The sequence below is a fragment of the Bradyrhizobium sp. AUGA SZCCT0105 genome (assembly GCF_018129565.1).
In the GTDB taxonomy this organism is placed as follows: Bacteria; Pseudomonadota; Alphaproteobacteria; order Rhizobiales; family Xanthobacteraceae; genus Bradyrhizobium.
The window spans coordinates 1-90,000 of record NZ_JAFCMK010000008.1 but is presented as its reverse complement, the minus strand read 5'-3'; the positions used below and the strand labels follow the sequence as shown (position 1 = coordinate 90,000).

The window sequence follows — 90,000 nt, the reverse complement described above, 5'->3', positions numbered from 1 at the left end:
CCGAGCTTCTCGTCGTCATACGGCCCGACCCACTCGGCGGCGTCGATGGTGCCTTTCTCCAGCGCCGGATAGATGTCGCCGCCGGCGATCTGCTGCGGCACGCCGCCGACCTTGGCGATGATGGTGCCGGCGAAGCCGCCGACGCGGAATTTCAGCCCCTGCAAATCCGCCATCGACTTGATCTCCTTCCGGAACCAGCCGCCCATCTGGGCGCCGGTCGAGCCGGTCGGAATGCCGACACAGTTGTATTCCGTAAGCAGGTTGTTGATCAGCTCGCTGCCGCCGCCCCATTGCAGCCAGGAAATATGCTGGCGCGTGTTGAGGCCGAACGGCAACGAGGTGCCGAAGGTGAAGGCGGGATTTTTGCCCCAGTAATAATATAGCGCGGTGTTGCCCATCTCGACCGTGCCGTTGGAGACGGCGTCCAACACCTGCAGGCCCGGCACGATCTCGCCGGCGGCGAAGGACTGGATCTGGAAACGGTTGTCAGTGATTTCGGCGACGCGCTTGCAGAAGAATTCACAGCCGCCATAGAGCGTATCGAGCGCCTTCGGCCAGCTTGCCGCGAGCCGCCACCTGACCTCCGGCATCGATTGCGCGACCGCAGGTGCAGCCACCGCCGTCGCAGCCAGTCCGACGCCGCCTGCCCTCAAGAAATCACGACGCTTCATGCGTATTCCTCCTGTGTGCCGATGCCTCGACAAGGGGAACGATCTTGGTGCCGTCTTTCTTCGCCGATCGATCGACGTTGCTGTGGTGAATGTGTCCGGTGACCCTCGACGGGCTCTTGTGTTTGGAAATCCGAGCCTTCGGTTCCACCGGTCAGGATGATCGTTTGCCGGAGGAAATCAAGCGCCCGCCTTGGTTGCAGCTGCGAAGGGAAATCGGCGCTGTTGGTCTCATCCGATACCTGTCGGTCTTGCCGTGATCTGCTACGCAGGGCAGGTGAGTTGATGGGAGTTCAAGGACATGGCCAACAAGAAAGTCGTGGTCGCCGGCGCGACCGGCCTCGTGGGCAACGCCGCCTTGCGACACTTCGGCGCATCCGGCGACTGCGAGCGCATCGCGCTGTCGCGTCGCAAGCCGCGCGATCTCTATGGCGCGCAGCATGTGCGGATCGACCTCACCAGCGCTGAGGATTGCCGCCGCGCCGCGGCCGAGCTCGCCGGCGCGACGCACCTGATCTATGCCGCGCTCTATGAAGCGCCGAGCCTGGTCGATGGCTGGCGCGATGCCGGGCAAATCGAAATCAACGACCGCATGCTGCGCAACCTGATGGGCGTGCTCGAACCCGTCGCGCCTGATCTCAAACATGTCGCACTGCTGCAGGGCACCAAGGCTTATGGCGTGCACGTCCGGCCGCTCACGGTGCCGGCGCGCGAGGGCCGCTCGGAAATGTACGAGCAGCCGAATTTCTATTGGGCGCAGGAGAATTTCCTGCGGGAGCTGCAGCGGGGCAAGCGCTGGCACTGGAGCATCCTGCGCCCGGTGTTGATCATCGGCGAGGCCATGGGCGGTGCGATGGATTTGATCCCGCCGCTCGGCGTCTATGCGGCGGTGTTGCGCGCGCAGGGCAGGCCGCTCGACTATCCCGGCGGTGCGCCGCGCGTCGCGCAGGCGGTCGACGTCGATCTCCTGGCGCGCGCGATCGCCTGGTCGGGCGAGGCCGAGACCGCGCGCAATGAAGCGTTCAACGTCACCAATGGCGACGTCTTCACCTGGGAGAATATCTGGCCCGCGGTATCAGATGCGCTCGAGATGGCGCCGGGCCGGCACGTGCCGTTGTCGCTGGCGCAGGAGTATCCGAAATGGATCGCGCTGTGGGACGAACTGCGCAGGAAGCACGATCTGATCGCACCTAGCTTGGAAGAGTTCGTCGGCCTGTCGTTCCAATATGCCGATTACAGCATGCGCTACGGACAGACCGAATCCGGTCCGCCCTCGATCGTCTCGACGGTGAAGATCAACCAGGCCGGCTTCACCGAGATGATGGATACGGAAGCGATGTTCCGCAAATGGTTCAAGCTGGCGAAGGCGAGGCGGCTGCTGCCGTGAGTCGTTCGGCGGTGCTTTCTCTTCTCCCTCGCCCCGTTCTTATGGGGAGAGGGTTGGGGTGAGGGGCCTCTATCCGGCGAGCACTTTGCGTCTTGTTGAACAGCGTGCCTCGCCCCTCACCCGGATCGCATCTGCAATGCGACATAGCCGAAGCTACGCTTCGGCGTTCTTGAGAACGGCCGCCAAAGGCGGCCTTCACCTCTCCCCGCAAAGCGCGGGGAGAGGTGAAGGACGTCCTGTCGTTCGAGCGTCAGCGCGAAAACGTCTGCTCCATCGCCTTGCGCGTCTTGATGGTGTCGTTGCTCTCGTCGACCTCGACGTCGCTCCAGCGCACGACAGCGCCATGGGCGATGTCGTTCTTCAGCTTGACGCGATGCGCGAGCCCGATCGGCAATGCGCCGGCGGCGAGGCTGGCGGAGGCGGGCATCAGTTTGCCCCACACCGTGTAGCCGCCTTCGCCGTCGAGCATCTCGCCGGCGCGCAAATTGCGCTTCGCCACCGCTGCGACGTCGCCGCGGAAGCCGCGCGGCTGCCCGGTCGGCTCGTTCCGCAGCGCCGCCGACAGGACGGAAATGTTCAGCTCGAGTCCGATCAGATGATACGGCTTGTACATCGCCGCATAGCGGCCGGACGCATCGGTCTTGAGGCCGTACTGCTTGAAGCAATCGGCGGCATAATCGTTCGGCGCCTCCAGCACCACATAGACACCCCAGCGCAGATCGCGAAACACCGGACGGCCGTCGCGCTCGAGCGACGACACCACCTCGACGATGCCGGATTTCTCCAGCACGCCGCCTTTGTCGCGCGGCCGCATCACATGCGGCAGGTCGTCGACGCCGCAGGGCGGAAACAGCAAGCCCTCCGACGGCACATCGAGCGTGCAGGCATTGGCGATCGCCGCCATCTCGATCGCGGACTTGGTGCCGTCGAGGAAGGAATTGAACATCTGCGGGTTCATGCCGGCGGATTGCGCCTCGCCTGATGTGAGCCCGTAATGCTGCCACACGCCTTCCGGCGTCACGTCGTGATAGGCGGGCAAATATTTCGTGCCCTTGCCGGCAGCGACGACGCGGAATCCCGTCGCGCGCGCCCAATCGACCATCTCCGCGGTCAGTGCCGGCTGGTCGCCATAGGCGAGCGAATAGACCACGCCCGCCTTGCGCGCCTCTTCGGCGAGCAGCGGGCCCGCCAGCACATCGGCCTCGACATTGACCATCACGACATGCTTGCCGGCTGATATCGCCGCGCGGGCATGGCGGATGCCGACCGCGGGATTGCCGGTCGCTTCAACCACGACATCGAATGCACCGCCCGCGATCGCACGCGCGCCGTCATCGGTAAAGGTGGTCGCGCCGATCCGCGCGTCGTCCCAGCCGACCGTGCGGCACGCCTCGCGCGCGCGGTCGCGGTCGAGATCGACGATCACCGGCACCTCGAGCCCCGGCGTGTGCGGCACCTGCGACAGGAACATCGAGCCGAATTTTCCGGCGCCGATCAGGGCGACGCGAACCGGCTTGCCGGCGGCGGCGCGGGTTTTGAGGAGGTGATGCAGGTTCATTTTGCTTTCCAAACAAAAGGGTCATTCCGGGGCGACGCGCTAGCGTCGAACCCGGAATCTCGAGGTTCCCCGATGCGCAATCGCGCATCTGTGGTTCGCGCTTCGCGCGCCCCGGAACGACATCAGGGATATTACTCCGCCGCCTGGCGCGGCGCACGGGCCAGCCGCAGCAGTGCGTCGTCGGCGACCGTCTGGATCGGCGTGAAGTCGCGGTGTGCGATGTAGTCCGGCCGCGTCGGGGTGCGGATGTAGTTCGAGACCGCGTTCAGCGTCAAATAGACGATCTTGCGCGGGTAGGGCGTGATGTTGCCGCTCGAGCCGTGGACCAGATTGCCGTGGAACATCAACATGCCGCCGGGCTTGCCGGTCGGGGCGACGATGCCGCCCTGCTTCACGAGGCGCGTCACCGTCTCCTCGTCCAGCGTCCACAGCGGGTAGGACGTGGTTTCGAGATCGTGCGACGCCTTCAGGTCGCCGGCGGTCTGGCTCTGCGGCACCAGCATCAGCGGGCCGTTGATCGGCATCACCTCGTCGAGGAAGATCGCGATGTTCATCGCGCGCGGCTCCGGCATGCCGTCGTCGCGCTTCCAGGTGCCGTAATCCTGGTGCCACTGCCAGACGTCGCCGGTGAAGGCCGCCTTCGCGTTGATCTTGAACTGATGCATGTAGACCTTCTCACCGAACAGCTGCTCGATGGGGTCGATCATGCGCGGATGCGCGCCGAGGAGGCCGAACGCCTCGTTGTAGAGATGCGCGGCGAAGGCCGTACGCGGCGCGCCGCTCTTCTCGCGCCACACCTCGGGGCGGTTGGCGTCATAGATCGAGACCGCCTCGCGTGCGAGGAAATCAACCTCTTCCTGGCTGAACAGCTCGGGCAGGAACAGCCAGCCTTCGCGATGGAAAAATTCGATCTGCTCCGGCGTCAGTTTCATGGTGCTTTCCTCCTTTGATTTTTGGTTTTCGTTCTTGGTGCCGTGACGGTCGTGTTCACGCCGCCACGTCGATAGCCCTCAGCTTCTCTTCGGTCATCCGCCCGGCCGTCTGCGCATGGGCCAACGCGGCGGCCTCAGCGGCGGCGGCGTTGCCGGAGAAAATGTGTGCGGCGATGGTCTCGTGCTCGGTCCAGGCGCTGTCGCGGTAATCGAGTTCGGCGAGCACGGTCGCCATCGAGCGGCGCATATGCGGCCATTGCGGCGCGATCATTTCCTCGATCGCGGTATTGCCGGCCAGCCGATAGATCGCGCTGTGGAAGTCGACGTCGAGCGCGATCAGGCGCGACAGCGGCGCGGTGTCGTCGATCGCGCGCCCGGCTTCCAGCGCGGCCTCGAGCTGCGCACGTGCCGCGGAATCCTCTTTCACACGCGTCGCGGCAAGCCGCGCCGCCAGCGCATCGATGGCGCCGCGCACTTCATAGAGCTCGCGGATGCGCTGCGGATCGAGCTGCGTCACCTCGAAGCCGCGCTTGCCGCTCTCGGCGACGAGGCCCTGGCGATGCAACAAATGCAGCGCGTGCGAGATCGGCTGACGCGAGACGCCGAGCCGATCGGCAAGTTCGTTCTGGGTGATGCGCTGGCCGGGCAGCAGCGTGCGGTCGATGATCGCTTCGAGCAATCGCCCGTAGACCTGGTCGATCAGGTTCGGAAGCGGGTCCAACGGGATCATATGCCGACCATCCAAATTGGAATACGGAATTCCGTGTTCGAAAGGTAAGCTACTGCGGCTAGCGGGAACGGTCAAGGTTGAAGTCAGGGATCGATCTAAGCTGTTGATGAGTGGACGCTTTTTCTGACTTGGCTCTGCCCGAGCCCATCCGTCATGGCCGGGCTTGTCCCGGCCATCCACGTCTTTCCTCATGCGCAAACCAGGACGTGGATGCCCGGGACAAGCCCGGGCATGACGAGATCATGGTCGTCAGCGAACCCGTGGTCCGAGCGCTACTTCGCCTTGCCCTGCTCCATCAGGATCCGTGTCATCAGATAGAGCCGCGGCACGATCGAGTTGGTGTCGATGTATTCGTCGCGGGCGTGATAGCCCCAGCCGGCGAGGCCGAAGCTTTCGACCACGATGGCCTTGCCGCTGCGCGCGGCGTAGCCGGCGTCGGTCGCGCCGCCGGTCATCTCAGCGATATCCAGCGTGCGGTCGAGCTCGGCGTAGATCGCCTGTCCCTGCCTGGCGAGCGCGCGGCCGCGATCGTTTGCCACGAAGGGCGGGCGGCCTGCGACGACCTTCACGGTCACTTCGGTGTCGGGGATCAGCTTGCTCTTCACCTTTTCGTCGAGCGCCGCCTGCAGCTTTTGCACGCCGTCCGGAATGGTGAGGCGGATGTCGGCGCCGGCGCTGGCGTGATCGGGGATCTGGTTGCGCACGGTGCCGGCCTTCGCGGTGGTCCAGTTCAGCTGCGTGCCCGGAATGGATTTCGCGACGTCCTGGGTCTGCAGCAATTGATGCGCGAGCTCGATCAGCGCGTTGCGGCCGAGCTGCGGCGCGGCGCCGGCATGCGAGGCCTTGCCCTTCACATCCATCGTGCCGGTCGCGGTGCCGCTGGCGCCGAGCAGCAGGCTTTCGTTCTTGGCCACTGGCGGTGCAACTGTCGGCTCGCAGGACAGCACCACATCGTGCTGGTCGGCGAGCTCGGCGATGATCTCACCGGAGCCGATCGAGCCGACCTCTTCATCCGGATTGAACGACACCGTGAGTTTGGCGTAGTCGCGCCAGCCCGCATCGTTCAGGATCTTGAGCGAATGCAGGATGACGGCGATGCCGCCCTTGTCGTCGGCGATGCCGGGCCCGTAGATCCTGTTGCCGTCGACCTTGTAGGGCTGGGTGTCGAGGATGCCGTGCTCATAGACCGTGTCCATGTGCGCGATCAGCATCAGCTTCCTGCTGCCGGTGCCCTCAAAGGTGCCGATCACCATGTCGGCGCCGGCGCCCTTCGTGGTCTTGCGCCGTTCGGTTTTGGCGCCGAGCGCCTTCAGCCGTGCTTCGGTGTAGTCGGCCATCTTCTTCAGGCCTTCGACATCGCTGGAGCCCGACTCGATCAGCACCATGTCGTGCAGGCTCTCGATCACGGCCGGCTGGGCCTGCTCGGCGGCCGCGCGCAGCTTTTCATCCGCGGCAGCAAAGGCGGGGGACGAGGCAAAGGCGAGCGAAAGCAGGCCAGCCGACGCGAGCAATTTGATGGATAGTTTCATGATTGTCCTCCCTGTATAGCGCAGGGAGGACACTAACATCGCGGCCTGTTCGCCTCTAGCTGCGATCAACTCGGATCGAGGACTTCGACATCGAAGGCTTCGATCTCTGCGGGCTCAGCGGTGGCATCGATCGCCGCGATCTTGTCGCCAGATATCGTGACCCGCAGCACGACACGCAACGCGCCACCGAAGATGACGGCAACGCCGATCTCGCCATCGACCAGCGCTGGCTTCGCGGCCTGCGCGCGCCCCTTGAAGCTTTCCGCGACCGCAACTGCGCCGTGGGTGACCGGCAGCGAGCCGAGCCGCTGCGCGGCCTGATCGGCGCGCACCACGACGTCGGGCGCGAGCACGGCAAGCAGCCCCTCGAAGTCGCCGTTGCGGGACGCCGCGAGGAAAGCCTCGACGATGCCGCGCTGCCGGCTGAGATCGGCATCCGGCGCGGGCGGCGCGCCCTGCACGCGGCGTCTGGCGCGGCTTGCCAGCTGCCGCGCGGCGGCCGGCGTGCGTCCGACGATCGGCGCGATCTCCTCGAACGGCACCGCGAACATGTCGTGCAGCACGAAAGCCAGCCGCTCGGCCGGCGCCAGCGTCTCCAGCACCACGAGCAGCGCCGCGCCGACGGAGTCGGCCATCTCGGCCTCGCGCTCGGACGGATTGTCCGCGATCGGCTCCGGCACATGCGGCCCGATCGGCTCCTCGCGGCGTGATTTGCGCGAGCGCAGCATGTCGAGGCAGATCCGCGCGATCACCGTGGTCAGCCAACCCCCGAGATTGTCGACCGTGGCAGCATCGGTACGACCGAGCCGCAGCCAGGCCTCCTGCACGGCGTCGTCGACTTCGGCGGTCGAGCCCAGCATGCGGTAGGCCACCGCGCGCAGGCGCGGCCGGTTGGCCTCGAACTGTTCGGCCAGAAATTTTTCTTCGTCCATCGGTCACATTCCCTTTGTCCGTTCCGTCATGGCCATGACGAACGAAAGCGGGCCGATGTGACAACAGATCGGCACGGCTTCGTCAAAAGGCAAATCAGGAGAGTGAGATGATGAAAGCCCGCATGAACCACCCGGTGATGGTTGTTCCCGATGCCATGAAAGCGCTGCAGGCGCTCAGCGAGAGCACCAAGCCGGCGCTGCCGGAAAAGCTGCTCGAGCTGGTCCATCTGCGCGCCAGCCAGATCAATGGCTGCAGCGTCTGTGTCGATATGCACCCGAAGCTTGCCAGGCGCGCGGGAGAGACCGATGAGCGGCTGTTCGCGGTCGGGGCCTGGCGCGACACGCCGTATTTCAGCGAAGCCGAACGCGCCGCGCTGGCGCTGACCGAAGCGGTGACCCGGCTCAGCGATCGCGAGGATCCGGTGACGGACGCGGTGTGGGACGAGGCGGCGAAGCATTTTGACGAGCAGCAGCTCGCGTCCCTGGTGCTGGGGATCGCCGCGATCAATGTCTGGAACCGGCTGAATGTTGCCGTGCGGCAGCCGGTCGGTGTCTGGAAGGTGTGAGGTGTGGGTCTCCCTCTCCCCGTTCTTACGGGGAGAGGGTTGGGGTGAGGGGCTCTCTCCGCGAGCGATGTGGTTGGACAGACCTGTACCCCCTCACCCGGCGCGCAACGCGCGCCGATCTCTCCCCGCAAGCGGGGCGAGATGAAGAGGTGTAGCGGCGCCTCAGCCCGCCAAGAACTCCAGCACGATCTCGCAATAGCGCTGCGGGGCCTGCTCGAACATCGGATGCGTGGTGCCCGGGATCATCTCGGTGCGCGCGCCCTTCACATTGGCGGCGAGCGCGTGCAGCACCTTCGGCAGCACGCCCTTGGTGTTGGCGCCGCCGATGAACAGCGTCGGCGTCTTGATCGCCTCCGCGTCGGCCTTCGAGAACGGCGGGCGCTGGTCGCGGGTCTGGCCGAGCAGGGTGGTCGCGTTGTCGCGCAACAGCTGCTTGGAGGTCGCCGGAATCCGCTTCCAGGCGCCGGGGCCTTCGAGCGCGTCCATGAAAATCTGCAAGCCGCCGTCGATGTCGCCCTTGGCGATCTCAGCGGCACACGCCGCGAAGCGTGCCGCCAGCGGCGAGGGGCCCGGCTTGAAATCGGGATCAAGGCTCGCGTCGAGTTCGCCGCCGGGCTCGGCGAGGATCAGCTTGCGCAGCAGGTCCGGCCGGCGCTGTGCGACGCGGAAGCAGATATGGCCGCCGCGGGAATGCCCCATCAGGTCGACCGGCTTGGTGTCGAATGCCTCGATGAAGGCGATGACGTCGTCGACATGTTGCGCGATCGAATAGGTGTCGCCAACGCCGTCCCAATGCGCCGGGAAGAAATGCCGCAGGCTGACCGCGATCACGCGATGCCGCCGTGTCAGGGGGCCGAGCACCGCCGACCAGATCCGGAAATCGCACAGCGAGCCGTGCACGCAGACCAGCGGCGGGCCCTCTCCGATATCGAGATAGGGCATGTCGAAACCGTTGACGCGGAGGCTGTGCATTTGGGGCTCGCGGAGGGCAGGAGATGTTGTTGATTTAGCCCAAGTTCCCACGGAATTCGGGTGGATAGCAACATTCTCCAAGCCTAGATTTCAGATCAGCAACAGGCTCGAATGTGTGAGCCCAAACGATATGAAGGAACATCTGGAGCGAGCCATGACCGGCCAGCATTTTGCAATCTTCGAAACCATGATCGGCGCCTGCGGCATTGTCTGGGGCGAGCACGGCGTCACCGGTGTGCAGCTGCCGATGGGCACCGAGGAGAAGACCCGCAAGCGCATCTTCCAGCGCAACGGCGACGTCACCGAGGCCGCGCCGCCGGCCGAGGTGCAGCACGCGATCGACGGTATGATCGAGCTGCTCGCCGGCAAGCCGAACGACCTCGCCGACATCGTGCTCGATCTCGACGGCGTGCCGGCGTTCAACCGCGGCGTCTACGACATCGCGCGGAAGATTCCGCCGGGCAAGACCGTGACCTATGGCGATATCGCCAAGCAGCTCGGTGGCGTCGAGCTGTCGCGCGACGTCGGCCAGGCATTGGGCCGCAACCCGTGCCCGATCGTAGTGCCCTGCCACCGCGTGCTGGCGGCCGGCAACAAGCCGGGCGGATTCTCGGCCAATGGCGGCGTGGTGACCAAGCTGAAGATGCTGCAGATCGAAGGCGCGGTGGTGAACCACACGCCGAGTTTGTTTGATTGAGCGGGGCGCGCCCTCCTTATCCTCCCCTGGAGGGGGAGGATCGGTTCGCATGAAATGCGAACCGAGGTGGGGTGAAGGTCTCCCGTATCGGGCGCTGCCCGCGTTGAGAGATCACCCCACCCCGTCTCACATTGCGCTGCGCTTCATGTGAGCCGACCCTCCCCCTCCAGGGGAGGGTGGAAGAGAGCGACTGTCGCGAATTCAGCCTACTTCACCGTCTCACACACAAATCCGTTGCCCTTCCGCCTGATCTTGCCGACCGTCGGCGAGGGGAAGTGCGCGGGGCAGCACAGCGTGTCGGTGTCGCAATAGCGCTCCAGGAAGCTGCGCCGCGTTTTCGCGGCCTGCGCCGGGTCGACGTCGAACTTCGGCGACAGCTCCGGATAAAGCGTCTGGAGCGGCGAGTGCATCAGATCGCCGGCGAACACCGCATCGTCCTTGCCGCGGCCGAAGGTGAAGGCGAGATGGCCCGGCGTGTGGCCGGGCGTCGGCAGCACGCGCATGTGATCGCCGATCGCAAAATCATTGCCGACCAGGTCGGCCCGCTTGGCTTCGACCACCGGCAGCACACTGTCGACGAAGGGCGGGACCTCCGCCTTGGCGCTGGTCTCGGTCCAGTAGTCGAACTCGGTCTTGTCGAACACGTAGCGCGCGTTCGGGAAGGTCGGCACCCAGCGGCCGTTCTCGAGCCGCGTGTTCCAGCCGACATGGTCGACATGCAGATGCGTGCACATCACATAGTCGATGTCGCCGACCGAAAAGCCCGCCGCCGCGAGGCCACGCAGATAGTTGTCGTCGGTCTTCATGTTCCAGCTCGGCCGCCCCGGCCGCGGCTTGTCGTTGCCGATACAGCTGTCGATCAGGATGGTGTGGTGCGGCGTCTTCACGATGTAGGACTGGAACGCCAGGATCAGCGTGTCGCTGTCATCGAGTGCGCCGGCCGCTTTCATCCAGGCGCGGTTCTCCGCGAGCAGCTCCGGTGTCAGTCCGGGCAGCATGTCATGCGCGGGCAGGAACAGCCCTTCCTCCTCGACAATGCGATGAATGGTGAGATCGCCGGCGGCAAATTTCAAGCTCATGGTGATTCCTTGGATGAGGTCAGTGCGCGTCGCGCACGGCGGGAATGCTGATGTTGGCGAGGATATCCATCGCCGCAAGGTCTTGCTCCGGCGGGCCGTACCGGGCTGCCGTCATCATCATCACAAAGTCGAGATCGGAGAGGGTCAGCGCGAGCGCCAGGCTCGCGCTGAAAATCGAGAGGCGGGGACGCATTCGCGCATCGTCGTTCTCCCCACGCGTCGCCCTGCTACGCTGGCGGCGGCGCCGAGATCTTCACCGACGGCTGCTCCAGCATTCTCTGGTAGAACGCGTCGAGCTTGGGATAGGCCTTGCGCCAGCCGCAATCGGCGAAGCGGAAATCGGCGTAGCCGAGCACGCAGACGAGGCCGATCTGCGCGATGTCGAACGACGCGCCGTTCAGCACGTCCGGCCGGTTCTCGAACCGCGCCATGCCCGCCCAGGCCCTGTTCCAGTGGTCGTCATACCAGGCCTGCCACAGCGAACCCTGCGGCCGCACCATCTTCTCGTAGCGGCACAGCAGCATGGAATCGAGCATGCCGTTGAGCAGCGAATGATCGGTCTTCAGCTGCCAGCGCCGCGGACCGTAGCCCGGGATCAGCCGGCCGCCGCCGATCTCGTTGAGATATTCGACGATGACGTAGGAATCCAAAATGACGTCGCCATGGTCGAGGATCAGCACCGGCAGCTTCTTCAGCGGCGAGATCCTGGAGTATTCGTCATTGGCCGTGCCCGGCGCAACGCTGGCCGGCACGAACTCGATCTTGTCGATCAGGCCAAGCTCGATCGCCGCGATGCGCACCTTGCGGGCGAACGGGGAGGCGGGGGAGAAGGTGAGTTTCATGGGAGGCCCCTCTTCTGTCAGATTGGATCGTCATTGCGAGGAGCGAAGCGACGAAGCAATCCATTGATCCGCTCGTGTGGACAGATGGATTGCTTCGCTTCGCTCGCAATGACGGGTGGCGCTAGCCGAGCCTTACGCCGCGACGATTTCCTGGCGCTGCTCGCCGAGGCCTTCGATGCCGAGCGTCACGACGTCGCCGACATTGAGGAAGGTCGGCGGCTTCATACCGAGACCGACGCCAGGCGGGGTGCCGGTCGTGATGATATCGCCGGGCAGCAGCGTCATGAACTGCGAGACGTAGGAGATGCATTTCGCCATCGTGAAGATCATGGTCTTGGTCGAGCCGGTCTGCCGGCGCTGACCGTTGACGTCGAGCCACATCGACAGGTTCTGCACGTCGGCGATTTCGTCCTTGGTCACGAGCCACGGGCCGACCGGGCCGAAGGTGTCGTGCGACTTGCCCTTGGTCCACTGTCCGAGGCGCTCGGTCTGGAAGTTGCGCTCGGAGACGTCGTTGCAGACGCAATAGCCGGCGACGTGGTTCAGCGCGTCGGCTTCCGAGACGTACTTGGCACGGGTGCCGATGATGGCGGCGATCTCGACTTCCCAGTCCAGCTTGGTCGAGCCGCGCGGCTTCTCGACGGCATCGTTCGGGCCGGACAGCGAGGTATTCGCCTTCATGAAGATGATCGGTTCGGTCGGGATCTGAGCGCCGGTTTCCTTGGCGTGGTCGGAATAGTTCAGGCCGATCGCAACGAACTTCGAAATGCCGGTGACCGGAGCGCCGAAGCGCGGCTTGCCGGAGACGGCGGGCAGGGAGGCGGGATCGAGGGCGGAAAGCTTCTTCAGCGATTCCGGCGTGTAGGCTTCGCCGGTCAGGTCCTTCAGATGGGCCGAGAGGTCGCGGAGCTGGCCGGATTTATCGATCAGGCCGGGCTTTTCCGCACCCTTTTCGCCATAACGAACAAGCTTCATGTTGATCACTCCCTACGATGTCTTGAGGATTGTTACTGGTATACCTCGACACGCTTCATGGAACAGCGCGCCGGGAAATTCAACCGCTTCACGGCCATGGCATTGCAGCCATCACCTGCCAGCGTAGCCGTTTTGGGCCGGCACTTTCAGACGCCGGTCATGATCGCGGACGCGGCGCGGCCAGCATCCGGGTGAACATCTCTTCCAACAGCCGGCACGGCGGCTCGGGATCGCGGGTGCCCGCGACGATCGCGTCGTCGACCACGGCATGCATCCCGTCGAACACGATCAGCGCCGCGCTGCGGGCGTTCGGGAACGCCCAGACGCCGGCCCTCCTGCCGTCCTCTAGCACGCTGACGACCTGCGCGATCACGTCGTCCTTTTCCTGTGACTGACGCTGATGATGCGGGAAATCGTGAAACACGACGTCATGCAGCTCGACATTGGCAAGATAGGTTCCAACGGCGCCGCGCAGCCAGGCGGAGAGCCGCCCGGCGTGATCGTCCGCGGCACGCTCACTGACCGAGGCGGCAACACGGGCAAGGAAATCCTGCGTGAAGCGGGCGCGCAGGGCGATGACGACATCGGCCTTGGTCGAGAAGTAATGGTAGAAGGTGCCCTTCGCGACGCCGGCCCGCTTGACGATGTCGTCGATCGTGGTGGCTTCGATGCCCTTCGCGATGAACAGCGTAGCTGCCGCGGCCATCAGGTCGTCCACCCTGACCTCGGCGGGCTGGGTTCGTCTCCAGTGCTGAGCTGCACCGCGCGTGGCCGCCGCCTGCCGCTTCCCGATCATCCCGTCAGCATCCATCCATACCTGATATCCGCTTCTGAGATCGCATATTTAGAATGAATTTGAAATAGCTTAGATGCATTGACCGACCGTCAGTCGATGGATATTTGAGCCCCGCTGTCGTCCTGATCAGCCCGATCAGCACGGCCAGGTGTCGTCATCATGAGGAAGCTTGCATGAAATTCTTTCGCGAAGCCGAGCCCGGCATCTTCATCGCAACCGGCCGTCTGCAAACCGAGCAGGACGGCTGCGACTGGACCGCGGAATACACCGAGCTGCTTGCCGCAAACCGTCCGCTCGCCGTCATCGTCAATATCAACGATCAGCCGGAGGTCGCCGCCGGCAAGCCGATGGTGCTGTGGATGAAAGCGCGCAAGGCCGAGCTCGGCCGGCTGATCCGGGTCACCGTCTACATCGCCGATGATGACGAGGAGCGCGCCGAGCTCGAGCGCAACCTTCCGGGCAGGGCCAGGGCCTTGCCCTATCCAGCCGCGATCGCCGCCAGCGAGGCCGAGGCGCTCTTCCTCGCGCGCGCCAGCCTGATCTAGCGCGCGATGAGACTAGGTCGAATAGCGATCGTACTGCGCTCCCTCTCCCCGTTCTTACGGGGAGAGGGTTGGGGTGAGGGGCCGCCTCCGCGTATTCGATGATAGCTGTGTTTGCGGAGGCTCCCCCTCACCCGGATCGCATCTGACGATGCGATCCGACCTCTCCCCGCACGCGGGGCGAGGTGGAGCGGAGTCCGCTGTTCGATACGAAGTAGAGCCATGCCGCCCTAGCTCAGCGCGACGAACCTGAACGCGTCGCCGTCGCGCTTGATGTGGCCGGCGTTGAAATGCCCGCCGATCACCAGCGTCGGCGTGTCGGCAAAGCGCGAGAACAACTCGCGCCGCGTCGCGGCCGATTGCTTCTGGTCGGAGTCCGCGGTCGACGACCAGTCGAGGTGATACATCTGGCAGGGATGATGGGCGACGTCGCCGGTCAGCAATCCTTCCGCGCCGCCGGACCTGATGTGGATGCTCATATGGCCGGGGCTGTGTCCCGGCGTCGGGATCAGCGTGATCTCCTCGGTGAGGCGATGATCGCTCGGTACCAGCTCGGCCTTGCCGGCATCAGCGATCGGCTTCACCGAGTCGGCGAACACGGCGGCATGCGCGGCATCGTCGCTGTGGTCGCGCCAGTGCTCGAATTCAGTCTTGCCGAACACGTAACGCGCATTGGCGAAGGTCGGCACCCATTTGCCGCCGGAGAGTTTCGTGTTCCAGCCGACGTGGTCGACATGCAGATGCGTGCACAGCACGGTGTCGATGCTGTCAGGCGCAAATCCGGCCGCGGTCAGCTTCTCCAGGAACGGATCGTTGCGGTTGTTCCAGGTCGGCACGTTGCGGCCCTGCTTGTCGTTGCCGAGACCGGTGTCGACGATGATGCGGTGCTCCGGCGTCTCGACCAGAAGCGAATGGATCGACATTTTCAGCCGGCCATCCTCATTGGCGAAATGCGGGATCAGCCAGGGCAGGCTCTGGATCTCTTCCCGGCCGGCCAGCGGCAGGATGAAGCGCGTGCTGCCGACGGTCTCGAGCTCGACGACCTTTGTGATCTTGACCTTACCGATCGTCCATTGCATGCGGCGTGTCCTCGGTTTTCTTGTTTCTCTCGTTTGCGTTGCTCACTTCACCTCGCCCCGCTTGCGGGGAGGGGCATAGGCCGCCTACGGCGGCCGTCCTCAAGAACGCCGAAGCAGAGCTTCGGCTATGTCGCATGCAGCGAAGCGGAATGCGGTCCGGGTGAGGGGGAGCTTCCGTATACTCCATCCTTACCATCTTTGCGGTGGCAGCCCCTCACCCCAACCCTCTCCCCGTAAGAACGGGGAGAGGGGGAAGAGAGCCTGCCCATCATCGCGCGCAGTCGACGATCACGGTGCCGATCTTGTCGCCCTTCTCGACGGCGAGATGGGCCTCGGCGGTCTCCGTCAGCGCGAATTGTCCGGCGATGTTGTGCACGCGGGTGCCGGACTCCAGCCAGCTCGTGATGTCGGCCTGCGCGGCCGCGAGCAGCGGCGGCGGCAGTGCGAACAGCACCAGCGAGCGCACCGTGATGCATTTTTCCATCAATTCGCGCACCGGCAGCGTTGGCGTGCGGTTGCCGTTGGTGGCGTAGACCGCGATCGTCGAGTTCAGCGCCATGATCTTCAGCGTGGTTGCGAGATTGCCGCCGAAATCGACGTCGATCACGCGGTCGACGCCGCGATTCTCGGTGAAGGCCATCACCTTGGAGACGACGTCCTCGGTCCGGTAGTTGACGACCGTATCGGCGCCGGCAAGCCGTGCCTCGACGTCCTTGACGTGCGAGCTCACCGTCGCGATCACGCGCGCGCCGCCCCACTTGGCCAGTTGCACGGCATAGTGGCCGACTGCACCGGCGCCGCCGGTGACCAGCACCGTTTGTCCGGCGATCGGACCGTCGGCAAACAGCGCGCACCACGCGGTCATGCAGGGGATACCGAGCGTAGCACCGGCCGCGAACGACACGTCCTGCGGCAGCGGCGTCACCAGGTAATCGGCGAGCGTGATGTACTCGGCCGCGCTGCCGAAGGCGCGGCCGTTGCGCTGGCCGTTGAACAGCCAGACGCGATCGCCGACGGCAAAACGCGTCACGCCTTCACCGATCTGGTCGATGAGCCCCGCGCCGTCGCTGTTCGGGATCACGCGTGGAAATTCCATCGCGCGATAGTTGCCGCTGCGGCGGCCGACATCGGCCGGATTGACCCCGGACGCCTCGAGGCGAACCCGGACTTCGCCCGGGCCCGCGTCCGGCGTCGGCATCTCGCCGACGGTGAGCACCGTCGGCGCCGCGCCGGTCCGTTCGTACCAGACGGCTCTCATAACGTGCCGGGGAAGGCGCCGCCGTCGAGCAGCAGGTTCTGTCCGGTGATGAAGCCGGCCTTGGCGCCGCACAGGAAGGCGCACGCGTAACCGAATTCGTCGGGATGGCCGAAGCGGCCGGCGGGGTTCAGCTTGGCGCGCTCGGCCAGCACCTGCTCGGCCGAGATGCCGCGCTTCTCGGCCTCGGGCTTTGCGGTGCCGCGCAGGCGATCGGTCTCGAACGGGCCCGGCAGCAGGCCATTGATGGTGACGTTGTTGATCACGGTCTTGCGCGACAGACCGGCGACGAAGCCGGTGAGGCCGGCGCGGGCGCCGTTGGACAGGCCGAGAATCTCGATCGGCGCCTTCACCGCCGCCGAGGTGATGTTGACGATGCGGCCGAATTTGCGCGCCATCATGCCGTCGACGGTCGCCTTGATCAGCTCGATCGGCGTCAGCATGTTGGCATCGATCGCCTTGATCCAGTCGTCGCGGGTCCAGTTGCGGAAATCGCCGGGCGGCGGGCCGCCGGCATTGTTGATCAGGATGTCCGGATCGGGGCAGGCCTTGAGCACGGCTTCGCGTCCGGCCGGCGTCGTGATGTCGCCGACGATCTCGGTGACGGTGATGCCGGGATGCGCCTTGCGGATTTCGTCGGCGGTCTGCTTCAGCGCCTCGGCGCCGCGCGCCGTCAGCGTGACATGCACCCCCTCATTGGCGAGCGCGATCGCGCAGGCGCGGCCCAGTCCCTTGCTCGATGCGCAGACGATGGCGCGGCGGCCTTTGATTCCAAGATCCACGAGTTCGCTCCCTGTGATGTCGGGTTGGTTTGTAAAGCTTCGATGGCGCCAGTCTAGCCAAGCCCGGCGTCGCCGGTAAGGGACGTGCAATGCATAAGTGCATGCCGGGCAGGAACAGGCGGGCGAACGCGATGGGTTAGAGCCCCGTTCCGATTGAATCGGAACGGGGCTCTAGATTTTGTTTTGACGCGTTTTCTTCACGCGAACCGGTATCCACTTCGCTCGAAAACGCTCTAAATGCGCTGCTCGCGCCGCAGCCGCTCGATCGCCATGGTGGCTTCGGGCGGCAGCGACCGGAATCCGGCCTGTCCGGCGGCGGAGAACCACGGCCGCAACTGCGATCCGTTGAGGAATTGCGGCTGTCTCGCCGGCGGCACCAGCTGATCGAACACCAGCACCAGCGTGGTCACCACGAGGCCGACCCTGATCGCGCCGAGCAGCGCGCCGCCGAGCCGGTCGCCGATCCCGATCTCCGAGCCCATGGTGTCGTCGAGCATCGTCCGCGCCATCTTTCCGAGAATGACGCCGATCAGAAGGAAGAGGCCGAACAGCAGCACCCCGTTGGGCGGAAACGGCGAGGATGGCAGCGCTGCGATGTGGGGCCCGACCATCGCCAGCAGCGCGACCGCAAGCGGCATGGCAACGAGATAGGCCAGGATGGTGACCGCGCTGCGCAACAGGCCGGTTGTGAATCCGGTGGCGACCGCAAACAACAGACCGAGCGTCACGACGATGTCGAAGAGGTTCATGGATAAGGAATTCCTGCCCCGATCTCCTACGGTCCCCTGGTTGATCACACCTGCTTACATCAAGGACAATTGTCGCTATCACTCGTCCGCTTCAATCCGGGAACCTGCCGATGTCCGACCTATTCGATGTCAGTAAAGAAATCATCCTCATCACCGGCGCCTCGCAGGGGCTTGGACGGCAGTTCGCCCGCGTGCTGGCGGCGCATGGCGCTGCGGTGGTGCTGGCGGCGCGCCAGACCGCGAAGCTGAAAAGCCTCGCGGAGGAGATCAGGGCCAAAGGTGGCCGCGCTGCCGCGGTGCAGATGGATGTTGCGGATGTTTCCGGCATTGCGAAAGCGATCGACGCCGCGGAATCCGCACTCGGTCCGGTCTCGGTGTTGATCAACAATGCCGGCATCGCGATCGAGAAGCTCGCGACCGAGCAGACCGAGGCCGATTGGGACGCCGTGATCAACGCCAATCTGAAGGGCGCCTATTTCCTCGCGACCGAGCTTTCGCGGCGCATGATCCTGCGCAAGCAGCCGGGCAACATCATCAATGTCGCGTCCGTGCTCGGCCAGGGCGTGCTCAAGGCCGTCTCGCCCTATGCGATCTCCAAGGCCGGCATGATCCAGGGCACCAAGGCGATGGCGCTGGAACTCGCCGGCAACAACATCCGCGTGAACGCGCTGGCGCCGGGCTACATCGACACCGAGATGAACCATGATTTCTGGTCGACGCCGGCAGGCGAGCGGCTCGCAAAACGGATTCCGCAGCGCCGCGTCGGTGCGGAGTCCGATCTCGACGGCGCGATCATGCTGCTCGCCTCCAACGCCTCGCGCTACATGACCGGCACCGTGGTGACGGTCGATGGCGGGTTTTTGCTCAACTAGCTTTGCCGCCCGGATGAAGCGCAGCGAAAAGCCGCCAAACAAGATCTCATCCTGAGAGGATGTGAGGCTATGTCCTCGTCCACCGCCGTCATCGCCCGGCTTGTCCGGGCGATCCAGTACGCCGCGGCCCCCCGGCTCAAGCACTGTGGTCTCTGGAATACTGGATCACCCGCATGCGCGGGTGATGACACTGCGAGGGGCGTCTGCACGATTTCTGGATTCTGGAAGAATGCCGCTGATTTGCCCGACGAGTCAAGTTGCGGTGTCCGCCGGCAGTCGCCGGCTACTTTGCATGGGGTTGTTTTCGATATTTTGGCAGTGCGGCCCTGCGACGGCAGTCTCATAGGGTGGGCAAAGGCGCTCTCGCGCCGTGCCCACCATCAAGAGCCGGACAAGAAGAGGCGGGCACGCTTTGCCTTGCCCACCCTGCGCATTTGGTCACCCCGCCCGCATCTCGGCCTTGATCATGTCGGCGGCCTTCTCGCCGATCATGATGGTCGGCGCATTGGTGTTGCCGCCGATCAAGGTCGGCATGATCGAGGCGTCGACCACGCGCAGGGCCTCGAGCCCGTGCACGCGCAGCTTCGGGTCGACCACCGCAAGCGGATCATCGGTGCCCATCCTGCAGGTGCCGACCGGGTGATAGACGGTGTCGGAGCGCGCCCGCAGGATGCTGCGGATGTCGTCGTCGGTGCGGACATCCGCTGTGAACATGTCCTTCTGCTGCAGGGCGCGCAGCGCCGGCGTATCGAGCAGCCGCTTCGTCATCTTGAAGCCTGCGACCATGGTCTCGACGTCGCTGTCCTCGCCGAAGAAATTCGGATCGATCGCGGGAGCCGCGAGCGGGTCGGCGCTGTTCAGCCACACGCTGCCGCGGCTTGCCGGGCGCAGCAGGCAGACATGGCAGGAGAAGCCGGTGCCCCAGCGCGGCTTGCGGCCGTGGTCTTCCACCATGGCCATGCAGAAATGCAGCTGGATGTCGGGAACGTCGAGCTCAGGTCGCGTCTTCAGGAAGCCGCCGCATTCGGCGACGTTCGAGGTCATCGGGCCGCGCCGCTCGCGCCGATATTGCCCGATGCCCTTGAGGATCCGCCCGATGCCGCTCCACGACAGTCCCGAGAAATAAGGTGCGTCGGAGGCGAAGCCGAACACGAAATCGGGGTGATCCTGCAGGTTCTGTCCGACACCCGGCAGATCATGCACGCTGGCGATGCCGTGCTTGCCGAGCGCCGCGGCGTCGCCGACGCCCGACAGCATCAGCAATTGCGGCGACTGGAACGCGCCGGCCGAGAGGATGACCTCGCGCCGCGCGCGCAGCACCTTCTTCTCCTTGCCCTGCATGTATTCGACGCCGACGGCACGCTTGCCCTCGAAGAGGATGCGGGTCGCCCGCGCCTGCGTCTCGATCCGCAAATTGGGCCGGCCGCCCATGTGGGGATGGATGTAGCCGCGCGCCGCGCTCCAGCGCTCCCCATTCTTCTGGGTCACCTGGTAGATGCCGAGGCCTTCCTGTTCGGCGCCGTTGAAATCGTCGCGGATCCGGAACTGCGCCTCGCGCGCGCCCTGGAGGAACGTCTCCTTGACCGGATTGTCGGACTGCAGGCCGGTGACGTTGAGCGGGCCGCCCTTGCCGTGATATTCGCCGTCGAGCTCGGTGTTGTTCTCCGAACGCTTGAAATAGGGCAGCACGTCGGCGTAGCCCCAGCCGGTATTGCCGAGCGAAGCCCAGTGATCGTAGTCGGCGCGATGACCGCGGATATAGACCATGGCATTGATGGCGCTCGAGCCGCCGAGCCCCTTGCCGCGCGGCTGATAGCCGATGCGGCCGTTGAGACCCTTCTGCGGCACCGTGTCGAAGGCCCAGTTGTTGAGCTTGCTCGAGAGCATGAGAATGATGGCGCCGGGCGTGGTCACCACCCAATTGTCGTTCTTGCCGCCGGCATCGAGCATCGCCACCGAGGTCGCCGGGTCCTCCGACAACCGCCCCGCCACCGCGCAGCCGCCCGAGCCGGCGCCCACCACCACGAAATCGAATGTGTCAGTCACGTATGTTTCCCCCTTCATTGTCATTCCGGGGCGATGCGTTAGCATCGAACCCGGAATCTCGACGTTCCGGGTTCGCTTCGCGCCCCGGAACGACAGCCCTGCCTACGACAACAGCCGCATCAGCTTCTCCAGCCGCGCGATCTTCGCGCCATAGGGCGGATAGAGATCGGCGAGCCGGTTGAAGCGTGAGCGGTAGAACACCGGCTTCAACTTGGTCAGCGTCTTGAATCCCCATTCGCCGTGATAGGCACCGGTGCCGGAGGCACCGACGCCGCCCATCGGCTGATAGGCCTGCGCGAAATGGAACAGGCAATCGTTGACGGTGACGCCGCCCGACACAGTGCGTGCCAGCACCTGATCGCGCGCGGCGTTGTCGGTACCGAACCAGTACAGCGCCAGTGGGCGGTCGCGCCGGTTGATGAAGGAGATCGCCTCGGTTGCGTCGCGCGTGCCCATGACCGGCAGCAGCGGTCCGAAGATCTCCTCCTGCATCACGGTCATCTCGGGCGTGGCATCGACGATGACGGTCGGCGGGAATTTGCGCCTCGCCTTCCACTCGGGATCGTTCGGCGCGGCCGGCTGCATGATGGTCGCGCCTTTCGCAGCGGCGTCGGCGACGAGACCCTCGAGCCTTGCATAGTGCCGGTCCGAGACGATCGAGGTGTAGTCCGGATTTTTCGGATCGGTACCGAACATGTGCTGCGTGTGGCCTTGCAGCCGCATTGCGAACGGCTGCACCGAGGCTTGCGGCACCAGCACGTAATCGGGCGCGATGCAGGTCTGGCCGGCATTGAGCAGCTTGCCGTAGGCGATGCGCTGCGCGGCCTCGTCGATGTCGGCGGAGCCGTCGACGATCGCGGGCGATTTGCCGCCGAGCTCGAGCGTCACCGGTGTCAGGTTGCGGCCGGCCGCCTCCGCGACCAGCCGGCCGACGCGGGTCGAGCCGGTGAAGATCAGATGATCGAACGGCAGCGCGGCAAAAGTCGTTGCGATGTCGTCGTCGATATCGGTGACCGCAAGCTCGGTGGTGTCGAACTTCTTCTCGATCACCTCGGCCAGCAGCTCGGCGAAGCGCGGCACCAGCTCGCTCGGCTTGATGATGGCGCGGTTGCCGGCCGCGATCGCCGCGACGGCGGGTGCCAGGGTCAGCTGCAGCGGATAATTCCAGGGTGCGATGATCCCGACCACGCCGAGCGGCTGCGGTATCAGCCGGTTCCTGGCCGGCGCGAACTGCACCGTGGTCGGGATCCGCTCGGGCGCCATCCAGCCCTTGAGGTGCTTGGCCGCATGCTTGATCTCGCCGAGCACCAGCATGGTCTCGGCGATCGCGGTCTCGACGGTGGAGCGGTGGCCGAAATCGGCCGAGATCGCCGCCTCGAATCGCGCCTCGTTCTCGGTCAGCGCAGCGCGCAGGCGGCGCAGCCGGTCGAGCCGCGCCTGCAATGTCGGCGCCGGCTCGCTCCGCGACAGCTCGAACTGGCGGTGAAAGGTGTCCTCAAGCGCATGCAGCCCCGGGCTCTTCAATGGCCGGTCCATGGCGTTTCCCCTCGAATGACGTGTCCTTGACGGATTTTGTTGGGCGCCAAGCTCCGCTTTTGCGCACGATCTGGCAAGAGCCGGTTCCCGACGGTAAATTTGCCAGGAAAACCGGCGATTTGGACGTCACAAAATCCTCAAAAACCCGCATCCGGGGCTTTCCAAACCGTACTCACGTTGATACATACCCCTCGCACCCGACGGCTTCGGCCCGGGTCGCCTTCTCAGGAAGCCCTCCGGACGGATCGATCGGCGCCATCTGATGCGTTGGCCGACCGGCTCGGGCACTCTTTCTGCAAGGCACGCAACGGTTTAACGCGGGGTGGAGCAGCCCGGTAGCTCGTCAGGCTCATAACCTGAAGGTCATAGGTTCAAATCCTATCCCCGCAACCAAGTTCGACATGGAAACCCAGCAATCTGAATGGATTGCTGGGTTTTTGTTTTTTGGGTCGAACGTCGTCGCAACGCAATCAACGACTCGGGTTTTCGTGGGTTCGAAACACCCGCCACCTCCTGCGGCCGGCATCACGACACCGGCGCGAACAGCGCAGGCCGACTTGCCTTGGACATCTCGTGTGGCTTGATTGGGGGATACCGTCGATCTCGCCGATCAATCGGATTATCGACGCCGTCAACTCGCGGTATCGTCTCGACGATGTCGGCGCGTGGATGGCCCTGACGGTCGTGTGAGCCGAACCAGAGGAGGTCGCTGCGGCGAGGGACGTTCAGTATGGCGCCATTGACGAGGTGCTTCGGTGAACCACCAAGCGTGCAGGCGATGCGCATCCGGATTGCAACCGCGCTTGCCTCGATGCGTTGTCGACACAAGCCCGATCATTTTTTGTCCTTGTCGGCGGTGTCGTCCACATTGCCTCCATTGTCGACGCATTTCTTGAAATAGTCGCGTTCGGCTTGTCCGTTGCCTTTGGCGCTGCCCGCCGCCGGATTGCCGGGCTGACGTGGTGGAAAGTTCTTCGCAACGAGCGCATTGCATTTCCTCGCGACCTCAACGGTGACGGCTGATGTCTCGGATGGCAAAAGCAGGGGAGCCACCAGCGAGAATGCAAGAGCGGCTCGCTTGAACTTCTGTTCGGCGCGCATGGTTACCCTCCCTTGTGTGCTGCCATCATCGTTGACGCGGCGTGATCCTATCGCGGGGTGCAAAACAGGCAATGGTCGATCGTGCAACCCGTTCACGCCGGGGTCCGCAGATCAGCGCCTTGCGAGCCCTGGATCAATGCGAGCCTTGGATCAAGATGACCGCAAGGCCTGAGCGGGTAGGGGCGTCTGCTGACGCGGCACGTACGATCCACCGCCGGGCGATTAATCTTACGCTGCAACAATTGCCGTCGACCTCCGCACTGCGCATGCAAGCTGATTTTGGCTACATATGCGGATCATATTTTGAGTAGGCTATATGACCAAAAAAGAGCATTAATAACCGGCGTAACTGGTCAAGACGGTGCGTATCTGGCCGAATTACTGCTCGCGAAGGGCTACGAGGTCCATGGCATCAAGCGACGGACCTCGCTTTTCAATACCGACCGCATTGATCATCTCTACGTCGATCCACACGAGCCGGATCCGCCGTTCCGACTGCACTATGGTGATTTGACCGACTCTTCCAGTCTGATCAGGATCGTCGGCAGGTACAGCCGGACGAGATCTACAATCTCGCCGCCCAAAGTCACGTGGCCGTTTCGTTCGAGGAGCCGGAATATACCGCGAATTCGGACGCTCTTGGCACGCTGCGAATCCTCGAGGCGATTCGGATCGTGGGGCTCGAGAAGAAGTCCAAATTCTACCAGGCCTCGACGTCAGAACTGTACGGCCTGGTGCAGGAAGTCCCGCAGAAGGAGACCACTCCGTTCTATCCGCGGTCGCCCTACGCCGTTGCGAAGCTCTACGCCTACTGGATCACGGTGAACTATCGTGAGGCGTATGGAATGTATGCCTGCAACGGAATTCTGTTCAATCATGAGTCTCCCGTGCGCGGCGAGACCTTTGTCACCCGGAAGATCACACGAGCGTTGGCCCGCATCCACCTCGGCCTTCAGGAACGTCTTTATCTGGGCAATCTTGACCCGCTTCGCGACTGGGGGCATGCGCGTGACTACGTCGAAATGCAATGGCTGATGCTGCAGCAGGATACGCCGGAGGACTTCGTCATCGCGACCGGTGTGCAGCACTCGGTTCGCCACTTCGTCGAGGTTGCCGCGGGCGAAGTGGGGATGCGGATCCGCTGGGAAGGAACGGGCGTCGATGAAAAGGGCTATCATGCCGCCACAGGCAAGTGCATTGTGTCCGTCGACCCACGCTATTTCCGTCCGACGGAGGTCGCGACCCTCTTGGGCGATCCCTCCAAGGCGAAGGAGAAGCTTGGCTGGTGGCCCAAGACCTCGTTCGAAAGCCTCGTGCGTGAGATGGTGCAGGAAGATCTCGCGTCAGCGAAGCGAGATGAACTGATCAAGCAACACGGCTTCAGATATTATCCGCGTCACGAGTGACGGCAGCCCAAAACGCCGTCGCTTGTAGAGGCGGGGGCCCCGAACGCTTTCCGTCGACCACACGCAGCGGGCGTCCCGATGCCGTCAAGGCAGACGGATGGCGTCCTTCACCGTGATCGCGTCGGGCGGGCCAGCGGTCATCGCCGCCTGCGTTCCGGACGGGACCGGTGCGTTTCGCATCGCGCTCATCTCGAGCGCCCAGCGACCGACGATGGCCCGACGATCCCAACGCTCGAGTGAGCGCTTCCGTCCCTCGGCTCTAAACGCCGCGCAGAGCGCCGGATTCTGGGCAAGCGTGCAGATCGCATCGGCGAGAGCCCGCGTGTCGCCGGGCGAAACGACCATCCCGGCACCGTTGACCTCCTCGGCCAACCCCGTTCCTTCGGTCGCCATCGCGATCACCGGACGGGCGGAGCCAAGCACGGCCCCAAGCTTGGATGGCAAGACCAGATCAGCCGCCTCCGCCTTCTGCGGAATGAGATGCACGTCCGCCGTCGCCATCAACTCGTTGAAGCTCTCGTTGGGTTGCAGTCCGAGAAAATGAACATTGGAGCGGCCGGCCGCCATTTTGATCAACCTCGCCTTGTCAGGCCCTTCTCCCGCGAGGATGAAATGAATGTCGGGATGGCTGTGTTGCAGGATGGAGGCGGCGTCGATCACGAGATCGAGCCCCTGCTTGGTCGACATCGTGCCCGAATAGAGTCCGACGATATCGCTTTCGCCAATGCCGAATTCATGCCGATACCTGGTCTGCCGCGACCGAGGAAAGATGGCGTTCGTGTCGATCCAGTTTCTGATCTCGACGGTCCGCTCCGCAGGAACGCCCTTGGCCAGCAGCCGGTCGACCATCTGCGGTGAAATCGACGATACCCGGTCGAACGACCGAAGGATGCGAGATTCGGCCCCGAGCATCAGCCTGCGAAGCGCGCCGTTTCGAAGAAATCCGAGATCAAAGGCGGCATCAACCTCGAAATCCTGCACATGGAGCCAGGACTTCACACCGATCCGCCGCGCGACGAACGAAACGAGCGCGGACGACATCAGGGAGGGAGCGGTGGACAGCATGACGTCGGGGTGCCATTCGAGCGCCTTCGTCAGCATCGGCAGCGCGCTCGTCAACGCAAACGAGGCATGGTGCAGCAGCCTCTTCGCACCCGTCGGCTTCCGCGGCACGTATATCGGGGCGCGCGTGATCTCGACACCATTGACGTTCCGGGCCCTGAAATAGTGGCTGTCGAAGCCGGCCGGGATTCGCCAGGCGGGGTAATAGGGCGGTGCAGTGATCACTCTGACCTCGTGCCCCTCGGCCACAAGGCTCTCACAGAGCTCCGTGTTGTATTTTGCGACGCCGATCAGATCGGGCGCATAGTTGATGCCCACCAACAGAATACGCATTCAAGTACAATCCAACTTCTAAAACTGGAATCGAAAACTCACGTCTCGAAAAAAGCGCGTTGATCTCGTCAGTCGCCGGAATTCATTTCCAAATGACGACCGTAGCCCTTCAGAAAATCCTCATATGCCCCCGCCAGCCCGGTCGGTAGCGGGGTAGTCGAACGCCAGCCCAGTTGGCGAATCCGCGAACTGTCGAGGAGCTTGCGGGGCGTGCCGTCCGGCTTGGACGTATCAAAAACCAACTTGCCCGCATAGCCCACGACCTCCGCTACCATGGCGGCAAAATCGGCGATAGTGACTTCGTCACCACTGCCGACGTTGATGGGCAGATCGTTCGAGTAGTTCTTCAAGAGGAAGACGCACGCATCGGCGAAGTCGTCGACGTTGAGAAACTCACGAAGCGGATTGCCCGTGCCCCAGACGGATACCGTCGAGGTCCCTGCCAGCTTGGCCTCGTGGAAGCGTCGTATCAGCGCCGCCGGCACGTGACTGTGCGCTGGATGATAATTGTCTCCGCGGCCATAGAGGTTGGTCGGCATCACCGATATGAAATCGTCACCATGTTGCAGCCGGTGTGCCTGACAGATTTTGAGGCCGGCAATCTTGGCGATTGCGTACCATTCGTTGGTCGGCTCGAGCGGCCCTGTCAGCAATTCGCTTTCGGCGATCGGCTGCTTGGCGTGCTTGGGGTATATGCAGGACGAGCCCAGAAACAGCAGGCGCGCAACGCCGATTGCATGGCTTGCGCGGATCACGTTCAGTTCGACAGCGAGATTGTCGCAGAGAAAATCGACGGGGAAATTACTGTTGGCGGCAATGCCGCCGACCTTGGCGGCAGCATGGATCACGACGTCCGGACGGTTTGCCTCGAGCCACCGCAATGTCGGTTGCTCCTTCGCAAGGTCGAGCTCTCGGCGATCGGCATAAAGGAGGATGCACCGCTCCGACGCGAGGCGGCGCACGATGGCCGAACCTACCATTCCGCGATGGCCGGCCACGAAGACCCGCCTTCCAGTCAGATCGTAGGAGAACCCCCCTGACATAAATTAACCCTTGCCTACTGAAATCCGAATGCTTCACGGCCGCCGCCAGGGCCTTTCAATGTTTGTGGTCCCCGGCGTTCGAAACCGAGCCGGGCAGCCGTTCCAATACTCCCTACCAATACGACGGCCGGTTGTAACCGAACGAGTATATTAATGATGAAGATGCGAAGGGATCCTCAGGCGGGACAACACAATGACGGCCTATTCTCCCAAATGTGGCCAGGTATGCGACAGTATGAGCAGCACAACCTATTTCAAAGATGGTGGATGAAAGTTCGAGAATACCAACAGCCCAAATTCAGCCGGCCCAAAGGCCGCAATGCCTCGGATGCCGGCCCGACCAAATATGCAATAATTCTTTGCCCAAGTTAAGGTCCATTGCGTCTCTCCCTTCAGGGACGTGCCGTTGCAGCACCCGAAAATTTACGGGCAAAGCAACGAGGCTATGCGCTGTCGGGCGACCACGGAATCTTACGGGGTCGGAAAAGTCTCTTCCGCGTGCTCGGCAAAGTGCAGGAAATTCTCGTTCGGGCCACGGGGCGCACCGACTATCACATTCCTGGGTTTCCCCCGACGGGGCGTTACGACACGCATGCGGCGAGAGAGCAAGTCGGGACAGGTCCGGACTCGCGTGGCCACTGGATTATCTCAACCCGATAGATGAGAACCCGTCGACATCCAACGTTCGCGTCGATTCCTGGATGAGCCGCTCGATCTGCGATTGAGATGTTTGCAACTGCGGACCCAAATGCCGCCGTCGAACGTGGAGAGGCAACAGCCCTGCTCGTGATGTTCGCGTCGAATTAACCTTGCTGAATTGCACCTGCCGGCGTCCGTCAAAAACCATTGATGCCAATCCGTATAATTTTAGCGGTGCTCGCAGGCGCACCTTAATGACCAAAACAACTCGTACCCGGCCATTAAAGTCAGGAAAACGGGCGATGCCATAGCAATTTCCCAGCTGAGGAGAGTGCTATGTCGATTGATCCGAAAAATCTCGCTGGAACGGCCACACTCACGTTTTCGGACGATTTCAACTCGCTCAGCCTGTGGAATGGCGCGAGCGGCACCTGGGATTCGACCTATTGGTGGGCGGCCGCCAACGGCATCAACATTGGTGGCAACCAGGAGGTCAACTGGTACATCAACAGCAATTATGCACCCACGAGTTCGGTGACGCCATGGACCGTGAGTAACGGCATCCTCGATCTTCATGCGGGCCCCGCAGCTGCCGCGATCCAGCCCTACATCAACAATGCCCAGTACACGTCGGGCATGATCACAAGCTATCACTCCTTCTCGCAGCTCTACGGCTACTTCGAGATGAGGGCCGAGCTGCCTGCCGGCCAGGGGCTCTGGCCCGCATTCTGGCTGCTGCCCGCGAATAATGCGCTACTCGGGACCGTGCCCGCTCAAGAGCTGGACATCATGGAGTCGCTCGGCAACAACCCGACGATCGACTACATGACATCGCACAGTTCTGCGACGGGCAGCATGCAACTCCAGCAGAGCGGAGTCTCCGTCCCGACAATGACGTCTGGATTCCATACCTACGGCATGGATTGGGAGGCCGATACGATTACCTGGTACGTCGACGGAGTGAAGATCTTCCAGATTGCCACTCCATCCGACATGCACACCCCCATGTACATGATCGCCGACCTGGCGCTGTACGGGCCGGCCATCACCGACCCCAGTGCGCCGGTCGGCGGCGACATGCTTATCGACTACATCCGCGCCTATTCCGCCAAACCGCCTGTCATTCAGATCAACTCGTTCTCGCCCGATAGCAACATCACCGGCGACGGCATCACCAACGCGAAGCAGATTACGCTGACGGGCTCGGCTGCCGTCGGCACGACAGTCCAGATATTCGACGGCTCGACCAAGCTTGGCACGGCGGTGACAGACAGCACCGGAAAATGGTCGTTCGTCACGGCAAATCTGACCGACGGGGTTCATCCCTTCACAGCGAAGACGGCGGATCAGAGCGGCAACGTCACGTCGTCGACGTCACTCACGGTGACGGTCGACACGACCGCGCCCGCGGCCCCGAGCATTGCTTCATTCACGCCAGACAGCGGAACGATCGGCGACGGCATCACCAACCAGAACCACGTCACGCTGAACGGCACCGCAGAGGCCAGCAGCACGGTCCAGATCTTCGACGGAACGACGCAGATCGGCACGGTGGTTGCCGACAAGACCGGCAGCTGGTCTTTCGCGACAGCAACCTTGAGCGACGGCAACCACGCGTTCACGGCCAAGGCGATGGACGTTGCCGGCAACGTCAGCTCTGCCTCAACGTCGCTTACCGTGACGATCGACACGACGGCTCCAGCCCAGCCTGTCGTTGCGTCGTTTGCGCTGGCTCAATCCGCCATTTCCGGTACTGCCGAAGCCGGCGCGACCATCGCACTCTACGACGGCACTATCCTGATCGGCTCCGGAAAGGCCAAGAGCGACGGCACCTGGAGCATCAACGTCGGATCGCTTTCCTCGGGCCCCCACTCGTTCTCGGTGACTGCGACCGACGCAGCGGGCAATACGAGCGTGCAATCCAATGTTCTCCAGACCAAGGTCACCGAAAGCGCGGGAAGCACGACCCTGGAGCAGGTCGGAACCAGCCTCCACTTTGTCACAGGCAGCACCGACGTCGTATTCAAACTGGCGAGTGCCGCGCTGAGCACGGATCAGTTCCCCAGCTACAATTTCATCGGCGCCGAGAAGACGGCGACCGGCTACGACGTCGCCTGGAAGGATGCCGGCACCGGACTTTATTCGGTCGTGGCGACCGATACGAACGGCAACTTCCTGTCGACCATCGCCGGCTCGGTCTCCGGCACAAGCGATGCGCTTCGATCGCTGGAGTCGACGATGCATCAGGATCTGAACGGCGACGGCACGATCGGCCTGCCCGTCAAGATCATCGAGACGGCGGGCAGCACGATCCTCGAGCAGGTTGGAAACAGCCTCCACTTTGTCACAGGCAGCACCGATGTCGTGTTCAAACTGGCGGGCGCTGCGGTCAGCACGGATCAATTCCCCAGCTACAATTTCATCGGTGCCGAGAAGACGGCGACCGGCTACGACGTCGCCTGGAAGGATACCGGCACTGGCCTGTATACGGTCGCGGCCACCGATGCGAACGGCAACTTCCTGTCGACCATCGTCGGCTCGGTCTCCGGCTCGAACGCGTCGCTGCTCTCGCTGGAGGCGACGATGCATCAGGATCTGAACGGCGACGGTACGATCGGCACGAAGGCCGGCACCGTCGCGACCAGCGTTAGCCTGCAGCTTACGATCGATGCTGGAGGCAGCCTCGAGCTCGCCGGCGCTGCGTCGGGCGCGATCACATTCGGCAAAAACACGGGCATGCTGATCCTGGATCAGTCCACCAAGTTCACCGGCAATATCGTGGGTCTTTCGGGCAATGGCGATCCGACCGCCTCGGATATCCTCGACCTGAGGGATATCGCGTACGGGGCCGGCACCCGGGTTTCGTACATCGGAAATACCTCGGGCGGCGAGCTGACGGTCACCGACGCGCAAAACCATGCTGCGCATCTGAATCTGACGGGCGACTACACGCGAATGACATTTGCCCTGTCCAGTGACGGACACGGCGGCACATTCGTCATCGACCCTCCCGCGACGAACGTTGCTCCGCTGACGCTGTCGATGCCGAATCAAGCCGCCACAGTGAGCCAGGTCGGCGATGGATTTGTTTTTCATCCGTCCGCGGCCGCCGCCAGCACAAGCACGTATGATGGCCACGCCCCGCCGCCGTTCAACGAGGCGCAGCTTGATTGGTACACGAATGCGATTGCGCAGGATGTGCATCTCGACATTCACGCCCTCGCGGATGCTATGGGCTATACCCACACCCACGACAGCTTCATGCTGCATGTGTAGAGGGAGCAGAAGCGCGTCTTCCTGAGGGGGAGGGGGCAGAGACAGTGAAGCCTGCCGGCCCCGCCGTGATGGAATTGCAACCGATCTGGAAAGCGCGAACGCTCCGACCGCGCTGTGCCGCGCAAATCTTGCCGAGAGGTAACGGGTCTGCCAGTATCGCGTGCGATCACCTGGAGCCTGAGAGATGCCGACACGCAGGGAGATTTTAGGCTCTGCTTTATTTGCGCTGCTTCACAACCAGGCCCGCGCCGCCGAGCAGACCCCGGCGCCGCTTGCAGATCTCAACTTTCTCGATCGAACGGCATCGGACCAGCACGCGCGCGTCCTTCGTGGCAATCTGCGCTACGGGGACCACGAGGTGTTCGGCGATCCAGCCGGCGTCATGATCGAGGAAGCGGCTCTGAACGGCGTTGAGGATGCCCGCTTTTCGGCAGAAGCCGTGCTTCCGTCGGGATGGCAGGTTACGCCGATGGCCGGCAAGGTCGTCACCTTCACCAAGGTCAACGCGACGTCCGGTCGCCTGCAACTGCGCGGAGACGCCGCAGGCCAGTTCTACGTTGTCATGGCTACCAACCGGCACTTCGCGGTCAAGCGCGGCGAGCTGCTGACGGGATCGCTGGCTTTGCGGCTGGCAAATCGCGACGCGGGCGGGCTGACCAAGGTAGAGCTCTGCATCCTGCAGCTGAAGTCGGACGGATCGGCCATCCTTCCGGTCGCTGTCCCAATTCAACTGATGCAGACCGACAAGCCGTGGTGGGAGCAAGTTCGGTCGGTGGCCCCCGAGGACGGTTTTGCGAGCCTCGCCCTGAGAGTGACGACGCAGGCGCGGTTCGACGCCACATTCGAGCTCCATTCGCCTCAGCTGGAGCAGCGCGCCTGGCGGTCGACGTTTTGCGCCACATCGCGCAAGGCCGACGACGTCATGCTGACCGACGCTGAGGGCTATCTCTCGCACGCCGAACGGTCGGTCCTCATTACGGCCGATGCGCCGAGATTTGCGGCGTCGGGCTCGCTATGGTGCGAGTACGCCGATCCCGACAACTATGTCGAGATCCGGCAACGCGACAGGGTTCTCTATGTGACTGTCGTGAGCAAGGGGATCTCGAGCGAGGTTCGGCTCGGTGTCGTGCCGCCGTTGATGCGGTTTACCGTTTGCTTGGTTCAAGGCACCGGCGGACTCGCGGCATCGCTCAATGGAAAGACTCTCAAGACGATCGATTGCGAAATGCCCGCGAGATTGAAACTCGCCCGACTGGGCAGCGGCTTGAGCGGCAGCTGGAATTCGACGATCGCGAGACTGACCCTGTTCGCTGCGAAGGTTTCAAACGGTGCCTCGTTGAGCCGCCCCCCCAAAGGCTTCTTCGACGACTTCGACCGTCCGGACTCCCCGAATCTCGGCGCCTCGCCGACAGGACAGGTCATCCGCAGGATCGGCACGGTCGGCAGTATGATATCGAAGGGGAAATGGGTTGTGACGGACGGCGGAATAGGACTGGCGCATGCTGCGTATGGGATCGTCCGGTTGGACCGTCCGCCACGGTATCTTGGTGCGGTTCTCGATTGGACGGCGGGATCACCGGGTGGAGCAGCAGCGATGCTCGCCGCGACCGACGACGATCCCGGGAGATCCATCGATGCGCTCCATGCCGTCGTCACGGATCAAAAGGAAATCTTCCAGACCATGATCGCGACGAAGGTCGAGGCGGCTCTGGCCGAGTTCGTCTATCCAGTTCCGATGGAGCGCGATAGCAGAACACCTTACGGGGTGGCCTGCCTGATCAATTTCGCGGAAAAGGCGGTTGTCTATGTCGGTCCTCAAGGGGATCTGGCGCGTCACGTCCACCACACCTATACTGAAAGAGCCGGTCCGTTTGCTATCTTCGAACACTTTTGGCAGCTAACGCAATGCCGACCGGAATTTCTCGCCGTCGCGGCGGCGTGAGACAGTTCCCGATCATTGCGACGATCCGGAAAAGATGATCCGGAAAATTGGAAGGAGCGTTTCATGAGATACGGAACAGCCATGCTAACCCTGTTGTTGCTATCCGGAGAGGGAGCAATGGCGCAGGGCGTATCGCAAACCCCGACTCAGACCGTTACGCAGCAACGCCAGAGCGGATCGGCGGTCTCGGGGGGACCGAATTCGGCGGTGAGAACCAACCAAGGCGTCAGCACCGGATTTAGCAGCCCGTTCACAAGTCCATTCGGAAGCTCCACCAGCACCCAATCGAAGGGCGGATACGCCGGTTCCGGCTCTAGCCGGTGACTCTCCTTACCAGAGTGAGGTCTTACCAGAGTAGTGAGGTCTTACCAGAGTGAGGTCGCCAAATCGGCCGGCTGTGCGCCCTCCCGCCGCTAGATGCCTCAGCAGCCAGCGATCGAAATCCGCGCCGGTATGCGATGCTTGGTTAACTGCTGGTTGAGTCACCGCAAGTTCGTTGCAAATCAGCAACTACAGTGCCCCAAAAATCTGCTGCAACGCAGATTCGCTTAGAGATTGCGCCGAGCCCATGATAGTTCCGAGAGCATGGGGACTGGTTTTAAAATCAAATTTTTTGCTGGAATTGCGCTCTGCGCCACGATTGCTTTGGCCGGGTGCAGCTATTTGCCGACGTCGGGGCCGTCCGGCCAAGCTGTAAAAAACGAGACGCCGGTCGATGAAAACAGCCTTCCGTACGCGCTGGTCCGCGTCAATTCAGACGTGGTGTCCGTGCTGGCGCGCAATACTGGCAAGCTGACGGTTACCTATCCCGATCGTCAGCCACCCCGCGAAATCAGATTTGGCATCGGCGACGTCGTCAGCGTCACCATCTTCGAGGCCGCCGCAGGCGGCCTGTTTATCCCGGTTGAAGCGGGTGTTCGGCCCGGCAACTTCATCGCCCTGCCTAATCAGACAGTCGACCACAACGGCAATGTCTCGGTTCCTTATGCCGGCGCTATCCGCGCGCAAGGCCGGACGCCTTCCGAAGTCCAGCAGGCGATTGCGGATGCGCTGAAGAATCGCGCGATCGAGCCGCAGGCTGTCGTCGCCCTCATCGATCAGCGGACGTCGCTCATCAGTGTTCTCGGCGAAGTGAACAATCCGGTTCGCTATCCGGCAAACGCTGCAGGCGAGCGCCTGCTTGATGCGATCACGCGTGCCGGCGGCCCCAAGGGACAAGGCTTCGACACCTGGGTCATGCTCGAGCGCAACGGCAAGCAGGCGACCGTGCCGTTTGGGTCGCTGGTGTACGAGCCGTCGAACAATATCTGGGTCCATCCGAACGATACGGTTTACGTCTATCGTGAGCCGCAGACCTTTGTGGCCTTTGGTGCGACCGGCCAGCAGGGGCAGTTCAATTTCGACGCTTGGCGAATTTCGGTGGCCGAGGCCGTGGGCAAGGCAGGCGGCCTGAACGATACGCTGGCTGATCCCGGAGCGATCTTCCTCTATCGCGGTGAGCGGCGCGAAATTGCCGCGATGATGGGCGTCGACGTGAGCCGTTTCACGACACCGATCATCCCGATCGTGTATAATTTCAACATGCGCGACCCGTCGACGTACTTCCTGGCGACGAAAGTTCTGATCCGCAACAAGGACGTTCTGTACACGTCGAACGCTCCAGCGGTGGAATCGGCGAAGCTGATGACGTACATCAGGCTGGTCACCGCAACGGTCAACGATCCGATAGTTGCAGCCTACAATGGTGCGGCGCTTCGGAATCTGGTCGTAACGACTCCCTGATCCGCATGCGGTACGACCGGCGATACATCGTCGTCTTGCAGACGGCGGTGGTCGCCCTGAAACCGCGGCAGGCTTCGGATGCGTTCGCTGCGCTGCTGTTCGCGGTCGTGGCCATTTTGCCTTTCCCGTTTGCATCAGTGTCCTCCGTCGCCATTTCGCTTTGGTGCGGCTTGGTGGGCATAGCGGTGGTCGGGCTTGCCCTGCGACCACCGGCCATTGCTTCACCGCTTTTTCTTGCAGCCATCATTGCCGTCGGCGTCGCGAGCTATGCGACCATCCTCTACCTTCAGGTCGTGGCTCGAGCGCCGTCCGATCCCCTGGTCCATCCGATCTGGGCCCTGGCCAGCGAGATTCTGGGAATGCCCCTGGAGGCGAGCGCGTCGATCGCCAGGGGGCAGCCTTATCTCGCGATCGGCACGCCGCTTCTGAACCTGCTGCTGTTCACGGGGGGCTACATGTGCGGCGCCGACGAGACACTCTCGCGCCGCCTGTTCCGCACGATCGCTTGGGCGGGCGGCCTCTATGCCGTTTACGCGATTTGCTCCTACGCGCTCGAACCCAACCTGGTGCTGTGGCAAGAGAAGATCGCCTATGCCGGCAATCTCACCGGGACGTTCACGAACCGCAATGCGGCTGCGGTCTATTTCGGGTCGATCGCCATTGTCTGGTTGCTGCTCGCGTTCCGACGCCTCAGTCTGCGCAAGAAGCGCCGTCCCGGCAAACGCCGCCGCCCATCGAGCACCGGCGTGAATTGGCGTGTCCTTGCGGTGCCGGGCAGCTTTTTTTGCATTTGCTTGCTGGCACTGGTCCTGACCGGCTCCCGTGCGGGGGTGGCGTGCAGCTTTGCCGGCCTGCTTGTGGCCTTTGGGCTGAATTTCAGATCGGAGATGTCGCCCAGGCTTCGCAATTGGCTGGCCTTCGGCGCTGCCGTCGTCGTCATCCTGGCGATCTACCAGATCTTCGACAGCGGGTTGGGCGAACGGCTGGAAACCGAAGGCGCAGCCGGCGGTGGACGTGCCAGCGTCGTGGCCTCGGTTCTGCGCATGATTTCGGATTTTCCGTGGCTCGGGAGCGGTTTGGGCTCGTTCCGCTGGAGCTTCGCCGCCTATCGGAGCAGCCAGATTTCAGGCTGGGGCGTGTGGGATCGGGCCCATAACGTCCCCCTTGAGATTGCGGCAGAAGGCGGCCTGGTCCTGGCGGGCATCGTCGTTCTGGCCTGGATTGGCGCAATGGCGATCCTGCTGCGTGCCTGCCTCGACCCCAAACGCTCCCGCACCCTGCCGCGCGCCGCCCTGGCTGTCTCAACGGTCGCGGTGTTACACTCCTTGATTGATTTTTCCCTGCAAATCCCTGCTTACGCCGGTACCGTGATTGTTCTGCTCGGTGCTGCTCTCGCGCAAACGCAGAGGCCGGTGGCAGAGGTTGAGGCGGCTGAGGCGGTTAACTTTGAAGTGAACCAAACTCCGGAAAGCCTCGACTGACGTTGATGTTGCGGCGCTATGCGGTTAAGATATCGTTATATTTTCGGAAGGGTTCATGGTATGTTCCATATCGCTTTTAAGCAACAAATCACGGGCGTCGCAGCGTTTGCAATTCTCGCAGTGTGCGTAACCGCTCAGGTCCCGACACCAGCGTCGGCCCAGCGTTCACCGCAAGCCACTGCTCAATTCCTGAGCAACCCGGCGGAGCTTCTCGCCAAGAATCCCACCGGTGGCGCCGAGCTCGTCAGCGCCATTCGCGAACTGGTCTCGAGTGACGCAGCCACACTACAGCCGATCATCAATTTGATCGCGAATGCCAACAAGGACCAGAAGGCGGCAATCGGCGCCGGCCTGGCGCAGGCTGCCAAGGTCATCGTCCGAACCAACCCCGGTCTTGCCACAGAAATCCAACAGGCGATTCTCAACACCAAGGATCAGGACGTCGTTCTGGCCTTCGCAGCCGGCGCGGGCGACCGACCGATCGGAGCCGCAGGCGGCGGCGGTGGTGGCGGTGGTGCTGGCGGAGGTCAGACCAATCCGCTCCAGTTCGGCGCGGGCGGGGGCGGCGGTGCGCAGCCGATCGGCGGAAGCGGCACCAACACTCCGCTGTTCAGTTACACGTCGAGCGTTAGCGGCTTGGGCAATACGTTCGCGAACTCCGGCACCGTTTCGAGTTCAGTAAGCCCGTGAGAGCAATGCCGGGGAAATCCGGCATTGGCTGCATTACCGGCTCAGGCCGGAATGAGCGACTGCTTGCGAAACAGGCGGCCGTCTTGGCTTGCCGCATCACAATGATTCCAAAATGCTCCAGCTCCTGAAGCCCGAGGAACGCGAGATCGAACGCGCGGACTACGTGTCGCCCGATCAGATGTTTGCGGCTGTCCTCGGTTTCGCTCGCCGCCAGTATCCGATCTTTCTGGTCACGATGCTGATCACCCTCGCTTTGGGGGCCGCTTATCTCGTGGTGGTCCGATCGACCTATACCGCGCAGGCGACGATTATCATCGACACGCGAAAGCTTCAGCCCTACACGTCCCAGAACTCCCTCTTTACCGAAGTCCCCGTGGACTCGCCTGCAGTGGACAGTCAGCTCGAGCTGATCAAGTCCGACAACATTGCGCGATCGGTGATCCGCGACCTGCATCTGGCGCAAGAGCCCGAATTCTCCCGTTACGGCGGAGGCTTCGTCGGCAATCTCCTCTACTATTTCTACCAGCTCTTCGAACCCGGCGATGAGTCCCAGGACGAGATCGAGCGACGCGCCCTGCGCGAGTTCTCAAACAATCTGTCGGCGAAGCGCGTAGGCGTTACCTACGTGATCGAGATAGCGTATCGCTCTGCCTTGCCGGGGCGGGCTGCCCAGGTGGCCAATGCCGTCGCCGAGGCCTACATCAACGATCAGCTCGACGCCAAGTACCAGTCGGCCCGCCGTGCGGGCGACTGGCTTTCCGGCCGTATCCAGGAGCTGAAGCAGCAGGCGATCTCCGCCGATCGCTCGATCGTCGACTTCAAGAGCAAGAACAACATCGTCGATGCCGGCGGGCGGTCGATTTCCGAACAGCAGGTCGCAGAGCTCAACAGCCAGCTACTCGCAGCACGGACGGTCACCGCGGACGCGCGTGCACGCCTCGATCGCATCGAGCAGGTCATGAAATCGGACGTTCGCGACGCAACGGTAACGGATACTTTGCGAAGCGACGTCGTAAGCAAGCTGAGGACGCAATACCTGGATATCGCCAACCGGGAAGCCGACCTGTCAGCCCGCTATGGGGTGAACCATCTGGCCGCGGTCAATCTGCGCAACCAGATGCGCGAGATCGCCAAGTCGATTACCGCCGAACTCGGCCGCCTCGCGGAAACCTACAAGAGCGACTACGAGATCGCCAAGCAACGCGAGGATGAGGCGCAACGCGCGCTGGAGGCCGCGGTCGCCCGCTCTCAAATCGGTGGCCAGGCCCAGGTCCAGCTGAAGGAGCTTGAGAGCAACTCCCAGACCTACCGCTCGATGTACGAGACCTTCCTGCAGCGCTATACTGAATCCATTCAGCAGCAATCGTTCCCGATCACGGAGGCCCGCATCATATCGAGCGCGGGCCGGCCGTCCAAGCGCAGCAGTCCCAAGACCGTTCTCGTTCTCTCTATGGCGTGCGCCGGCGGCCTGATGCTGGGCTTCGGCATCGGCCTTATGAGGGACCTGTCCGATCGCGTGGTACGCACCAGCGACCAGGTCGAGCGGTTGCTGGGAGCTGATTGCCTCGCAACCCTTCCGGTTCTTCCGGCGCCCGCTCTCCAGCCCAACGACACCCCTCCGTCACCGCATGAGATGCAAGCCGACATTGGAGCTTTCTGGGCCGTCGTCAGCTCGCCGTTCTCCAGATACGCCGAAGGCATCCGATCGATAAAGTCCGCGATAGACCTCAATAGTCGACTGCGCAGCGGCCGCGTCGTGGGCCTCTCCTCGGCGCTCCCCGGCGAGGGCAAATCGACCACTGCCGCGGGCCTTGCGCTGCTCAGCGCGCAGTCCGGGCACAAGGTCATCCTGATCGACGCGGATCTTCGGAATCCGTCGCTCACGAAGCTGATGGCGCCAAACGCCGCCGCCGGCCTCGTCGAGGTTGTCCTGGGGCAACGCAAGTTCGAAGACGTCGTTCTTCGGGAGAGTACAACTGGCCTGGATTTCCTGCCCACGGTGATCCATACCCCGATCGCACACACCAGCGAGATCCTCGCGTCCGAAGGCATGCGAGCGCTCATCGAGCGCTTCAGCAGCATGTATGACTACATCATCATCGACCTCTCTCCGCTGGCGCCGGTGATCGATGTCCGCGCCACCGGACATTTCATTCCCACCTATCTCCTGGTGCTCGAATGGGGCAAGACCAATATCGATGTCCTCGAGCGGGCATTGGCGAACGCCCGGTCGGTTCGTGAAAATCTGCTTGGCGTGGTCATGAACAAGGCCGATACGAATCTTTTGAAGCGATACGAGGGATACGGGACGAGCTACTACTACGATCCCAAGTACTCACAGCCGAGCTAGATCGTTGAGGAGTGGCGATCTCACCGGTGCAGCCGCGACTGGTATCACGTGTCTGCTTGCGGCCGTCCTGGGACTGGGCGGGGTGGCTTGGTCAGCCATCACGTTGCCGACCTTTTGGCGACAACTGCCATTGGAGCAATTCGCGAACCGCATTGTTCGCGGAGAGACCTTCCCGGTCGACCGGCTGGAAGAGAAGCTCCGGCTTTATCGCGAGGCTGGTAGCCCGGTCCGCTGCAATGCTACCGCGGCCCACGATACGGCTGTTGTAGATCTGGCGATTGTCCGGGGGCAGTTCGACGCATCATCGGAAACAGACGCCCGCCTCGAGCGCAGCAGAAACATCGTCGTGGAAGCGCTGTCATGCTTGCCCTCCGATCCGTATCTATGGTTTTCGCTGTTTCAGATCGAAAGCCTTCGCGTGGGACTCCGACAGGAATACCTTCGCTACCTCGACATGTCGTACCAGGTCGGTCCTAACGAGGGCTGGCTCGCGATTCCCAGAAACCGCGCAGCCTTCGCCATCTTTCCAGCCCTTCCCGAAGCGCTCCAATCCAAGGTGATAGACGAGTTCTGCTTGCTTCTGCGAAGCGAGTTGTATGCGGAGGCGATCGAGATATTCCTTGGCGCGGCTCGACCTCACCAAGCCGAACTGGTGAGCCGGATGGGCGCGGTCCCAATCAGGAACCGGCAGCTGTTTGCAGTTCAACTCGCGCGCAAGGGTATCGACGCTCATATTCCGGGGACGTCCGTGGTCGTTCGCTGAAACGCGCAACGCGACGCGACATTCGCCCCGTCCGATCAGCACATCCCGGGAGAGCTACTTGCGGGATAGCGATCATCAAAAATCGTAGTGGAAGCTTCCTGCCCGCCAGTTGCAATCACGCGATCGCTGCCCTGAGCACGGAGTGGCCCCGAACAAATCTGATCATGATAGCAACACCCACACACATCACAGCATCCATGGCGAGCAGAACGCCCTCCTGGCCCCAGATCTTGAAGAAAACGCAAGCAATCGGCACATAGATCAACGACTGCCATACCTGCAGCCTCGCTGCTTCCCTGATATTGGACGTACCGATCAGCAAGGCGGAGAAGAAGAACTGCAAGGCGCTAAGAACGATGAGCAGCGATGCTCCCGTCAAAAACAGATGATCAAGTTCGATCGTCGTACGCAGCCAGATTGACAGCGCAAAATTACCGAACAGCCAGAAGCCCGTTCCTGCCAGGCAAGATCCTGCCAGCAGCATGATCCCACTGAGGCGCACGATCCGCGTGGCCGACAAATCGTCCCGCATTTTGAGCTTTGTCGCGACGATATTTGACAAGGGATACGTAAAGGCGATGACGAGCCCTCCATAGGACTGCATCAACCGCATGAATATTCCGAGTTCGATGACAGCGTCTGGCCCCGCCATGAAACCGAAGAGTCCGGTAGCAAGTTGATATAAAATCCCTATCCCGAGGCTAATGATGGTGAAGTCGAGCGAGCTCAGCAGCAGGCGCCGGGCGATCCGGGGTCTCCACCTCCAGTCGCTTGAAAACAGATTCCGGTTCCGGCGAACGACGTCCAGCGCATGGAAGACTGAACCCGGTAAAAAACCGAGACTGAGAAGGACAGCGGCGAAGACGATCGATGGATGGGTCGGAAATACAAACAGCAGCAACACGAACGACAGTACATAACTCGCCAGCTGGAACAGATACAGTCGATGCAGCTGATGGTGCCCGGCATCTATTCCCTCAAAGATCGAGAGGAAGAACCACAGGGCCAAGCCGAAAAACACGACCAGAATCGTTGCAATAAACTCGCCGTAGTTTGCGAGAATCACCTCATTCAGCGGCACCAGCCACATGAAAATCATCAGGGCAACTGCTGCAATTCCAAATAACATGAGATTGAGACCTGCTGCGAGCACCGCAGCAAGCGACACGGTTTCAGTCTTGAAGGCACTCGCGCTCCGGCGAGTTCGAGCGACGACATTTGCGATCACTCGTCCCATGCCGACATTGGCAAACCCGATCCACGAACTGATACTTAGAATAACAAGGAGCAGACCGAATCGCGATGGTCCCAGCCTGTCGAGAACCATCGGAGTGCCCACCAGATTCAACAGAATTGCGAGCAGCCTCGCGAGCCACCCCGCAAGCGTCGATAACAATATTGGCTTCATATCGACCAGCGCATGCGATGCAACCTAGTTCGCAATCAATAGATGATTGCGTCTGTGCGCGAGAAGAACTTTGCTGTCTCTGGCACCTTGCGAACATGAACCGCGGGATTTCCCGCAATGAGCGAGTAAGATTCCGGCTTTAGATGACTCACAACCGAACCAGCGCTGACCAAACAGCAGTTGGGAATCTTGACGCCCTTCGTAATAAGACAGCCTGATCCAACCATCGTATAGTCGCCGACGATAATTGGTGAGCAAGTCTGCCTACACGACAGCGGCTCGATGCCGTGCGTGACCAATTGCGAGCGAACTCCTGCAAGTCCGCTGTACATGCCGAATTCGATTCGATCGGAGCAATCGATATAGTGCTGGTGTGCAATCAGGCTCGCACGCTTCATCAGCAACTCCGATCGCCGCCCTGGGTTCTTCTTGAAGAATGGAGAGTTCAACTTTCGGGAAAGCCCGGTGATCCAATTGAAATTTCCAATCATCGCTCCTTCATGCATTTCGAGGTTGTCGAGACGTCCGACGTAGTTGAAATGACCGACGGAGGCTCCCTTCGCTAAAGAAGCCTCATCAGCAAGGACAATCGAAAGGCCAATGCGAGAGTTCGCATCAAGCGAAAAACCGAAGAGATTATTCAAGGCCCAGCGCCGAAGTGACCAAGGTATGAAGAACAACAAAACTTGAATGCCCGCCTTCAACATTTCAATGCGCTCCTAAAACTATGGAAACGGCTACGGCCGGTAACGGCGATATTAAATTTTGACGAACGGACATCACTCAGTACCGGAAATCGAATTCAGGGCACCGGCATCCCATACGGCGAGTATTCGCCCGCCCGAAACCCCATCGTCCCTCAGCTCGAACTTCGGAGCAGGAAGTCCGAATGGAGACCGCATCAGGTTGATTCTCCGGAAGTCTCCGTCCCGAATATCGGAATTGAACCACACGGAACTGTCGCTGGTCAGCAAGACGTACTTGAAGCCGGCGGACTTTATGTTGTTAAGGAGCGCAAGAGCATTTTTGAACGAGAGGTGGAAAAGTACTTCACGGCATATCACTACGTCGCCCCAGCGTTCGAGGGGTTGCTTCGTTGCATCCATACAGGCAAAGCGCCTCCTGGAATTCGCGTGGACCTCGTTGTGAGAAGCGATCAACGACGGGACAATGTCGATACCGAGGTAATCGAACTCGCCGGCAACTCGAGACATCCAGTTAAAGTCGCCACAGCCGATATCGACGAGCCTGGTGCATCCGACATCTCGCAAGAACTGTGAGAGCTGACGGGTCAATGTGTCGGTAGCCATCGGCGAAGAACCCAGGCCCGAGAGACTCACCTGCTCCGCATTTTCGATCCAGGTTCCGTTTACGTAGATATCTGAAAAAACCTCATCCAGCTGAGCCTTACGCATGTGGCTCGTATCACGACCACGCACGCGCCTCGCGATATTGATGATTTCGTCCGCACCAAGGCGGAACAATACGTGGCGAACAATTTCCTTGCAGGACTGCAAATGATCTAGCGGCATATGAAGGGATCCGACATTGAACTGCGCTGATGATCAAGAGACATCGGCCGCAGGCTGTAGTGATGGCTGCCCTTGCGGCAACCTCGCATGACGCAGGGGAGTCGACGCATACCGCCGTCTTGCCGAAGGCGTGTACGCCAGAAAGAGCATGAAGAAGAAAGAACCTATAAAACCGATATTGAAATTGTCCGGCTCAAACCACTGGATCAGCAGCGTGGACAGGACCGCCAGCCCGCAGAGCAACGTCCTGCGATCACTGTGCTTCGTGCCGATCCAGACCAGATAGAGCCCGCGGCCGGCGACAACGAGCAGTAAGAGGCCACCGAGCAGTAGGCCGAAGTCCATGAAGTAAGACAAGATGCCGCTATGGACCGCGTGCAGATTGTATCGGCTGGAACGGAAGCCGTATCCGAAGAACACATACTGGTCGATCGTCTCGAAGAACGTGTTCCACGATTCGGTACGACCGGTGAATCCCGAAAGAATTCCTCGATTGGGATCGAACAGCGCCAGATCGTTCGTGACCTTGTCAATCAGCCGGTCGGTGTCGGTAAAGAAGGGCAGGATCACAAGCGCGACTGGGAGCGTCATCATGAAGGTTGCGAACATGCGAACGTTCATGATTTGCTGCGCGCGACTGAAGAGCGCTCGGTAGTTCGCAAAGGCGAGATACCCAAGGTAAAATAAGAGCGTGCCTATCATAATGGTTCGCGCGCTGACTACGTAAGTTGCGCCGAAGCAAATCACAAATACAGGCAAGCTCACACGCTTGACCACCAAAGAGTGGAGCACCAACGCAATGTAGGCGTATCTGGCATAGTGATTAGGGTGGATCAGACCGACCCATCGATACTCGTGAAATCCCTGAACAATCGCGGCGGCGCTGAGGGATGCGGCCAGCGCCAGAAATCCCATCGCGAGCGCGTCGTCCACGCTCTGCGCAGGCGCCTGCCAAAAGCAGAGACAAAGCAGGAATGCTCCCAGCGTGACGACGTACTGGACAATTTGCCCTGACGACTCGATGAATTCGGCTGCAGCCACCGACGCGAGCACGATCAGGCCGGAGTAGATCAGGAGGAAGATCAGAATCGGCTGCGATCGGCGGATCGCCGCGTACGCACCGTGACGGGCGAATACCAACAAGCCCAGCAAGAGCGCGGGTACCGCGATGAGTAGGCTGAACCCTCCAACATCAGCCTGAGTGGTAAGGCCGTTGCGCAAATCCATCAGCTGGGCCGGCGTCGCCTTGATGCCGGGATAGCAGATTGCAACCACATAGAAGCTGAAGCCGAGCCCTGCCGCGTTGAATACGCCCCCCTTCGCGAGGTTGCGCAGAATCGCGAGATTCTCTGTGACGAAGACCGGTAGTCTCATCGCGGGCCGGCCCCAGCGGGGGCAGTCTTGAGGAAAAGAAAATCCGCCTGCACCGGGCCATGCTGCGGATCAACGTACTGATTATATACACCTCCCAGCCGAAATCCATGTGCCTCCGTCCAGCGCGAGATATCGCCGAACAGCGGTTGGCCCTCATAGAGATGGATAAACGAGCACTCGATGTACAGCGCTTCGAATTGGTTAATGAGATCGGCAGATCCTTCCAGGACGTCCAATTCACCGCCCTGAACGTCCACCTTCAGGAGCGCCGGCCCCCGGATGGCGCCCGCTTCCAGACAGTCCGACAGCCGGCGAACGGCGATCTCATCCATTCGCGCGGTCTGTTCCCCGAATATTTCGCGTTGGGCGGATCCCGGTTTCAGGAGCGACGAAGAATCGTCCTTGCTCGTGACGTAGATCTTGGCCTGCCCGGACGTCGGGCCGATGGCGCAGGGAAACAGCCGGACCCTGTCATCCTTGCAGAGAGCTTCGGTGAAGCGGGTGGCCGGCTCCGACAGGGGCTCGAAGGAGTAGATCTGCGCCTGCGGAAACAGCCGCCGCGCCATCACCGCGAACTGCCCCCTGTTCGCGCCGACATCCACGACCGTCTGAAAGGAAAGGCGCGACAGAGCCTCCCTGTGCTCGATGGCGGGAGCTATCCGCATGCTCAGTAGCCGCCACAGCGACGGACGAAGTGCGCAAAACACGCCCTTCTGGATGGTGATCAATTGCATTTTGCGGAATTCCTCTTCCTCAAGCACACGACCCGGAACTCAACCGTACGCCTGTCGATATCGCTCGGACGTTGCCTGGCCGTCGAAGGTTGCCCGGCTGTAGCGAAGGGCTCCCTCGCTCAGCGCGGACCACTCCTTCGGTCCCATCGCGTGAATCGCCTCGAGTTTCTCGACGAAGGATGCCGGTTCTGAAAGCGACAGTGCCCAGCCCGCGTTGCTCGCCGCGACGTCTGTCCAGGGGCTCCTGTCGCTGATCAGCACCGGCAGCCCGAGCGTCAATGCCTCCACGATCGAATGACCGAAATTCTCCCCCAGCGTCGGATGCAGCAGGACGTCATAATCCGCCAGCCGCTTGAACAGTTCCTCCTTGGGCAGGTTTCCCTTGAACGTCACGTCGCACTGTCCGGTCCCGGCTCGCGCCATCTCGACGCATTGCTGCGCATAAGAACTGTCATCAACCTCGCCGAAGATATCGAGCGAGGACGCGACGGCGAGGCGGCGCACGACGTCGAGCGCAAAGGAGACGTTCTTCTGCACCGTCACCCGGCCGACCATCGCCATTCTGAGCTGTCCCGGCGGCTTTTCTTTCTTGGTCGGTCGAGGCGCTCCGCTCTCGACGAATTGCGAAACCATCAGCACCTCCTGGCGGCGGAGGTGGTTGCGGCGGATATCATGCTCTTCTGCGGGAGACCCCGCGAGGTGAACGACCCCGCGATAGAGGCCGGTCAAATCGGTGAGGCGGCAAAACAGCCGCTTCTTCAGGGCGGACGCGGACATGATCACATCCATGAAGATACCGTGCGGCGTGTGAAAGACGCGCTTGCCCCTCAGAAATCCCAGGCGCTTCAGGATGAGAGCTGGAATCGCGACCAGCGGATCGAAGGCGCACTGAATGTCGACGACGTCGAAGTCCTCCCTGACGCGGTCGAAGAGAATGCGCAGGCCGGTTAGCCCCGTTGGAATATACTCCACCGTGGCAGCCCCCATCCGCTCGCGATGAACGGGCGTTTCGAACATGGCGGCGCCACTGGTGAAATCGTGGTTGAGGGTCACCAGATGGAAATCATAATCTTCCGACATGTTGTGCATGAGATTGCGGATCGCCGTGGCGGGTCCGAGATGCGACAACGACGGAAAGAAGGAACGATAGACGATCAGAACACGCTTCTTGGTCATTTGAACTCGGACAGCGTTGCAAAGCGATCCCCCGGCAGCTGCGCCCCGGCCCGATCCGGCGCACGCAATGGAATGTGCTCGGTCAAGCCATGGCGATCGAGTTCGGACGAGACGAGCGCGAGGGTCTCGTCGAGCTGCGTCGGCGCAATCCAGTTGCGCAAGCGCTCGAGAAGCTGGAGGCTGCCCCGGTACACGACAGCACTGTTGTTTCGGACCTCGGCCGTGGGGATATCGCCGTCAAAGGCCGTGATGGACCCGGCACCCATGAACTTGTTTCCCTCGATCAGATTTCGTTCGGGTCGGAGAAGGTCCGAATGCTTGTAACCGGCAATTTCGGGATAGCGGCTCGTCCAAGGCTCCTTGTCGACGGGCAAGCTGTACAAATTCCGAACACTTAGCCCACCCGGAACTTGCATATGATCGTTTCGCCATACCTGCCACCACGATGCATATCCCAATGCGGCCCCCCAAATCGACGGCGAACTTAGAATGAAGAGGTTTGATAGTAACTTGTTATCCTTACCGCCGTTCATCAGTATCCCGTAGGGGATGCCCACGATGACGTTGTCGGTGACGAGATTCCCGCTCGAAAACTCATCAAGATAAATCCCCCGGGCGTCGTTGAAGTACCGTCCGCCCGTCCCAAGCAAGACGTTTCGGCGAATGACGGTGCCTTGGCTGGTGAAGTCGCGCGCGCTGTAGATGAATCCTGAATCGCCCGCTTCGGTAACAAGCTGAGCCAACAGGTTATCTTCGATGACGTGATCGTTCCCGGAATAGAGGATTCCGAACTGCGGTCCGTTGAAGATGACGCTTCGACGCACGCTCATTCCGACCCCGTCCATTTGCACCGCCGGAGCAAAGGTGCGGTAAACCAGGGAGAAGTCCTGGATGCTGCTATCCTCGATCGAAATGTGCCCCGGTGTCAGGCTGGCGCGGTCGCCTCCGGACAGCCACGCCCCGCGCCTGCCGACGGCGCGAATGCTCGCATGATCGATCCGGGAGTCGCTGGAGTTCGTGTAGGCAATTCCATCGGCGCCCGCCAGCTGGACGATGACGTTCGAAAAATTGATCGCGACGCTGTCGCGCACGGTCACGGCGGTCTCGATGGCGAGTTCGAAGACGACATCTCGGACGGTCAAATTATGAAAGCCGGAAACCGCCAGCAGGGTGTCGAGCACCGGCACCTCGAGGGTTTCGATCGGCTCCTCGGAGCAGAAGTTCAGCGTTCTTGCCGACGCGTCGTAGAAAAACGAGTTGCATTGGGCAAAGGTTGCCAGATTGTAGAAATACAGCCTCTCGGGAGGCTTGCCGTCTGCTCTCAGCCTGTTTCGATCCGTCAGCACGCCCTTCGAATCGACGGCAAGGGCCCGTGCGTTCACGAAGAGATAGGAATCGGTGAGGTATCCGCCGATCCAGAGGTCGGGGGAGCGGCGCACCCCGTCCGGCAGATCAGCGAACGCCATGGTCGCCGTGCTGCTCCGCGGATCGCCGGCGATCTCGACCACCGGCAGGAAGCCGCTGGTGGGCCACCTTGTGGATTGCAGGCGCGTCTTGCCGTTGACTCGAATCATCAATTGCCTCGGCGTTATGGTCGAGAGCTTCCTCAGCAGCTTCTGCGCGGTTTCGCCGGGCAATTCGGAAAACGGCAATGCGTACTCGTATCGCCCGTCTCTGGAGCGCGACAGCTTGAGATGGTTCTGTACGAAGGTCGCTCCTGATATCCTGGTGCCGCCGGGCGCGCCGCGGATGATGATGCGGGAGCCCGCGGGCGGTTCGGGACCGGAAATGGTAAGAGGCTGACCCAGGATCTGGGCTTCGGCAGGCAGGTTGATCATGTACGTCACCGGCGTGGTGCGCTCTTTCCCATCCTTCCGCACGAATTCGATTGCCTCAGCGAGCGAGGCGGCCTTGAGCGTCGCTTGCTCGCCGGGAATGCTCGTGCGCGTGCCCTCAACGTTGATGGAAACGTCGTCCGCTCTGCATCCGCTCGTCAGGACTGCCAGCAGCAACGCGAGCCCAGCAACGAGAGGGGACCGGCCCGACGGCATTACGGCAGAATTCATTTCTGATACTCGAATCGAGGGTATAAGACTTGCCGAGCCTACCAGAGCCGGCATCCAGTAAGTTTCATCCGTGGAGGAGATCAGTTGTCTCACAGGAAGCCGGGCCGAATCCGTCTTGCTCTTTGCGTGGCTGCGCAGTTTCTCGCCATTGCGAATGCACACGCGCAGATGCAGCGATCCGGCGTCGGAGCCACGCTTGGAGTCGCCCCCCCGCCAGCCGACGATATCTCATCCCGTCGGCACCGCAGCCCGACCGGAGCCGTCTGCCTGAGGCTTACCGCGGCATCTCGCTCCTTTCCCAACAATGACCGCCTGTTCAATCATTGGATCTATGCCGAGAACATCTGCGGCGATCGTGTTAGGGTCCAAGTATGTTACTATGGCACGCGAAGCTGCATCGACATGGATATTGGCGGCCACGAGCGGAAAGAAGCCATCCTTGGTACCCTACCAGCGACCAAGGATTTTCGGTATGAATATTCGGAACGCTTCTAGATTTCGGAACGCTTCCAGATGATGACTCTGGACAGCAAAATTGAGGGGGAATAGCAGATGCTGAAGTCGATCGTCGCCGGGGTCCTGCTGACGATGTCTGCGGGCGCGGCCATCGCAGCCGACTACTCCTTTATTCCGCAACCGCAGCGCGTGGCTCCGCGCCGCGCGGTGGCCGATGTATGCCACGTCGAGCGCTGTGGCCCCCGCGGCTGCCGGGTCGTCAATCTCTGCCGCTGTCCGGATCGTTATACCTGCACCGGGATCTACGACGCATACCGGCCCTATGGCGGCACGGCTTTCCTCAGCGTCTATACCGAATACTGATCTGTTCGGCTTCGTCCCGGATGGGAGCCTGGCTCCCCTCCCGTCAGGCTTTGCACAATTGCCGTCGGTCTGGCGCAGCGAAGACACCTCACCACGCGTTGCGGTATGTCTTGCCTGAAAACAGGGTCAGCAAAATGATCTTGAGATCAAGCAGCAGCGACCAATTGTCGATGTAGTAGAGATCGTGCTCGATCCGGTTCTGCATCTTCTCGAGTGTATTCGTCTCGCCCCTGAATCCGTTGACCTGAGCCCATCCTGTCAGTCCCGGCTTGACCGTATGCCGCCGATCGAAGCTGTCGATGCGCGGAGTGAAGAGCTCATTGTGCGTGATCGCGTGCGGCCGCGGCCCAACGACGGACATGTCACCCCGAAGAATGTTCCAGAGTTGCGGCAGTTCATCGATCCCGGTCTTGCGGAAGATACGGCCGATCCTGGTTACGCGCGAATCGCCCCTCGATGCTTGTCGAAATTCGGCGCTGTCGGACACGTACATCGTTCTGAATTTGAGAACGCGGATTGCTTCGTTGTTATAGCCGTGCCGGATCTGGACGAAGAGAACCGGTCCCCTCGAATCGAGCTTCACGGCCAGCGACGAGAGCAGCAGCAGGGGAGACAACACGATCAGCCCCGCGGCGGCTGCCACGATATCAAACGTCCGCTTGACGACGAGGTCGAACACGGACAGCGGTCGGCGCGAGATGGCAAAGGTGGCGATGCCGCCGATGTCGGCCGTCTGCGCGTTCGCCCAGAAGATGTCCCGATGCGTCGGCACCGCGTAAACGTCGGCGGGGATCTGCCTCAGGAGCGACAGTAGCATCCCGACGCTTCCATCCTCCTGCTTTCGATCGACGAGCAGGATGATGCTATCGGGTCGCTGAACCCTGCACCGTTCGACGAGCTCTGCGCCGGTCGCGCGATCGAAATCAGCCGCTTCCCCGGACGCGGCGTCCCAGCCGAGCGGGCAGGCAACAACGTCGAAACCTCCGCCCGACTTTCTCAACTGGCCTGCACAAGCCTCGCAATCATCGTGGCGTCCGACGAGCACCACGCGCTGCCTCTGAAGCAGTCCTTCCTCAGCGGCGTTCTGGAATGCGCGATAGGCGGCCAGCCGGACCAGCCCGACCGTCATCGAGCAACCCACGAACTGCAAGATCAAGGTGCCGCGGGAATAAACGTCCGAGAGCTTGAAAATAAACAGGAGTGAGGTCAGGACAACGAACGTGGTGGCCGCAGCTCCGATTCCGGCGGAAGCGAACCGGATCTCCCGCTGCTTTTCCAGATGCAGGAATTGACCAGCCATTGCGGCAATGCAGACCTCCGCCGCCCCGATGAAGCAGGATGCCAGCAGATAGACCTTCACGCGCAAGCCGGGAGTCGATGCGAGTACGTGGTACACCCAAGCCGATGCGAAAGCGGTCATCGCGACGCAGGTGAACTCGACAATGCTGATCGAAACAAAAGCGAGACCCGCGCGCGCTGGCAACGAGGCTCGCATGGAGCGCCAGATGGCGTTTTGCTTGGGCTCTGAGCTGCTATGGGGAAGGAGGGCGCCCCTCTCAACAATGTTCGTCACAGAAAACAACCACAAAATATGAAGTGCAAGTAAGAATTCGGTAACCTTACTGTATCTCTACCTGCTCGGAAAGACGATTCCGAGGGCAGCTGTTGACCAATTTTTTCGCTGTGGCGTTGAACTTTTCGCACACCGGACATACGCCGCGCTCGGGCATTCGGCACCCGATGGAGGGCTGCCTCAGGCTTTTTTTACGAAGATGAACCAAGGCTTGCTTGACGAAGATGTACCAAGACTTGGACGGATGTTAAGATGACCATCGTCACGTTGCTCGCTGGTGTGATCGGCCTTTGCTGATCGGCAACGCCCGCTGCCACGTGCTACCCTTGCTGGCCGCGCACGTCCCAATCCAGGACATGGATACCGCGCTTGCGATTCCGGCGGACGTTGGGATCTGGACGGCGCTCCAGATGGTCGCGTTAACCATCATAAGTTTGCAGGCAGGGTGTTTCGCTGCCGTTCTGGCAAAGCTCGCTTGGGACAATGCCCTTGGCGTTAGATCGACGACCTTTGGCTCGCCCCGCTCGAATTTCTGATATTTCTGATACTGGTGGCGGGCTGGCAGCCCTCCCGAATATGCCTGTCGGTATCTCCACAACCGCTGGTCACATTGGTGCATCGCGACTATGCAGGCTCAGCCCGATCAACCGCTGCCGTCTGGCTTCCTCACTTCACCTCAGCTGCGCTTCTACGCAGTAGGAGACATCCACGGACGGCTGGATCTGCTTGAGGAGGTTAATGCCAAGATCGAGACCGACCTGAAGAGAAGTCCCTGTTGGCGCTCTGTTCGGGTGTTCCTGGGCGACTATGTCGATCGCGGTCTGCATTCGCGAGAGGTGTTGGACTACCTGGTGGCACTCGAAGGGACCTGCGATACCGTCTTCATATTGGGCAACCACGAAACGTTCCTGACGGATTTCATCCAGGTGCCGACGGTCCTGCCGACATGGCTTTCCGTCGGCGGCCTGGAGACCCTGATATCCTATGGCATCCGCCCACCGCGCAACCCGAGCCCGGCCGACCAGTCCCGGCTGGCGGCAGAGTTCGCGGAAGCGCTGCCCGTCTCACACCTGAATTTCATTCGAAGCTTGAGGCCCTGCTTCGCCTTCGATGACGTGTTCTTTGTGCATGCCGGCGTACGACCCGGCGTGCCGCTGAGTGAGCAATCGCTGACGGATCTGTGCTGGATACGCGACGATTTTCTGCGACATGACGGGCTGTTCGAGCGGCTCGTCATCCACGGACACACCCCAGTCCGCGCACCCGACATTCGACCGAACCGGATCAACATCGACACCGGCGCCTACGCCACCGGGCAGCTGACCTGCATGTGGATCGAAGGCGGCCGGATGGGCTTTCTCTGAGCAGAGAGTTTCACTCCGCGCAGACTACGCGTTGCGATCGCCGAGTGATGCCCAGTAGCTTCGGAGTCTGAATACGGACCCAGCGGTAGCGACTGTGTCGAACGGCGCATACGCCGGAAAACGGCAGGAATGAGTTGCGTGAACCGCGGTGAAGCCGAGTCACTGCTTATGGCATTCGGAAACGAAGGTCCCGTTCGCCGCCGTTAGCCGCTCCAGGCAATGGCGCGGATCCTTGACATCGCCGCTCACGACAAAATCATAAAGCTGCCCCTTGAGGATCAAGCCATAACGGCCTGGAGACAGAGCGGCGGCGCCACTTTCCGGCTGAATCTCGTACATCTCGGCATTCTCTTTGATCGGCGAGACGCGATAGGGAAATGAAATGTTCCGAATGTACCACCCATCGTCAGCCGTCGTGATCGGTTTGCCGGCCGCGTCGTAGGAAATGGCGCGGGCAACTTTCGCAATGATCCGGATTTCGGCGCGCTCCGGAATGTTCAAGGCCGCCTCACGCCGATAGACGATGAACCTGGGATTGCCATCGCGAAGAACGGGCTGCTTGGTGATTCCCATGGTCGGCGAAATCGCGACCCGCACGTCCTGGGCCTTGTTCGGCAATGGATTCAATTCGAAGAGCTTGTTGTCGCTCAATGCATAGACACCAAAATCGGAGGGCAACAACCGCGAGGGCTTCGCCGGCTCGGCTACAGCGACAGGGTCTGGAGGCTTGGGGGGAGCCACAGCAGCCTTGTTGATCTGTGACCTTCCCATGTGCGCGATATCCTCGCGATAGACGGCCGCAAGCAAGCCGCCGATCGCGAGCACAAGGATGGCCAGTGCCCCACCGATCACCGCAAGGGAACCGCTTCGCGCTCTGCGCTTGGAGGCAGAACGGTCAAGTTCGTGAGGCTCGGGGGCGGACCATATCGTCTTGGTGGCGTCCTTCGCGTACTCCATCGTGGAGTCCGAAATCGCCAAGGGCACAGGCGTCGCGCCCAGAGGAACCGGCAGCTGCTGATCATTATTCCTCGAAAAGGTCTCGACGCCATGGATGGCCGCTTCCAGCGCCTTCCTGGCCTTCGCCTCCTCGCCGGCAGGCACCCCTGAAGAATGCAGCTGTTCGCTCAGCTTGTACCGCGCCAAGTCGTAAACTGTCTGGCGCAAACTATCCTGATCGGTACTGACCGACGTGATGATCCGGGACAGGACCAGCGCAAACTCGACTTCAGGCATAGGAGCTTCGCCGGCTTGCCCAGGTACCTGCTCGAGATCGCGCTTATTCATGAGAGCCGTTTCTATCTGCTCGGACGTGTCGCCCCTTGGCGGGATCGTGGATCTTCCCGCCATATCCCACACTCCGGGACCGGACATCTAGGGGCCGATCGTGGCCTTCCTGCAGCCCGCTCCCTAGACGATGAAATGAAATTCCTGCCAGGCGCTCCAGATCATGCCGTCGTTGGCGCGAACCCAGAGGTCGTCAGACACGGTGCCGCCATCGAAAGTCGTGCTGGCGAGCTGGGCCGCGCTGACGTTGATTGCGGTGTTGGTGGGCTGCCCGTGCCCGCCGATGCTCCAGTGGCCGCTGCTGGCCGACGGCGTCGAATCCCATAATTGATACTGGCTCATGCTGTCCCCGTCGGCATCCGAGACCGAGAACAGGCTCGATGCGGCCACGCTCAGGTTGGCGGTCGCGTGGAAGTCGGATGCGGAGACGACCGGAGCATGGTCAATCGGTGCGGTGACGTGAAATTCCTTCCACGGCCCCCAGGCGAGGCCGTCGTAAGCCCTCGCCCAGAGATCGTCTGTACCGGAGCCGCTCTGAAAGCTTGTGTTCGAGAGCTGCGCTGCACTCACATCGATCGCGACATTGGTGCCCTGAGCTACTCCGGCGACCACCCAGTGCCCGCTGCTGGGATCGGACGTCGAATCCCACAGCTGATAGTTCGTGATGGTGTCTCCATCCGCATCGGCGGTCGAGAACAGCGTGGAGGCCGCGATATCCTGGCCGTGGCTCGCTGAAAAGTCGGTGGCCGATACGATCGGAAGGTTGTCGGCCGGCGCGTTGACGTGAAACTCCTTCCAGTTGCCCCATGTCATGCCGTCGAAGGCACGCACCCAGAGGTCGTCGGAGCCCGAACCGCTCTGGAACGAGGCATTCGTCAATTGGGTGGGCGTAACATCGATGGCGATGTTGGCGGCCTGCGCCAGCCCGCCGACCACCCAATGCCCGCTGGCAGGATCGGCGGTCGAGTCCCAGAACTGATAGTGGGTGATCGTATCGTTGTCGGCGTCGCTGACCGTGAACAGGCTTGACGCGGCGATGTCCTGACCGTGCGTCGCGGTCATGTCCGACGCGCTCACCACCGGCGCATGGTCGATCGGCGCGTTGACGTGGAATTCCTTCCAGGCTCCCCACGTCGTGCCGTCATTGGCTCGCACCCACAGATCATCCGAGCCGGAGCCCGACTGAAACGAGGTGCTCGTCAATTGAGCGGGCGTCACATCGATGGCGATGTTGGTGGCCTGCGCCACTCCGCCGACCACCCAGTGACCGCTGGCGGGATCGCTCGTTGAATCCCAAAGCTGATAGGCGGTGATCGTGTCGTTGTCCGCATCGCTGATCGTGAACAGGCTTGACGCGGCGATGTCCTGACCGTGCGTTGCGGTCATGTCCGACGCGCTCACCACGGGCGCATGGTCGATCGGCGCGTTGACGTGGAATTCCTTCCAGGCTCCCCACGTCGTACCGTCATTGGCTCGCACCCACAGATCATCCGAGCCGGAGCCCGATTGAAACGAGGTGCTCGCCAATTGAGCAGGCGTAACATCGATGGCGATGTTGGTGGCCTGCGCCACTCCGCCGACCACCCAGTGACCGCTGACGGGATCGCTCGTTGAATCCCAAAGCTGATAGGCGGTGATCGTGTCGCCATCTGCGTCGGTCACGCTGAAGAGACTGGACGCGGCGATATCCTGGCCGTGGGTCGCCGACACGTCGGTTGCGCTGACCACCGGCGCATGATCCAGACCTGGCGTGGCCGTGAACGGAACCCATGCTCCCCAGAGATATCCGTCATAGGCCCGCACCCAGAGCGTGTCCGGGGCCGTACCGAACACATAGCTCACTTGCGAGAGGCTGGCGGCCGAGACGTCGATCTCGGCGTTGGTGGCTTGCGTAGCGCCATTGATCGCCCAGTGCCCGTGGCCCTCGGTGTCCCAGAATGCATATTGGGTGATGGTGTCGCCATCCGCGTCACTGGCCGAGAACAGTGAGGATTCAGCCACCGAGAGCTGCCCGCGCGAACCGGTCACGTTTGCTGCCGTGACCACGGGCGCATGATCAGCCGGAGAAATCACGAAGGGTTTCCAGTCGCTCCACAAATAGCCGTCGAAGGCTCTCACCCACAGCGTGTCCGAACCAGGTCCGGCCTGGTAACTTGCTTGGGCCAATTGCGACGCACTGATGTCGATCTCGGTGTTGGTGCCCTGGATCATTCCTCCCACTGTCCAGTGACCGTTGCCATTGGTGTCCCAGAAGGAATATTCGGTGATGGAATCGCCCGCGGCCATGTTCACCGAGAACAACGATGAGGCCGCATAAACCTGATTTCGGGCGGCGGACTGATCGCTGGCGGTGACGACCGGTGTCGTCCGGATGCTGTATCCGAGGTCCTTCAGAACTCCGATGTCCAGGTTGGAGATCGCGTACTGATAATCGGCGTAGAAGACGATTCCGTTCATCAAGTCCAGCGTGAGCGGGTCCTTGACGGTCGACGGGGTGGCGTAGAGGTCGGATTGCTGGTTGCCGAAATGGTAATAGTTCTGGGTCGTGCTGTCTGTGGTCAGGGGCACCGGGCCGCCGTAAGCGGCCTCGGCATTCGCACCAACAAAGTTGGCGCCGGTTGCGGTCTTTTGAATCAGGGTGTCGAACGTGGATTCGTAGGCGCCGGCCAACTGGCCGCTCTGGTCGTACCAGCCCGTCATGCCGAAGCCGTGCATGAGCTCATGCAGAAAAACGTTGATCGGATTGATCACGTTTCCAGGCACCTGACTGGACCAGCTCAAGCCATAGTCGAGGTCGATGTACTGGAAGTAGCCGGGATCGATGTTGATGGTGATGTCGCTTGTCGTTCCAGGGACGTGCTGTCCGGTGGTCAGCTCGTACTGGCTTGACGGCTCATACACCGCGAGCCCGCCATTCGTGCCGACGTTGTAGCTGGAGGTAGGCCCGCCGTCGGCACGGCCAACGGCGGTGGGCAGGATGTTGAGGGACACCACCATGGTGCCAATGCCCAGGATATACCGCTGCCAAATGTTGAGGGCCTGCTCGAGGTCGTAAACCAGAGACGCGTCGGCAGATCCGCCTACGTTCGATGAATCGTTCAATGTGACGGAATAATTCCAAGTCATCTTGGTCGAGCTTTCAATCTATGGTAGCGTGGCAATAATTGATAATATTCATGCTGACCAGTCACTGGGTGGTTAATAGACGACAAATGGCCGGCCCCGGACAAGGCGGTGCGTGAGGCTGTTGGTATCCAGCGCCTCTGGCGAGATTGGCTCGGGTCATCACCTTGGGGCATCACACAGAGTCCGGGCCATTCTTTGCATGCTGCAAGATCGGAAGGGCATGACCCTCTTATACGCGATAAGGCCTACGCGATCATCCCTGTGATCCCGGTGACAGCCATATCGCGTGGCCACGATCCGTAAGACTACGGAGCCTGGTTCGGATTTCCGAACGGTTCCACGATGGACTCCAGGATCGGCATGATGTCGCTCGCGAATTCGGCCTGGCCGTTGATAACGCCAATTGCATCTCGCCGGAGAGCCATAGTACTCTGCCTGTCATATTCATTTGCTGCTCTGTCGGTTCGTTACGAATAGTCAGTTTGCGCTGACGGCGAGGCCGAGGAGCAGGGGCGGGGCGCGCTCACGGCAATTCGGCTCACCTTCGACTGCAGTTATTTTCAGCTACTGAGCAGATTAAATCGCGAGATGATTGAAACGCGGAGCGGTACGACAGCAGACAGCGGGATCGTTGGGCTCGCGATGCTGCTGCGTTTTCACGGCATCCCGGCCGATGTCGACCAGATTCGTCACCAAGTCGGCAATGGCCCATTCGGAACGCCGGAGATGCTGCGGTACGCGCGCTCGACCGGCGTCAAGGCCCGCGAGCTGACCACCAACTGGTTAAGGCTCGAGAAGGTCCCGCTTCCTGCCATCGCGCTGTTGCGCGACGGCGGCCATCTGATCCTCGCCAAGGTGGGCGCAGACAAGATCCTCGTTCAATCCCCTCTGTCAGAGCGCCCGGAGTTGATCACCAGGGCCGAACTGGAAGCGGTGTGGACCGGCAAGCTGATCCTGGTGAGCCGGCGGGCGGGACTGGTCAATCTTGCACGCCGCTTTGACCTGTCGTGGTTTCTGGGGGCAATCCACAAATATCGCTACCATTTCGTGGAGGTGTTGATCGCCTCGTTCTTCTTGCAGCTGTTTGCTCTGGTGTCGCCGCTGTTCTTTCAGGTGGTGATCGACAAGGTCCTGGTTAATCACACACTCAGCACACTCGACGTGCTCGTCGTGGGGTTGATCGGCATCGCGGCTTTTGAGACAGCCCTCGCGATACTGAGGACCTACCTGTTCTCCCACGTGACCAACCGGATCGATGTCGAACTGGGAGCCCGCTTGTTTCGGCACCTCATCGGGCTGCCCATTGCCTATTTTCAGGCTCGCCGGGTTGGCGACTCGGTTGCGCGGGTCCGCGAGCTGGAGAACATTCGCAACTTCCTGACCGGCTCCGCGCTGACGGTCGTGATAGACCTGTTCTTCACCGTCGTTTTCATCGCGGTGATGTTTATCTACTCGCCGATCCTGACCTGGATCGTGCTTGGATCGTTCCCGCTCTATGTCGGCATCTCGGCCGGCGCGACGCCGATGTTCCGTCAGCGGCTGGATACCAAATTCGAGCGCGGGGCCGAAAACCAGGCCTTTCTCGTCGAGAGCGTGACCGGTGTCGAGACCATTAAGGCCATGGCGCTCGAACCGCAGATGCAGCGCCGCTGGGAGGAGCAGCTTGCCGGATACGTGGCGGCCAGCTTCCGCGTGCTCAGCCTGGCGAATGTCGCGAGCCAATCGGTTCAGTTCGTGAGCAAGCTCGTCACCGCGGTGATCCTTTACGCCGGCGCCAAGCTGGTGATCGACGGAAGCCTCACGGTGGGCGAGCTGATCGCCTTCAACATGTTCTCGTCACGCGTGAGCGCACCGGTTCTGAGGCTGGCGCAGCTCTGGCAGGACTTCCATCAGGCCAGGCTCTCCGTCGCGCGGCTCGGCGACATCCTGAATACGCCGGCGGAGCAGACGTTCAGCCCCGGTCGCGCCGTGCCGCCGCCCATCAAGGGTCAGGTCACCCTTGAGCACGTGTCCTTCCGCTATCGGGTGGATGGACCCGAGGTGCTGCACGACATCAACATCAGCATTCCGGCCGGCCAGGTCGTCGGCATCGTCGGTCCGTCCGGTTCGGGCAAGAGCACCTTCACGAAGCTCGTTCAGCGCCTTTACGTTCCGGAGAAGGGCAGGGTCCTTGTCGACGGGATTGACCTTGCGATGGTCGATCCGGCCTGGTTGCGTCGCCAGGTCGGCGTCGTCCTGCAGGAAAACGTGTTGTTCAATCGCAGCGTACGGGAAAACATCGCGCTCGCCGACCCGGCCGCTCCGATGGAGAAAGTGGTCGCCGCAGCTCAGCTCGCGGGAGCTCACGAATTCATTCTGGAACTGCCGGAAGGCTACGACACCGTCGTCGGCGAGCGCGGCTCCAGCCTGTCGGGGGGGCAGCGGCAACGCATCGCGATCGCGCGGGCCCTTATCACCGATCCCCGCATCCTGATCTTCGACGAAGCGACCAGTTCGCTGGACTACGAAAGCGAAAGGGTCATTCAGGACAACATGAACCGGATCGTGAAGGGACGAACGGTTTTTGTCATTGCACATCGTCTGTCCGCTGTCAGGCGCACCGATCGGATCATCACCATTGATCGCGGCCGGCTCGTCGAACAGGGATCCCATGAGGAGTTGCTGAGCACAGGCGGAAGATACGCGTCGCTGTACCGGATACAGGCGGGGATCCATGAAGTCGGCTCGTGAACTGGTCGCGGTCGGGGGCAAAACCCGGGACGAGCTGGCCTTCCTGCCGGCCGCCCTCGAAATTGTCGAGACGCCGCCATCTCCCACCGCCAGGTTGACCGCCGTCCTGCTTGCTGCCCTGTTCTGCTGTGCCGTGGCGTGGGCAGCTCTCGGCAAGATCGACATCGTTGCCTCAGCACCTGGAAAGATCGTACCGGGCGACCGTGTCAAGCTGGTTCAGCCGCTGGAGATCGGAGTGGTGCGGGCCATTCACGTCCGCGACGGTCAAAGGGTCAAGGCAGGCGAGATTCTGATCGAGCTGGATCCGACCAGCAATCAGGCGGAGTTTCAGCACCTGAAGAACGATCTTCTCGCGTCACAGCTGGATATTTCACGCGCCCGTTCGGCGCTCGACGGAAACACCGACGCGCTTGACGGCGCACCGGCCGACACGCCGCCCGCGTTGATCCAGATGCATCTGGAGTACCTGCGCAGTCAGGATTCCGAGCAGCGCGCCAAATTGTCGGAACTGGATCGGCAGCGGGTGCAGAAGGTCGCGGAGACCAAAACGATCGACGCCAGCATCGCCAAGATTGAAGCTCTACTGCCGGTCCTGCAGGAGCGGGTCGGCGTTCGCAAGTACCTGGCGGATAGGGAGTACGGTTCAAAGCTGCAATACTTGCAGGAGCTCCAGGAACTCGTCGGGATGCAGCAGGACGTCCTGGTGCAACGGAGCAAGCTCGAGGAGGCCAACGCGGCCGTCGCCGCGCTCGCAGAGACGCGCGCCAAGCTTGTCTCGGAATACCGGCACCGCCTGTACGATGATCTCGCCAAGGCGACGCAGAAGGCTGGCAGCCTCAAGGACGAAGTGTCCAAAGCTGAGCACCGGACCAGCCTTCAAAAACTTGCCGCCCCCATCGATGGCGTGGTGCAGCAACTGGCCGTGCACACGGTCGGCGGCGTCGCAACCGCCGCCCAGACGCTCGCGGTCGTCGTACCCAGCGACAATCTGTTTGAAATCGAAGCGATGGTTTCAAATCGCGATATCGGCTTCGTGCACCCCGGCCAGGACGCCGAAATCAAGGTCGATACCTTCAACTTCACGCGCTACGGCCTGCTGCACGGCAAGATCGTCAGCGTCTCGCCCGATTCCGTCTCCCGCGACAAGGCGCGGGATCCAGCCCGCGAGCCCAATGGCGGAGCGCCGGAGGAAAGCAGCGAGCCAAAGGGGCAGGGGCCGGTGTATATCGCGCATGTCTCGATCGACCGGACCAAGATGGTCGTCGATGACAAGGAGATCAACCTTTCACCGGGAATGACCGTAACCGTCCAAATCAGGACGGGCGCCCGCAGCATCATGAGCTATTTGCTGTCGCCGATCATGCGCTACCGGCAGGATGCTCTCCGCGAGCGGTGAAAGAGTTCGGCGGTCAGGCCGTCATGACGTGGTTCGCGATTCCACGTGGCTCAGGGTCGGGTCGGATTCATGGATCGCAAGGCAGTTTTGCCCCGCGTCGTAGGTCCGGTATCCATGATCGTTCAGCTTGCGAACCAGTGCGGCCTTGTCGGTCTTGATGAATTCCGCATGAATGACGGGGTGATGCTGCCGGATCGTGGTGCTGGCTCCTTCCAGCACCTTCAACTCCATCCCTTCGACGTCGATCTTGATCAGATCGCAGCGGCTCAGATTCAGGGAGTCCAGGGTGATCATCGTCGTCTCAGAGCCTTTGGCCTCGGAATAATCGATCTTCTGGCCGATCTGCTCCGTGCCGGGGCGTTGCGTCACCTCCAGACTTCCGAAGCTGGCGGGTTCCTGATGGCTTAAGGTCGGCACCCAGGTCTTGCCGGTTTCCGACGAAATAACCGCGTGCATCGCCCGCGCGTTGAAGCAGTTGTTGATGGCGATGTTGCCGGCAAGGGCGTAGTAGACCCGCTCCTGCGCCTCGATGGCAAGGACCGAACCCCAGCCGTCCATTTGCTTGGACCATTCGATGGTGTGAACGCCGATGTTCGCCCCGCAGTCGATGGCCACCACGCCATCCCCCCGGTAGGTTCTTCGCAGTGCAAGAAGACCCTTCGTAAGTTCGATTTCAGTGACGTCGAAGGCGCCGTGCTCGAGGATCTGAATCCCCACGCCAAAGATATGGTTGCCCGCGGTGTGGTAGTCCAGCCGGTTGACGATCAGCGGGCCATGCGCCGACGCTGCGATCACAAACGGGACCTTGCTGGGATTGCGGCTCATCGCTTGTGTTTCTTTGTTTCTGCGGTTCCGGAGCGGCCGCGAGAGGGGGTACTCGCTAAGGTTTTCGTCCGTTGACGCGGTTGTCAATCTCGCTTACCTTCTGCCCGCATTTTTAGCGGTCTTTATATTTTTAGGGCAGGGGATATTCGTGAATGCGATTGCCGTCGCGCCGGCGATCGGGCTGAAGCGTCCGATTGACCATGTGGCCGACCAACCCAAAGTCATCGTTGATCGGTCGACCAGTGCCGTACCTGCCAAGCCGGACGCTGCTGCGCTGGATGCCGAAACGCCCAAGCGTGCCTATCCGGCGGCCGCCGAACTGCCCACGCAAGTCGGTCCCAAAGGACTGCGATTCGACTTCAACGACGGCGCCCGGGTCGTTTGTCCGGAAGCCGAAGGTCCTTGGCGTGTGCGTCTTTGGGACGCCGAGACCGGCAATGTCCTGTTCGAGACGCAGTTCGCGGGCGGACGCGTCAACAGCTCAAAGCGCTACTACATTCGTTTCCGTATCGAGGTCTTGCAGGGCGAGGATGTCATCTTCTCGCATGAGTACAACGCGACGGATCGTCACGTCCTGATCCAGCTTCCGGTCGGCACCCTGGGCGACACGATCGGCTGGTTTCCCTATGTGGAGAAGTTCAGGAAAGCTCACAATTGCAAGCTGACCTGCGCAATGGCGGAGAAGCTGATTCCGCTGTTTCGCGATGCGTATCCGGAGATCAACTTCGTCACGCATGAGGAAATTCAAACCGACCGATATTACGCCACGTACAGCGTCGGATTGTTTTTCGACGACAAGAATTTCGTCTACCAGCCGTGCGACTTCCGCTTTGTGGGACTGCACCGCACTGCCGGATACATCCTCGGCGTCGATCCGACCGAGGTGGCGCCGCGCATCTCGCTGGCCGATGATCAAAGGCCCATCGCCGAGCCCTATGTTTGCATCGCGGTCCAGAGCACCACGCAATGCAAGTACTGGAACAACCCGAACGGCTGGCGCGAACTGACTAGCTTTCTCAAGCAGGCCGGCTATCGCGTGATCTGCATCGATCAGAAGCCGACGCACGGCCACGAGCTGGTATGGAATCACATTCCAAACGGCGCGGAGGACTGGACCGGTGACCGCCCGATTCAGGAGCGGGCGAATCTGCTCAACCACGCGGACTTTTTCATCGGCCTTTCCAGCGGACTTGCCTGGCTGGCCTGGGCGGTCGGCACCCCGGTCGTCATGATCGCGGGCTTCACGCATCCGACAAATGAATTTGCTACGCCCTACCGCGTGATCAACTATCACGCCTGCAACAGCTGCTGGAACGATCCGGCGGTTCGATTCGACCACAAGGATTTTTTCTGGTGCCCCCGCCACAAGGGGACGCCGCGTCAGTTCGAGTGCACAAGGCTGATCACCGTGGACCATGTGAAGTCGGTGATCAGGACGATTCCTGGATTCAAGCTCTAGCCTATTTCAAGAACTGACCATTTTTTTTGGGGGGGCACGCTGCCATGAGCACGACGTCTGTAGGCTCGGGTATTACCAGCTCAGGACTAATCGAAACGGGAGGCAATACGCTCGAGGTCCTCAGCGGGGGCTCGGCAGTCTCGACGACGCTGAGTGGCGGCCAGCTCCTGGTTGACGCCGGCGGCTACGCGGTAGGGACCACGATTTCAAGCGGCGGCAGTGCCGTCGTCAGCGCGGGCGGCGGGGCCGATCGCTTCGCCGTCTCGAGTGGCGGCACGCTCAACGTGGCGGGGACCGTCAACAGCTTCACCGCGGTGTTCACCGGCGGCGTCGAGAACATCGAGGCCGGCGGGTTCATCTCCGGAGCCATCGGCTCGGGCACCGGCATTTCCGGCGGCACCGTCAATGTGCTGGCGGGCGGCTCGGCTTCATTCCTGTCGGTTTCGAGCGGTGGCGTCTTCAACGTCGCCGGCACGACGCTCGGCATGATCGGGGTCCGTAGCGGCGGTGTCGAAAACGTACTGTCGGGCGGTCTCATTTCGGGGGCGGTCAGCTCAGGCACTGGCGTTTCCGCCGGCGGCATACTGAACGTTTTGGCCGGTGGCTCGGCGGCGTTCGTTGGTGTTTCGAGCGGCGGCACGTTCAACGTGTCGGGCACCGTGCTCAGCAATGTGGCGGTCTACGACGGCGGTGTTGAGAACGTGTTCTCCGGTGGTGTCGTCACCGGCGTGACCGGCTCCGGGACCGGCGTATCCGGCGGTATCGTGAACGTCCTAGCAGGTGGTGCACTGAATCACCTGACGGTTTCGAGCGGCGCGCTGAATGTCTCCGCTGGCGGTACGGTATATAACATTGGGGTGTCGAGCGGCGGTGTCTTCAATGTCGCCGGCACAGTGCTGAGCACGGTCGGGGTGTTTAGCGGCGGCGTCGAGAACGTGCTGTCGGGCGGCGTGGTGCAGGGTGTGTCCGGAGGCTTTGGCACCGCGATCTCCGGCGGCACGGTGAACGTGCAGTCGGGCGCTACCGCGACGGCGATGTTCGTCTATGCCAGCGGTGCGCTGAACGACAGCGGCATCGTCACCAATCAATTCGTGCTCAGCGGCGGCGTTGAAACCGTTTCGCCCGGTGGCCTCGCGTCGGGCGTGCAAGTTTCGGGCGGCGGCCTGCTCGACATTCTCGCTGGCGGCTCGGCGACGAGTGTTGGCGATTCCGGGCGGGTCATCGTCGAAGCCGGCGCCACCGCCGACCACATCACTGTCTCGAGCGGCGGCGTGCTCAGCGTGGGTGGCACCCTCACCAGCAATACAGGCGTCCTGGCGGGCGGTGTCGAGACCGTGTTGTCCGGCGGACTGATCAGCGGAGCCAGCGGCTCAGGGACCGGCATTGCTGGCGGCACATTGAACCTTCTGGCCGGGGGCTCAGCGGTCTTTGTAGGCGTGTCGAGCGGCGGCACGTTCAATGTCGCGGGCACCGTGCTCAGCAACGGCATGGTGTTTGCCGGCGGCGTCGAGAACGTGCAGTCCGGCGGTCTGATCACCGGCGCCATCAGCTCGGGGACCGGGGTTATCGGTACGCTGAACGTTCTGGCCGGTGGCTCGGCGGCCTATGTCGGTGTTTCGAGCGGCGGCACGTTTAACGTGTCGGGCACCGTACTCAGCAATGTCGCTGTCTATGACGGCGGCGTTGAAAACGTTCTCTCGGGTGGTGTTGTCACCGGCGTGACCGGTTCCGGGACCGGCGTATCCGGCGGCACGGTCAATGTCCTTTCGGGCGGCGCGCTGGATCACCTGACGGTGTCGAGCGGCACGCTGAATGTCTCCGCTGGCGGCACGGCGCACAACATTGCGGTGTCGAGTGGCGGCACCATGAATGTTGCAGGCACCATCACCAGCAACACGGCCGTCATTGACGGCGGCGTTGAGAATGTTCTCTCGGGTGGTGTTGTCACCGGTGTCCCGGGCTCCGGGACGGGCGTGTCCGGTGGTACCGTCAACGTCCTTTCGGGCGGTGCGCTGGATCATCTGACAGTTTCGAGCGGCACTCTGAATGTCTCGGCTGGTGGCACGGCACATGACCTTACGGTGTCGAGCGGCACCCTGAATGTTGCAGGTACAATCATCAGCAACACGCTGGTCTCGAGCGGCGGTACCGAGAACGTGCTGTCCGGCGGGCTCATCTCCGGCGCATCGAGTGCGGCGACCATCATTTCCGCCGGCGGCGTCGTGAACGTCCTGGCCGGTGGTTCGGCTGTGCACGTCGGTGTGTCGAGCGGCGGCATCTTCAATGTCGCAGGCAAGGTGCTGAGCAATACCGGTGTCTACGCCGGCGGTGTAGAGAATGTCCTGTCCGGTGGATCGATCTCCGGCGCGAGCGGATCCGGGACTGGAATTTCGGGCGGTACGTTGAACCTGTCGGCCGGGGCCACGGCCGCCTTTGTCGGCGTGTCGAGCGGCGGCATCTTCAATGTTGCCGGCACCGTGCTGAGCAATGCCAGCGTCACGAGCGGCGGTGTCGAGAACGTGCTGTCCGGTGGACTGATAACCGGAGCCGTCAGTTCAGGCACCGGCGTCAGCGCAGGCGGCGTATTGAACGTGCTGGCCGGCGGCACGGCGGCTTTCGTCGGCGTCTCCAGCGGCGGCATATTCAATGTGTCGGGCACCGTGCTCAGCCGCGTGGGCGTTTATGCCGGTGGTGTTGAGAACGTCTTCTCAGGTGGTGTTGTCAACGGCGCCGTGGGCTCCGGGACGGCCGTCTCCGGCGGCACGGTCAACGTCCTTTCGGGCGGCGCGCTGGATCACCTGACCGTTTCCAGTGGCGGCGTGTTCAATATTGCCGCCGGAGGCACGGCGCACGACATTGCGGTGTCGAGTGGTGGCGCACTTAATCTTGCAGGCACGACGACGAGCAACGTCTTCGTGCTCGCTGGTGGTAGTGAGATTGTATCGTCCGGCGGCTCCGCAGGGGTGGTGACGATCTCCGGCGGCGTGGTCGAATTGCAGGCGGGAAGCCTCGCGAGCGGCATCGCATTCAGCGGTTCCGGCGGGCAGCTCAAGGTCGATGGCACATCTTTGGCCGGCACCACCATCAGCGGTCTGGTGCTGGGCGACAGCATCGATTTGGCTGGCCTCAATTTCGTGTCCGGCGGATCGGCGTCCTTGCTCGCGGGCAACATCCTGCATGTCACCGAGGGGGCTTCCTCCTTTGATCTGCAGCTTAATCAAACCCCTGGCGTCCGGTTCAGCGTCGGCACCGATGGCGGCACCGGCACGCTGGTCACGACGCGTGCCGACGTCGCACCGGTCACGTCAGCGCCCAATGTAACGGCAATCTTTGGCGAGAGCTCTGCGCTCGCTTCCAGCCTGTTCTCGGTCACGGACGCCGATGGCGATCCCATCACCCAATACGCGTTCTGGGACACCCAAGGTAACGGACACTGGGTCCTCAACGGCGTCGCGCAGGCGACCAACGCCGAGATCGATATTGGGGCGGCGAACCTGTCGCAGATGAGCTACGTGTTCGGTCCGAGCGGTTCGACTGATACCCTCTTCGTACGAGCCAATGACGGCACGGCTTGGAGCGGCTGGACCCAGTTTACCGCAAAGGCGTTTGTCGACACCGCGCCAACCGTGAACGCAGCCAACGTCACTGCGGCGCACGGCCAGACGTCGATTGCCGCATCCAGCCTGTTCACGGTGAGCGATCCGGATCCCGACACGATGACCCAGTACGCGTTCTGGGACACCGGCGGAAGCGGCCACTGGGTGGTGAATGGTGTCGCCCAGGCAGCCAACGTCGAGATCGATGTTCCGGCGGCGAACCTGTCGCAGGTGAGCTACGTGTTCGGGCCGACAGGGTCAGCCCCCGATACGCTGTTCATCAAGGCGAACGACGGAACGTTGTGGGGAGCCTGGCAGTCGTTCACGGCAACACCGGGGATCGATACCGCTCCGGTCGTTACGGCCGCGAACGTGACGGCCGCCCATGGGCAGACGTCGGCTCTCGCGTCGAGCCTGTTCTCGACCTCGGATGCCGAGAGCGATCCGATCACCCAGTATGCGTTCTGGGACACCGGTGGAAATGGCCATTGGGTGGTGAATGGTGTCGCCCAGACCGCCAATGTCGAGATCGATGTTGCCGCGGCGAACCTGTCGCAGGTGAGCTACGTGTTCGGGCCCGGCGGCTCGATGGCCGATACGCTTTACGTGCGGGCCAACGATGGCAGCCTGTGGGGGGCCTGGAAGTCGTTCACGGCAACACCGGGGGTCGATACTGCTCCGGTTGTTACGGCCGCGAACGTGACCGCCGCCCATGGGCAGACGTCGGCTCTTGCGTCGAGCCTGTTCTCGACCTCGGATGCCGAGAGCGATCCGATGACCCAGTATGCGTTCTGGGACACCGGCGGAAGTGGCCACTGGGTGGTGAATGGTGTCGCCCAGGCGGCCAACACCGAGATCGATGTTGCCGCGGCGAACCTGTCGCAGGTCAGCTACGTGTTCGGTCCGGGCGGCTCGACGGCTGATACGCTTTTCGTGCGGGCAAACGACGGCAGCCTGTGGAGTACCTGGACATCGTTCACGGCAGGGCCGGGGGTCGATACTGCCCCGACCGTGACTGCGGCGAACGTGAAAGCGGCCCATGGGCAGACGTCGGCTCTCGCCTCGAGCCTGTTCTCGACCTCGGATGCCGAGAGCGATCCGATGACCCAGTTTGCGTTCTGGGACACCGGCGGCAATGGCCACTGGGTGGTGAATGGCGTCGCCCAGGCGGCAAACGTCGAGATCGATGTTGCCGCGGCCAATCTTTCGCAGGTCAGCTACGTGTTCGGACCGGGCGGCTCGACGCCCGATACGCTCTACGTGCGGGCGAATGACGGATCGAAGTGGAGCAGCTGGGCAGCGTTCACGGCAACGCCGGGGGACGATACTGCTCCGGTCGTTACGGCAGCGAACGTGGCCGCGGTTCACGGCGAGGCGTCGACTCTCGCCTCGAGCCTGTTCTCGACCTCGGATGCCGAGAGCGATCCGATCACCCAGTACGGATTCTGGGACACCGGCGGCAATGGTCACTGGGTGGTGAATGGTGTCGCCCAGGCGGCAAACGTCGAGATCGACGTGTCCGCGGCGAACCTGTCGCAGGTCAGCTACGTGTTCGGTCCCGGCAACTCGACGCCCGACACGCTCTATGTGCGGGCGAACGACGGATCGAAGTGGAGCACCTGGACCGCATTCACGGCAACACCGGGCCCCGACACGGCTCCGGTCGTGACGGCGGCGAACGTGGCCGCGGTCCACGGTGAGACGTCGACTCTCGCCTCGAGTCTGTTCTCGACCTCGGATGCCGAGAGCGATCCGATCACCCAGTACGCGTTCTGGGACACCGGCGGCAATGGCCACTGGGTGGTGAATGGTGTCGCCCAGGCGGCCAACGCCGAAATCGATGTTGCCGCGGCGAACCTCTCGCAGGTGAGCTACGTGTTCGGCCCCGGCAACTCGACGCCCGATACGCTCTATGTGCGGGCCAATGACGGCAGCGAGTGGGGCGCCTGGACCGCATTCACGGCAACGCCGGGCCCCGACACGGCTCCGGTCGTGACGGCATCGAACGTCAGTGGCATTCACGGCCATTCGGTGGCGGCCTCGACCCTGTTCTCGACCTCGGATGCCGAGAGCGATCCGATCACCCAGTATGCGTTCTGGGACACCGGTGGAAATGGCCACTGGGTGGTGAATGGCGTCGCCCAGGCGGCCAGCGCCGAGATCGATGTCTCGGCGGCGAATCTCTCACAGGTCAGCTACGTGTACGGCCCCGGCGGCTCGCCGTCGGATACGCTCTTCGTGCGGGCCAATGACGGCAGCGAGTGGAGTACGTGGAAGTCGTTCACGGCCACCGCAACCAACCAGGCACCGACGGTCTCGGTCGCCAACGTTGTGACGGTCTCGGGGCAGACCTTTGCTGCCGCGAACCTCGTCACGGCGACGGACGCCGACGGCGATGCCATCACGAAATATGCGCTGTGGGATTCCAACACCAACGGGCGCTGGAACGTCAACGGAGTGAACCAGCAAGCGAATACCGAGATCGACGTCACTGCGGCACAGCTTTCCCAGGCGACCTATCAGGCCGGCTCGGGCACCGACCAACTCTGGATCCGGGCGAATGACGGCACCGCGTGGGGGGCCTGGCAGTCGTTCAATGTGACGGGAGAGAGCCCGAGCAGCGCCAACATCGTGCCGGGCGGCACCTTGGAATTGACCGGGGGGTCGAATGCCGGCGTGACGTTCCAGGGGTCGACGGGGACGCTGAAGCTCGACAATTCCGCGAGCTTTAGCGGAACCGTCGCCGGGATGACGGGTTCGGATGCGATCGATTTCGCGAACATCAATTTTGCGAGCGTTCACACGCCGACCTTCAGCGGAACCAGTGCGAGCGGCACGCTCACGGTGACGGACGGCACCGTCACGGCGAGTATCATGCTGCTGGGCAACTACATGGCCTCGACCTTCGCGACCTCGAGTGACGGCCATGGCGGGACCCTGGTTGTCGATCCGCCGGCGACGCAGGTCAGCCAGCTGGCGCAGCCACAGCATGCGTGAGGCCTGAAGATGAGGGGCTGTGTGGGCCTGTCGCGGGCCCACCGCAACCAGATCCCTCAACCGGCAGAAACAAAAAGGCCCGCCTCCCGGCGGGCCTTTTCGTGTCTTGCGACGCTTCTGGGATTCCATGCAAGACCGAACGCTTCGTCGCCCAGCGACTGATTACGGAGTCGAGCTGTTGGAGGCCGCTTCCGCCAGTACTTCGTCGGCATTCGGGTCGGCCGCGGCCGTGGCCCAGGCGAGTTCGACGAGCGTCACGATCCGCCGGCCGGCACCGTCAAGCTGGCAGACGATCAGGCCCTGCTCCTCGATGTAGGTCAGAAGATGCCGGGCGCGGCGCAGCGAGTGCGTGCCATAGGCGCGGGCGATCGCCGCATCGCTCGGGCAGGGCCAACCTTCCTTCGCGGCGCGGGCGATCATCATGAAGACGCCCTGCATGTCCTCGGGCAGGATGGCGGCACGCAGCGAGACATCCTGCCACGCGTGGTCCTCCGCCATCTCGGCGCCGAGCCCGGCGCGGGCGCGCGTCAGCATGCGGCGGAAATCGGTCAGCTCGGGCACGACGGCACCGAGACCTTCGATCCGGCAGCGGACCACGAACTCCTGATAGAGCACGCCGATGGCGCGGAAGCCGGCGTCGGGCTCGGCGAGGATCGCGCGCAGGATGCGATCCAGCCGCTCACGCCGTTCGGCCAGCTGCTCGGCGCTGAGTGGCGGTTCCGCGGTCTCGGGATCGGCCTCCGGTGCCGGCTGCTTGGCGGCCATCAGCTGGCTGAGCAGGTCCGGCGGCGGTGTCCGGCGCGGCGGCCTGGCCGCCGTTTCAGGCGGCGGCGCGGCCAGGATAATCGCGCGCGCGTCTTCGAGCGCCGCTTCGGGCAGCGGCATCAGCCGCGGCGCCGCGTTGCGCGGTTGGGTGTCGGTCGGACCGATGCGCAAGCCCAGTGGACGGCGGGAGAGTGCGGGTCCGAGCGCCATGAATTGTCCGCGCTCCAGGTCGCGGAACGCCTCCGCCTGCCGCCGCTCCATGCCGAGCAGGTCGGCGGCGCGCGCCATGTCGATATCGAGGAAGGTCCGGCCCATCAGGAAGTTCGATGCTTCGGCCGCGACATTCTTGGCGAGCTTGGCCAGCCGCTGGGTCGCAATGATCCCGGCAAGCCCGCGCTTGCGGCCGCGGCACATCAGGTTGGTCATCGCGCCGAGCGAGAGCTTGCGCGCCTCGTCGGAAACTTCGCCCGAGATCGCCGGCGCGAACAGCTGCGCCTCGTCCACCACCACCAGCATCGGATACCAGTGGTCGCGGGCGACCTCGAACATGCCGCCGAGGAAGGCCGCGGCGCGCCGCATCTGGTTCTCGGCGTCGAGCCCCTCGAGATTGAGCACGGTCGAGACGCGATGGATGCGCACGCGCTCGCCGGCGACCTGCAGGCTGCGCTCGGTATGGTGCTCGGCATCGATGACGAGGTGGCCGAATCGCTCGGCCAGGGTCACGAAGTCACCCTCGGGATCGATGATGGTCTGCTGCACCCATGGCGCGCTCTGTTCCAGCAGCCGGCGCAGCAGATGGGATTTGCCGGAACCCGAGTTGCCCTGCACCAGGAGGCGCGTGGCCAATAGCTCCTCGAGGTCGATGGCCGCCGAAGCGCCGGCCGTCGTCTGTCCCATCTCGATCGCTACGGTCATGTCCCGACTCAAATTGTCCTTGCGGCACGCGGCTTAACAAGCCGTTCGCTCTCCGTCGAGCGAACCGCGGCATGATCCCCAGGCGCGACCGGGACCTGGACAGCGGCGATGCTCGCCTGGCGAGACGACGATTGATCGAGCCACTACAACGTGTTTAATTTGCTTGCCGATCCGGTGAAGATTCTTTTCGCGTCAATTTCGGTTCAGATGCGCGATCCGGCCAGTTCGGACCCGCGGCCTCGTTTCAATCAGCCCGTCGAACTCGATGCCTGAGTTCAATTATGACGCATTCATTTCCTACCGCCGGTCCGACGGGATTGCCGTTGCACGGTGGCTGAGACGCGCGCTTGTCGGCTTTCGTCTTCCTGCCGCGCTGCGCGACGTCTATGGCCGGAAGCTGCGCGTCTATCTCGATTCGGCCTATGAGCGGGGCACCAGCGACTTCTACCAGCAAAGCATCAGGCCGGCGCTGCTGTCCTCGCGATACCTCATTGTCGTCGCGACGCCGAACGCGATGCGGCGCCCGGGAGGTGTCGAGGACTGGATCGAGCGCGAGATCCGGGATTTCGCCACCGGCCCCGGAGCCGGCAACGTCATCGTCGCCAGAGGCGCAGGCGATTTCGACGGACCGCTGCCCGGCGGCTTGAAGGAAACGTTCCCGAATATCGAGATCGTCGATTTGAGAGGCGCGGGACGCTTCTGGTTCCTGAGCTTTTCGCGGGTCGTCCGCCTGAGCGCGGAAAAGCTGAAGATCGTCGCGCCCCTGTTCAACATCCCGCCCGACGAGATGCCCCGGCTCCGGCAGGAAGAGGAGAAGCGGCAGCAGACGCAGTTGGGCGCCGTCGCGGGCGCGACGCTTGGAACGCTGCTCGCGGTGGGCAGTCTCAGCGTGGTCGCCTTGATCAACCAGCACAAGGCGATCCGTGCCAACGACGACAGCATGTTCGCGGCATCCAGCATGGTTGAGGAGGCGGTCAATCTGAGCGCCGGTGATGCTTCCACTTCGCGGACACGCCGGCTCATCATCGGCCGCGGTTGCGATCTGCTCGACAAGGCGGATCAAGGGACGACGAACGATCCCCCGATCAACGGGGTTGTAACCTGCCGGCTCGAGCGCGGAGCCCGCCGCGAGGCACTGCACGAAGACAAGGAGGCGCGCAAGGAATTCAGCGACGCCATTGAACGCGCGGCGCTGAGTCATCAGAGCCGCGCGCGCGTTGATGCGGCATTGGCTCTCCTGCAGGCACGCCAGGCCTATGCCGAGTACCTGATGCGACAGAAAGATATGGATGGCGCCAGCCACGCATATGCCGATCTGCTCGAGGACGCCCGGCGGCTCGGCAAGGAGCATGATGGGCGCGCGCAAATTGTCCGGTTCGAGGCCGAGGCGCAGGGCCAGACCGGCGACCTGCACGCTGCCGCAAATCGCCACCCGGAGGCGGCCGACAGCTATTCCGCTGGTGCCGACGCGCTGAAGCGCTTGCTCGACGCCCGCAGGTCCGACGGACGCACCGAAGACGATCAGGTCGTCGCATGGCGGGTGCGCCTGTTCCGGCTGGCGGGTCAGCAATATGTCACGCTTGATCGGCCGGATCTCGCGGCCGAGCAGTTCAAGCTTGCTGTCGGTGCCGGCTCATCCGATGACGGCAAGCCCGCCGATGTATCCGTCGCATATGAGGTGGCTATCGCCCAGGCATACACGCTCATGATCGAGCGCAAGCGCGGGAACGCCGCTGCTGCCGCGGATGCCAAACAGGGGGCCCTCAGCAGCGTCGACGCGATCGCAGCTTCCGATGCGGGGGCTGGCCTCAAGCGGCTCGCCGCCGATCTCAAGCGCTGGATCGAACAGCAGGAGAATTGAGGGTGGACATCTCCGGCAGCGCGCGCCTTGTGACCGCAACGCTGGCATCGTTTGTCGTGAGCGCGGCCGTGCTCGGCGGCGCCGGATATTCAGCGTCGCGTATCCTGGTCGCGCCGCCGCGAGACGTGTTCCGAGCCGCGGCGTTTGACATGGAACTGGCGCGCGGCTGGTGGTGCGAACAGGACGACAGTGAATTTGTCTGCTCGCCGCCCGGCAAGCCTCCCCATGCGGCCATCGCGATCATCGCGATGAAGGAGCGCAATTCGCAGGACAATCTGCAGGCCTACGAGGACCACCTGAAGCAGCGGCAAAGGATCGGAGACGAAGCGACCGGCAAGCTGTCCGACGTCCGCTCTGTCGGACGCACGACGATTGGTTCGCACCAATGGGTCGAGGCGCTGCATTCCGGTTCGGAACTACCCAATTTCGACACCTACTATCTCGCCACCAACACATCAGAGCTCGGTATCCTCGTCACTCTGTCGGTGCACAAGGACTATGCCGACAAATATGTCGCCGAACTCAAGCAAATGATCACAACGCTCAAGATCTATCAGAGGTAAGACACGCCGCGCTCCAGCCACACGGCTTGGGAGAGCCGGTCAGACCGCAACCTTGATCCGGCGATTCTGGCGGCCCTTGTTGTCGATCTTGACGATGCGCGCAGGGCGGGCCTGCCCGGTCGACGTCAGATGGGTGCCGCCGCAGGCCTGCCGGTCGAGACCGAGGATCTCGACGATCCGGACAAGGCCATCCTCCCCGACCGGTGGAGCGACAGCCTTGCTGCGAAACAATCCGGGTGTGGCTTCTGCTTCGGTATGCGCCATGAAAGCGGCGCTCACCGGAAGGTCCTGCCGGATGATGTCGTTCAGCGGCGTCTCAAGCGCCCGCAGTCGTTCATTGTCGGCGCCGGGCAGATCGAAGTCGACCCGGAAGCTGCCGTCGGCATTGAGTTGCGCGCCGGTCAGAAGCGCGCCGCCGAACTGCGTATAGACCAGCGCGTTGACGACGTGGGCAAGCGTGTGCAGTTCGCACATCAGCTCGCGAAATGCCGGCTCGACTTCGAGCATGACCTTGCCGGAGATCAGGCTGTCGCCCGGGACCGTGTGCCAGAGGCCGCGTTCGTCGCGCGCGAGGGCGGTCACCGGCAGCACGCCGCCGGACCATCTCAGGACACCCTGGTCCGGAAGCTGCCCACCCCCTCCGGGAAAGAACGGCGAGCGTTCGACGAGGACGGCGCCGGGCCTTGCGTCGCGCACCTCGGCTTCGAGCTGCAGGATTTCGGGATGATCGTGATAGAAGGCACGCGACATCGATGACGCGCCTATTCCGCCGGCTTCGCAGCCGCCTGCGCCTGCGCAGCCACGGGCGGCTTCGGCGCCTTGTCGACCTTCTTCGACCAGGAGCGGTAATAGGCGAGCACGGTCATCAGCACGATGCCGATCGCGCTGACCAGGATCTGCATCCAGAGGCTGCCCGAGACCTCGACAAGCACCACATGCGCGACCACGGCAAGGAATACGCCCGAGCAGAACACCTCGAGCGACTGCTGGCCGCATTTGATGATCGGCTGGAATATCGGCCATTCGTATCCGGCCCATTCGCGCGGCAGGAAGCGTGTGACGAAGAAGGCCAGCACCACGAAGTGCAGCACGCGATAGGGCGCGAGGTTGGTCTTGTCGTTCGGATTGAAGGCGTCGTAGAGCCAGGACGGCATCGCCTGGCCCAGCTCCGGAAATCGGCCCGCCAGTGTCATGATCAGTGCGAACAACAGATAGGCGCCGCCGAGCCACAGAAAGGCGCGCGAGCGGATGAATGTGATCGATTCGCTGGCGCCGCCGAGCGCGAACCAGCCGCCGAACACGAACAGGAACTGCCAGCAGAACGGGTTGAAGTACCACGAGCCGCCTGGATAGGCGCGCAGATTCCAGCCGAAATGCCGTGCGGCCAGATAGAGCAGGAACGAGGCTGCCAGCGTCAGGTTGAGCTTCCGCAGCATCGCCCACAGCACCAGCGGATAGACCAGCATCAGCGCGATGTAGAGCGGCAGCACGTCCATGTTGACCGGCTTGAACGCCAGCAGCAGGCCTTGATAGAGCGTCTCGGCCGGGTTCTGCATGAAGCCGGCGACGTTGAATTCGTTCTCGAGATTGGGGTCGTGATAGCGCTGCGCGAGATAGCCGATCTCGGCGATGTAGATCACGAACAGCAGGACATGCGCGACATAGATCTGCCACGCCCGCTTGATCAGCCGGGTGGCGCCGATCACGGTCCCGCGCTCCAGCATCACCCGCGCATAGACAAAGGACGCGGTGTAGCCGGAGATGAAGACGAACAGATCGGCCGCGTCGCTGAAGCCGAAATTCTTCTGCGTGATCCAGTTCACCGCGTTGTTCGGGATGTGATCGAGATAGATCGCCCAGTTGGCGAAGCCGCGCAGCAGATCGAGGCGATAGTCGCGGCCACGCGGCGGCAGAACAGCCTTGACGTCCATCGGTTCGCTCCCATCCCCAGTGCCCGCGAGTCCATCCGCGGGTCGCCCATCGCATCATACTAGAACAGGATTTCGACGGTTGTGTATTGGTTTTCTGGGAAAGGGATCGTCTCGACGGCAGGTCAAACAGTGCTGAATTTGGCCTCAAATCATTCGTGCCGCCGAAGCCAACGCCGGGCATGACGATTCCTGGTGCATAGGATGGTAGCGTAGGATGGGTAGAGCGCAGCGAAACCCATCACTCCGTGCCGGCCTAACGAATGATGGGTTTCGCTGCGCTCTACCCATCCTACGAGAGTTGGAGCCGCGCACCGGCGCAGCTAACGCTGAACGAACCCGTTGTGCAGCGTGGTGAACAGCGTCTTGCCCTTCTTCACCAGATCGTATTTGCGGCCATAGAGCAGCCAGACCGCGGTCAGGTGGCACATGCCGCCCATCATCAGCGACATCGCGGTGTAGGGATCGAGGTTGCGACGATAGGTGCCGGCGCGGATCGCCTGCTTGATCAGCTGCACGTAGCGCAGCGCATATTTGTCGACCGCCTTCTTGACCCGCGGCTCGGCGGCAAGGACGCTCGGCCATATCTCCAGGAAGAACACGCGGCCCCAGCTCGGGTTGTCCTTGATGTACTGGAAGTTGGTCAGGAAGATGATGCGAAGCTGCTCGACGGGGTCGCCGCCCTTCACCAGCAGCGGCTCGGTCTTCTGATACAACGCTTCGAAATTGCCCTCGGGCACATCCAGCACCAGCGCGCGCTTGTCCTCGAAATAATCGTAGATGCTGGAGAGCGGTACTTTCGCGACGGTAGCGATCTCGGTGAGCGAGGTGCCGTCGATGCCCCGCTGGCCGAACAGCTTGGTCGCTGCCGAGAGGATCTGCTCGCGCCGATCGCGGCTGCGTTGTTGCTTGAGCTTGAGCGTCGTCCCCGAAGCCACTTCCTTCTCCATCCCGCAAAAACAGTAAGACAGCGGAAGTGGATCACCAAGAACTATTGCAACATAAAGTGGAAGAGGCCGTTGTCAGATTGGCGCGTTCCGCCGTTCATGGTTGCGGAACGCGTTGCGGGCGATGATCTGCCGCATGATCTCGGATGTGCCATCTAGAATGCGGACCACCCGCGTTTCCCGCCAGATCCGCTCGATCGGCAGGTCCCTGGAATAACCGGCACCACCGAACAGCTGCATGGTCATGTCGGCCACCCGCTGCACCATGTCGGCGCCGGTATATTTGGACAGTGCCGCCGCGGCGGTGCGGGCGGCGGCGTCGCCCTGGTCGTAGCGCCAGGCCGCCTCATAGGCGACCAGGCGCGCGGCATGCAACGCGCTCGCCATGTCGGCGATCTGCCACTCGATGCCTTGATGGTCGCGCAGCTTGCGCCCGAACGTCTCGCGCTCCGAGACATGATCGAGCGCGTAGTCCATGAGCTGGCTCGCTGCGCCGACGCAATAGGCACCCCAATGCGTGCGCCCGGCATCCAGGCACCGCATCGCGATGGCAAATCCTTCACCCTCCTGGCCGAGCATGTTTTCGCGCGGAACGCGGCAGTCCTCGAAGTCCACCTCGGCATGCGCTGAGCCGCGGCCGGCGGCCATCTCGACCAGGCGGCCGATGGAAAGGCCCGGCGTCTTCGCGTCCACGACAAACGCCGCGATGCCCTTCGCGCCCGCGGACGGGTCGAGCGTGGCGAACACCGTGAAGACGCCGGCGACCGGCGCATTGGTAATGTAGGTCTTGCGGCCGTCGAGCACGTAATGATCGCCGTCGCGCCGCGCCCTGGTCTGGATGCGGGCGGCATCCGATCCGGCGCTCGGCTCGGTCAGCGCGAAGGCGCCGATCATGCGGCCGCTGGCGAGCTCGGGCAACCATCTGTCGCGAACCCCAGGCTGCGCGAAGAACTCGATCGCCTTCGAGCCAATATGAACGTTCACCCCGCTCAGATAGTAGAAGGCGGCGTGCGCCTTCGCGAGCTCCTCGATCACGATACAGCTGCCGAGCATCGAGAGGCCGAGCCCGCCAAATTGCTTCGGCGTGTTGGTGCCGAACAATCCCATCTTGCGCAGGCCGGCCATCGCGCTCTCCGGCACCTCGCCGGTTGCCTCGATCGCGGCATCGTGGGACTTGAGCTCGCTGCGCACGAATTCGCGCACCCGGCTTTGCAGAACGTGGAGATCGTCGGGAAGCTGCGAAATGCATGGCGGGTCCATATTTCGAATAATCTTCGAAAAAATGTGCGCCGCCATTCCGGCGGTGTCAACATTTTGCAGGAACGCCGGCGAACAAGGCGGTGTTCCCGGGGTACTGGGTGAGAGCGGCCGGGAATGTCGGAATCTTGCCCCAATGCTTTCCGCCGCAAGTTTGTCCATTTCTTGCGCGATAAAACCACGAGTTGTGACTAGACAATCTGTCGCTGGGGGAAGAAATGACGCTGCACTCGTTTCGATCGGCTCGTTCCGCACGCACCATCGTCGGCGTTGCCGCAGCCCTTGTGATCGGGCTTGCGTCGCCGGCTATTGCACAACGATCGCCTGCCGGCGATGCGCTGGCCCGCGTGCTCGTGCTCGGCACCGGCGGCACCATCGCGGGCCAGGCCAATGCACGCGCCGGCAATGCCTATGATTCGGGCAAGGTCAGCGCGGCGAACCTGATCGCCGCCATTCCAGGCATCGACAAACTCGCCCAGATCTCGGCCGAGCAGATCTCGTCGATCGGCTCGCAGGACATGAATGACAAGGTCTGGTTCGACCTTGTCAAGCGCATCCGCGCGGCGATCGACAACAAGGAAGTCGACGGCGTCGTCATCACGCATGGCACCGACACGATGGAGGAGACGGCGTTCTTCCTGCAAAACGTGCTGGACACCGACATGCCGGTCGTGTTGGTCGGATCGATGCGGCCATCGACCGCGATCGGGGCCGATGGCCCGGCCAATCTCTACGAGGCGATGCGGGTCGCATCGGCGCCGGAATCCCGCGGCCGCGGCGTGCTCGTGGTGCTCAACGACACCATTCATGCGGCACGCTGGGTGCAGAAGACCAATACCACCAGCGTCGAGACGTTCCGTTCGCCCGACGCCGGTCCGGTCGGTTATGTCGACACCGGCTCGCTGCGCTTCCTGCAACCGGCTGCACCGGTCAAAACTGACAAGCTGAAGCTGCCGGACGCGCCGCCCTTGCCGCGGGTCGACATCATCTATTCGCACGCCAACATGGATGCCGCGGAGGTCGAGGATGCGGTCAAGCGCGGCGCCAAGGGCATCGTGCTGGCCGGCGTCGGTGACGGCAATTCATCGAAGGGCGCGATCGATGCGCTGGCGGCCGCGGCGAAGCAGGGTGTCGTGGTGGTGCGCTCGACCCGGGTCGGCTCGGGCTATGTCAACCGCAACGTCGAGGTCGAGGACGACAAGCTCGGCTTCGCCGTCTCGCTCGATCTCAATCCGCAGAAGGCGCGCGTCCTGCTTGAGCTCCTGATCGCCAACGGCGTCACCGAATCCTCGGCGGTTCAACAGGCGTTCGGGCGGTAGACCGTCAGTTTTGCCGCACCGCCCGCGGGCCTCGCCGCCGCTGGTGTCGCGGACGCTTGTGCCGCTCGCCGCGCTGCGAGCAGCAGGCCGCGGGCCTCCGCGATCCGCGCCATCACGGTGGTGACGGGAACGCCGGTGACTTCGGCGATCTCCTTGTAGGAGAGATCGATCATTTCGCGCAGTGCGATGACCTCGCCGAGCGGCGCGGGCAGGTCGTCGACGAGTTGCCGGATCGTCGCCGGGGCGCGCCGGCTGGACGTTTCCTTGATGCCGGCATCGTCCGTGGGCGAGCCGCGGCGGCCGAGCTCCTCGCCAAGTTTTTCCTGGCAGACGGCTTTGAGGATCGCGAGCAGCCACGGCCTGATGGCGGTGCCGCGAAAGCCGCCGAACTGGCGCAGTGCGCGCAGGTAGCAGTCCTGCACCGCCTGTTCGGCGTCCGCCTCGGTTCGCATCAGCACCTGGGCGAACGCATAGGCATCGTCGAGCCATGGCAGGGCGGCGTCACGAAACTGCTGCGCCGTTTTATTCCCGGCTTTCGCACCACGCATCATAGGGTTGCATCTCGTGAATAGCTTTACCGTCAATCGGCGGAGTGGTATCAGGCTCCCCGCCGGAGTCGTGGACCGTCGCGCCAAGCGTAGGGACAGGAACGACATGCGCACGCCGGGAAGAACGCGATCGTTCGTCGCCTCGTTTCGATCGATCGCGCTTTCGGAGCACGGATCATGTCCGAGACACAGGTGCCCAACCGGTTCTCGATCTTCCATCACGGGCTGGCGAAAGGCCCGGCCTATGAAGCGTGGCGCGAGGGCATCTGCCGCGGCTTCTGCCGGCTCGACGTCGGACCGACCGACGACAACCGCATCGATTGCCACAACGAATTCACGCTGCTGCATTCGGTCGCGATCGCGACGCCGCGCGGCGGCTCGGCCCGCTTTGCGCGTACCCGCGCGCTTCTGAGCGACGGCTGCGACGATGTGGTGCTGATATCAGCGACGCGCGGCATGGTGCAGGTCACACAAGGCAGCAAGGCGATCGAGCTTAAGCGCGGCCAGATGTGCCTCACCGAGATGAATATCATCGGCACCGCCGATCTCACCCAGTCCGGCAACTTTACGACGACGCGGTTTCCGCGGCGCCTATTGCTCCAGGTCGCCCCCATGGCGGAGACGCAGCTGGCGCGCCCGCTCGGGCGCGAGCCGGCGTTGAGCGTGATGATCGAGCGCTATTCGGCGCTCTGCACCGAGCTTGCCGGCGATCTCGACGTGCCGGGCCAGCAGGCGGCGGCGCATCATCTGGCCGATCTGGTCGGCCTCGTGCTCGGCAGCAGTGCCGAGCAGAAGGAGCTCGCCGCAAGGGACGGCGTGGCGAAGGCGCGGCTCGATCTGATGAAGGCCGATGTCCTGAAGAATCTCGACAATGGCAAGCTCACGATCGAGGCCATAGCAAGGGCGAACGCGCTGAGCACGCGCCAAGCGCAACGCCTGTTCGCGTCCGAAGGGACCACGTTCTCGGAATATGTCCTGGAGCAGCGCCTGCTGCTGGCACGCCGGCTGCTGCTGCATGCGCAGGGCGCCGGCCGCAAGGTCAGCGATATCGCCTATACGGTCGGCTTCAACGACCTGTCCTATTTCCACCGCGCGTTCCGCCGGAAGTTCGGCGCGGCTCCAGTGGAGATGCAGATGGAACTTGGGCGCCGGCATTGAACGCGTTGCGCTGCTGACGTAGATCAGGGGATCAGCTTCACCCCAACGCGTGTGGTCTCAATGCCTCTCTGGACCTGCGAACAATGCGGCGCGCAATTTCCTGAAGCCGCGGCGCCGCCACCGTCCTGCCCGATCTGCGAGGACGAGCGGCAGTATGTGAACTGGAAGGGACAGGTCTGGCTGACGCGCGAGGAACTGGCGCTGCGGCATAAGCTCGTCTGGCGCGACGATCTCGGTCTGGTTGGATTGGCGCTCGAGCCGTCCTTTGCGATCGGGCAGCGTGCGCTCTTGGTGCCGGACCGCGGCGGCTGCGTGATGTGGGACTGCGTGCCGCTGGCGACCGCGGAGGCGATCGCGCATGTCAGGTCGCTCGGCGGGCTGAAGGCGATCGCGATCTCGCACCCGCATTACTATGGCGCGGTCGCCGACTGGAGCGCGGCGTTCGACGATGCGCCGGTCTATCTGCATGGCGACGATGCGCAATGGGTGACGCGGCCTTACTCGTCGATCGTGCCGTGGCAGGGCGACAGCCATCGCATCTCCGATGATATCCTGCTGGTGCGCGGCGGCGGCCATTTCGCCGGCGCCACCATGCTGCATTGGCGCCAGGGGGCGGACGGCCGCGGCGCGCTCCTGACCGGGGACATCGCGATGGTGGCGATGGACCGCCGCTCGGTCAGCTTCATGTACTCCTACCCGAACTACATCCCGCTCAACGCTTCATCAGTCCGCCGCATCGCGCGCACGGTCGCGCCGCTGGCGTATGATCGGATCTACGGCGCCTGGTGGGGCAAGAACATCGCAACCGATGCCAAGGCGGCGTTCGACCGTTCGGTCGAGCGCTATCTCGCCGCGATCTCGGACTGACGGATTCCGGCCGCTCGTCTTGCCAGGCGGCGCGATCGCGCTATATCAGGGCTTTCCCGCCACCTACCGTTTGTCCGAGTTTCTGCATGACCACAATCGCCGCCGCCGAATCCCAGCCGTTCCAGGCCGAGGTTGCCGAATTGCTGCACCTGATGGTGCATTCGGTCTATTCCGAGACCGATATCTTCCTGCGCGAGCTGATCTCGAACGCATCCGACGCCTGCGACAAGTTGCGCTATGAGGCGATCGCCAATCCCGGCCTGATCACCGACGGCACGCCGCCGGAGATCAGGATCGTCCCGAACAAGGCGGCCAATACGTTGTCCGTGGTCGATACCGGCATCGGCATGGAGCGTCAGGAGCTGATCGACAATCTGGGCACCATCGCGCGCTCCGGCACCAGATCGTTCCTGTCGAAGCTCACCGAGGCCAAGGACGGCGCCAATCTGATCGGCCAGTTCGGCGTCGGCTTCTATGCCGCCTTCATGGTCGCCGAGAAGATCGTCGTCACCAGCCGCCGCGCCGGCTCGGATGAAGTCTGGGTATGGTCGTCGGAGGGCGGCAGCGGTTTCGAGATCGCGCCGGCCAGCGAGGAGGCCGCCCAGCGCGTCGCGCGCGGTACCGAGATCGTGCTGCATCTGAAGAAGGACGCCGCCAAATATCTCGAGGCTTACGAGATCGAGCGCATCGTCCGCGAATATTCCGACAACATCCAGTTCCCGATCCTCCTGGTGCCGGAGGAAGGCGAGCCGCGCCAGATCAATTCGGCGAGCGCGCTGTGGCAGCGCTCGAAATCCGAGCTGACGCCTGAGGACTATGCGCAGGCCTACAAGCAGATCGCGGGTGCGTTCGACGAGCCGGCGATGACGCTGCATTACCGCGCCGAGGGCCGGCAGTCCTATGCCGTGCTGCTGTTCGCGCCGTCGCAAAAGCCGTTCGACCTGTTCCAGGTCGAACGCAAGGGCAAGGTCAAGCTCTATGTCCGCCGCGTCTTCATCGCCGACGATGCCGAACTGCTGCCCGCGTACTTGCGCTTCATCCGCGGCGTGATCGACAGCGAAGACCTGCCGCTCAACATCTCGCGCGAGATGCTGCAGAACAATCCGCAGCTCGCCCAGATCCGCAAGGCCGTCACCAGCCGCGTGATCGGCGAGCTGGAAACGCTCGGCGAAAAGGAGCCGGAGACCTTCACAAAAATCTGGGACGCGTTCGGGCCGGTCATAAAGGAAGGCCTGTGGGAGGATTTCGAGCGCCGCGAAAAGCTGTTGGCGCTGGCGCGCTTCACCACGACGTCGGGCGAGAAGCGCTCGCTGAAGCAGGTTGTCGACGACTTCAAGCCGAACCAGACCGAGATCTATTATCTGGTCGGCGACAGCGTCGAGCGGCTGAAGTCGAACCCGAAACTGGAATCGGCGCGCGCCCGCGGCATCGAGGTGCTGCTGCTGACCGATCCGGTCGATGCGTTCTGGACCTCGGCGCCGCTCGAGTTCGGCGGCAAGCCGCTGAAGTCGCTGAGCCAGGGCGACGTCGATTTCGGCCTGGTCCCGCTGGTCGACGACAAGCAGGACAAGAAGGACGAGCCCGCTGCCGATGCCGCGACCACGATCGCCGTGATCAAGGACGCGCTCGGCGAGCGCGTCTCCGATGTCCGCGCCTCGCAGCGGCTGACCGAGAGCGCATCGTGCCTGGTCGCCGGCGGCGATGCGCGCGACCGCGCGCTGGAGCGGCTGCTCGCCCAGCAGAACCGCGGTGAGATCACCAAGCCGATCCTCGAGATCAATTTGCGCCATCCGCTGGTCGCGGCGCTCGCGACCGACAGCGCGCAGGCGAAGGATCTGTCGCTCCTGCTGTTCGAGCAGGCGCAGATCCTCGACGGCGAGATGCCCGACGACCCGGCCGCCTTCGCCAGCCGCATGAACCAGCTCGTGCTGCGGGGATTGGGGAAGTAGGGGCACTCGTAGCCCTCTTATCCCGTCATCCTGAGGTGCGAGCGGAGCGAGCCTCGAAGGATGAATCGGCCGCCGGCCCGGGCCGTGCATCCTTCGAGGCTCGCTCCGCTCGCACCTCGGGATGACGGGATTTCGCTCCGTCCGTGCTGCCAAAACCCGGTCCCAAACCGTTGCGTATCTGCTAGAGCATCTTCAGGGCAGAAACAACACGGCGTTGCGATGGCTGGCGGCAGCGAGATCTTCTACGGTGGCATTCCGGTGTTTCGCGGCTTCGCGCGCCTGATGGATCCAGCGCTGTATGCGCCATTGCCCGATGACTGGACGGTCGGCGTCGCCGATATCGTCGAGTCGACCAAGGCGATCGCGGCGCAGCGCTACAAGGCGGTCAACATGGCCGGCGCCGCGGTGGTCGCCGCCGTCACCAATGCGCTGGATGGCCGCGAATTCCCGTTCGTGTTCGGCGGCGATGGCGCAAGCTTCGCGGTCGCGCCCGCCGATCTCGACAGCGCGCGCGAGGCACTGGCCGCGACCGCGCGCTGGGTGCGCGATGATCTCGATCTGGTGCTGCGGGTGGCCTTGGTGCCGATCGCGGCGATCCGCGCCGCCGGCGCCGACGTGCGCGTCGCGCGCTTCGGGCCGTCGGCCAATCTGTCCTATGCGATGTTTTCCGGCGGCGGTCTTGCGTTTGCCGATGCCGCGATGAAGCGCGGCGAGTTCGCGCTCGATCCGGCGCCTGAGGGCACGCAGCCCGATCTGTCCGGCCTGTCCTGCCGCTTCGAGGTGATGCCCTCGGCGCGCGGCGTCATCCTCTCGGTGCTGGTGCTGCCGGCGAAAGATGCCGATCCCGCGTCCTTCCGCAAGGTGATCGAGGATATTGTCGTGCTGGTCGAGAAGAGCCCGGAGGCTGGACGGCCGGTGCCTGCAAATGGCCCGCCGCTGCGCTGGCCGCCTCAGGGAATGGAGTACGAGGCGCGTGCGCGGCGCGGTGGCTCGCTTGCACTGCGCCGTGCCACGGTGCTCGCGTTCACGCTGTGGGCCTATACGCTGATGCGGTTCAATATCCCGGTCGGCAAGTTCGTGCCGAAAAAATATGTGCGGCAGCTGGTCGAGAATTCCGACTTCCGTAAGTTCGACGACGGCCTGCGCATGATCCTGGATTGCACGCCGGAGCTCGCCGCCGAGCTCGAGCAGCGGCTGGTTGCCGCCGCCGCGCAGGGCATCGTGCGCTACGGCCTGCACGAGCAGGATGCCGCGATGATGACCTGCTTCACGCCGTCGGTGATGCGCGCCGACCACGTCCACTTCATCGACGGCGCCCGCGGCGGCTACGCCTCCGCCGCCACCGTGCTGAAGACGCGCGCGGTATGAGTTGTTGCAACATAGGTATTCTGCTCCCTCTCCCGCTTGCGGGGGAGGTGAAGGAAAATCCCGCCACGCGTTTACCGTCCCACGCGCGTCCAGGTCTCGCCGCCGCATAACGCGCCGACGCAGCCTTCCACGCGCAGCGTGCTCTCGCCGGTGACCGAGACGCTGCTCGCATAGGTGCCGCCATCGTCGGCATTGTAGATCTGGCCCGACCATTTGCCCGCGGCAACCGGCTGCATGCCGGAGAACAGCGGCAGCCCGATGATCGGCCGGTTGGCCAGCGACGGATTGGGATTCTTGTTGTCGACCTGCGGCTTGCCGGTCATCGGATCGATCGGGTCGCGCAGGCTCACCACCACGCCGCAGATGCCGCCGCCGCATTTGCTGACCTTGACGCGGGCATCGCCGGCCTGGGTCTGCCAGACGCCGAAAGGCTCAGGCGCGCCCTGCGCATGCGCGGCAGGCACAGCGAGTGCCGTCGCAATGATTGCGATCACGAATCCGAATTTGCAGGCCATGACGTGTTCCCCAAGAGGTCGGCCTGCATAACAAGTCGAAAGATTTCTGCAATGTAATAATCGCGCGATCGGGCGGGCGCGATCCGGAAAAATTTTATAGCTTTTTTCCGAGGCCGCCATGCTCCGGCAAGGCTCGGAAGGGTGGCGGTGCCTTGTCGCGACCGAAAGCGCAACGTAAGCCCCGGCCCTCCGGGTCTATCCCCAACGGGTCAGCTTGATCGATACGATGGTGGCGAGGCCGAATGCCACCATCGCAACCCCGACCAGCGCAAACAGCGTCCACGCCGGGGCGCTCGCGGCAGCGAGCCACCAGCCGCCGATGCCGACCAGCAGCAGGCGGATGGTCCCGGCCAGCACCGGCCCGCCGACCTTGGCCGCGCCTTGCGAGGAAAAATACAGGCAGACGCCGACGCCGAAGAAGCCGAATCCCGGACCGGCCAGCGCGAAATAGGACGAGGCCGCGGCGGTCACGCCGGGATCGGTGGTGAACAGCGCAATCCACAGCGTCGGCTTGAGCGCGACCACGAGTCCGACCAGCCCGACGACAAGTCCGGCGACGGTGCCGGCGGTCCACGCCACCTTGCGGGCCCGCGTCACCAGTCCCGCACCAACAGCCATGCCGACCATCGGCACCGAGGCGACGCCGACCGCGAATGCGATCGGGATCAGCAGGAATTCCAGCCGCGAGCCCATGCCGTATCCGGCCAGCGTCTCGGTGCCGAAGCCCGCCAAAATCTTGGTGAAGATCAGGATCGTCAGCACGCTCTGCAGCGGCGACAGGCAGGAGATCGCGCCCACTTTCAGGATGTCCAGGAACATCGCGCGCTGGAAGCCGAAGGCGGCGAAGTCGAGTTTCAGCCGGCTGCGGCCAGAGGCGAGATACCAGGCGAGAAAGATCGCGCCACATGTGAACGCCGTGAGCTGGCCCGCGGCGACGCCGCGCATGCCGAAGCTCGGCATGCCGAAAAGCCCGAGACCGAACACGCCGCCGACTGCGATCTGGATCATCGACACGGTGATCAGCGTCATCGAGGGGACGCGCATGTCGCCGGTGCCGCGCACGACGGAGGCGAGCGTGTTGACCAGCCAGATCGAGATCGCGCCGGAGAACAGCACCTGAGAGTAATGCATCGATTGTTCGAGCACACCGCCGCGTCCGCCGAGCAGCGCATAGAAGTTTTGACCGAAGCCCAGCATCATCACGGTGAAGAACAATCCGGCGCACCCACCGATGATCGCCGCATGCAGCGCCAGGTCGGCGGCGCGGTCGCGATCACCGGCGCCGAGCGCGCGGCTGATCGCCGACGAGACGCCGCCGCCCATCGCACCGGCCGACATCATCTGCGTCAGCATCGCGAACGGAAACACCAGCGCGATGCCGGCCAGCGGCTCGGTGCCGAGCCGGCCGATATAGGAGGTCTCGGCGACCGCGACCAGCGTCGAACCGAACATCGCGATCGTGTTGGGGACCGCCAGCCGCAGCAGCGTCGGCAGGATCGGCGCCGTCAGCAAATGATCGACCGGCACCGCAGGCGTGGCCGCGGCCGGGTTGATGTCGTCGATCGAGGCATCGATGGTCATGCGTCACGGCTCACTTCGCAACCGGGAGAGGGGCGCACTGCAATTCGACGCCAGTGAACCAGGCTCGCAATCAATAAATGATGATCGACATGTTACGTGTTCGGGCTAGTGCTCGCCACCCGCGCCCGCGCAGGGGTCACCACGGCAGGCCGCATAGGTCGATCTTGCCCTGGCGCGGCGCGCGGACGATGTCGTTGACGAACGGCGCCATCGCCGCGAAGCGGATCTGCCCGGAGGGCTGTTCGCAAGTGACTTCGCCGGCGAAGGGATGCCAGCCGCGCGACTGGTAGAATGCGAAATTGTGCGGCTCGCAGAATAAGATTGCAAATTTCACCGCGTCATTGGCACGAATGGTGTGCACGGCGGCATCGAGCGCGAGCGACGCATAGCCGCGCCGCCGGCAGTCCTCGCGGGTCGCAACCCCGCCGATGCCGCCGACATGCACCTTGTGGCCATTCCAGGTGATGGTCCGGAAGTAGATACCGACGTGGCAGGCGAGCCCGCCGTCGTCAGGCGCATCGAGAAACACGCGCAAATCCGCGTGGGCCCATTTGATGTCCGCCCACTGCTTGTTCTCCATAATATCCGGGCTCCAGACCGCCTGGAGCAACGGCTCGGCGCGCCGCCACGACGCATCTCCGTTGAGAATGTCGATTTCGATGCTCATCGTCTCAAGTCCTGGTCCTCGGCTGCGCCGATCTGTCATACACGATCTGAAAATGCGGTGTTTCTCCGCCGTGGAACCTTCTATAAGGGGGACCCGTTAAGTGTAGTCTCCCACCCTCTGTTGGACATTACCCCATGACCTTCACGCTACCCGATCTGCCCTATGCCCACGACGCCCTTGCGCCCTACATGTCCAAGGAAACGCTGGAGTTTCACCACGACAAGCATCACCAGGCCTACGTCACCAACGGCAACAACGCGATCAAGGGGACCGAATTCGAAGGCAAGTCCCTCGAGGAGATCGTGAAGGGCTCGTTCGGCAAGAACGCGGCCGTCTTCAACAATGCCGGTCAGCACTACAACCACATCCACTTCTGGAAGTGGATGAAGCCGAATGGCGGCGGCAGCAAGCTGCCCGGCCGGCTCGAGAAGAAGATCAACGAGGACCTCGGCGGCTTCGAGAAGTTCAAGACCGACTTCGCCGCCGCCGGCGTCGGCCAGTTCGGGTCCGGCTGGGCCTGGCTGCAGGTCAAGGGCGGCAAGCTCGAGATCGCCAAGACCCCGAACGGCGAGAACCCGCTGGTCCATGGCGCGGTGCCGATCCTCGGCGTCGACGTCTGGGAGCACTCCTACTACATCGACTACCGCAACCGCCGTCCGGACTATCTGAAGGCGTTCGTCGACAGCCTCGTCAACTGGGATTACGTCGACGAACTGTTCGGCAAGGCCGGCTGAGCGCAGGTCGCAATTCGGCTCGACCCTCTTACCCTCCCCTGGAGGGGGAGGGCCGACGCGAATGAAGTGAGCGGCGGGGTGGGGTGACGGTCTATTCACGCGCGACACTGTCCGTGTTGAGAGATCACGCCACCCCGTTTCGCGTTCCGCTTCGCTTCATGCGAACCGACCCTCCCCCTCCAGGGGAGGGTAGGCTTTTGAGCGGCGCGTATTGTGAGCTTCTCGACACACCAGCGGGGGCATTGGTGGCTAACGCGGCAAGCTATCTCCTCGTCTTCTTCGGCGGCGGCCTCGGCGCAACGCTGCGGCAGCTGATCAATGTCACCTGCGCGCGCTGCATCGGCACCGCGTTTCCCTACGGCACGTTCATCATCAACATCACGGGCTCGACCGTGATGGGCCTGATCGCCGGCTATCTCGCCTTCAAGGGCGAGGCCTCGCAGCCCTGGCGGCTGTTCCTGATGACCGGCATCCTCGGCGGCTACACCACCTTCTCCGCCTTCTCGCTCGACACCGCGCTGCTCTATGAGCGCGGCGAACTCGGCCTTGCGGCGCTGTATGTCGCGGGCTCGGTGGCCTTGTCGATCGTGGGTCTGTTCGCCGGGCTTGCGATCATCCGGCATTTGACCTGAGACATTCACTCCATCGTCATTCCCCGGTGCGCAATTGCGCACCTGAGGGCTCGCCAACGGGTCGCGCGAACGCGCGCCCGATGACAGGCTCCGCGAGAACCCGGAATCCATTCATCCGCCAGTGATGCGGCCTGATGGATTCCGGGCTCGTGCTGCGCACGCCCCGGAATGACGGCGGATAGAGAGGCGCCGTAACCCATCGCGCAGGGAAAGCCGGATTGCTCCGGTGACACCTGTGGTCCTACCCCGTGCTTTCGACCTTTTGCACGGGGGCCCATGGGTGCGATCGGCACCCTGCTTTCCCTGCGCCCTCTGCGAGAGGGTCGAACGAAGAGCAGAGCTCGGGCGAAATGCGCCGCGAGAGTGCGGAAGTATGATTCACAAATGACGCAACATACTCGGTGTCGTCCCGGCGAAGGCCGGGACCCATAACCACGAATGACTGTTGCTGTGCGACGCTGGAACAACGGGTCCCTTTCACAACGGCTGCTGCGGAGAATGGGTCCCTGTGTCTTGGAAGTCTGTCATGATGGGGTGGGCGGGAAGCCGTTGGGTCCTTGGCGCTTGACGCCGTG

69 protein-coding genes, 1 tRNA gene and 1 pseudogene (1 of these 71 only partly in view) are annotated in these 90,000 nt (G+C 62.7%); 30 read left to right on the top strand and 41 right to left on the bottom strand.

Translation table 11 applies throughout. The features are described 5' to 3' along the window. Positions 1 to 671, bottom strand: partial view of a TRAP transporter substrate-binding protein gene (locus JQ573_RS31505; protein ID WP_212318180.1) — the 5' portion only. Its footprint begins 418 nt before the window's first position; only the first 671 of its 1,089 coding nucleotides appear in the window; it begins with the start codon at positions 669 to 671; the stop codon falls past the left edge of the window. Positions 672 to 969: 298 nt separating this feature from the next. Here JQ573_RS31505 and JQ573_RS31500 point away from each other — a divergent pair, with 298 nt between their 5' ends. Next, entirely contained in the window at positions 970 to 2,055 is a 1,086-nt protein-coding gene (locus JQ573_RS31500) for an NAD-dependent epimerase/dehydratase family protein (RefSeq protein WP_212318178.1), read from the top strand. Between the two features lie 250 nt (positions 2,056 to 2,305). Here JQ573_RS31500 and JQ573_RS31495 read toward each other — a convergent pair whose 3' ends face one another. From JQ573_RS31495 to JQ573_RS31475, 5 genes are all read right to left on the bottom strand, one after another. Beyond that, positions 2,306 to 3,613, bottom strand: coding sequence for an NAD(P)H-dependent oxidoreductase (locus tag JQ573_RS31495; RefSeq protein ID WP_212318176.1), 1,308 nt, complete (start codon positions 3,611 to 3,613; stop codon positions 2,306 to 2,308). A 131-nt stretch (positions 3,614 to 3,744) separates the two neighbouring features. Then, complete coding sequence (locus JQ573_RS31490; RefSeq protein ID WP_176533757.1) at positions 3,745 to 4,545, bottom strand: phytanoyl-CoA dioxygenase family protein; 801 nt, start codon at positions 4,543 to 4,545, stop codon at positions 3,745 to 3,747. 55 nt (positions 4,546 to 4,600) lie between these two features. Next, entirely contained in the window at positions 4,601 to 5,275 is a 675-nt protein-coding gene (locus JQ573_RS31485) for a GntR family transcriptional regulator (RefSeq protein ID WP_212318174.1), read from the bottom strand. 272 nt (positions 5,276 to 5,547) lie between these two features. Beyond that, complete coding sequence (locus tag JQ573_RS31480; RefSeq protein ID WP_212318172.1) at positions 5,548 to 6,804, bottom strand: M20/M25/M40 family metallo-hydrolase; 1,257 nt, start codon at positions 6,802 to 6,804, stop codon at positions 5,548 to 5,550. A gap of 65 nt (positions 6,805 to 6,869) precedes the next feature. Further along, positions 6,870 to 7,736 (bottom strand): sigma-70 family RNA polymerase sigma factor, encoded by an 867-nt coding sequence (locus tag JQ573_RS31475; RefSeq protein ID WP_212318170.1) that lies wholly within the window; start codon positions 7,734 to 7,736, stop codon positions 6,870 to 6,872. Between the two features lie 110 nt (positions 7,737 to 7,846). On the opposite strand from JQ573_RS31475, the gene JQ573_RS31470 reads away from it, so the two are divergent. Further along, entirely contained in the window at positions 7,847 to 8,302 is a 456-nt protein-coding gene (locus JQ573_RS31470; RefSeq protein ID WP_212318409.1) for a carboxymuconolactone decarboxylase family protein, read from the top strand. Between the two features lie 162 nt (positions 8,303 to 8,464). On the opposite strand, the gene JQ573_RS31465 is transcribed toward JQ573_RS31470, so the two are convergent. Continuing rightward, complete coding sequence (locus JQ573_RS31465; RefSeq protein WP_212318168.1) at positions 8,465 to 9,274, bottom strand: alpha/beta fold hydrolase; 810 nt, start codon at positions 9,272 to 9,274, stop codon at positions 8,465 to 8,467. 154 nt (positions 9,275 to 9,428) lie between these two features. Between JQ573_RS31465 and JQ573_RS31460 the strand changes: the two genes are divergently transcribed. Beyond that, positions 9,429 to 9,971, top strand: coding sequence for a methylated-DNA--[protein]-cysteine S-methyltransferase (locus JQ573_RS31460; RefSeq protein ID WP_212318166.1), 543 nt, complete (start codon positions 9,429 to 9,431; stop codon positions 9,969 to 9,971). Positions 9,972 to 10,177: 206 nt separating this feature from the next. Here JQ573_RS31460 and JQ573_RS31455 read toward each other — a convergent pair whose 3' ends face one another. From JQ573_RS31455 to JQ573_RS31435, 5 genes are all read right to left on the bottom strand, one after another. Beyond that, positions 10,178 to 11,050, bottom strand: coding sequence for an MBL fold metallo-hydrolase (locus JQ573_RS31455; RefSeq protein ID WP_212318164.1), 873 nt, complete (start codon positions 11,048 to 11,050; stop codon positions 10,178 to 10,180). Positions 11,051 to 11,069: 19 nt separating this feature from the next. Then, positions 11,070 to 11,243, bottom strand: coding sequence for a hypothetical protein (locus tag JQ573_RS31450; RefSeq protein WP_212318162.1), 174 nt, complete (start codon positions 11,241 to 11,243; stop codon positions 11,070 to 11,072). A gap of 34 nt (positions 11,244 to 11,277) precedes the next feature. Further along, positions 11,278 to 11,892: a glutathione S-transferase family protein gene (locus tag JQ573_RS31445; protein WP_212318160.1), complete on the bottom strand. Its 615-nt coding sequence runs from the start codon at positions 11,890 to 11,892 to the stop codon at positions 11,278 to 11,280. A gap of 132 nt (positions 11,893 to 12,024) precedes the next feature. Further along, positions 12,025 to 12,867, bottom strand: coding sequence for a fumarylacetoacetate hydrolase family protein (locus JQ573_RS31440; protein ID WP_212318158.1), 843 nt, complete (start codon positions 12,865 to 12,867; stop codon positions 12,025 to 12,027). A 157-nt stretch (positions 12,868 to 13,024) separates the two neighbouring features. Then, the gene (locus tag JQ573_RS31435) at positions 13,025 to 13,678 is read right to left on the bottom strand and encodes a TetR/AcrR family transcriptional regulator (RefSeq protein WP_249132574.1); all 654 of its coding nucleotides are present in this window, start codon (positions 13,676 to 13,678) and stop codon (positions 13,025 to 13,027) included. A gap of 158 nt (positions 13,679 to 13,836) precedes the next feature. Here JQ573_RS31435 and JQ573_RS31430 point away from each other — a divergent pair, with 158 nt between their 5' ends. Continuing rightward, positions 13,837 to 14,208, top strand: a complete 372-nt coding sequence (locus JQ573_RS31430; RefSeq protein ID WP_212318154.1) for a hypothetical protein — start codon at positions 13,837 to 13,839, stop codon at positions 14,206 to 14,208. 227 nt (positions 14,209 to 14,435) lie between these two features. Here the strand turns inward: JQ573_RS31430 and JQ573_RS31425 are convergent, their stop codons facing one another. The 4 genes from JQ573_RS31425 to JQ573_RS31410 form a co-directional block, all read right to left on the bottom strand. Continuing rightward, entirely contained in the window at positions 14,436 to 15,284 is an 849-nt protein-coding gene (locus tag JQ573_RS31425) for an MBL fold metallo-hydrolase (RefSeq protein ID WP_212318153.1), read from the bottom strand. Between the two features lie 268 nt (positions 15,285 to 15,552). Then, on the bottom strand, positions 15,553 to 16,542 hold the full coding sequence (locus JQ573_RS31420; protein WP_212318151.1) for an NADPH:quinone reductase: 990 nt from the start codon (positions 16,540 to 16,542) through the stop codon (positions 15,553 to 15,555). Next, entirely contained in the window at positions 16,539 to 17,321 is a 783-nt protein-coding gene (locus tag JQ573_RS31415) for an SDR family oxidoreductase (protein WP_212318149.1), read from the bottom strand. Before JQ573_RS31415 ends, JQ573_RS31420 begins: the two co-directional genes overlap by 4 nt. 233 nt (positions 17,322 to 17,554) lie before the next feature. Next, positions 17,555 to 18,070 (bottom strand): CvpA family protein, encoded by a 516-nt coding sequence (locus JQ573_RS31410; RefSeq protein WP_212318147.1) that lies wholly within the window; start codon positions 18,068 to 18,070, stop codon positions 17,555 to 17,557. A gap of 110 nt (positions 18,071 to 18,180) precedes the next feature. On the opposite strand from JQ573_RS31410, the gene JQ573_RS31405 reads away from it, so the two are divergent. Next, positions 18,181 to 18,942, top strand: coding sequence for an SDR family NAD(P)-dependent oxidoreductase (locus JQ573_RS31405; RefSeq protein ID WP_212318145.1), 762 nt, complete (start codon positions 18,181 to 18,183; stop codon positions 18,940 to 18,942). A 438-nt stretch (positions 18,943 to 19,380) separates the two neighbouring features. Here the strand turns inward: JQ573_RS31405 and JQ573_RS31400 are convergent, their stop codons facing one another. Beyond that, entirely contained in the window at positions 19,381 to 20,988 is a 1,608-nt protein-coding gene (locus JQ573_RS31400) for a GMC family oxidoreductase (RefSeq protein WP_212318143.1), read from the bottom strand. Between the two features lie 102 nt (positions 20,989 to 21,090). Continuing rightward, positions 21,091 to 22,524 (bottom strand): coniferyl aldehyde dehydrogenase, encoded by a 1,434-nt coding sequence (locus JQ573_RS31395; protein WP_212318141.1) that lies wholly within the window; start codon positions 22,522 to 22,524, stop codon positions 21,091 to 21,093. Positions 22,525 to 22,840: 316 nt separating this feature from the next. Between JQ573_RS31395 and JQ573_RS31390 the strand changes: the two genes are divergently transcribed. Further along, positions 22,841 to 22,917, top strand: a tRNA-Met gene (locus JQ573_RS31390). Between the two features lie 441 nt (positions 22,918 to 23,358). Here the strand turns inward: JQ573_RS31390 and JQ573_RS31385 are convergent. Beyond that, positions 23,359 to 23,625: a hypothetical protein gene (locus JQ573_RS31385; RefSeq protein ID WP_249132572.1), complete on the bottom strand. Its 267-nt coding sequence runs from the start codon at positions 23,623 to 23,625 to the stop codon at positions 23,359 to 23,361. 303 nt (positions 23,626 to 23,928) lie between these two features. Here JQ573_RS31385 and gmd point away from each other — a divergent pair. Continuing rightward, a pseudogene (gene gmd / locus JQ573_RS31380) lies at positions 23,929 to 25,031 on the top strand (GDP-mannose 4,6-dehydratase). 84 nt (positions 25,032 to 25,115) lie between these two features. Here gmd and JQ573_RS31375 read toward each other — a convergent pair. Both JQ573_RS31375 and JQ573_RS31370 read right to left on the bottom strand, forming a co-directional pair. Beyond that, positions 25,116 to 26,426 carry a WcaI family glycosyltransferase gene (locus JQ573_RS31375; protein ID WP_212318139.1) on the bottom strand — a complete coding sequence of 437 codons (1,311 nt, stop codon included), beginning with the start codon at positions 26,424 to 26,426 and terminating at the stop codon, positions 25,116 to 25,118. A gap of 68 nt (positions 26,427 to 26,494) precedes the next feature. Next, complete coding sequence (locus JQ573_RS31370; protein ID WP_212318137.1) at positions 26,495 to 27,469, bottom strand: GDP-L-fucose synthase; 975 nt, start codon at positions 27,467 to 27,469, stop codon at positions 26,495 to 26,497. Between the two features lie 975 nt (positions 27,470 to 28,444). Here JQ573_RS31370 and JQ573_RS31365 point away from each other — a divergent pair. The 7 genes from JQ573_RS31365 to JQ573_RS31335 all read left to right on the top strand — a co-directional run bounded on the left by JQ573_RS31365 (position 28,445) and on the right by JQ573_RS31335 (position 40,392). Then, the gene (locus JQ573_RS31365) at positions 28,445 to 31,384 is read left to right on the top strand and encodes an Ig-like domain-containing protein (RefSeq protein ID WP_212318135.1); all 2,940 of its coding nucleotides are present in this window, start codon (positions 28,445 to 28,447) and stop codon (positions 31,382 to 31,384) included. Between the two features lie 184 nt (positions 31,385 to 31,568). Beyond that, positions 31,569 to 33,326 (top strand): hypothetical protein, encoded by a 1,758-nt coding sequence (locus tag JQ573_RS31360; protein WP_212318133.1) that lies wholly within the window; start codon positions 31,569 to 31,571, stop codon positions 33,324 to 33,326. A 585-nt stretch (positions 33,327 to 33,911) separates the two neighbouring features. Continuing rightward, entirely contained in the window at positions 33,912 to 35,108 is a 1,197-nt protein-coding gene (locus tag JQ573_RS31355; protein WP_212318131.1) for a polysaccharide biosynthesis/export family protein, read from the top strand. Positions 35,109 to 35,113: 5 nt separating this feature from the next. After that, positions 35,114 to 36,589 carry an O-antigen ligase gene (locus tag JQ573_RS31350; RefSeq protein ID WP_212318129.1) on the top strand — a complete coding sequence of 492 codons (1,476 nt, stop codon included), beginning with the start codon at positions 35,114 to 35,116 and terminating at the stop codon, positions 36,587 to 36,589. A 60-nt stretch (positions 36,590 to 36,649) separates the two neighbouring features. Then, positions 36,650 to 37,279 carry a hypothetical protein gene (locus tag JQ573_RS31345; protein WP_212318127.1) on the top strand — a complete coding sequence of 210 codons (630 nt, stop codon included), beginning with the start codon at positions 36,650 to 36,652 and terminating at the stop codon, positions 37,277 to 37,279. Positions 37,280 to 37,391: 112 nt separating this feature from the next. Then, positions 37,392 to 39,629 (top strand): polysaccharide biosynthesis tyrosine autokinase, encoded by a 2,238-nt coding sequence (locus JQ573_RS31340; protein ID WP_212318126.1) that lies wholly within the window; start codon positions 37,392 to 37,394, stop codon positions 39,627 to 39,629. Between the two features lie 82 nt (positions 39,630 to 39,711). After that, complete coding sequence (locus JQ573_RS31335; RefSeq protein ID WP_212318124.1) at positions 39,712 to 40,392, top strand: hypothetical protein; 681 nt, start codon at positions 39,712 to 39,714, stop codon at positions 40,390 to 40,392. A 115-nt stretch (positions 40,393 to 40,507) separates the two neighbouring features. Here JQ573_RS31335 and JQ573_RS31330 read toward each other — a convergent pair whose 3' ends face one another. The 7 genes from JQ573_RS31330 to JQ573_RS31300 form a co-directional block, all read right to left on the bottom strand. Continuing rightward, positions 40,508 to 41,719 carry a hypothetical protein gene (locus JQ573_RS31330; RefSeq protein WP_212318122.1) on the bottom strand — a complete coding sequence of 404 codons (1,212 nt, stop codon included), beginning with the start codon at positions 41,717 to 41,719 and terminating at the stop codon, positions 40,508 to 40,510. Positions 41,720 to 41,835: 116 nt separating this feature from the next. Further along, on the bottom strand, positions 41,836 to 42,507 hold the full coding sequence (locus JQ573_RS31325; RefSeq protein WP_212318120.1) for a hypothetical protein: 672 nt from the start codon (positions 42,505 to 42,507) through the stop codon (positions 41,836 to 41,838). Positions 42,508 to 42,579: 72 nt separating this feature from the next. After that, positions 42,580 to 43,332, bottom strand: coding sequence for a bifunctional 2-polyprenyl-6-hydroxyphenol methylase/3-demethylubiquinol 3-O-methyltransferase UbiG (locus tag JQ573_RS31320; RefSeq protein WP_212318118.1), 753 nt, complete (start codon positions 43,330 to 43,332; stop codon positions 42,580 to 42,582). Positions 43,333 to 43,365: 33 nt separating this feature from the next. Continuing rightward, positions 43,366 to 44,706, bottom strand: a complete 1,341-nt coding sequence (locus JQ573_RS31315; protein ID WP_212318116.1) for an O-antigen ligase family protein — start codon at positions 44,704 to 44,706, stop codon at positions 43,366 to 43,368. Then, positions 44,703 to 45,440, bottom strand: a complete 738-nt coding sequence (locus JQ573_RS31310; protein ID WP_212318114.1) for an FkbM family methyltransferase — start codon at positions 45,438 to 45,440, stop codon at positions 44,703 to 44,705. Before JQ573_RS31310 ends, JQ573_RS31315 begins: the two co-directional genes overlap by 4 nt. A gap of 39 nt (positions 45,441 to 45,479) precedes the next feature. Then, entirely contained in the window at positions 45,480 to 46,616 is a 1,137-nt protein-coding gene (locus JQ573_RS31305) for a glycosyltransferase family 4 protein (RefSeq protein ID WP_212318112.1), read from the bottom strand. Next, positions 46,613 to 48,682: a right-handed parallel beta-helix repeat-containing protein gene (locus tag JQ573_RS31300; RefSeq protein WP_212318110.1), complete on the bottom strand. Its 2,070-nt coding sequence runs from the start codon at positions 48,680 to 48,682 to the stop codon at positions 46,613 to 46,615. The genes JQ573_RS31305 and JQ573_RS31300 overlap by 4 nt, the downstream gene beginning before the upstream one ends. A gap of 552 nt (positions 48,683 to 49,234) precedes the next feature. Between JQ573_RS31300 and JQ573_RS31295 the strand changes: the two genes are divergently transcribed. Further along, positions 49,235 to 49,501, top strand: coding sequence for a hypothetical protein (locus JQ573_RS31295; protein WP_212318108.1), 267 nt, complete (start codon positions 49,235 to 49,237; stop codon positions 49,499 to 49,501). Positions 49,502 to 49,589: 88 nt separating this feature from the next. Here the strand turns inward: JQ573_RS31295 and JQ573_RS31290 are convergent, their stop codons facing one another. Beyond that, positions 49,590 to 51,074, bottom strand: a complete 1,485-nt coding sequence (locus tag JQ573_RS31290) for an exopolysaccharide biosynthesis polyprenyl glycosylphosphotransferase (protein ID WP_212318106.1) — start codon at positions 51,072 to 51,074, stop codon at positions 49,590 to 49,592. Positions 51,075 to 51,364: 290 nt separating this feature from the next. On the opposite strand from JQ573_RS31290, the gene JQ573_RS31285 reads away from it, so the two are divergent. After that, complete coding sequence (locus tag JQ573_RS31285; protein ID WP_212318104.1) at positions 51,365 to 51,610, top strand: hypothetical protein; 246 nt, start codon at positions 51,365 to 51,367, stop codon at positions 51,608 to 51,610. Between the two features lie 90 nt (positions 51,611 to 51,700). Next, complete coding sequence (locus JQ573_RS31280) at positions 51,701 to 52,438, top strand: metallophosphoesterase family protein (RefSeq protein ID WP_212318103.1); 738 nt, start codon at positions 51,701 to 51,703, stop codon at positions 52,436 to 52,438. 159 nt (positions 52,439 to 52,597) lie between these two features. Here the strand turns inward: JQ573_RS31280 and JQ573_RS31275 are convergent, their stop codons facing one another. Together JQ573_RS31275 and JQ573_RS40370 are read right to left on the bottom strand one after the other, a co-directional pair. Continuing rightward, positions 52,598 to 53,722, bottom strand: coding sequence for a hypothetical protein (locus JQ573_RS31275; RefSeq protein ID WP_212318101.1), 1,125 nt, complete (start codon positions 53,720 to 53,722; stop codon positions 52,598 to 52,600). 123 nt (positions 53,723 to 53,845) lie between these two features. Further along, complete coding sequence (locus JQ573_RS40370; RefSeq protein ID WP_249132571.1) at positions 53,846 to 56,848, bottom strand: hypothetical protein; 3,003 nt, start codon at positions 56,846 to 56,848, stop codon at positions 53,846 to 53,848. Positions 56,849 to 57,436: 588 nt separating this feature from the next. On the opposite strand from JQ573_RS40370, the gene JQ573_RS31265 reads away from it, so the two are divergent. Next, positions 57,437 to 59,578, top strand: a complete 2,142-nt coding sequence (locus JQ573_RS31265; protein WP_212318099.1) for a type I secretion system permease/ATPase — start codon at positions 57,437 to 57,439, stop codon at positions 59,576 to 59,578. Continuing rightward, on the top strand, positions 59,562 to 60,974 hold the full coding sequence (locus tag JQ573_RS31260) for an HlyD family type I secretion periplasmic adaptor subunit (RefSeq protein ID WP_212318097.1): 1,413 nt from the start codon (positions 59,562 to 59,564) through the stop codon (positions 60,972 to 60,974). The genes JQ573_RS31265 and JQ573_RS31260 overlap by 17 nt, the downstream gene beginning before the upstream one ends. A 21-nt stretch (positions 60,975 to 60,995) precedes the next feature. Here the strand turns inward: JQ573_RS31260 and JQ573_RS31255 are convergent, their stop codons facing one another. Then, complete coding sequence (locus JQ573_RS31255; RefSeq protein WP_212318095.1) at positions 60,996 to 61,799, bottom strand: FkbM family methyltransferase; 804 nt, start codon at positions 61,797 to 61,799, stop codon at positions 60,996 to 60,998. 148 nt (positions 61,800 to 61,947) lie between these two features. Between JQ573_RS31255 and JQ573_RS31250 the strand changes: the two genes are divergently transcribed. Then, positions 61,948 to 63,258: an autotransporter strand-loop-strand O-heptosyltransferase gene (locus JQ573_RS31250; protein WP_312011689.1), complete on the top strand. Its 1,311-nt coding sequence runs from the start codon at positions 61,948 to 61,950 to the stop codon at positions 63,256 to 63,258. Positions 63,259 to 63,302: 44 nt separating this feature from the next. Then, positions 63,303 to 69,851, top strand: a complete 6,549-nt coding sequence (locus JQ573_RS31245; protein WP_212408774.1) for a hypothetical protein — start codon at positions 63,303 to 63,305, stop codon at positions 69,849 to 69,851. Between the two features lie 162 nt (positions 69,852 to 70,013). Here the strand turns inward: JQ573_RS31245 and JQ573_RS31240 are convergent, their stop codons facing one another. Further along, a complete protein-coding gene (locus JQ573_RS31240; RefSeq protein ID WP_212318091.1) occupies positions 70,014 to 71,531 on the bottom strand; it encodes an ATP-binding protein in 1,518 nt (505 codons plus the stop codon). Between the two features lie 265 nt (positions 71,532 to 71,796). On the opposite strand from JQ573_RS31240, the gene JQ573_RS31235 reads away from it, so the two are divergent. Both JQ573_RS31235 and JQ573_RS31230 read left to right on the top strand, forming a co-directional pair. Then, positions 71,797 to 73,392, top strand: a complete 1,596-nt coding sequence (locus tag JQ573_RS31235) for a hypothetical protein (protein ID WP_212318089.1) — start codon at positions 71,797 to 71,799, stop codon at positions 73,390 to 73,392. Between the two features lie 2 nt (positions 73,393 to 73,394). Continuing rightward, positions 73,395 to 73,955 carry a hypothetical protein gene (locus JQ573_RS31230; protein ID WP_212318087.1) on the top strand — a complete coding sequence of 187 codons (561 nt, stop codon included), beginning with the start codon at positions 73,395 to 73,397 and terminating at the stop codon, positions 73,953 to 73,955. A gap of 39 nt (positions 73,956 to 73,994) precedes the next feature. On the opposite strand, the gene JQ573_RS31225 is transcribed toward JQ573_RS31230, so the two are convergent. The 4 genes from JQ573_RS31225 to JQ573_RS31210 form a co-directional block, all read right to left on the bottom strand. Continuing rightward, positions 73,995 to 74,705 (bottom strand): alanyl-tRNA editing protein, encoded by a 711-nt coding sequence (locus tag JQ573_RS31225; RefSeq protein WP_212318086.1) that lies wholly within the window; start codon positions 74,703 to 74,705, stop codon positions 73,995 to 73,997. Positions 74,706 to 74,716: 11 nt separating this feature from the next. Further along, entirely contained in the window at positions 74,717 to 75,886 is a 1,170-nt protein-coding gene (locus JQ573_RS31220) for an OpgC domain-containing protein (protein ID WP_212318084.1), read from the bottom strand. A 320-nt stretch (positions 75,887 to 76,206) separates the two neighbouring features. Then, positions 76,207 to 76,821 carry a TetR/AcrR family transcriptional regulator gene (locus JQ573_RS31215; RefSeq protein ID WP_092123429.1) on the bottom strand — a complete coding sequence of 205 codons (615 nt, stop codon included), beginning with the start codon at positions 76,819 to 76,821 and terminating at the stop codon, positions 76,207 to 76,209. A gap of 84 nt (positions 76,822 to 76,905) precedes the next feature. Further along, positions 76,906 to 78,090, bottom strand: coding sequence for an acyl-CoA dehydrogenase family protein (locus JQ573_RS31210; protein WP_212318082.1), 1,185 nt, complete (start codon positions 78,088 to 78,090; stop codon positions 76,906 to 76,908). 215 nt (positions 78,091 to 78,305) lie between these two features. Between JQ573_RS31210 and JQ573_RS31205 the strand changes: the two genes are divergently transcribed. Continuing rightward, positions 78,306 to 79,406, top strand: a complete 1,101-nt coding sequence (locus JQ573_RS31205) for an asparaginase (protein WP_212318080.1) — start codon at positions 78,306 to 78,308, stop codon at positions 79,404 to 79,406. Here JQ573_RS31205 and JQ573_RS31200 read toward each other — a convergent pair. Then, a complete protein-coding gene (locus JQ573_RS31200) occupies positions 79,385 to 79,954 on the bottom strand; it encodes a sigma factor-like helix-turn-helix DNA-binding protein (protein ID WP_249132569.1) in 570 nt (189 codons plus the stop codon). The two genes, JQ573_RS31205 and JQ573_RS31200, sit on opposite strands and share 22 nt — an antisense overlap. A 177-nt stretch (positions 79,955 to 80,131) precedes the next feature. Here JQ573_RS31200 and JQ573_RS31195 point away from each other — a divergent pair, with 177 nt between their 5' ends. From JQ573_RS31195 to JQ573_RS31180, 4 genes are all read left to right on the top strand, one after another. Beyond that, positions 80,132 to 81,112, top strand: a complete 981-nt coding sequence (locus JQ573_RS31195; protein ID WP_249132568.1) for an AraC family transcriptional regulator — start codon at positions 80,132 to 80,134, stop codon at positions 81,110 to 81,112. Positions 81,113 to 81,172: 60 nt separating this feature from the next. Beyond that, complete coding sequence (locus tag JQ573_RS31190) at positions 81,173 to 81,979, top strand: MBL fold metallo-hydrolase (protein WP_212318076.1); 807 nt, start codon at positions 81,173 to 81,175, stop codon at positions 81,977 to 81,979. An 86-nt stretch (positions 81,980 to 82,065) separates the two neighbouring features. Beyond that, complete coding sequence (gene htpG, locus JQ573_RS31185; RefSeq protein ID WP_212318074.1) at positions 82,066 to 83,928, top strand: molecular chaperone HtpG; 1,863 nt, start codon at positions 82,066 to 82,068, stop codon at positions 83,926 to 83,928. Between the two features lie 219 nt (positions 83,929 to 84,147). After that, positions 84,148 to 85,296, top strand: a complete 1,149-nt coding sequence (locus JQ573_RS31180) for a DUF3095 domain-containing protein (protein WP_212318072.1) — start codon at positions 84,148 to 84,150, stop codon at positions 85,294 to 85,296. A 71-nt stretch (positions 85,297 to 85,367) separates the two neighbouring features. Here the strand turns inward: JQ573_RS31180 and JQ573_RS31175 are convergent, their stop codons facing one another. The 3 genes from JQ573_RS31175 to JQ573_RS31165 all read right to left on the bottom strand — a co-directional run bounded on the left by JQ573_RS31175 (position 85,368) and on the right by JQ573_RS31165 (position 88,059). After that, positions 85,368 to 85,811 carry a DUF2147 domain-containing protein gene (locus JQ573_RS31175; RefSeq protein WP_212318070.1) on the bottom strand — a complete coding sequence of 148 codons (444 nt, stop codon included), beginning with the start codon at positions 85,809 to 85,811 and terminating at the stop codon, positions 85,368 to 85,370. A gap of 195 nt (positions 85,812 to 86,006) precedes the next feature. Next, positions 86,007 to 87,392 carry an MATE family efflux transporter gene (locus tag JQ573_RS31170; protein ID WP_212318068.1) on the bottom strand — a complete coding sequence of 462 codons (1,386 nt, stop codon included), beginning with the start codon at positions 87,390 to 87,392 and terminating at the stop codon, positions 86,007 to 86,009. 136 nt (positions 87,393 to 87,528) lie between these two features. Further along, on the bottom strand, positions 87,529 to 88,059 hold the full coding sequence (locus tag JQ573_RS31165; protein ID WP_212318066.1) for a GNAT family N-acetyltransferase: 531 nt from the start codon (positions 88,057 to 88,059) through the stop codon (positions 87,529 to 87,531). Positions 88,060 to 88,193: 134 nt separating this feature from the next. Between JQ573_RS31165 and JQ573_RS31160 the strand changes: the two genes are divergently transcribed. Further along, the gene (locus JQ573_RS31160) at positions 88,194 to 88,793 is read left to right on the top strand and encodes a superoxide dismutase (RefSeq protein ID WP_021078629.1); all 600 of its coding nucleotides are present in this window, start codon (positions 88,194 to 88,196) and stop codon (positions 88,791 to 88,793) included. A gap of 245 nt (positions 88,794 to 89,038) precedes the next feature. Continuing rightward, complete coding sequence (crcB, locus tag JQ573_RS31155; RefSeq protein ID WP_212318064.1) at positions 89,039 to 89,425, top strand: fluoride efflux transporter CrcB; 387 nt, start codon at positions 89,039 to 89,041, stop codon at positions 89,423 to 89,425. Positions 89,426 to 90,000 lie beyond the last annotated feature (575 nt).

What these genes read in the sequence shown, in the direction of transcription:
- JQ573_RS31240 (WP_212318091.1), bottom strand. Translation starts at nt 71,531, where the DNA reads ATGACCGTAGCGATCGAGATGGGACAGACGACGGCCGGCGCTTCGGCG.
- JQ573_RS31220 (WP_212318084.1), bottom strand. Translation starts at nt 75,886, where the DNA reads ATGGACGTCAAGGCTGTTCTGCCGCCGCGTGGCCGCGACTATCGCCTC.
- JQ573_RS31500 (WP_212318178.1), top strand. Translation starts at nt 970, where the DNA reads ATGGCCAACAAGAAAGTCGTGGTCGCCGGCGCGACCGGCCTCGTGGGC.
- JQ573_RS31455 (WP_212318164.1), bottom strand. Translation starts at nt 11,050, where the DNA reads ATGAGCTTGAAATTTGCCGCCGGCGATCTCACCATTCATCGCATTGTC.
- JQ573_RS31235 (WP_212318089.1), top strand. Translation starts at nt 71,797, where the DNA reads ATGCCTGAGTTCAATTATGACGCATTCATTTCCTACCGCCGGTCCGAC.
- JQ573_RS31320 (WP_212318118.1), bottom strand. Translation starts at nt 43,332, where the DNA reads ATGCCGCTAGATCATTTGCAGTCCTGCAAGGAAATTGTTCGCCACGTA.
- JQ573_RS31460 (WP_212318166.1), top strand. Translation starts at nt 9,429, where the DNA reads ATGACCGGCCAGCATTTTGCAATCTTCGAAACCATGATCGGCGCCTGC.
- JQ573_RS31160 (WP_021078629.1), top strand. Translation starts at nt 88,194, where the DNA reads ATGACCTTCACGCTACCCGATCTGCCCTATGCCCACGACGCCCTTGCG.
- JQ573_RS40370 (WP_249132571.1), bottom strand. Translation starts at nt 56,848, where the DNA reads ATGACTTGGAATTATTCCGTCACATTGAACGATTCATCGAACGTAGGC.
- JQ573_RS31475 (WP_212318170.1), bottom strand. Translation starts at nt 7,736, where the DNA reads ATGGACGAAGAAAAATTTCTGGCCGAACAGTTCGAGGCCAACCGGCCG.
- JQ573_RS31165 (WP_212318066.1), bottom strand. Translation starts at nt 88,059, where the DNA reads ATGAGCATCGAAATCGACATTCTCAACGGAGATGCGTCGTGGCGGCGC.
- JQ573_RS31355 (WP_212318131.1), top strand. Translation starts at nt 33,912, where the DNA reads ATGGGGACTGGTTTTAAAATCAAATTTTTTGCTGGAATTGCGCTCTGC.
- JQ573_RS31395 (WP_212318141.1), bottom strand. Translation starts at nt 22,524, where the DNA reads ATGGACCGGCCATTGAAGAGCCCGGGGCTGCATGCGCTTGAGGACACC.
- JQ573_RS31305 (WP_212318112.1), bottom strand. Translation starts at nt 46,616, where the DNA reads ATGACCAAGAAGCGTGTTCTGATCGTCTATCGTTCCTTCTTTCCGTCG.
- JQ573_RS31315 (WP_212318116.1), bottom strand. Translation starts at nt 44,706, where the DNA reads ATGAGACTACCGGTCTTCGTCACAGAGAATCTCGCGATTCTGCGCAAC.
- JQ573_RS31295 (WP_212318108.1), top strand. Translation starts at nt 49,235, where the DNA reads ATGCTGAAGTCGATCGTCGCCGGGGTCCTGCTGACGATGTCTGCGGGC.
- JQ573_RS31300 (WP_212318110.1), bottom strand. Translation starts at nt 48,682, where the DNA reads ATGAATTCTGCCGTAATGCCGTCGGGCCGGTCCCCTCTCGTTGCTGGG.
- JQ573_RS31280 (WP_212318103.1), top strand. Translation starts at nt 51,701, where the DNA reads ATGCAGGCTCAGCCCGATCAACCGCTGCCGTCTGGCTTCCTCACTTCA.
- JQ573_RS31195 (WP_249132568.1), top strand. Translation starts at nt 80,132, where the DNA reads ATGTCCGAGACACAGGTGCCCAACCGGTTCTCGATCTTCCATCACGGG.
- JQ573_RS31465 (WP_212318168.1), bottom strand. Translation starts at nt 9,274, where the DNA reads ATGCACAGCCTCCGCGTCAACGGTTTCGACATGCCCTATCTCGATATC.
- JQ573_RS31470 (WP_212318409.1), top strand. Translation starts at nt 7,847, where the DNA reads ATGAAAGCCCGCATGAACCACCCGGTGATGGTTGTTCCCGATGCCATG.
- JQ573_RS31245 (WP_212408774.1), top strand. Translation starts at nt 63,303, where the DNA reads ATGAGCACGACGTCTGTAGGCTCGGGTATTACCAGCTCAGGACTAATC.
- JQ573_RS31495 (WP_212318176.1), bottom strand. Translation starts at nt 3,613, where the DNA reads ATGAACCTGCATCACCTCCTCAAAACCCGCGCCGCCGCCGGCAAGCCG.
- JQ573_RS31255 (WP_212318095.1), bottom strand. Translation starts at nt 61,799, where the DNA reads ATGAGCCGCAATCCCAGCAAGGTCCCGTTTGTGATCGCAGCGTCGGCG.
- JQ573_RS31485 (WP_212318174.1), bottom strand. Translation starts at nt 5,275, where the DNA reads ATGATCCCGTTGGACCCGCTTCCGAACCTGATCGACCAGGTCTACGGG.
- JQ573_RS31385 (WP_249132572.1), bottom strand. Translation starts at nt 23,625, where the DNA reads ATGCGCGCCGAACAGAAGTTCAAGCGAGCCGCTCTTGCATTCTCGCTG.
- JQ573_RS31480 (WP_212318172.1), bottom strand. Translation starts at nt 6,804, where the DNA reads ATGAAACTATCCATCAAATTGCTCGCGTCGGCTGGCCTGCTTTCGCTC.
- JQ573_RS31190 (WP_212318076.1), top strand. Translation starts at nt 81,173, where the DNA reads ATGCCTCTCTGGACCTGCGAACAATGCGGCGCGCAATTTCCTGAAGCC.
- JQ573_RS31435 (WP_249132574.1), bottom strand. Translation starts at nt 13,678, where the DNA reads ATGGATGCTGACGGGATGATCGGGAAGCGGCAGGCGGCGGCCACGCGC.
- JQ573_RS31170 (WP_212318068.1), bottom strand. Translation starts at nt 87,392, where the DNA reads ATGACCATCGATGCCTCGATCGACGACATCAACCCGGCCGCGGCCACG.
- JQ573_RS31350 (WP_212318129.1), top strand. Translation starts at nt 35,114, where the DNA reads ATGCGGTACGACCGGCGATACATCGTCGTCTTGCAGACGGCGGTGGTC.
- JQ573_RS31275 (WP_212318101.1), bottom strand. Translation starts at nt 53,722, where the DNA reads ATGAATAAGCGCGATCTCGAGCAGGTACCTGGGCAAGCCGGCGAAGCT.
- JQ573_RS31325 (WP_212318120.1), bottom strand. Translation starts at nt 42,507, where the DNA reads ATGTTGAAGGCGGGCATTCAAGTTTTGTTGTTCTTCATACCTTGGTCA.
- JQ573_RS31410 (WP_212318147.1), bottom strand. Translation starts at nt 18,070, where the DNA reads ATGAACCTCTTCGACATCGTCGTGACGCTCGGTCTGTTGTTTGCGGTC.
- JQ573_RS31345 (WP_212318127.1), top strand. Translation starts at nt 36,650, where the DNA reads ATGTTCCATATCGCTTTTAAGCAACAAATCACGGGCGTCGCAGCGTTT.
- JQ573_RS31490 (WP_176533757.1), bottom strand. Translation starts at nt 4,545, where the DNA reads ATGAAACTGACGCCGGAGCAGATCGAATTTTTCCATCGCGAAGGCTGG.
- JQ573_RS31425 (WP_212318153.1), bottom strand. Translation starts at nt 15,284, where the DNA reads ATGCAATGGACGATCGGTAAGGTCAAGATCACAAAGGTCGTCGAGCTC.
- JQ573_RS31375 (WP_212318139.1), bottom strand. Translation starts at nt 26,426, where the DNA reads ATGCGTATTCTGTTGGTGGGCATCAACTATGCGCCCGATCTGATCGGC.
- JQ573_RS31370 (WP_212318137.1), bottom strand. Translation starts at nt 27,469, where the DNA reads ATGTCAGGGGGGTTCTCCTACGATCTGACTGGAAGGCGGGTCTTCGTG.
- JQ573_RS31405 (WP_212318145.1), top strand. Translation starts at nt 18,181, where the DNA reads ATGTCCGACCTATTCGATGTCAGTAAAGAAATCATCCTCATCACCGGC.
- JQ573_RS31450 (WP_212318162.1), bottom strand. Translation starts at nt 11,243, where the DNA reads ATGCGTCCCCGCCTCTCGATTTTCAGCGCGAGCCTGGCGCTCGCGCTG.
- JQ573_RS31200 (WP_249132569.1), bottom strand. Translation starts at nt 79,954, where the DNA reads ATGCGTGGTGCGAAAGCCGGGAATAAAACGGCGCAGCAGTTTCGTGAC.
- JQ573_RS31180 (WP_212318072.1), top strand. Translation starts at nt 84,148, where the DNA reads ATGGCTGGCGGCAGCGAGATCTTCTACGGTGGCATTCCGGTGTTTCGC.
- JQ573_RS31445 (WP_212318160.1), bottom strand. Translation starts at nt 11,892, where the DNA reads ATGAAACTCACCTTCTCCCCCGCCTCCCCGTTCGCCCGCAAGGTGCGC.
- JQ573_RS31365 (WP_212318135.1), top strand. Translation starts at nt 28,445, where the DNA reads ATGTCGATTGATCCGAAAAATCTCGCTGGAACGGCCACACTCACGTTT.
- JQ573_RS31210 (WP_212318082.1), bottom strand. Translation starts at nt 78,090, where the DNA reads ATGGACCCGCCATGCATTTCGCAGCTTCCCGACGATCTCCACGTTCTG.
- JQ573_RS31225 (WP_212318086.1), bottom strand. Translation starts at nt 74,705, where the DNA reads ATGTCGCGTGCCTTCTATCACGATCATCCCGAAATCCTGCAGCTCGAA.
- JQ573_RS31360 (WP_212318133.1), top strand. Translation starts at nt 31,569, where the DNA reads ATGCCGACACGCAGGGAGATTTTAGGCTCTGCTTTATTTGCGCTGCTT.
- JQ573_RS31265 (WP_212318099.1), top strand. Translation starts at nt 57,437, where the DNA reads ATGATTGAAACGCGGAGCGGTACGACAGCAGACAGCGGGATCGTTGGG.
- JQ573_RS31330 (WP_212318122.1), bottom strand. Translation starts at nt 41,719, where the DNA reads ATGGTTCTCGACAGGCTGGGACCATCGCGATTCGGTCTGCTCCTTGTT.
- JQ573_RS31440 (WP_212318158.1), bottom strand. Translation starts at nt 12,867, where the DNA reads ATGAAGCTTGTTCGTTATGGCGAAAAGGGTGCGGAAAAGCCCGGCCTG.
- JQ573_RS31430 (WP_212318154.1), top strand. Translation starts at nt 13,837, where the DNA reads ATGAAATTCTTTCGCGAAGCCGAGCCCGGCATCTTCATCGCAACCGGC.
- JQ573_RS31340 (WP_212318126.1), top strand. Translation starts at nt 37,392, where the DNA reads ATGCTCCAGCTCCTGAAGCCCGAGGAACGCGAGATCGAACGCGCGGAC.
- JQ573_RS31260 (WP_212318097.1), top strand. Translation starts at nt 59,562, where the DNA reads ATGAAGTCGGCTCGTGAACTGGTCGCGGTCGGGGGCAAAACCCGGGAC.
- JQ573_RS31420 (WP_212318151.1), bottom strand. Translation starts at nt 16,542, where the DNA reads ATGAGAGCCGTCTGGTACGAACGGACCGGCGCGGCGCCGACGGTGCTC.
- JQ573_RS31310 (WP_212318114.1), bottom strand. Translation starts at nt 45,440, where the DNA reads ATGCAATTGATCACCATCCAGAAGGGCGTGTTTTGCGCACTTCGTCCG.
- JQ573_RS31175 (WP_212318070.1), bottom strand. Translation starts at nt 85,811, where the DNA reads ATGGCCTGCAAATTCGGATTCGTGATCGCAATCATTGCGACGGCACTC.
- htpG (WP_212318074.1), top strand. Translation starts at nt 82,066, where the DNA reads ATGACCACAATCGCCGCCGCCGAATCCCAGCCGTTCCAGGCCGAGGTT.
- JQ573_RS31205 (WP_212318080.1), top strand. Translation starts at nt 78,306, where the DNA reads ATGACGCTGCACTCGTTTCGATCGGCTCGTTCCGCACGCACCATCGTC.